This is a genomic window from Gloeocapsopsis crepidinum LEGE 06123, from assembly GCF_015207655.1.
GTDB classification, from domain to species: Bacteria; Cyanobacteriota; Cyanobacteriia; order Cyanobacteriales; family Chroococcidiopsidaceae; genus Gloeocapsopsis; species Gloeocapsopsis crepidinum.
In genome coordinates this window covers 1-112,650 of sequence record NZ_JADEWN010000010.1, presented here as the reverse complement: position 1 = coordinate 112,650, position 112,650 = coordinate 1, and the positions used below count along the sequence as shown (strand labels likewise).

The following is a 112,650-nucleotide window of genomic DNA, read 5'->3' as shown; positions in this document are numbered from 1 at the left end:
CAGTAATTCCCATTGTTCATCTGTGAGATCGGTACGATATGATTGACCCATGACTCTCGTTCTCTGTCATTTTTTGCTATTGACAGGTTATTGTAACGAGAGCTTTTTTACTTTTCAGACCTCCTCTTAGAACTAAGAGGAACCAGCCAACAAATTCAAAATGCCCTGATCTATCTCAACGAATTAGATTTAGAAATTTGGAAACAGCTACCTTCAGAAGAAGACGGGTGGTAATAAACAGTTACCAGCGTTATCCTACTAAGTGAATTCGCATAATTCAACAGACTCAGATATTAGAAATCAAGTAGTTGAAAACTGTATCTGAATCTGAATTTTATGTTAATTTACTTTCAGAAATATAAACCTACTTAGGTAGTAGAGCATAACTAGATAACTAGATAATCGCTCAATAGTTGAAGTTGATCACGCCATTTGGTTTTCAATTGCCCACCGCGCTAATTCTGTACGGTTATGCAATCCCGTTTTACCAAGCATATTTGAGACGTGACTTTCTACAGTTCGTTGACTAACATTAAGTTCTTCAGCAATGTCACGGTTTGCTAAACCTCTAGCAACAAACTGCACAACCTTCAGTTCAGTTTGAGTCAGATGAACATCAAAAGGAACTTGAATTTTAGGTGCAACCTCACTACCGTTATTTGTCTGCTGAGTACGGCGATACGCCTGTTTTAAAGATGCTTCTACCTGTGCTACGAGTTCTTCTGGCTCAAATGGCTTGACCATATAAACATCAGCACCTGTGTTCAGACCCTTAACTCGATCTTGACTTTGACCTTTAGCTGAAAGGAACAAAACTGGAATCCAGCTGATTCTCTCATCTTGGCGTACATTATTGACAAACGTGTAGCCGTCCATTTCTGGCATCATCACGTCGCAAATAATCATATCTGGAATTTCCTGCTCTAAAATCTGCAGGGCTTCGCGTCCATTTTCTGCGGTAATAACTTCATAACCACGGAATTCTAAATAATCCTTGACGAGCAAAATCAAGTTCGGGTCATCGTCAATCAGGAGTAGTCGCTTGTTGTCTTTGGCAGTAGTTTCTTTCATGGTATATGCTACTCACTACAATTGAGCTAAAGGTATTTATCAATAATCTTTTCTACAATATTTTCTGCTTGTTGGCATGTTGTTAATAATATTATTTTGTGGTTAAAGTATATTAACATTATGTTTTTTGAGAGGGTTTGCAAGCCGTAATTGAGATAGAAGCACTGAGATATTAACAATGGTACGAAAATTTTGAAGTATATCTAACGCGATATTATATCTGCATTCTTAGGAATTGTTGGTATGCAGTTAGAAATTATCTTATTTTTGATTGAGGTTGACTAATGTCGGTAGCGATCGCTATTCAACATCCGCAGTCTCCTTTACCATTGCGGCGGGTTCAGGTAGAGGATGTGTCAAAAAAGCGTATTCCTCAACAACTCGATTACAAATAATATGCTCCTGGAGAATGCGTTCAATCACTTCTGGGGTTGCTTGTCGATACCACACACCATCAGGATAGACAACTAAAATCGGTCCTTGGCAGCACACTCGTAGACAATTTGCTTTAGTGCGAAAGACACAACTCGGACGTGTCGCAGTTGGTTTGTCAAGTTTTAGCTGTTTCAAGCGCTTTTTGAGATACTCCCAAGATTCCAGACTAGCTTCTTTGGAGCAACATTGCGCGAGAGTCTGGTCAGCACAAATAAATATATGACGTTGGATCTGTGGCAACCCTAAACTTTGAACGCAAGCATTCAATCCCTCTAGATCTTGCGCCGTACAATTCTCATTGACAACATCTGCGGCAGTAAAATCGGTTGCTGCTGATTCATTCATCACGGTTACATCACCAAATTCACTTTTTATCCCAGCTTTCCAATTTAAGCATAATAATTATTTTGTAGCCTCAATGGCTGCTGAGACACTGAATTAACTAATCGCTAATTACTAAGTGCTAATTGCTGACAAACAAATAGTGTCATTCTAGACTTAGGAATTATCAAGGTACGCTATGCAATCAACATCACAACCTTCCCCCAAAATTATTGTTGTCGGTGCTGGTTGGGCTGGGTTAGGGGCGACTTATCATTTAGCAAAGCAAGGCTACGATGTGACGCTTTTGGAAGCAAGTCCCTATCCTGGTGGGCTAGTCGCAGGTTGGCAAGCCGCAGGACGTTCAGTAGAAGCCGGAATTCATGGTTTTTGGTATCCCTACTGCAACACCTTTTCCCTCGTACGCGAGTTAGGTATTACCCCTTTTACGCCGTTTACTCGTTCCTCGCAATATTCCCCAGCAGGATTAGAAGTCGTATCGCCTATTTTTCAAGATCTACCGCGACTTCCTGCACCACTTGGAACATTTCTCTACACTCAGTTTCAGCGTTTACCTCTGATTGATCGCCTGAGTGCTTTACCGCTACTTTACGCTGTAATTGACTTCGATAACTCTGACGCTGCATGGCGACGCTACGATTCTGTCACCGCCAGAGAGTTATTTAAAGATTTTGGTGTTTCAGCACGTTTATATCGCGATTCCTTTGAACCGATGCTTTTAGTTGGTTTATTTGCCCCTGGCGAACAATGTTCTGCTGCTGCAACTTTAGGAATGCTGTATTACTTTATCTTGGCGCATCAACCAAATTTTGATGTCGTTTGGTGTCGCGGAACTGTAGGCGAAATGATTTTTCAGCCTTGGGTCAAGCGCATCGAGCAAGCTGGTGGTAAGTTATTAGCAAATCAACGGGTAAGTGATTTAATTCTTGATGATAACGGTCAAGCAACAGGTGTTGTTTGTGGAGAACGAGTTTTTACCGCTGATGCAGTTATCTTTGCGGTGGGAATCAGTGGGATGCAAAAGATTATTAGTAGTAGCCTCTCCCTGCAAAGCTATCAAGAATTCCGTGATGTCATGAATTTAGGTGCTATCGATGTCTTAGCCACTAGGTTGTGGTTTGACCGCAAAATTGAGATTCCCCGCCCATCAAATGCGTGTTTTGGGTTTAATGCGACAACAGGCTGGACATTTTTCGATTTAAACGCACTACATGATGAATACCGCAATACCCCAGGTACAGTCATTGAAGCTGATTTTTACCACGCTAATCAATTTCTTCCCTTGAGTGATGCAGAAATTATGTCATTAGTACAGCGTGACTTAGCAAAGTGTATTCCTGCTTTTCGTACCGCCAAAGTCATCGATAGCAACGTGATTCGTTTACCAAGGGCTGTGACGCATTTCGCACCTGGTAGTTATCAATACATGCTGCCAGCAACGACAAGTATCAAAAATGTGTTTATGAGCGGTGACTGGATTGTCAACCGTCACGGTTCTTGGTCGCAGGAAAAAGCTTATGTTACAGGGTTGGAAGCAGCTAACTTGGTTATTTCACGCTTTGGACGCGGTACTCCAGCTGCAATTATTCCTGTTGAATCTGATGAACCACACATTCAGCTTGGGCGATCGCTCAACAATACTCTACATTACCTAACTCAGAACTTACTCCCAGACTTTTGGTTGCCTTAGTCAACCTAAGTAATACCGTATTACTATAAAAGTTATTGTCTCGAATCGAGAGCAGATTTATTTTATGGCTAGACGCAAATTACTCGTGTCTAGAGTGACAAAGAAATACCAAGCAACGATTCCTCAAGATGTCAGAAAAGTACTGAAAATTGCGCAAGGTGATTGTGTAGCGTTTGAAATTGAGTCAGGGCAAGTGGTATTAAAAAAAGCGCCATCGCTTGATTGGAATTATCTGAATGCTGTAGCAGAAACTTTAGGCGAGTGGGAATCGGTCGCAGACGAGGAAGCTTATCGTGACCTATAGCCAGTTCGATGTTGTTGTCGTACCGTTTCCCTTTACTGATATTTCCGCGACAAAAAGACGCCCAGCACTTGTGTTAAGTGATGACGTTTTCAATACTCCTTCCAATAGAAGCGTGATGGCAATGATTACTACTGCCAGTCATTCTCCGTGGATACTTGATGTTGCGATCGCTAACTTGGCAAGTGCCGGACTTAAAGCCGCTTCGGTGGTACGGATGAAGTTGTTTACCCTAGACGACTCTATAGTTATCAAACAAATAGGCATATTAGCTCAAACAGATAAATTAGCAGTCCAAAAAGCACTACGACAGCTTTTTGCGATCGCTTGAAAATATGGAGTCGATCTCTTTTTCCCTCTCACCCCTCACTCCTCACCCCTAACCCCTCAGAGTGTGGCACAATGAAAAACGGTGTCCCCATTTCAGGTAATTTTCTGTGAGTTCAACTGCCCAAGCTGTCCGTCGCGTTTTTCCCTTCACTGCCATTGTCGGTCAGGAAGAAATGAAACTTGCCTTGTTGTTGAACGTGATTGACCCCAAAATTGGTGGTGTCATGATTATGGGCGATCGCGGTACTGGTAAATCAACAACAATTCGGGCATTAGCTGATTTACTTCCAGAAATTGAAGTTGTTGCTGATGACCCTTTTAATAGCGATCCTCAAGATCCTGAACTAATGAGCGATGCTGTCAGGCAGCAAATCGAACAGCAAGCAGAAATTCCTGTCACGCACAAAAAAGTTCCTATGGTTGACTTGCCCTTGGGCGCAACTGAAGATCGAGTTTGTGGCACTATCGATATTGAAAAAGCCTTATCTGAAGGAATTAAAGCGTTTGAACCAGGACTTCTTGCTAAAGCAAATCGAGGCATTCTCTATGTTGATGAAGTCAATTTACTCGACGACCACTTAGTAGATGTTCTTCTCGACTCAGCAGCAGGGGGTTGGAACACTGTAGAACGTGAAGGTATTTCGATTCGTCATCCTGCACGCTTTGTTTTGGTGGGTTCCGGAAACCCCGAAGAGGGCGAACTGCGTCCGCAACTCCTCGATCGCTTTGGGATGCACGCAGAAATTCACACTGTAAAAGAACCCGCATTACGCGTTCAAATCGTTGAACAACGAGCTGAATTCGATCAAAATCCGCAGCAGTTTTTAGAAAAATATCTACCCCAGCAGCAAGAATTGCAACAAAAATTAATTCAAGCTCAAGCACTACTACCTTCAGTGAATCTTGATTACGACTTGAGAGTAAACATCTCAGAAGTCTGCTCCGAACTTGATGTTGATGGCTTACGTGGCGATATTGTCACAAATCGTGCTGCAAAAGCTTTAGCAGCCTTTGAAGGACGTACCGAAGTCACTGTCGATGATATTCGTCGCGTCATTACGTTATGCTTGCGTCATCGCTTGCGGAAAGACCCCTTGGAAGCAATTGACTCTGGATACAAAGTCGAAAAAGCTTTCAACCGCGTATTCGGTATTGAAGATGTTACCGAGAGTGCACAGTCAAACGGTACCGCCCAGATGAGTGGACGTCGCTAATTATCTCTTGTTGGTAGGCACAATATGGCAATTTGGCGCTTTTGGCTGAATACTTTAATCTTATCTAGCCAGTACAATCCACCCCGCTTTGTTGAGCTTATTATGCTGTGGATAGCATTAATCCTCTTAACAGTTTGGAGTCTTGTACCATTCTGGCCTTATTTAGTATTAAGCCTCAGTTTTGTCATTGGATCGTCAATCTCAATTTTGATCCGCGAAGCGATCGCCCCTTCACCTTATATCCGTGCAACTCAAGTAACTGCAGTCCTGATGCTGATTATTAGTATCTACGGTTTAGCGGATGTAATTCAATATTTTAATTGGTAATGATGCATGGCGATGCCTTAGTAGAGTTAATAGCCAATGATTGACGTCAACTAGACTGATGTAGAATTAGACGATTGCCTTGTGGATCGTAGGCATATATTTCTTTTCCGTGAGAAGCTGTTAATGTTTCGCCTAGTGGTGGGTAGCCTAGATGAGTAAGGTGCGCAATGGCATTTTCTAGGTCACTGACTTCTAAGCACAAACTCATTGCGCTACTTGAGTTCTCAAACTCAGGTTGGTGCATTTGCTTTGGTTTAAAAATACCTAATCGCAAACCTGGTAACTGAAACTCGGCATAACGATTTAGAGTGTAATGCTGTGGTTTTATATTTAGTAGATTACTGTAGAAAAGCACTAACTTTTCTAGATCAACTGTTGCTAACGTTACAAAGGCACTGTTACAAGAGAAATTCATAAAATAAAAATTTCATCAATTTGACACAATAAAATCATGGCTGCTCCTCATTCATCTGTAGTAGCTGGATTAACAGCTTTAAATCAAGGAGATTATCACAAGGCGATCGCGCAACTTGAAGCGGCGATCCAAAACTACAATGACCCTACAACGCTTGTGAAAGTCCAGATGGGTTTAGTCATTGCTTATAAAAATATTAGAGATGAACGTGCGATCGCACTTTGCCAAACTTTAAGCCATCATCCCGATCCTCAAATTCAAACATGGGCATTGCGTCATCTTCAAGAATTAAACCGCCCTTCTCAACAACTTAAACTAACCCAAGTAAATCAATCTGATCGCACTAGTTCACTAAAGCAGAATTCTGCCACACCAGCGACACTTTCAACCGGACACTATACCCAACGATTAAAAAAACTACAACGACTGCCTCAGATAAATTTGCTCCCGCTGTGGTTACTACAAGCAGGAACAGCGATCGCGTTCTTTTGGCTAATCCGCGAACTGCTACAAGTATTCATGGGGGTCACTAACGATTTATTAGTTAACTTACCCTACCTAGAACCAATCCAACTTTTTTACCGCGATCCGACACAGTTTGTTCTCGTCACACTTTTTATATTGCTTAGCGTCTCTCCCTGGTTACTTGATGGATTGCTACAAGTATTTTATGGTTTACAACCCTTATCACTCGATACACTAACATCTCATAGCCCAGAAGCCCGCCAATTGCTAGAACGCTACTCTCAACGGCAAAATTGGAAAGTACCACAGCTGAGATTATTACCAATTTCAGTACCGCTAGCACTCACCTATGGCAACTTACCTAGAAATGCCCGTATTGTAGTTACTCAAGGGCTTCTAGAACACTTAACAGCGAATGAAATTGCCACGATTTATGCAACGCAACTAGGACATATTGCTCACAAAGATTTTGCCATCATGTCCTTAATTATGGCTGCAACGCAGTTACCTTACACTGCTTATTACCAAATATCGCAATGGAGTCATAAAATTCCTTACTTTTATCTGCGATTTCTTGCTGGTGTTATCGCTAATTTTGCCTACGTGGTTTGGTATCTTCTTTGCATTCCTGCAGTTTGGCTATCTCAGGTACGAATTTACTACAGCGATCGCTCTTCAACTGAAATAACAGGTAATCCAAATGGTTTAACTCGTGCTTTACTTAAAATTACTCAAGGTGTCGCAACAGACATTCAAAAACAAGAATGTCTAAGTTGGCTATTGGAAAGTTGGCAGTTGCTTGTTCCTATCAATCACCATCAAGCTATGACTCTTAGTCCATGCAAAACATCGACTGACTTTGAGTCTGTACTAACTTGGGACTGTTGTCATCCTTATCGATACTGGTTTAGTCTTAACCAGACACATCCGCTTGTAGGCGATCGCTTGCAACGTCTTGCTGACATTGCTCAAAATTGGTCTTTGAAGCCTGAATTAGCGTTCCTGAGAACAAGCGTAGATAGGTCAACCTTTGTGCCTTTTTTACGACAAGGTGCTCCTTTTTTTTGCATTATCCTAGGCTTAATTCTTGGATGTCTGACTTGGTTAATTGGTGCAATTGGAGTTTGGTTAAGAATACCGCAGTTAGCATGGATGTTTGGTGACTGGTTTTTAATTTTAGGTTTCTTACCAATAGGCTTTAGTATTGGTACGTTTATTCGCATCAATTCTTTTTTCCCTGACAGCAACTTTTCCAACTCAAAGTTTGAACTCCTCAATTTCTTATCTAACCCTAATATGCTCCCCCTAAATAGCCAACCGCTACGTCTGCAAGGTAAACTCCTAGGACGCCGCGGTATCAGTAACTGGTTAGTGCCAGTTTTGATTTTAGAATCGGATATTGGATTAATCCAACTGCATCAACCATTACCGAAACTTGTTGACACATTGCTCAATAACCATTCACCGCTTGTTGGTCAATATATTGTCGTGACTGGGTGGTGTCGTCGCGGAGCTACATTGTGGTTAGATCTTGATACTTGGCATCAAACTCGTAGTGGTCGTAGTTATCATCCAGTTTGGTCTACAATTTTAGCTTGCGCCGCCGCTATCTGGGGAGCATATATTATCTTACAGGGTGGTACAAAATAATATGAAGAAAAATTGCAGAGTTCGATTAGCTTGTGTTAAATTATTTTACATAAAACCAAAACTTGTCTTAGGTAACGTATTGCGTATAAGTAATTAATTGCCTGGTCAAAGCAGTATAAGGTTATTCTTTCCTTGTTCCAACACAGCAAGCTCAACCAGCCAAAGGCTGGTTTTTATTTCTCGCTCTAAACAAGAAGAGCCTCGCCTTAGATGGATAAAGCTACTGATACCGAGTCAAAAATATTGCTAAAGACGGAAATGTTGATTTTTAAGTGCTGACAAGACGAATGCCATGATACTGTAAAGAATGGTGTCAACGTTCCAGCAAACCAAAGGCGTTACCCGTAGCAAAACAGCTGGCAGCTGGTGGAATATATACTTAACCAGTTAATCAGCAGATGAGTTACAAGAAGCTATAGCCTTGGATCAGGCAAAGAACTATATTTTAGAGGTTGGCAAATATCAAAGTGAAAAATTGGTTTGTTGCAACGCACGTCAAATCCAGTCATTATCCAGCCTTCCTCATGTAATGTAAACAGTTTTGTTACCAATTCTATTCGCACCCAAGTCCGGAGGTATCTTCCATGTCAGTTCGTCTATATATTGGCAATTTGCCGAAAGAAGAGTTAGAACGCCAGGAACTGCAAGCAGTTTTTGCAGAAGCTGGGGATTCAGTTACTACAAAAGTAATAAAAGATCGGAAAACTGGTAAATGTCGCGGCTTTGGCTTTGTAACAGTTAATAGTGACGAACAGGCTGATCAAATCATTGAGAAATTCAATGGTTACATGTTCAAAGACACTCCTCTCAAAATTGAAAAAGCACTACCTCGTTCTAAGGGACAAGAAGACGAGGAACAATCTAGTCCAAGTAATGCTGCTACCAATAATTCAAGTGGCAGTAATCAAGAAAAAGGTTCAGCCCGTCGGAACAACAAAAAGTCACGTCGTAGTAACAACAGCACCCAATCTTCCAACAACCCAGATACCATCCAACCAGATCCTCGCTGGGCTTCTGAATTGGAAAAGTTAAAGCAAATGCTATCTGCACAAACAAGTAATGGGTAAGTTGTGCTGAGGTAATAAGGATTGCAGCAAGATCCAAACTTACTAGGCTTAAGCTTAGTGATCCTTTTCCTTATGCATTTGCAATATGAAACTAGACGCAGCCAGTGCTTTACGCGTGAGAACAATTATTTACCACATTACTAGCGCTGGCTCTTAAGCTTTTTCAATTGAGTGTTCATACTTGACTATTTATGTTGATGCCATAGAAATGCTAAATCAACAATCGCTTTAGTACCTTGCTTAACATTGAAACTGAATAACTATTGTGCGATTTCATACAGATTTCATACAATAGACAAAAGTAAGTGTAACAATTGAGTTAGAAGAAGAATTTAGAACAAAATTAACTTAAGCAAAACTTATTTTATTCATTAATTAAACTAATAGCTTGTTTTTCTATCTTTAGACGTAATGTGCGATTTAAAACAAGATACTAGATACGATCAGATGTCAGTAAGTATTGAGATTACAATGTATAGTTCATAGTCATAAGTAGATAATACAAAGACTTACATCCAAATTCATCTATTAGTAGCAGCTAGAAATAATTCTAATCAACTCCGTATTTTCCTCAACTTAAGTTGAGCAATGTTGAATACAAAGATACCTTTCTTAGAGCAAATTTAGCCCAAATTAAATACAAAAGTTCTTACTAACGATAGAAGCGCAATTGAAAGTTTCATAAAATAAGCAATAATAGTGACTCACAAGTTTAACTTTGAGCGGATTACAGTATTTCCCATAGGGGATGTGAAGAAATGTGTGACCGCGTAAATTAAACTTGAGAATGATGAACATTCCTTTTTGGTTTTTAAAGGATAGGTCACGACCACCTCAAAACCAATTTAAACCTAACTAAATTGTTGTAACAACTACACCATGAACTCTGTAAGCCAAAAGCATATAGCCTTGATTTCAGTCCACGGAGATCCAGCGGTTGAAATCGGTAAGGAAGAAGCCGGAGGACAAAACGTCTATGTGCGGCAAGTGGGAGAGGCACTCGCTGAGTTGGGATGGCAGGTTGATATGTTTACCCGTAAAGCAAGTGCGAGTCAACAGAAGATTGTCCAACACAGTGCTAATTGCCGTACGATTCGCATCACTGCAGGTCCAGAAGAATTTGTACCCCGAGACAACTTGTTTAAGCACATACCCGAATTTGTAGAGCAGATGTTGGAGTTTCAACAAGAATCGGGAATTGAGTATGAAATTGTTCATACAAATTATTGGCTGTCTGCTGCAGTAGGTATGGAGTTAAAGAAAGTCCAGGGCTGTAAGCAAGTCCATACTTACCACTCGCTAGGGGCAGTTAAATACAAGTCAGTTTCGACAATTCCTATGATTGCCAAAACTCGCTTAGCAGTGGAAAAAGAGGTTTTAGAGACTGCACAACGCATCGTTGCCACAAGTCCACAAGAGCAAGAACACATGCGATCGCTCGTCTCTACTAAAGGCAACATCGATATTATTCCTTGTGGTACCGATATTGACCGCTTTGGCAAAGTTCAACAGCACCAAGCAAGACAACAACTAGGAATTAACCCTGATACCAAAGTAATTCTCTATGTAGGACGATTTGATTTCCGTAAAGGCATCGAAACGTTAGTACGTGCTGTTGCCCAGTCAAAACTACGAGGAAATGCCGATCTCAAGCTGATCATCGGTGGCGGTAGCCGTCCTGGACAAAGTGACGGAAAAGAACGCGAACGTATTGAAGGAATTGTCAATGAACTAGGAATGCAAGACTTTACTGTATTCCCAGGGCGTTTGGGTGATGACGACCTACCAACCTATTACGCAGCAGCAGATGTTTGTGTTGTTCCTAGTCACTACGAACCGTTTGGATTAGTAGCAATTGAAGCAATGGCAAGTTACACACCTGTTGTAGCAAGCGATGTTGGTGGATTACAGTATACAGTAGTATCAGAAAAAACTGGACTACTCGCACCACCAAAAGATAATGATGCTTTTGCAACCGCAATTGACCGCATTTTAAGTGATTCAGAGTGGCGCGATCAGCTTGGTTGTGCAGCAAGAAAGCGAGTAGAAGATATGTTTAGCTGGGATGGTGTAGCTGCTCAACTCAGTAAATTATACACTCAACTGTTGGAAGAACCAGTTATTGTCTCTAAAGATGAGGCTGTTGCTACAGCATAAACTAAGCTCTGAGCATTGAATTTTGAGTTTTAGTTTGACTGTGTTCCTGACAACTTAATATTCAGCACTCATAGCTTTGATAGTGGTTTTAGCTGGCAGCTTTATAGTTGTCAGCTAATGCTATTTAGGGCAGCGTTATGATGAGGACATTACACAAACTCTGAACCGTAGGTTTAACAAAAGCGCTTCCCTGTCTGTAGATAGTAAATTTTCTTCAATCTAGGGGTAGCATTGCGGGTACGCTTTATGAAATTGTTGAGGTTGAAGTTGCAGCATCTAAATCGTTTACAAGAAGTTATGCCCACTACCTCAACTGTTCGTCAAATATTGTCAGATTCTGAACAAGGATTACTACCGTATCTACATCACCAGCTAGCAACAGAAGAGTTTGCTCACTTTCGTTCGCAGTTTGTTTTTCATCCTGAAGAATCCTCTACTGATGTTAATTCTGAGGCGCGATCGCCAGAATTACAAACTGCATCATTAATTTCTCTGAAGTTTACTATTATTGTAGACAGCCACATCAGTGCTGATGATGCCACGATTTTAGCATTAGAGTTTCAAGAGAAGATTGATAGTTGTTTAGTCTCATGGAGTCAGAAAAATAAACAACTACTTTCTCCTGTTACGCAAATTAAAGGTTCGTTCGGTAGGCTTGAAGAAGTTCGCTATCATGGAGGCTTTCTTCCTGGCTTTTCGATTGAACGCCAATTTCGTCTTCAGTACAAAACGTCTGTAGCCGCAACAGACAATTCAAATTCTAGTAGCATATTGTATAAACCAGGAGAAATAGTGCCAGAAAGCGGCTTATACGAACTGACAGGACCTCGTGGTGGCAACAAAGGACAAGAAGTCACTGCAACTAAAGGAGAACCTTTTCCGCCAACGCCAGAGTCAGGAATGTATTACAAGCTGATGACTCCAACAAAGCATAAAAATAGCTAAAAGGCAATATGCGTTGACTCACAGACAAACTTACAAGCTTTCGTCGATTCAAAATGCTTAGGCAAGTACGTTAAAAAGGACTAATTGATACAAATGGCAAAAGATAAAACCCACAAAGCAGGCGACTCACATAGTCGTCCTGTTGACTCAAGTGACTTGGAAATTCAAGGCAAAATCATTGATGACGGAGAACGTCCTGTCACAGCAAATCAGTTCGTTGTCACAGATACCTACCAAGAAGATGGGGAACGTCCTATCGCTGCAAATGAATTTAGCGAACAGGCAACGCTCAATATTGACGGCAAACGTCCCATCGATCCGAGTCATCTTAAAGTGCAGAATACCGTGTATATGGATGGAGAGCGACCCATTGCAGCAGATAACTTTGAAGTAAAAGGTCGGTTAAATATCGATGGTAGCCGCCCGATTGCCGCAGATGAAGCACCGTCTGATCTACCAGCAGACTTTGTAGATTAGCAAATGTTCTCTAACTGAAGTTAGGGTTATTCAAAGTAAGTGTGACGATCGCACACTGCAGCATTAGTTTTACAAGTGAGTCCACGCAGGTGGACTTTGTTTGTCTAGCAATGGTCAATATGGTTAGGACATTTTGCAGGCTCAGAACTATTGAGCTAAATAATTTTACTCCTGTGTGACACCTAACCCCTGACCTCTGCTATGGCAACGCGTGGTAGTCGGTGTTTGAAACTACAAAGGATTTCCCACGAAATTGTATTTAGTTGAGTTGCCCAGTCGTCAGCTGAGATTTTTTCAGTGCCATCTTCACCAAGTAGCGTCACAACTTCTCCTTCTTGAACATCAGCGATCGCACTAACATCTAACATCAGTTGATCCATCGTAATGGCACCAATTTGGGGTACTCGCTGCCCTCGGAGTAAAACAGTCATTTGATTAGATAAATTGCGGGGTACTCCGTCAGCATAGCCAATACCCACTACAGCAAGTTGAATTGGGCGATCGCTCATAAATTTATGACCGTAACTCACTCCAGTTCCCGCAGGAATTGTTTTTACTTGCGTTATTCGTGCTTTGACTTGCATCACAGGCTTCAGGTCAATTGGAGATAAATGCCAAGCTGGATAAAGCCCATACATTGCTAGCCCAACACGAACCATGTCATAGTGTAAATCTTGAGCAGTAAGGGTCGCAGCTGAGTTTGCCAAATGTAATGCGGGTTGTGTTTGCTCGTTTTGAAAAGGCAATTTTGCGTCCTTAATTTGAGCGATCGCTTGCTCAAAATTTCGTTGTTGCTGTCTTAAGATTGTTTGGTCAGGGCTTTCTGCAGTTGCCAAATGCGAATAAATACTGGCAATTTTTAAGTTAGGCAACCGCGCAATTAACTGCACAAACTCTACAGCCTGTTGCCAAGGCGGTCCTAATCGTGACATTCCTGTATCAAGTTTTAAATGTACGGGTAAGACTTCGCTTTGCATTGCTGTTAAAGTTTCAGCAAACACGAGGGCTTGCTTGAAGTTACACAATGTTGGCTGAAGTTGCCAATGAGCGATCGCTTTAATTTGTTCTGGAGTATGCGTCGCTCCTAAAATCAAAATAGGGGCAGTGATTCCGGCTTCTCTTAATTCAATACCTTCCGGCACAGTCGCCACACCCAACCAGCTAGCCCCTGCTTGCAATACTGTCTCAGCTACCATAACAGCACCGTGACCATAAGCATCTGCCTTAACTACCGCCATCAGTTGAGTTCTTGAAGAGAGTAAATGCTTCAGCTGACGAATATTATGTGCTAGCGCTGCTAAACTAATTTCTACCCAAGCGCGATCGCATCGCATTGTTGCGATCGGTTGTTGCCGACTCAAAGTCATAGCCTACTCCTCTACACTCAAATTAAAACAATTAGCATTTAGCAGTTAGCTGAAACCTTAACTGCTAAGCCTGAACATTTGATTAGGAAGTTTAGCTTTCAAAACCTCATTGACACAAGTGTTACATCAACTCATGCTGTTTCACTATCAAGTGACTACATCAAAAAGAACTGAGACCGTTCTTGAAGCAGCACTTAGTGAGTAAATTTGGGCAGAGTCACTGTAGTGATATTAACTTGACTTACAGCTAAAGGCTGCATTGCACAGCATAGTTGTGTTACTATCTGTAAAAAATATTGGCTTGAGCGACCATCAATGGCTAAGGTTCTAGTCCTGAACGCCTCTTACGAACCGCTCAATATTACGAGCTGGCGGCGAGCAGTTGTTTTGTTAATCAAAGGCAAAGCTGAGCAAGTAGAACACAACGGTAAGCATCTTTATGCTGACTTTCCCTTGCCAACCGTGATCCGGCTGCGTCACTACGTGCGAGTTCCTTACAAGGAGATTCCTTTGACTCGCCGTAACATTCTTCACCGTGATAGTCATACCTGTCAATACTGCGGTTATGCAGGCGACGATCTCACTCTCGATCATGTTGTTCCGCGATCGCGAGGCGGTGGCGATGCCTGGGAAAACATAGTGACGGCGTGTGTTCGGTGTAACGTCAAAAAAGGTAATCGGACTCCTCTAGAAGCGCATATGCATCTTCATCATCTTCCGCGTAAACCTTACAGTAGTTTGTATTTTGAAGTTAGCAAGCACCTTAAAAGTGGACTACACGATGAATGGCAAAAATATATTATCGGTCTTTAAAACAAACAGTTACTTTAATAATCGCGGATTTTGACACTATAGGTTGTTTGTCGAAGCAGCTTGATTAAGCATTACCAAATGGTAATGTATTTGAGTATTGCTTACTTAAATGCAAAAAAGTCATCAGTAATGTAGACTAACCGCAACTTTAAATACAAAATTTACCTGCACTTAGAGATAGGCTGAAAGAATTAGTGTCGCACTCAAGGATTTTTGCGACAATTGTAGTGTGAAGCTTCGATAGCCACTTGAATATCAGAAGGCTGTTGACTGCAGTTCGCGCCTCACACTCACAGCAATTCAATTTATGAATTTGAATTCGTCTCACGCGTTAAATAATTCGTATTCTCAGACAGAGCCGAAAGAAGACCCTCATTTAATCGCAGCGGTGGAATTACCTGCTCCTGACACATCCTCAATTGCAATGAGTGAACTGGGCTATCCAGCCCAGAGAAGTAACTCAGTGGTTATGCAAAAAGCAGAAGCTTTGCGGCAAGTATTTGAGCAACATAGGCAGGAACGTCAGCTTGTCATTTTGCAAGATTTTCCTGACCCAGATGCACTTTCTAGTGCTTGGACTTATCAATTAATTGCTCAAGAATATGAAATCCAATGCGATATTGTCTATGCAGGTACACTCAGTCACCAAGAAAACATTGCATTAGTTAAACTGACAGGCTTACCAGCACAACGTTGGACATTGCAAGCAGCTAAAAGTAAAGACTTGTCAATGTATACAGGATGTGCGCTGATAGACAACCAGGGAACAACCAGCCAGTTACTATCAGTTATTCAAGAAAGTGGAATTCCAATCGCAGCAGTTGTTGACCATCACAGCTTACAAGGCGATTTAAAAGCCGAATTTACAGATTTACGTCCAACAGTTCGCGCCACAGCAACCATCTTTACGCAGTATTTGCAAGCGGGATTACTTAAGTTAGATAGTAGCGTGGCACAGCATATTAAGTGTGCAACCGCCCTCATGCATGGCTTGCGCTCAGATACAGATCGACTGATGCAAGCCCAAGAAGATGATTTCTTAGCAGCGGCGTATTTAAGTCGGTTTTATGATGCGCAGTTGCTCAATGCCATCTTGCAAGCAAATCGCTCTAAACGAGTGATGGATGTTATAGAGCGATCGCTGAAAAACCGCATGGTGCAAAATAACTTCTCTATTGCTGGTGTTGGATACTTACGTTACGACGATCGCGATGCCATTCCTCAAGCGGCAGACTTTCTAGTTACTGAAGAAAACGTCCACACTGCAGTTGTTTACGGAATTGTTCATGATGAAGACGAAGAACTCGAAGTTGTGATTGGCTCGTTACGAACGACAAAACTGACACTCGATCCGGATGAGTTTATCAAAGAAGCCTTTGGACAAGATAGTCACGGTCGCTTTTTTGGTGGTGGTCGCACAAGCGCTGGTGGATTTGAAGTTCCGATTGGTTTTTTATCGGGTTACATCGAAACTTCAGACTATGCCAAGAAAAAGTGGGAAGTGTTTGATACTCAAATTAAGCAAAAGCTCTTGCGCTTAGTCAATCCTAGGGATAATCCAATTCAAACAGAGTAAAGTGAGATAGGCAATCCTGCCTGTGCTTGAAAATTTACTTGGCAACGGTAGTGGAACTTTATCTCATTCGACACGGCATTGCACAAGAAAGAGAAATTGGTCTTGCTGATGAAACGCGATCGCTCACCGACAAAGGACGAGACAAAACACGTCAAGTTGCCCAGCGGTTATCCGAATTGGGAGTACGATTTGATGTATTGTTGACCAGTCCTTTATTGCGATCGCAGCAAACTGCAAAAATTTTGCATGATTGTAAACTGAGCCAAAACATTGCTGAATCTGCCCACCTAGCACCTGATGGCAGTATCCATGATTGGTTAGACTGGTTCAAAAAACAACAGTACCCCCAGCAAACGCAATTAGCCCTCGTCGGTCATCAACCGAATTTAGGACAATGGGCAGAGATTCTTGTTTGGGGAGAAGATCGTGCCAAACTATTCCTAAAAAAAGCAGGTATTATTGGAATAGCACTACCAGAAACAGATTCACCGATTGGTCAAAGCCAGTTATTTTGGTTAACTGCACCCAAATTTTTGTTGTGACCAGCTTTACAGTTATTTCTGGTAAAAAGAGCGACACAACGCCAGTTTCTGGTAAGTTAGCGTAGAGTATTGTACTAACAAACAAGCAGCTGGTGAGCCATGTCCGTCTGCGAATTTAAGCCAGGTTTAGAAGGCATTCCTGCCGCCCAATCTAGTATTAGCTTTGTTAATGGACAAGAGGGAATACTAGAGTATCGTGGTCTCCGCATTGAAGACCTTGCGGAAAATAGTACCTTTTTGGAAACAGCTTATCTGCTAATTTGGGGTAAGCTACCCACGAAGGACGAGTTAATTGAGTTTGAACACGAAGTTCGCTACCACCGACGGATTAAATACCGCATTCGGGACATGATGAAAAGTTTTCCTGAAAGTGGTCATCCGATGGATGCACTGCAAGCTTCCGCTGCCGCGCTCGGTTTATTTTATTCACGCCGCGACTTAGATAATCCTGCTTATATTCGGGATGCTGTAGTCCGACTCCTCGCCACGATTCCCACAATGGTCGCTGCGTTTCAGTTGATGCGCAAAGGTAACGATCCAGTACGCCCGCGTGACGATTTGGATTATTCTGCCAACTTTCTTTATATGCTCAGCGAACGCGAACCCGACCCGTTGATGGCGCGGATTTTTGATGTTTGCTTAACACTCCATGCCGAACATACTATGAATGCTTCAACATTCTCGGCACGAGTCACCGCTTCTACACTTACCGATCCTTACGCAGTTGTTGCTTCCGCAGTAGGAACGCTAGGCGGACCATTACATGGTGGTGCTAATGAAGAAGTTATCGGAATGCTTGAAGAAATTGGCTCAGTAGAAAATGTCGGCTCATATCTAGAAGATCGGTTGCAACGTAAAGCAAAAATTATGGGCTTTGGACATCGCGTTTACAAAGTCAAAGATCCCAGAGCAACAATTCTCCAAAAGCTAGCTGAGCAGATGTTTGATAAGTTCGGCTACGACAAATATTATGATATTGCCGTTGAATTAGAACGCGCGATTGCCGAAAAGTTAGGTCATAAAGGAATTTATCCAAACGTTGACTTTTACTCTGGTTTAGTGTATAGAAAAATGGGGATTCCTACAGACTTGTTTACACCAGTATTTGCGATCGCCCGCGTCGCAGGTTGGTTAGCCCACTGGAAAGAGCAAATTGCCGAGAACCGCATTTTTCGCCCTACCCAGGTGTACACAGGTCATCACGACGTTTCATATACGCCCGTTGAACAACGTTGAAAATTTAGTTTTGAATTTTGAATTTTGTTAGCGTAGCGGTGCCTTAGCACGTTTTGAATTAAAAGAGTTTTCTTAACTCATAACTCAACACTCGACACTAAGAACTCATAACTCCTAGTCTTCCCTACTCTTCCGGTCGGGACAGCAAAACTAAACACAGGTATAAGTAGAATTTCTCAGTGAAGGTTTTTTGGAGCTAACCAGACAGCGATATACTAAGCAGTGAAAGGTAAAAATATCTTCACAATAGAGATCTACCCTTAATAAAAGTAGGGGATGAATTTACAAATATTAATTACAGCGGAGATGGCGATCGCCATCATGCGACAACTTCACCAAAGAAAACATGACTACAGGAATTGACCTCCAAGGAAGTTTCATTAAATCGCTGATCGACTTAGGGCTACCAGCAGGTGCAGCCAAAGCTGTTTGGATGCCAGTCCCAATGGTACTAATGTTAATTGGCGCGACTGTGGGAGTACTAGTTACCATTTGGCAAGAACGGAAAATTTCAGCCGCCGCCCAGCAGCGGATTGGTCCAGAATTTATGGGACCATTTGGCTTGTTGTCTCCTGTTGCCGATGGCATCAAGTTCGTTTTTAAAGAAGATATTATCCCAGCCAAGTCCGATCCCTGGCTGTTTACTTTAGGACCGATCATTGTCGTCTTGCCAGTCTTTTTATCGTATCTAATTGTGCCTTTTGGTGAAAATCTGGCGGTGACAAACGTTGCTACTGGAGTATTTTTGTGGATTGCTTTGTCCAGCGTACAACCAATTGGATTGTTGATGTCTGGTTATGCATCAAACAACAAGTACTCATTGCTAGGAGGTTTAAGGGCAGCTGCACAATCAATTAGCTATGAAATTCCCTTAGCACTTGCAGTCTTAGCCGTGGTTATGATGTCGAATAGCCTCAGTAGCATTGATATTGTCGAACAGCAATCAGGCTATGGCATTTTTGGTTGGAATGTTTGGAGACAGCCAATAGGTTTTCTAATCTTCTGGATTTCGGCACTAGCAGAATGCGAGAGAATGCCCTTTGACTTACCAGAAGCAGAAGAAGAACTTGTTGCAGGATATCAAACTGAGTATTCAGGGATGAAATTCGCGCTGTATTATGTCGCATCCTATGTCAACTTGGTGCTATCAGCGCTCCTTGTTACAGTTTTATATCTGGGTGGTTGGGAATCTCCTATCCCCATCGAGTTACTTGCTGGTTGGTTGGGTATCAGCGAAACAAGTCCTTGGTTAGAAATAGCAGATGCCTCACTAGGTATCACCATGACCGTACTCAAAGCATACTTCCTTGTATTTACAGCAATTTTATTGCGTTGGACTGTGCCCAGAGTACGAATTGACCAGCTGCTAGATTTAGGATGGAAGTTTTTACTCCCAGTCAGTTTAGCAAACCTACTGTTAACTGCAGCATTGAAGCTTGCCTTTCCCGCTGCCTTTGGTGGATAGCAATTAGCTAATTGCTAACAGCTACATAAAGAGAGAGACACATCATGTTAAAGTTCCTCAAACAAGTCGGTGACTACGCAAAAGAAGCGGTACAAGCAGGTCGATACATTGGTCAAGGATTATCTGTGACCTTCGACCATATGCAGCGTAGACCAGTTACCGTACAGTACCCCTACGAAAAACTAATTCCTTCTGAACGCTTCCGAGGTCGCATTCACTTTGAATTTGATAAGTGTATTTCCTGCGAAGTTTGCGTGCGGGTTTGCCCAATTAATTTACCTGTCGTTGACTGGGAATTTGACAAAGCTAGTAAAAAGAAAAACCTGAAGCACTACAGCATTGATTTTGGTGTTTGTATCTTCTGCGGTAACTGTGTAGAGTATTGTCCAACAAATTGTCTGTCGATGACCGAAGAGTACGACTTGTGTACGTACGATCGCCATCAATTAAACTACGACAACGTAGCGCTGGGACGTTTACCCTACAAAGTGACAGACGATCCAATGGTGACACCATTACGCGAATTGGTTTACCTACCTAAAGGCGTTACGTCACCCCACGATCTACCTGCCAATACCCGTGGTGCTGGATTACATCCAGAAGAACTCGTAGAACAGCAGGAAAAGTAGTATTTTTTAATAGAGTGGGTGAGGAGCGTTAATTGTTAGTGGAGTTGTAAGCCGTTAGCAATTAGCAATTAGCAACTAGCAAAGGACAAAAAGCGGTGAATTTAGCTGAAGGAGTACAACTTGTTTCATTCGCCATCTTGGCTGTCATGATGATTGGTTCAGCCCTTGGTGTTGTGCTATTTTCTAATATTGTCTATTCTGCCTTTTTGCTGGCAGGCGTTTTTGTCAGTATTTCAGGAATTTATTTGCTGCTGAATGCTGACTTTGTGGCAACAGCCCAGATCTTGATTTATGTTGGGGCGGTTAACGTGCTGATTTTGTTTGCCATTATGTTGGTGAATAAGCGCGAAGACTTTAAACCCTTGCCGAATGCTTGGGTGCGACCTACAATGACGGCGATCGTCAGTGCTGGACTGTTTGTTTTGTTAAGTACGATGGTTCTGGTTACGCCTTGGGCATATTCTACTGAGTCAGTTTCCAGCGACACCACAATTGTTTTAATTGGTCAACACTTCTTCAGTGACTTTTTGTTGCCTTTCGAGCTAGCATCCGTTCTACTATTAATGGCAATGGTTGGGGCGATTATTTTAGCGCGGCGCGAATTTTTGCCTGACCAAGTGATAACGCCTGACAAGCAGCAGCAACCTGTATTGACTTTACCAGAACGCCCTCGCGAGCTAGTCGGAATTTCTAGTGATAAAACAAGTAATTTAGACGATAGTCGTCGCAGTGAGTAGACTTACATAATTGCGAATGACTTTAGGAACAGCGATCGCAGGCTTCTGTGTACGATTTTGAGGATAAATTCAGAAATATGCAACTTCAGTACTTTCTCTTGCTAGCTGCGGCTTTATTCTGTATCGGGATTTATGGCTTAATTACCAGCCGCAATGCCGTTCGAGTGTTGATGTCAATTGAATTGCTGCTAAATGCAGTAAATCTTAATTTAATGGCATTTTCTAGTTATTTAGATCCGCTAGAAATTAAAGGTCAGGTGTTTACAGTATTTGTGATTACTGTCGCTGCTGCCGAAGCTGCTGTCGGATTGGCAATTATCTTAGCAATTTATCGTAACCGCGATACTGTAGATATGGAGCAATTTAACCTTTTGAAGTGGTGATGCGTGCAGCTTAATCAAGTTATTATTGCTCATAAAGCCGGAGATTCATTAAGTAAAAGCTGGGCAGAAAAGTGTGCGCGGCAGTTGGAAAGTCGCAATTGTCGCGTCCTTATGGGACCAAGTGGACCGCAAGATAATCCTTATCCAGTATTTTTGGCGTCGTCAACACAGCCGATTGATATGGCTTTGGTACTAGGAGGAGATGGTACAGCTTTGTCAGCGGCGAGAAATTTAGCAGCAGATCGTATCCCGATCTTGGCAGTGAATGTCGGCGGGAATTTGGGGTTTTTAACCGAGTCGTTTGAAATATTTAAAGATTCAGAACAGGTATTTGATCGGTTAGCCTCTGATTTTTATGCGCTTCAGCGGCGGATGATGCTACAAGCACAAGTATTTGAGGGAAGTAGTAGCAATCTCGATCCTGTCAGCGATCGCTTTCTTGCCCTCAATGAAATTTGTGTCAAACCCGCGTCGGCGGATCGGATGATTACTTCGATCCTAGAAATGGAAATTGATGGCGAAGTTGTCGATCAGTATCAAGGTGATGGATTAATTATTGCCACACCTACAGGTTCTACAGCATATACCGTAGCGGCGAATGGTCCAATTGTGCATGACGGGATGCAGGCGATTACAGTAACTCCGATTTGCCCGATGAGTCTTTCGAGTCGTCCTATAGTATTACCTGCGGGTTCAGTTGTTAGTATTTGGCCCTTGGCAGATTATGAGTTGAATACAAAGTTATGGACTGATAGTGTCCTTGGAACTTCGATTTGGCCTGGTCAAAGAGTCGATGTCCGCATGGCGGAATATCGTGCCAAGTTCATTATTTTAAGGGAAAATTATTCGTACTATCAAACATTACGTGAAAAGCTACAGTGGGCAGGCGCGAGGATTCGCTACAGTAACAACCATCGCGATAATTAATTTGGCTGGCTTAGCAACTAAAGTCGCAGCTACATAAACAAAGTCTGTTGTCGCAGACTAAATATGCAATTACAGGTTTAGAGATCTACGAGTATAGGTCTAGTTTACATTACTCTATTTTCTTACTACCGATATTTTTTTAATCTTTATAAAGTTAAAGCTTTCATATTTTAAATATAGAAAAGCTCTAACAAACTAAATTAGTTAATTCCTTGCTCATCCTTACTCTGCTTGAGCTTGAGACTACATAAGAACTATTTTCGATCAAAAAAATACTAAATTTTTCCGAAATACAATGTAGTTGCATTGAGTTTAATTATGACGGCAATGCAGGGAGAAATCCCTGTTTTCTTGCCTGAATAAGTATATATTTATAAGGAACTACTTGTAATGGCTACAGTAACATTTCAAACACTTAAATGTAATAATTCACTAGGTACAGTAACACTAAACTTTCAAGCACCGCCTAATCCAGTGTGGGGTCCGAGTGGGATGACTGCAGGTGTAGCTGTAAGCATAGGTACAAATCGATCCTTTAGTGCTACAAGTACAGTTACACTTTCAGTAAAGACTAGAACAGGAAGTATATTGAGCAATAATCAAAATCTTCACACCACAGCAGGTCCTAAAACGTTACATTTTCCAATTTCCAGTGCAACGTACACATTAACTTGTAAGGTAGTGTAGTTCTTAAACAATCTTAAGAAATAGAGACGAGTTGTAATACATCTAGAGATAGATAGTTTTGCAGCTCGTTTTTTCTACTAATATGGTTTAATCATTAAAGAAAGCTTTATGTATTATATCTAAATTTTAGTTCTTTAAATTCAAAATATTCTACAAACCTATAAAAAAATGACTTTATTTATGAAGCAAAGTATCAATCTTTTTGGAATTGCCGGAAGCCTTTTTTTAGGTATTTTACCTAACTCAGTTCAAGCACAAATTATTCCTGATGGGACAACACCAACTACACCTGCAGTTTGTACCGCAGTGTGTGAAATTACAGGAGGAACGCAAGCGGGAGAAAATCTTTTTCATAGCTTTTCTCAATTTAATATCAACTCAGGTCAACAAGTTACTTTTATCGATCCAGGCGTAACTAATATTATCACCCGCGTAACTGGTGGAACTTCTTCTAATATCTTGGGAACCTTAGATGTTATAGGAGATGCTAATTTATTTTTAATTAATCCAAACGGAATTGTTTTTGGTTCTACGGCTTTTATTAATGTTAGCGGCTCTTTTGTTGCTACTACTGCTGATGCAATTCAGTTTAACGCTCAAGGAAGCTTTAATGTTAATCCTGCTAATAACGCCGAATTACTAACTGTAAATCCTTCAGCATTTTTATTTAATCAAATAACATCGCTATCTCCACCCAGTATCGATCTAAATGATGGATTAGTTTTTCTTCCTGATGCTCAAAGCTTGATATTATTAGGTGGCAATATTAACGTAGTTGGAGGTTTGAATATAGAACATTTAGTTGCTCCCAATGGACGAATCGAGTTAGGAGGAGTTTTAGGTGCAGGAATAGTAGGCTTAAATAACGTTAATGGCAAAAATTTGAGTTTGAGTTTTCCTGCAAATCTAGAAAGAAGCAATGTATCAATTAGTAACGGCATAATTGCCAGCGTGGCTGGAGATGGTAGCGGGAGCATTGCTATCAATGCTAGAAACATAAATATTGCTCAAAGTTATATTCAAGCTGGTGTTAGATCAGACTTTGAAGGAACTAACACTCAACTAGGAACTATTAATCTAAATGCCACAGAGGGTGTAGAAATTATAAAGGCTACACTTACTAACGAAGTACAATCAGGTACAGTAGGTAACGCTGGTGACATTCAAATAAAGGCAGGATCGCTTTTATTAGACGAATTTTCTAATATTAATTCCACAGTTAATTCAAGTGCGAACGGTAATGCTGGAACAGTATTAATTGAAGCAAATGATGTAGCGATCGCAAATAATGCAGGTATCTATACATCACTGCTGGGTTCTGCGCAAGGAGATGGAGGAGACATTCAAATTAATGCAGATTCTCTACTGTTGGAAAATGGTGGTAGTCTAAATGCTCAAGCTACTACACCAGGAAGCGCAGCAGGTAACGTATACATAAATGTTAATAACTCCGTTTCCTTAGTAGGAGATGAAAGTTTTATTGGAACCGCAGCCTCTGTTTTTGCTAGTCGTGGCGGTGAAGTTAATATCCAAACCAATACACTTTCTCTAACTGATGGCGCAACTATATCTTCTAATACTACTGACGAAGCAGGACGCGCCGGAAACATAAATATTACAGCAAATACAGTTTATTTAGCAGATAGTGTTATCTACAACGACACTATAGGATTAGGAGATGCAGGAAATACTCAAATCAATGCTAGAAGTTTAAACATCACCAATGGCGGAAGTATCAGTACGAGTACGAATGGTGTTGGAAATGCAGGCAATATATTTATAAATGCTTCCGAGTTTGTCACGCTTTCGGGTGTTAATCCTAATGCAATAACACTATCAAGAGACATCCCCAGTACAACTTCTAGCGGTTTATTCGCCTTCACCGACACAAATGCTACCGGACGTGGTGGGAATATTCAAGTCAATACAGGCAATTTAAACATTCTTGATGGTGCAGTTATCAGTGCGCGGACTCGCGGTATTGCACCTGGAGGAGATATTACAGTCAATGCGGCGAATGTTGCTGCTACAAATGGCGGACAAATTTTAACGACTGCCTTTAATCAGGGCATGGCAGGTAATATTACAGTTAATGCAACAAACAGTGTCAATATTTCTGGAAGCGATCGCACTTACAATACTAGACTGCAACAAACACCCGATCGCATAGATAATGATGGTGCAGCGAGTGGTTTCTTAGCAAGAGTTCGGGGAGATGCGATCGCCGATGCGGGACAAATTAACGTAACTGCACCTTCAATATTGCTTGATAATCAAGGAACAATTTCTACTGCAACTACCCAAGGCGCAGGCGGACAAATCTCACTTCAAGGAAACAACATTGCTTTGCGCGACAATAGTAGCATCACGGCTACCGCTGGTACGGCAAATGCTGGTGGTGATGGTGGTAATATTGACATTGGTACAGAACTGTTTTTTGCTACTAGAAATAGCGCAGTGACTGCCAACGCCTTTACAGGAAGTGGCGGAAACATCCGCATTGCAACGCAAGGCTTCTTTCTTTCCCCTGATAGTGAAATTACCGCGAGTTCAGAACAAGGAACTGACGGCGTTGTCGAAATTGTTGTTTTAGATGATGAACCTAGTCGCGGTTTAGTTTCCTTACCAGAACAGCCTGTCGATGTCAGTAACTTAGTCGCGCAAGGATGTAGTGCAGATACAAACATTGCGACAAACACAAGTGAATTTATCATTACTGGGCGGGGTGGATTACCACCAACTCCTAGCGAAGCAATTAATGCAAATTCCGTGTTAGCCGATTTGGGCACTTCTGTACAAACTCAAGCATCTCCAACGTTAAATACTGTTGCAAGTGACCTTAACAATTCTCAGCCAAAATCGCTTGTAGAAGCACAGGGATGGATGATAGGCTCCAATGGCGAAGTAGTACTGATGGCACAAGTGCCAACTGCTACAACTCATACTTCTTGGTCTACGCCTGTTGCTTGCAATGCACCATAAACTTGTTCGCCGCCTGCAATTTTCGCTGAGTGGGCTTTTGTTACTTGTTCTTAACACTCAAATTGCTGCGACATCAGCAGCAGAAATCGATCTTGCCCAAGCAATTCCGCTACCACCTCCTCAGGATGTTATTCCACCACCCAGCCCGACACCACCACCACAACCACCAACTGAACCCCTACCACCACCAGAAGAGTTATTACAGCCACCGTCTGTAGCACCAACACCAGCACCATTACCAGGAATACCTGATACCGTTGTCGTTAAAAGATTTGATGTTGTCGGTAGTACAGTATTCAGTGCTGAAGAATTTGCGCAGTTACTCGCACCGTTTACAAATCGACCAATTTCATTTGCAGAACTTTTGCAAGCACGTTCAGCAGTTACTCAACTCTACATCGATCGCGGCTACATTACTTCAGGCGCTTTAATTCCACCGCAGACACTCCAAGAAGGAGTCGTCACAATTCAGGTAGTCGAAGGCGAGTTAGAGGCAATTAATATTACTGGTACGCGCCGGCTTAACCCGAATTACGTGCGATCGCGCATTGCTGTCCGTACGGATGCACCTTTAAATCAACAACGCCTTTTAGAAGCACTGCAACTTTTACAACTCGATCCGCGAATTCAAACTTTATCTGCTGAATTATCCGCAGGTTCGCGCCCTGGAACAAATGTCCTCGATATCCAAGTACAGGAAGCACGAACATTTAATATACAAGTGATTGGAGACAACAGGCGATCGCCCAGTGTCGGTAGCTTTCGGCGTGGCGGACAGATTAATGAAGCAAATCTCCTCGGATTTGGTGACAGCATTAGTGTTGGATATAACAATACCGACGGTAGCAATACATTTGATGTCAGCTATGCACTACCAATCAATCCACGCAATGGCACTATCGGCTTAGATGTCGGCGCAGCAGATAGCAGTGTTATCGAGCCGCCATTTGATTTTTTAGAAATTGACTCGTATTCGCGCTACTACGACTTAACATTTCGCCAACCAATCAGTCAAAGCCCTTCAGCAGAATTCGTTCTTGGATTAACCGCATCTCGCCGAGAAAGTAATCTTGCATCAAGTGTCCTCGAAGAATTTGGCGTTCCTTTATCAGAACTCTCTCCTGGGGCAGATGACGAAGGGCGTACCCGTATTTCTGCCTTACGCTTTTTTCAAGAATGGACGCAGCGCGGTAGTCGCGAAGTCATTGCTGCGCGATCGCAATTTAGCCTAGGTATCGGTGCATTTGATGCCACAATTAACGATGATGCTCCTGATAGCCGATTTTTCTCCTGGCGCGGACAAGCTCAATGGGTGCGTCTTTTAGCTCCTGATACTTTACTTTTAGTTCGCGGTGATGTGCAGCTTGCAGATCAATCCTTAGTTCCAGTGGAACGATTTAGTTTAGGTGGATTTGACAGTGTTCGAGGCTATCGTCAAGACGCTTTGTTAACTGATAACGGTGCGTTTGCTTCCGTAGAGTTGCGTGTACCCATTTCGCGCATTCCCGAATGGCAAGGACTTTTACAATTGACTCCGTTTGTAGACATTGGTACGAGTTGGAACGCTGAAGACACCAATCCTGATACTAGTACGTTAGTTTCCGTCGGACTTGGCTTACGCTTGCAAGTAGGTAATAATCTCACCGCCCGCATTGACTGGGGCATTCCTTTGGTTGATATCGCATCGGAGCGAAGAACATGGCAAGAGAACGGCGTGTATTTTTCCGTAGTCGCCAGCCCATTTTAGTGCTGGGTGTTAGTTTTCTCGTTTGGTGTGGGGGATTGCAGGGAGGATCTCCGGCTGAGGCACGGGTAACAAGTGTATCATCAATAGCTATATCTGAATCGATTCAGCAAGGCAGGGAACTCTATGAAACGGGACAATACGCGCAAGCCGCAGCAGTTTGGCAACAAGCCGCAAAAGCTTATCAAGAGCGTGATGACAGCTTAAATCAAGCAATGGCGTTGAGCAATCTTGCTTTAGCGTATCAACAATTAGGAAATTGGTCGCAAGCAAATCAGGCGATCGCCACAAGTCTAAAACTGTTATCAACTTCTGCAACAAACCCCCAACATGCACAAGTTCTTGCCCAAGCATGGAATAATCAAGGAAGTTTGCAATTTGCTCAAGGACAAGCTGAACAAGCGCTGAATAGCTGGCAAAAAGCAACTGCAGCATATACCAAAGCAGCAGATAGCGTTGGCGTTACACGTAGCCTAATTAATCAAGCCCAAGCACAGCAAGCTTTAGGGCTATACCGCCGTGCAATAACGACACTCAACCAAGCGAATCAAACTCTACAACAACAGCCAACTGCAATCAAAGTCACTGGGTTACGTAGTTTGGGGAATGCGCTGCGTGTTGTGGGAAATCTCAGTCAATCACAGCAAATACTGCAACAAAGTCTTAAATTAGCTCAAGAACTGAAATCGCCAGAAGAAATTGCCGCAACATTAACAAGTTTGGGGAACACTGTGCGATTGCAGCAAAACCCACAAGCTGCATTAACCTACTATCAACAAGCTGCGAGTGTATCGTCTACAGCACGCACACAACTACAAGCACAACTCAATCAACTCAGCTTATTACTCGAAACAGGCGATCTCAGCACAGCACAAACGTTATTGCCTCAAATTAATTCTCACCTAGCAAACTTACCGACAAGTCAGACAAAAGTTTATGCTCGCATTACCTTGGCACAAAACTTGATGCGCTTACACCAAGCGCAGCCTCAAAAATCCCAAATGGGGATTCCTTCATGGCTAGAAATTGGCAAACTCCTCGCTACCGCCGTACAAGAAGCAAAAGATCTCCAAGATCCACGCGCCATCAGCTATGCTTTGGGAAACTTGGGAGGATTGTACGAACAAACTCAGCAGTGGACGAGTGCGCAAGAATTAACGCAACAAGCACTCGTATTAGCTCAAGGAATCAACGCGCTGGATATTTCCTATCGTTGGCAATGGCAACTCGGACGCTTATTGCAAGCCCAAGGCAATACAGAAAAAGCGATCGCCGCTTACGATGATTCAGTGCAATCACTGCAAACTCTCCGCTACGATTTAGTGGCAATTAACCCTGACGTTCAGTTTTCTTTTCAAGAAGAAGTTGAACCTGTTTATCGCGAACTTGTCAGTTTACTATTGCAATCGAACGGAACTCAACCAAGTCAACAGAACTTGCAAAAAGCCCGTCAAACAATCGAATCGCTGCAATTAGCAGAGCTAAATAACTTTTTCCGTGCAGCGTGTTTAGATGCAAATCGTCAAATCGATCAAATTGTAGACGAGCAAGATCAAACCGCAGCCGCGATCTATCCAATTATTTTACGAGATCGCCTCGAAGTCATCATCAAACTACCACAGCAACCACTGCGCCATCACACTATTGAGATTTCACAAACCGAGTTTGAAACTACCCTAGAGCAACTTCAACAAAATCTGATTGAACCAGATACTTTCACCGAAGTGCAAGCACTGTCTCAGAAGGTGTATGAATGGTTAGTGCGCCCTCAACTAACTGCACTCAATGCGAGTGATATCAAAACTTTGGTTTTTGTTTTAGATGGTTTGCTGCGTAATATTCCTATGGCAGCATTATACGACGCACAGCGCCAACAGTATCTTATAGAACAGTATAGTATTGCCCTAGCACCAGGGTTACAACTAATTGACCCGCAGCCATTACAGCAGCAAAGATTACAAGCCTTAACAGCAGGACTCAGTGAACCTCGTTATGGTTTTGAAGGACTTAGTTACGTTGAAAGCGAAATCGAGCAAATCACATCTGAAGTTTCCAGCCAAGTATTACTCAATCAAGATTTCACTAGCCAAGCACTACAAAAGCAAGTTAACTCACAGACATTTCCTGTCGTACATTTGGCAACTCATGGTCAATTTAGTTCTAACATTGAGCAGACTTTTATTCTCGCATGGGATAAGCCAATCAACGTTAATGAGTTAAATGATTTACTCCGCAATCGCACTCAAAACTCGTCTAGCGCAATTGAACTTCTTGTTCTCAGCGCTTGTGAAACTGCAACTGGCGACAAACGCGCAGCTTTAGGTATTGCAGGAATTGCTGTGAGAGCTGGAGCACGCAGCACGCTAGCATCTTTGTGGTCTGTAGATGACCAGTCCACAGCTCTATTAATGAGTCAATTTTATGCAGAATTAGCAAGCAGTCAAGTTAATAAAGCTACCGCTTTACGTCAAGCGCAACTGTCACTATTAAAGAATCCTAATTATGCTCATCCAATGTATTGGTCTGCTTACGTCCTTGTGGGAAATTGGTTATGAGATACCTTCCGACTAAAGTCGGGGCTACTTAAACAAAGTGTGCCTTCGCACACTCTTAGTAAGACTGTTACTACTAAGTCCACGGAGGTGGACTTCGTTTGTTTAGCTGCGAATTTATTCGCCAAGCTTTATCAATCCCTTCGTACTTGCTGCATGAGATCGCAACATGAGGCAATGGGTTCAGAAGCGATCGCATCTAAGCCAACAAAGCGCAACACATCAGTCCAATTTTGTGCTATTGCCATATTACTTGGATTGTGGTAGTATAGCTGCCCCAGTGTCGTTACTGCATCAAACCAAAATCCATTAGCGAAGTAAAGTTCTGCCCGCTGTTGTGGAGTTGCTTGTGCTAATTGGCTAGCAAGGGTGGGAGTGATAGCACGCCTTTGGATTCCGCCATGAACAATAGCAGTTGGTGGCTTACGTTCGGCACAATAAATGTTGAAATACCAGTGATATTGATTTGCGACTTCTAATGCTACCGTTGTAGGCAAAGTCAAACTAATAACCCCAGGCTTATTTGGCAGTGAAACTGAAGTTTGATAAACAAGCTGCTTATCTGCTGTGCGTAAAACAAACCTAGCAGAATGGACGTCCTGAGCGCGATAAGGTACATAAAACCAGAAGGTGGGATGCTCAACCGTTGTCAGTCCCCATACAACCTCTAAACCTGTAGCGGCTTTGGTTATTGGCACTAAAGCTGTGAGTTGCTTATTATCTACTGAATCGTTGTTAACTAAACAGCCACGTCTACCTGCACCAGTGCGATCGCCTGGAATTCCAATATCTGCTGGAGGTGGAGGTGGAGTAAAGTTGAGTTGCCCCGTAGCACTTGCAATTACTTGTTTTTCTACCCTTGTCTCTGGAACAGAGTAAACTTTCGCTGGGAATACGCCAATAACTGCTAACCCAACCAGGGCGAATTTGTAATACTGCCAGTAGAAATTCATTTTAAGTACTCCCTGAGTAGAGTTTTGTACGCTGTTTCTGTTCCTGTTTTTGAGAAGTAGTTTGTACGACAACACCAGCGCTAGTTGCAACCAATGCTAACCCTGATGGAATTAACGGCACCCAACAGCTTTGGAACGAAAAAGATGCAACACATAGCGCAGACAGGACAATGAGTGTCAAGAGTAATGCCAGTTCTAGATGTAATACTGAACGGTAGCGCCAAGCAAGCAAACCACCTAGAATTGACCAGCCCCAAATCCATAGTAATTCGCCCCACTGCGGTAACACCCACAACAATGGTCGTTGATTTTTGACAACACTGAGTAGTTGACTAACCATTTGGGCGTGGACAAACACGCCTGCCATTTTTTGGTACGTCCCTCCACCCGTACTATAAGGTGTCGCAAAATAATCGCCAACACTAGGAGCAGTCACACCAATCAAAACAATCCTATTCTTAACATCATCAGGTCTGACTCGATTTCGCAAAACATCAGTTAGTGTAACTCTGCTCGCAATATTTTCTGGCGATCGGTAAGAATTGTAATTGAGCAGCATTTGAAAGCCTGCAGCATCAATGGTTTGATAACCTCCAGTGTGCGAGTGCAAGCGCGGTAAAACAACATCACCTAACTGTAATTGTCCTTCGGGTGTCCACTGAGGAAAAATCCCTTCAGCCGCTAAGTAACGAAATGCAAGTTGCGTGCTAAATGCATAAGGTGTACCGCAAATGGAAGCCGGATGCGGGTTAACTGCGACAAGATATCGTCGGAGAATTCCATCAGGGTCAAGAACAACATCGCTAAATCCTTGACGTGCTTCGGGAACTTCAGGCGGTGGAGCCACACTCGGATCTTCAGTTGCTGTCGGATCGCTAATTTTACAGACAGCAATAAAGCGATCGCTCTGTTGCATATACTTTGCCAAATCTTCTTGTTGAGGATTCACTGCATCTTCGCGATAAATATCTAAACCAATGGCTCGCGGTTGATGTTGCTCTAGTTTTTCTAAAAGTTGTGCTAGCGCCAAATCAGATAGCGATCCGGTGCGATTTTTCTGTTCTGGTAGTTTGAAATCTTCCTCGGTGATAGCGACAACTAACAATCGCGGATCAGCTGCCTCAGGCGATCGCAATCGCATTAGCTGATCAAAAGCCTTAAGTTCAAGTGGTTGTAGTGCTCCTACGTGACGTACTCCCCAAATGGCAGATGTTGTTACTATACTCGTCAGCAGCATTGTCCGTAACCGCTGTAATCCAATTTTTTTGAGCGTGCGGGGATGTTGGTAATTTTGAGTACTATCGACAAGCTGATTTGATAGGGCTGTCCATAGCGGTGGGTTCTCTGCGGGATTTTGATAAATGACAGGTAGCCAACTTGCACAAGGATACTGATCTTCTAATCCTTGTAGACGCTCGCGTGCTTCACGTACTGATAAATAAAAAGACTGACCACCAGCAAAAGTATACAAAAAATTCTTGAGAAACTCGTGCGCCACTTTATCTGGTACTGGCTCCCGCATGACAATTACTTGCGGAATATATAAGTTGGCAAGTTCGCGTGCTAATCCTAAACCATCACAGGAATTAAAAATCGCTAGCTTTAAGCCGTGTGCTACAGCAGTTTTGAGTGCATACTTTAAATCGCTAATTGACAAGCTATCAGTTTGATTGATACAAATTCGACCATCTCCGTTAGCCAAACTTGAACTATGCCCTGCAAAAAAAAGAATATCCCAGCCTTGGCTCCATAATTGATTGTTGAGTTCTTGGCGTTGTGGTTCAACTAAAAACTGCACAGTTGCGCCAGGTAGTTTTTCTAGCAAAGCCCGATCTGCTTGGGTATCAATTCCTGTACTATCACCAAGAATGGCAAGAATAGTGACTTTATTTTTGAGTTGAGAAACTTGTTTGACTCGTTCGTAGGCTGGGGTGCTAAGGGCAATTTCTGCTTTAGGGTAACGCTCGAAGAGATCGCAGAAATGCCAAGGTAAGCGTTGCAAAAGCTCATCTTCTGTTTGTAAAATAACTCGAATCTCATCTGATGGCAGCAATTTCTCCAACCATTTTTCCCGAATCGAACGAAAAGACTCAGAGTGTATCCAGCTATTTAAACGGTTGCGTAAGACTTGTACGGCGTGCCAGCAATCATCAATCACTGAAACGTTTGTTACTTGAATAGGCTTTGCTTCTAGACGGGTAGACCAACCTAAACAAAGATATGCTGATTGCCAACAATTGTAGTACTGAGGAATTTCTGGAGCAGGTGGTAGCTTACCTAAAGTTTGGATTGCCGGAGAATCACCTTCTTCTCCTATTTGCATCGTTACAGGGAATCCCTGCTCAAAGCTTCCTTCGCCTACTTTTAAAACAACTAACTTAGCCACTACGGTGTTCCTGCAGGCGCGGTGATGAAATTAAATCATAAAGTTTTCTATTATGCTGTCACTGCCAAGCGCTACTCGCACACTAAACTTTTCTCCTGGTTTTCCACTAAACTGTAACTGAATATAATTATCGGCTTTTCTTGCTTGAGCTTCAAGGAAAACTGCTTCAGAAGCATCCAAAACAGTTAGCTGTAGTTGAGGTGGTAGATACATTTGACTGCCTGTAGGATGAACTTGTAGCAAAATATCCATTTTTTGGTCAGACATTGAGCGCAGTTCGACAATCAAAGCAACTGCGTGACCTGCTAGTTGCATGCCTAAATCAATTAATTTAGCACGGCGAATCCGGTCTTCTCGATTCTCGTTTGCTCCACCTACGACAGGATCAGAGCGGCGAAAACTAAACACCAAGTTGGTTCGTGCTGGTCCTAAAATTGTTTCAATACCTTGCCATCCTGCCTCAAATACACGATCAAACCATTGGCTTAACTGCACTACTGGTTGCTGATTCTCAACAGCTAGTTTTAAATCATTCAAATGCGCAAGTAAGTCTTCGAGTGGTTGTAACTCGTCAATTGCTAATTGCGCGATTGCTCTTGGGGTAAATCCTAATAATGTTGCTTCGCGGAGTGCTTCATCAAACTGCACGACAACATATCCAATTCGATCCTCCCATACTTCTGGGGGAACATCGCACTGAACGGAAGGCGATCGCACCCAGCGACACTCTAAACGACCCAGTCCTGATACTTCTAAGTCAGCAATATCAGCACACAACTGCAATACTGGATTCCAACTATCACTTGCTGTAATATTTGTATCAATACCCATCATCTGTAAGTAGTTATCAACTATGCAAACAGCTAGGGTATTTAATTTTATTTTTTCTACCTTGTCTGGAAAATTTTGTACTTGATCGACAAATTTTTGGGCAGTTTCTTGTGCAATTTGAGTAATAGGTAGTGGCAAGGCAAATCCTTGTATTTGCTTAGTATCTTTAGGCATAGTTTAAATTCTCAATTTTGTATTATTATTTTTTACCTGCAAGTTACGGCACTTTTTTGGCTTATATTTAAGTAGTCATCAAATAAAAAAACTGATATACCATTTAAAGCTTCATCATAAATAACCTTGAGATTCACCAAATTTACGCAAGCGAGGAATACATTGCCTTCTATAAAAACTTGTTAAAGTAGAAATTGAAATTCGGTATTCTTCAGATAACTTCTCCCAACTTGTTTCTGGAGGTAGTCTTTGTAAAATCAATACTTGACAATTAACTTTCGGGTGCCCTTGAATATGAACGCGACGTAACTCGCCATCAAAGTCAGTTTTCGCCCAAGTAATTGTCATTTCTAGAATAGGTGGAATATCAGGTGGTGCAACCAAAGCAGCTGTAGTGTCAATAACTTCATCTTCTGTGGTCTGAAATGAGGCAGTTTGAGTAAGAGTTTCATATTCTTCGACACGAAAATCTTGTAGCCGTCGCCTCAAATAAGCATTTAGCCAAGTAGTCACACTACTACGATTTGGATCGTATCTTTCCCCTGTATTTGCTTCGCATAAATTGCGACAGAAATATAGCCAAGTTTTCTGCAGTGCATCCTCATAATAAGGAGAAGTATCCTTCCAGAGTTTGCCAGATTTGCAGATCGCGCGCACAATCTTTGTTAAACCTTGCTGACGTTCAACACTATTTTGTTTATATCGACAAGTTGTTATTATTAACTGACGTAGTTGTGTTTCTAGTTGATCCATATCAGCTTTGTTGAACACAAGTAAGATTGAACCTTAAATAACTAAAATTAATCAATAATTCTTTTACCCCTTTTGCTTAGTATTCATCTATTCATTTGCTTTTAAGAATCTGAAGTTGAGCACTTGCCAAGAAAGAATGAGTGCGTGAAACATTATATAATTCTTTGATAAGCAAACTTATCTATAACATCTATCAATAGCAAAGTGCCTGGCTATGACAAACCAGTTATCTAACTATCATGCGATCGCTACTTTAAAGATTAGTTGTAACGGCTGTTGCTCCTTAAGTCACTTGCTATCTAAATTATCAGTAGCAAAAAAAATAATTATGCAAGTCTTTTTTCACAAAGCTGTTTCTTCAATTTATATACTTGCAATTGGCAATCTTGGTTCGCAAAAACCCCAGACATCAGTAACTTACCCTCTTTACCTATTTTCTGTGCGTGCCATAGCATCAGCGAATGCCCCTTAAGAGTGTATTATTTAATTTTTCTTTAAGCTTCTACTGTAAAATTGCGGTATCAGTGAGGTTCTTGCTTGTAGTGTCGTCATGAGAGACAAGTTAGCAACCCGAACTCAAGCATCAAGCTTCTTCTAAGTCAAGCTTCGTACAGTACTCAAGATTCCAAAAACGAACAACCTCAAACAAAGTTCTACAATCATCAATCAACAAAACTTATACATTACGGTTTTGGTGATTTGGAGTATGTTCTCTTTAAATTAAGATTAGCGAGAAGTTAATTGTATCAAGCTTTATGAAGTCGGCAACTAACTATGATGTGACTCAAGTAACAAAACTGTTACACAACTGCTTATCACGGCAGATTTCTCATACAAGTCTAAGTTGGTTGGCAGAAAAAAGAAACCAAATCGCTCAAGGAGCAACACAGCGAGTCTTTTATACAACTTTTAGTGCAGTACCTCGCTATCTTGGCAAAAACTCATTAACCCTATCAGCAGAAGATCTGCTAGCAGCCCAGACAATTCGCCTTGGTTGGAATCCTCAGCACTGGAGTGTCGATCAAGCAGGGCGGGCGTTAGTTGTTTTATCCTTACCTCATGCAGATGTTGAGAAATATTTATGGATACTCGACCAAGTCTTCACAACAGCAGATGTAAGAGAATTAGTTGCCTTGTATCAAAGTTTACCCTTACTGCCACATCCAGAAAAGCATTGTGCTAGAGCCGCAGAGGGAGTACGGAGTAATATGACAACTGTATTTAATGCTGTCGCTTTGCGTAATCCTTATCCAGCAGAATATTTTGACGATCTTGCTTGGAATCAAATGATCCTCAAAGCAGTTTTTGTGGAGAGTCCGTTGTATCTTATTCAAGGTAGCGATCGCCGTGCCAACCCAGAGTTGGCTAGAATGCTGGTTGATTACGTACGCGAACGCTGGGCAGCAAAACGAAGTGTGACACCTGAACTATGGCGCTTTGTTGGGTATTCTGATACAGAATTACAAGCTTTGGCAAAAGTATTACAAGAGGATGATATCGTTCAACAAGAAGCTGCAGCTTTAGCGTGTGCGCAGTCTCCGCTACCACAAGCCCAAGAATTACTAGCACGTTACCCAAATTTACAAGCAGCAATTCATCACGGCGATCTGACATGGAGTAGCTTTAGCTGCAATCGCCTCGGCGCTGATGTAGGAAACTAATTCGCACTTATTCCTATCAATTACCTACTATCTAACTTTTACCCTGACCTCTGACTTCTGACCTCCGACCCCTACTATAACCAATTATCCTATGATGTTCATTGACCCTCATATCCACATGGTTTCGCGGACAACCTACGATTACATGGTGATGCGCGAGTATGGTGTTGTCGCCGTCATTGAACCGTCGTTTTGGCTAGGGCAACCGCGCACAAGTTCTGGATCGTTTAAAGATTACTTTAGTAGTCTTGTGGGCTGGGAACGCTTTCGGGCAAATCAGTTTGGTATTCAGCACTATTGTACGATTGGCTTGAACCCCAAAGAAGCGAACAGCGAAGCTTTAGCCGAAATGGTGATGGAACTGTTGCCGCTGTACGCGTGTAAAGAAGGAGTCGTGGCAATTGGTGAAATTGGCTATGACGATATGACACCTGCTGAGGACAAATATTTTTGTCAACAACTTGAACTCGCCCAAGAACTCGATATGTTGGTGTTGATTCACACGCCGCATCGCAATAAAAAAGCTGGTGCTAGCCGAAGTATGGATCGCTGTGTTGAATATGGTTTAGCACCATCACGAGTTATTATTGACCATAACAACGAAGAAACTGTAGAAGAAGTGCTAGCACGTGGGTTTTGGGCAGCGTTTACAATTTACCCATATACCAAAATGGGTAATGCACGGATGGTTGAGATTGTCCGTCAATATGGGTGCGATCGCATTATTGTTGATAGTAGTGCTGATTGGGGTGTGAGCGATCCGCTAGCTGTACCAAAAACCGCACAACTGATGCTTGAACGCGGAATTCCTGAAGCACACGTTAGGGCAGTATGCTATGAAAATGCTTTAGCAGCCTATAGTCAAAGCCATCAATTCAGTGAAACCGACTGGCTAAATTCCTTGACAATTGACCAACGCGAACTTTACTATGGCAACTCCGTCTTACGCGGACAAACGCCCGTTGTCGAAGCTAGCCGCGATCAGATCTTGATTGAGTAAAAATTAAATTTTAGTTTCAGCATTAAGTAATACCCATTACCGAATTACTATTGGGAGATACATAAATGTTGCAAGCAGCGAAAAGCCAAACACGGGCTTATTTGCAACTTATGCGACCTGCTAACATTGTCACAGCTTGGGCAGATATTTTAGTTGGCTTCGCGGCATCTGGTTCAGTATTGTGGCGACAAGTAGATATTCTCAATCTTTTGCCTTTAGTTTGGCTATTATTGGCAACAAGTGGTTTGTATGGTGGCGGCGTCGTTTTTAATGATGTATTTGATGCCGAATTAGACGCTCAAGAACGACCAGAAAGACCAATACCTAGTGGTACTATTGCTAGACAAAATGCGATCGCCTTAGGAACTTTTCTTTTAGTTATTGGTATCATTGCATCTGCCCAAGTCTCAGCGACAAGCCTTGTTATTGCTGCTACAGTTGCTTTTGCAGCGATTCTTTACGATGCGTTTAGCAAACACCATGTTGTTTTTGGTCCACTAAATATGGGAATTTGTCGCGGAGGTAATCTGCTACTCGGCGTGAGTGCGGTTCCTGCGATGGTAGAACACCTGTGGTTTTTAGCGTTAATTCCAATTGCTTACATTGCAGCAATTACTGCGATTAGCCAAGGTGAAGTTCACGGCGGAAAAAATAGCACTGGCATCATTGCATTAGTCATGATTGCAGGAGTTATCAGCGGAGTTTTAACGCTAGGGATATTGCCAGAATATCAAGTGATGACTGCATTACCTTTTGTGGCATTGTTTGCTTGGCGTGTTGTTCCTGCTTTTGTGCAAGCTTGGCGCGAAGCCACTCCGGTTAATATTCGTATCGCAGTCAAAGCGGGCGTATTGTCGCTGATTATTTTAGATGCAGCGATCGCATCTGGTTTTGCAGGTTTACCTTATGGCTTACTCGTGTTAGGTTTACTGCCTATTTCATTGAGTTTAGCTCAAATTTTTGCTGTCACTTAATTTAATAGTAATTATGACGATTGGGATCAAAAGTGCATCTGATATGCGTTCGCGAAGCGTTCCCTTTGGGAAATCGCTTAAACAATGTGTCCCTGTGACATTTAATTATGATGTCCACTTCACTAATGGACTATTTGAGTTAGATAATCCTCTCCTCGCACAAGTTCTTACCATCGACGGAGATAGCCCAAAAAAAGTATTAACGGTAATTGATGCAGGTTTACTACAACATCAACCAACACTACTAGATAAATTAGCTGCCTATGCTGAGTTTTATCGAAATACATTTATACTCGTTAAACATCCGGCGATCGTTCCTGGGGGAGAAGCGGCAAAGAACGATCCTAAACTGATTGAACAACTTCACCAAATTATTGATCGTAGTGGATTGTGTCGCCATTCTTATGTATTAGCAATTGGTGGTGGTGCAGTATTAGATATGGCAGGATACGCAGCAGCAACAGCACATCGAGGAATTCGCTTAATTCGCGTTCCGACGACAGTATTGGCACAAAATGATTCAGGTGTCGGCGTCAAAAATGGCATCAATGCATTTGGTAAGAAGAATTTCTTAGGAACTTTTGCACCACCTTATGCTGTATTAAACGATCTTAATTTTCTCACAACGCTTGATGAGCGTGACTGGCGTTCTGGAATTGCCGAAGCTGTGAAAGTCGCACTAATTAAAGATGCAGACTTTTTTAAATTCATTACGAAACACGCAACTGTATTAACGCAACGCGATCTGCAAGCAATGCAAGAATTAATTTATCGTTGCGCTCAATTACACTTAGAGCATATTGCAACTAGTGGCGATCCGTTCGAGAAAGGTTCCTCACGCCCTTTAGACTTTGGACATTGGGCGGCACATAAACTCGAACAGTTGACGAACTACAACCTACGTCATGGAGAAGCTGTGGTGATTGGGATAGCTTTGGATAGCACCTATTCCTATTTAATCGGGCTACTCACAAAATCAGATTGGCAGCAGATTTTAGATACACTCCAAGCACTCGGTTTTAGTTTATATGTACCGGAATTAGTAGATAAATTACATCAACCAGAACATTCTGATTGTATTTTCCGAGGGCTGAGTGAGTTTCGGGAACACTTAGGCGGAGAATTAACGCTGATGCTGCTAGAGAAGATTGGTAAAGGAGTTGAGGTGCATCAAGTCGATTTATTAGTGTATGAGAAGGCAATCGCCTTGTTGCAACAATACCATGACAAGCTTGGCTAAAGTCGCAGCTATATATATTAAGTCCACCTTCGTGGACTGTTGATATCGAAACATAAAACCTGTGAAGACAGGTTTCGTTTATGCAGCTGCGGTTGAAACCGCTGTTGAAAGAAGCACAATTACATCTAAGGAAAATGCAGCTAGAAAATATTCACTTGACGTATTGCACAAATGTTCATCCTGGTGAATCTTGGCAGGATGTATTTGCAAACTTAAAAGCCTATATTCCTGAACTCAAAGCTAGAATAGCACCAAAAAAGCCGTTCGGCATTGGTTTAAGATTAGCTGCTAAAGCAGCAAGTGAACTTCTAGAAAGTAATTATCTAGCACAATTTCAAGCTTGGTTAAATCAGAACAACTTATATGTTTTTACCTTAAACGGATTTCCTTACGGCGGATTTCATCATCAAGTCGTCAAAGACAAAGTATATGCACCCGATTGGCAAACAAGCGATCGCCTCAACTACACCTTACATTTAACTCAAATTCTGGCAACGCTATTACCTCAAGGTATCGATGGCGGAATTTCTACATTGCCACTGTCTTACAAACCTTGGTTTACAAAAGTCAGTACAGATAGTGTATTTGAGAGTGCCACGCTAAATATAGCCGCAGTCGCTGCCGAAATGGCGCGTGTTCGCAAAGCAACAGGTAAGTTAGTTCATCTCGATTTAGAACCTGAACCTGACGGATTAATTGAAAATACAACAGAGGTCATTAACTTTTTTCATTCTTGGCTACTACCAATTGGTGGAAACTATCTCAGTAAAACTTTAGAAATTTCTCAAGCTACCGCAGAAGCGTTATTACTTGAACATATTTGTATTTGCTATGATACGTGTCATTTTGCTGTAGAGTACGAAGAGCCTAAGTCTGCTTTTACACGTTTACAAGCAGCAGGAATTCACATCGGTAAAATTCAAATTAGTGCAGCCATCCAAGTTGCATTGCCAAAAGAAATAGCCCAGCGCAAAATTGTTAGCGATCGCTTAAGTTCATTTGCAGAATCAACTTATTTACATCAAGTTATCGCGCGATCGCAAGATGGTACGTTACATCACTACTCAGATCTCAGCACAGCATTACCTCATCTAGAACAATCTACTGCCCAAGAGTGGCGAACCCACTTTCACGTTCCCATTTTTATTCGCGATTATCAAACGTTGCAATCTACACAAGATGATATTGTTGAAGTTCTCAATTTATTAGGACAACCATGTCACCATTTAGAAATTGAAACTTACACCTGGGATGTACTACCACCAGCAATGAAACTAGATTTACTCGCCTCAATTCAACGCGAATATGAATGGGTGTTAAGCAAGCTGTTAGCAATTTCTTCTGTTAGCAATTAGCTTTTTACAGCATCTTAGCGAATTTCCTCAAACAAAGTTATGCACAAAACCGTTGTTCTAAATGTAGTCGGGTTAACGCCTAGTTTATTAGGCGAACATACACCATTCTTATCAAAATGGGCAGCTTTAGGACAAATAGCTTCTATTAAACCAGTGTTACCTGCGGTAACGTGTTCGGTGCAAGCAAGTTATTTAACTGGGAAGTATCCTCAAGATCACGGTATTGTTGCCAATGGTTGGTACTTCCGTGATGAGTGTGAGGTGAAATTTTGGCGACAGTCGAACAAATTAGTTCAAGCTAAGAAAATATGGGAAGCGGTACGCACTCTAAATCCCACTTTCACCTGCGCGAATCTCTTTTGGTGGTATAATATGTACTCCTCAGTCGATATTTCGGTAACGCCACGACCGATGTATCCTGCAGATGGTAGAAAGATTCCTGATATTTACACGCAACCTGCAGATTTGAGATTTAAGTTGCAAGAACGTTTGGGGACTTTTCCCTTGTTTGAATTTTGGGGACCAAAAACAACTATACGTTCGACGCAGTGGATTGCTTCTTCTGCGATCGCTGTAGAGGAAATGTATTCTCCAACACTAACACTCATTTATCTTCCGCATTTAGATTACTGCTTACAGCGTTTAGGAACTGATCCAAGCGCGATCGCCTGTGATTTACAAGAAGTAGACGCAGTGTGTCAAAGCTTAATTGAATTCTACGAGTCACATTCTGCCAAAGTTATTGTCCTTTCTGAATATGGTATTACCTCTGTTAATCGTGCAGTTTCCTTAAATCGAGTTTTGCGCGAACATGGTTATTTAGCAATACGCGAAGAACTTGGAAGAGAACTTTTAGATCCAGGTGCAAGCACAGCTTTTGCCGTTGCAGATCACCAAATTGCCCATATTTATATTAGCGATTGCAATAAGATTGCAGAAGTACAGCAACTCATCGAACAAGTACCAGGAGTTGACTTTGTTTTGGGTGAAGAAGGTCAAGCAGCGTATCATTTAAATCATCCACGTTCTGGTGCATTGGTAGCTGTTGCTGCCCCTGATGCATGGTTTACTTATTATTATTGGCTTGATGACAACAAAGCACCAGACTTTGCTCGCACTGTGGATATTCACCGCAAACCAGGCTACGATCCTGTAGAATTATTCGTCGATCCCGCGATTCGCTGGCAACAACTAAAAGTTGCCAAAATTTTACTACAAAAGCAACTCGGATTTCGTACCTTGATGGATATTATTCCTTTAGACGCTTCTTTAGTTAAAGGTTCACACGGGCGAATTCCTACTTCTACCGACGAAGCACCATTATTGATGACACGCGATTGCGCTTTCAAGAGTACCCGAGGCGATCGCCTTCCTCACTCAACCTTAGAATCAACCGATGTCTACGATGTCATTCTGTCACATCTACTCTGATGGTAACTTGTATTGACTAACAATTCGCTTGGCAAACTCTGGTACGTGCGCAGCTAACTTTTCAGGATAATGGCGCTTGACATACAAGTAATTACGAGTGAAGTGTGAATCAATCGAAAATCGGGCGTATTCCAAGCCTTTAGGACCAATTTTTTCAATGACAACACCCATAAGTTTGGCAGCCCACATCGGTAGTGTAACGCCTTTGTCGTAGGCAGGGATACTTTGTTGCACTGCTGCGGTGCGATCGCCTTTTGACATCACAGATTGTGTTTCTAGCTGATCTTGAACTAAATCCAGCATTTCTTGTCCGCGATCGTTCCTGACAACCAGCCATTGCCAACCAAATGGTGCGCCCATGTAGCCTACCACTAAATCAGCAAGTGAATTCACATAATCAAAGCAACTCATACACGAAGGTGCAAACACATCTTTGAGTTGATTCGTCTTTAAACCAAAGAAAGGTACTGTTTCCTCTGAACCATCTTCATGCTTGAAGTGGACGCGAAAATCTTGCATAAACTCATAATGCACAACTGTATCAGGAGAACGACTCGTTGTCTCCAAAAATTTCTGTAATCCAGCCCGCGTTACATTGTCTACACAAGGAGTTCCCAACACATACAGTTTCTCCAACCCTAATTGCTTCTCTACTGCCCGTAAAGCTTGAATTTGACATCCCACACCAATAACCAACAACCGCTTCATCCCCGATTGTTCTACTTGTTCGAGGATGGAAAGATTCGGCGATAATGTTGGTTTATTCACCCGTGCTGCTAAAATCTCTTCTGGAGTACGGGCAATAATTGGCATTGGTTGAAAGCGATCTTCTTTGGTGTTTTGAACGCAAACGACGCCTTCTACTATGCTGCGATTGAGCATTTCAATTGCAATTGAACTCACAATTCCTGTCCACTGTGCCCCTGGAATTGGTTCAGTTTTACGCGCCGCCATCATAGTTTGATGAACGCCGAAGTAAAGTTCATCGGGATTATCTAAATCGCGGGCGCGAGTGTGCGATCGCATCTCTAATTCCGCAATCTGTTGATTAAGAAATGCACACGCTTCCTTGACATAGTGAATATAATATGTATCACACAGCCCACACTCGCTACAAAGTTCTTTTGCAGGGCGACGACTCGATGATTTTAATGCTTTAGCTTTTTTGTGCTTGGCTTGCGGTGTCACTGATGTCATGGGCGAAGGAGCATTGATGCAGAACTATCTTTACCCAACGATACATGAGAGTTGGTTTGACTTGTACTTTAGCCATCAATTTTGCAATATTTTGCAATTTCACAACGACGCTTTATTATGTAAGCACAATGTAATTACATCAAGACAATGTATGAGAACAGCTATTAAAACTCGCATAGTAAGAATTGGTAACTCTCAAGGAATTCGCATTCCTAAAACTCTGTTAGAGCAAAGTGGAATTTCCACAGATGTAGAAATCGAACTTCAGGATGGTTATCTAGTAATTCGTGCGGTATCGCGACGAAAGAGTTGGGATGAGGCGTTTGCAGCAATGGCAGAGCAAAAGGATGATACATTACTAGACGATGTTAGTACCACTGAGTGGGATCAAGCCGAGTGGGAATGGTAGTCAGGCGTTTTGATGTTTTCCTTATAAATCTCGATCCTACTGTCGGTAGTGAAATTCAGAAAACAAGACCTTGTCTAGTCATATCGCCAGACGAAATGAATAGGCATATCGCTACTGTCATTGTTGCTCCCATGATAACAAAAGGTCAGTCTTATCCTACGCGTGTAGCGTGTCAGTTTCAAGGCAAAGATGGACAGATTGTTCTCGATCAAATTCGTACTGTTGATAAAACTCGTTTGGTCAAATATTTAGGGCAGATTAGCTTAGAAGCACAACAGGTAGTTCTTAATACCTTAGCTGAGATGTTTGCTGAGTAATTTAGTATTTACTACAGATTGCCTAGTCAAACATACCGACAGATAAACTGCCCTAATGTATAGGCACAAAGATCCCTATGGATTGTAAGATTATCAATTGGCAAAACGTATCACACATAGCTAAATTCTGTCAATTTTGATAAGTTGTCATGGTGGCTTGAGGATACGTGCTGTCTGCAATCCAAACAGGAAACTTCTGTATGCCCGATCGCTCAAAATTTAATTATGCAGCTTTACCCTTCATTGGTATTCATCTTGCTTGCCTAGCAGTCTTTTGGCTGGGTATAGACTCAGTAGCAATCTCGATGTGTATTGTATTATTTCTCGTTCGCAAATTTGGCATTACTGGCGGCTATCATCGCTATTTCTCGCATCGTGCCTATAAAACTAGTCGTCTATTTCAATTTTTGCTGGGATTTTTAGGTGTAACTGCTGGACAAAGAGGCCCAGTTTGGTGGGCTGCACAACACCGTCATCATCACAAGTATTCTGACACAGACGAAGATATTCATTCAGCTGAAAAAAAAGGTTTTTACTGGTCACATGTAGGCTGGATATTGTCTCCAGAATATGACGACTATAACGAGAAATTAGTCAAAGATTTAACTCGTTACCCTGAACTACTTTGGTTAGAAAAATATCACTTTGCACCCCCTATCCTACTTGCGGTTGTCTGTTACTTAACTTACGGCTGGCTAGGACTATTTTGGGGCTTCTTTGTCAGTACAGTAGTTCTCTACCACACCACGTTTGCCATTAATTCTTTATGCCATGTATTCGGTAGTAAACGCTATGACACCGGAGAATCGAGTAAAAACTCATTGTGGTTAGCAATCATTACTTTAGGCGAAGGCTGGCACAACAATCACCACCGTTATCCTCTCGCAGCTTGTCAAGGGTTCTTTTGGTGGGAAATTGACATTAGTTACTACATTTTGGTTATTCTGTCGTGGTTAGGTATCGTCTGGGATTTAAAACAACCACCTAAACAACTTTTGCAACCCGAAGCCATGATTGCAAAAGCTTCATCCCTAGCCTAGTTTCTGTAATTATTACATATAGAACTGCTAGCTAATCACTCCAATCACTAGTTACTAGTCACTAGTCACTAGCCACTAATATGGAAAATTCGCGCCAGCTTGCTTTTATTGCCCTCCGTTCAGTACAGCGGGGGGCTTATGCTGATGTTGCTTTAGATCGCATATTGCGTCAAACCGACCTAAGTAGTGTCGATCGCCGTTTGGTGACAGAATTGGTTTATGGTAGTGTCCGCCGACAGCGATCGCTTGATGCTTTGATCGATCAGTTAGCGAAAAAGAAAGCCCAGCAACAACCACCCGATTTACGTATTATTCTACATTTAGGACTGTATCAATTGCGGTATCTCGATCATATCCCTGATGCTGCTGCGGTAAATTCTACTGTAGAGTTAGCGAAAAAAAACGGTTTCTCAGGACTCGCCAGTTTTGTTAACGGATTATTGCGTCACTATGTTCGGTTAGCAAGCAGTGAAGCAGATCTCTTAAAATTACCAGACGATCCAGTAGAACGCTTAGGAATTTTACACAGTTATCCTGACTGGATTGTCGAAGTATGGTTGAGTCAATTCGGCTACGCAGAAACAGAACAACTCTGTAAGTGGTTAAATAAACCACCAGCAATTGATTTACGCATTAATCCTTTACGTGCTTCTGTAGAGAAAGTCGCAACTGCACTGCAAGACGTGGAAGTAGGTGTTACTCGTGTCGCCAATCTCCCACAAGCTTTAAGATTTACAACTAGTACGGGTGCGATTGAAAAGTTACCAGGCTTTGATGCGGGTTGGTGGACAGTACAAGACAGCAGCGCACAACTTGTTAGCCATATCCTCGATCCACAACCAGGGGAAGTCATAATTGACGCATGTGCTGCACCAGGCGGAAAGACAACACACATTGCTGAATTGATGCAAGATACAGGAACAATCTGGGCGTGCGATCGCACCGTCTCGCGCTTAAAAAAACTTCAGCAAAATATCGCACGATTACAACTCAAATCGATTCAAATCTGCACAGGTGATAGCCGCAATCTTCCTCAATTTACCGGTGTTGCAGATCGTGTCCTTCTCGATGCACCATGTTCGGGTTTAGGTACTCTTCATCGTCATGCAGATGCCCGCTGGCGACAAACTCCCGCGACAGTACGCGAACTTATCGGTTTACAAACAGAACTTCTTACTCACGTTGCTACTTGGGTTAAGCCTGGAGGTGTTCTTATCTATGCGACATGTACTTTACATCCCGAAGAAAATGAAGCGATCGTTCAAGATTTCTTGACGCACCATCCGCACTGGAGAATAGCACGTCCCGCTGCAAATTCTATCGGTTTCCTTTATGCTACAACCGCAGGGTGGATGAAAGTGTTACCTCATCACCAAGCAATGGATGGATTCTTTATAGTTCGTTTACAGAAAGAATCAGAATAAACTTGTATCGTGAAATAAAATTGCTAATTTTTCAAAAGCCAAGGACAAAATTAAATGAAAGAAGATAAAGCTAGTGTAAAAAAGTTAGTAAAAATTTTGATTGGGGCTGCTTGGGTAGATGGAGTCATCCAACCCGAAGAAAGAGAATATTTACATAAAGTAGCAACAGAAAAAGACGTGGCTGCCGATCCAGAAATTCAGCCTTTGCTCAATGAACTTAAGACTGTGCAGCCAACTGAGTGCTACGAATGGATAAAAGAGTATTTAGGAGAGCACCCTGGTTCTAAAGCTTACCAAGATTTACTAGAAGCTATCAGTGGCTTGATTTACCGCGATGGAGAAGTAGCAACAGAAGAAGCACGACTTCTTACTAAATTACAATCATTGGATACAGCAGATAATTCTCCTCAAAAAGCTTACTCTACTGTACTCAAAGGAATTCAGACGCTTTACCGACGCTGGGTTATTACTCAAAGCTAGGTAGAAAACAGCACAGATAATAACTAGGATTTTGGCTCACCAATACCTGGAGTTTCTTCTTTCTTAACCTCTGGCACAATATCTGGGCGCTCTTTATTTTCCCAACCAACGGGGCGTTTGGAGTTGTACCAAGCGATCGAACCAATAGTAGTAGCAGCGATAAAGCCAACAACAATAGCTGCGGTAGCAGCAACGGGAAAGTGAGGAACGTTATCTGTTGCTGCTTGCATTAGTATTTCCATGATTATTCTTCCTATATTTAGTCAGTACTGCTTTTAAGACCGTATAAAAACACAATATAACTTACATCCACCCCAAGTTTGATCCCAATATAAGAGAGTGTTGAGTTATGAGTGTTGAATGTTGAGTTATGAAAATTCTTTTAATTCAAAATTCAAAACTCGCGCACTAGTCACTAGCTACTAATCACTAACCACTCATCACTCTTTCGTCGGGACAACATAACCAGCATCAGACGTTCCAGAAGAACCGTTAGCTGGAGGTAGCTCTTTTCTTGGAGTATCAGGCTGGCGCAGGTTGCGTAAACGTTCTCGTAGTTCTCCTTGTGGTGGTGTAGGTGTTTGAGCGCTTGTTGGAGACTTGGCAGGAGGTGAGGCTGGGCGTACGTTACGACGACGCGATCGCTTTCTAGGTTGAGGTGCTATTGCTTCAGGCTGATTGCGGCGATAACTTCTGCGACGGTTGTTATCAAAACTTCTACTAGATGACGGTGTTCTACCCGATGAAACTCGCTTCGGCTTAATTGGTTGTGCCTTAATACTACCCTTGCGCCCTGTTAAAGTCGGACGTTCTGGGAAATCTTCTACAGGGATATCTTCTACTGCGCTCATCATAAATTGACGCCAGGTGGCAGCAGCAGTACCGCTATTACCCCAAGTTGGTTCATTGTTATCGTTCCCTAGCCAAACCCCAGCAACAAGTTGCGGGATATAGCCCACAAACCAGAGATCGCGTGATTCATCTGAAGTTCCTGTTTTTCCAGCAACAGGACGATTTAAAGATGCAGGGCGTCCGGTTCCTGCTTGCACTACATTTTGTAGCATCCAAGTTGTAATTGCCGCGCTACCTGGATCTAAAACTCGCTTTGGTTTATGTTCAGTACTGTAAAGAACTTCTCCACTTCGATTGAGAATCCGGCGAATTCCGTGCGGTTCTACGTGCATGCCTTGAGTTGCAAGCGTACCATACGCACTTGTAAGTTCGAGTAAATTAACTTCAGACGAACCAAGTGCAAGCGAGTACATCGGTTGTAGTTGTGACTTGATTCCCATTTGTTGTGCGAGTTTAGTCACGGGATCAAAGCCAACGTCAATTAATACCTTAACTGCGATCGTATTAATCGAACTTGTCAAAGCATCTCGCATTGTCAGCCAACCACGAAACTCACGGCTATAGTTTTTTGGTTCGTATCCTTCGACAATGTAAGGAGCATCCAAGTAGGAATTGTAAGGAGAAAGTCCTGTAGCGATCGCTGCTGTATAAACAAAGCCTTTAAATGTCGATCCTGGTTGGCGCTGTGCTTGAGTAGCGCGGTTAAACTGATTTTTCTCAAAGTCTTTTCCACCTACTAAAGCTCTAATTTCACCATTACGTGGATTAATTGCTACCAAGGCGGCTTGCTCAAAATTTTGCCACCGACCATTGTTTGTGACGGTGTTCTTGACTGCGGTTTCTGCTGCATTTTGCCACTGCGCATTTAATGTTGTCTCGACAATTAAACCACCCGCTTCAATGTCTTCTGGCGCAACATACTTTGGTAATTCCTTTTGGATATAAGTTGTGAAGTAGGGTGCTGTAACTTGGAGGCGCTTGGGTAAATTGGTATTGAGAGTAATCGGTGCAGTTCTTGCTGCAGTTGCGGTTGCTGCATCAAGTACTTGATCCTCACGCATTCTTTGTAAGACTAAATTCCGCCGTTGTTGTGCTGTTGCTAAATTTACTACTGGCGAGTAACGGCTTGGGGCAGGGGCTAAACCCGCAATCATTGCCATTTCTGGTAAAGTAAGCTCGTCTACTGGTTTACTGAAATACACCCACGCAGCATCTGCAACGCCATACGCACCCTCGCCTAAATAAACTAAGTTGAGATAGCGCTCTAGAATCTGTTCTTTGGTTAAATTTGCTTCTATTTTCTGCGAGAGCCGAATTTCTTTTAGTTTGCGCCAAATTGTGCGATCTTGATTTAAAAACAGAATTCTGGCAAGCTGCTGTGTAATTGTACTACCACCTTCTACAACATTAGCAGAGCGCAAGTTAGACAGTGTTGCCCTGGCAATTCCTTGGTAGTCGATCCCATTGTGTTGATAAAAACGGCGATCTTCTGAAGCAATAAATGCTTGCACTAATGGCTCAGGAATTTCTGCTAGCTTAAGTTGTTCGCGAGTTGCTGGTCCAGTTTGTTGCAGAATAGTACCATCAGCAGCTTTAATCGTTAGAGTTTCATCTCGTACTACCGTAAATAGTTCTGCTGTTTGAGGCAAACTTTGCTCAATAGAAAACCAAATTCCGCCTAAGGCGATCGCACTACCCCCAATACCAATAAACCAAAGCGAACGACGATGTTGCGGTTGCTTTCCTGTAGATGAGGACACTAGTTGCTTGATCTGAGTCACAATTTTGGCAATTTTCCGGCGGGGAAGTTGCTGACGACTTGGAGTTGTCTTAGTTTTTTTTGCTGGTTCAGTGTTACGGATTGCTTCTTGTTCCTTAAACCAGGGCATATTTGGCACGTTACTTCCTCGCTTCACTCCATTTCAAATGCAGCCCATTTATTAGTTATTTTATTTTTTGTCTATTTTACGACTTGATGGAAAGCAACGTTGTGAATCGAGCAACTGAAACTGAGTTTTCGCTGGTGGAGTAGAGATCAAGGAATCAATATCAAAACGCACAGCAGCTAAAAATCAGAAATTCATCAGCCCCAACTTTACCGGTGATTAGTGGCATGGTTAGAGTTGAGGTGAATAGATTTGAGCTAATGAGTGACAGGATAGTAGAAGTTGAACACACATGGTTTATGTGCGATCGCACTGGGAAGTAATTTAGGAAACTCTCGCAACACCGTAGCAGCTGCATTGAAAAGTTTAAGCGCTACGCCTCATATCACTTTAATAGCTCAATCAAGCTGGTATCAAACCGCTGCTGTCGGTCCACCGCAACCAGATTACATTAATGGCTGTGCTGTGTTGCAAGTACAAATGACTCCACAGTTAATGCTAGAAACTCTCTTGGATATTGAAGCTCAATTCGGTAGAATACGGCGAGAACGCTGGGGACCGCGATCGCTCGATCTTGACTTATTACTCTATAATAACCTCATTTTAGAGACTCCCACACTGCAAATTCCCCATCCGCGCATGCGCGATCGCGCCTTTGTGTTAGTACCTTTAGCAGAAATTGCCCCCACTTGGATTGAACCTGTATCCGGTAAAGCGATCGCCCAACTCGTTGAAGCGGTAGACTGTTCTGGTGTTGTTCGTATTTGAAATCGTATTACCGAGTTAAACATAATTTTAAACATTTTATTAATTTTTCCCTTCCCTCGCCCCTAACCCCTCACTTATGCCCCCAGCTAAAGAACCTCCACAACTACTCAGACAGCATCTCTACTATCGCGGACGCAAATTTGATTTTGAAGTGAGTCGTCTGCGCCTCCCTAATCAAGCAGAAGGAGACTGGGAATGCGTTCGTCATCCAGGAGGTGCGCTAGCCGTACCTGTCACCCCTGAAGGTAAGCTGATTCTTCTGAAACAGTACCGTTTTGCAGTACAAGGACGACTTTTAGAGTTTCCGGCAGGTACCGTAGAACCTAACGAAGATCCTTTTAAGACAATTCAAAGAGAAATTCAAGAAGAAACTGGCTACCGCGCTCACAAATGGCAGAAATTAGGACAATTTTTCCTAGCTCCAGGGTATTCTGATGAAGTCATTTATGCTTTCTTAGCACAGAATTTAGAATTACTAGAACAGCCACCGCATCAAGATATCGATGAAGATATGGAAACTGTGCTGATGACTGTACAAGAATTAGAACAAGCCATTTTAGATGGCGAAGCAGTTGATGCTAAATCAATTTCTAGCTTTTTATTAGCAAAACCATTTTTGAATCAAATTTAGCATCAATCTTGAGAAAATCGGCGCGTGACACCGCAGCTACACATAAGAAGTAGAGGAAATAAGAGATTAAATTATTGTAATTGAGTGCAACCATTTTTTATTGAAACGAACCTTGCCTTTTATGAAACCTTGATTTTTTTAGTCCACGAAGGTGGACTTCGTTTTTTGAGCCGCGACTTCAGTCGCCAGGCTGTACATAAAGGAGATAATTATGACCCTCAAGTGGCTGAAATGGTCACAGAGATTGCAGGCGATTGCGCAAAATGGACTTACTTACACTCAAAGTCCATACGATAGCGAACGATACCAGCAAATACGTCAAATTGCAGCTGATATCATGGCAACTTACGCTCATGAAACACCAACATATGTCTGCGATTTATTTAGCAAAGAAGAAGGTTACGCAACTCCTAAGATAGACGTTAGAGGTGTTGTCTTTCATAACAATCAAATTCTTTTGGTTAAAGAACGCGAGGATGGCTGCTGGACATTGCCTGGAGGATGGGTTGATGTAGGAGAATCACCCAGCAATGCAGTTGTGCGTGAAGTGTACGAAGAGTCAGGTTATCACACACAAATTGTCAAACTATTAGCAATATACGATCGCAATCATCCGCGTCATCAACATCCACCTCTACGACATCATGTTTACAAACTTTTTTTTCAATGTCAAATAATTGGTGGTAGCCCAGCAGAAAGCATAGAAACATCAGAAGCAGCCTTCTTTGCAGAGCAAAATCTTCCAGAACTTTCACTCACTCGCGTTGTTCCTTCCCAAATTGCGCGGCTGTTTGAGCATTATCAAAATCCTGATTGGCAAGCAGATTTTGACTAGATGTTCGATGTTCTTGCAGCAAGTAAGACACTCATCTTACAACGGGGTAGGCTTCCCATCTGCCCTTCTTGATGCAAGATCTGAATCAACCCACTTAACTGATGCTCATAGCATTTACACTATTAGTACAAAAGAACTATTTTTAAATACTAATGTCTAATTTAACTTTATTCTGGCACCGTCGCGATTTGCGTATTTCAGACAATACCGGACTAGCCGCCGCAAGCAAGCATCAAAAAGTAGTTGGAGTGTTTTGTCTCGATCCCAACATTCTAGAACGCGATGACGTCGCCCCCGTGCGCGTAACTTACATGATTGGGTGTTTACAAGCCCTACAACAGCGATATACAGAAGTTGGTAGTCAATTACTCATTCTTCACGATAATCCAGTACAAGCGCTCCCAAGGCTTGCAGCAGCGTTGAATGCTCAAGCTGTATTCTGGAATTGGGATGTTGAGCCGTATTCTCAAGAACGCGATCGCGCTGTGATGGAGGCTTTAAAAGAAAAGGGCATTCAAGTTTTACACAAGAACTGGGATCAAATTCTCCACACTCCTGATGAAATTTACACGGGTTCTAACCAGCCTTATACTGTATTTACTCCTTTTTGGCGCAACTGGAGCAGTAAATCCAAGGCTGAGCCTGTAGCAACTTTACAAGGTGTCACAGGGATAACATCAGCAGAACAAGAAATTGCGCAGCAAGCAGGGGTTATTCCACTTCCCACAGCTAAAGATTTAGGATTTGTTTGGGATCGCGATTTAATCATTGCCCCAGGCGAAATTGCAGCGCACGAAAGGCTAGAAGAATTTACCTACAAAGCGATTACTGAGTACAAAGAACAGCGGAATTTTCCTGCCATTGATGGAACATCTCAACTCAGCGCCGCGCTCAAATTTGGTGCAATTGGCATTCGCACAGTGTGGGCTGCAACGATCGCCGCATTAGAAAATAGCCGCAGTGACGAAACTGATACAAGTATCCGCGCTTGGCAACAAGAACTAGCTTGGCGGGAATTCTACCAACACGCAATGTATCACTTTCCTAAATTAGCAACAGGAGCTTATCGCGAAGCTTTCAAAAATTTTCCTTATGAAAACAACGAAGAACTTTTTCAAGCCTGGTGTGAAGGTAAAACTGGCTACCCAATTGTCGATGCAGCCATGCGTCAGATGAATGAAAGTGGCTGGATGCATAACCGTTGTCGCATGATTGTAGCAAATTTCCTTACTAAAGATTTGTTAATCGATCCGCGTTTAGGCGAAAAATACTTTTATCAACGACTCATTGACGGCGATCTCTCAGCAAATAATGGTGGCTGGCAGTGGAGTGCATCCAGTGGAATGGACCCCAAACCTGTACGCATCTTTAACCCTGCAAGTCAAGCTCAAAAGTTCGATCCCGAAGGCGAATATATTCGGCAATGGGTGCCTGAATTACGCTCGGTAGATACCGAATACGTGCTCAGTGGTAATATTCCTGAACAAGAAAGAGAAGCTCTCGGCTATCCGTTACCAATTGTGGATCACAAATTGCAACAAAGACAGTTTAAAGCAATTTATGCACAGCAAAAAGTACACTGAGATAATGAAAAGTGGACTGTTGATTAAGTTCTAATTTAATGAAAAAATTGACTCGCTCTTGGCACGAGGATTAAAGTGAAAGTCTTAGTTGTAGGTAGTGGAGGGCGCGAACACGCGATCGCTTGGAAACTTTCGCAATCGCCGCAAGTTAAAGTCTTTTGTGCACCTGGTAATGGTGGGACAGCAATGCTAGAACGCTGTCAAAATCTGCCTTTGAGTGTCGAAGACTTTGATGGTATCGGAGAATTTGCGCGATCACATAACATCGATCTGGTTGTCGTTGGTCCCGAAGTTCCTCTTGCATTGGGAATCACAGATTACTTACAGCGCCAAGGAACGAAAGTCTTTGGTCCAACACGCGCTGGCGCACAAATTGAAGCAAGTAAGGCGTGGGCAAAAGCTTTAATGCAAGAAGCAAAAATCCCCACTGCAAAAGCCGTAATATTTCATCAAGCCGCCGCTGCTAAAGATTATGTAAAGTCCCAAGGAGCACCGATTGTTGTCAAAGCTGATGGTTTAGCTGCTGGTAAAGGTGTCACAGTTGCTGAAACTATCGATCAAGCCCACAGCGCAATCGAAGCCATTTTTCAAGGGCAATTTGGTAAAGGGGAATTTGTCGTCATCGAAGAATGCTTAACTGGTCAAGAAGCCTCGGTTTTAGCTCTCACTGATGGTTTAACAATTCGCCCCCTGTTACCTGCACAAGATCATAAACGCATCGGAGAAGGTGATACAGGAGAAAATACTGGCGGTATGGGAGTGTATGCTCCTGCACCCATTGTTACGCCATTGATGGCAGAAGTTGAAGCAAAAGTTTTACAAAGCGCGATCGCAACTCTCAAAAAAAAGGGAATTGACTATCGCGGCGTACTTTATGCTGGCTTGATGATCAGTCCCAACGGGGAATTCAAAGTTTTAGAGTTTAACTGTCGCTTTGGCGATCCTGAAACTCAAGCAATCTTACCGCTCCTCGAAACACCTTTGGAAGATTTATTACTTGCTTGTGTGGAACAGCGATTAGCACAAATGCCTCCCATTGCTTGGAAAACAGGTGCGTCAGCTTGTGTGGTGATTGCTGCAGGTGGCTATCCTGGAACTTATGAAAAAGGAAAAGTCATTACTGGTATTGACTCCGCAGCAGCATTAGGTGCAAACGTTTTCCACGCCGGAACCAAACTCGTACAAGCTAATGAAGAAAATCTACTAGCCCCTAGCCACTCACCACTAGCCACTCACCTCGTCACAGATGGTGGTCGAGTTTTAGGTGTCACTGGAACTGGCGATAACTTTGAACAAGCGATCGCTCTTGCTTATCAAGCAGTTGATTGCATTAAATTTGAGAAAATGTACTATCGGCGTGATATTGGCTACCGAGTCAAATCAAAAGCTGTTAATTTTTAGTTGTTAGGTTTTAACAGAAGCCACCACTAACAACTTACAGAAGATGCTAGCTTTACTGCAGAAAATTCGCGAAGCGATCGCCCATTGGTGGTCAGAGTTTACACTCCAGACTAAGCTAATGGCTGCTGCCACGTTGGTGGTTTCATTGATCATGAGCGGTCTGACTTTCTGGGCAGTCAATACCATTCAACAAGATGCCCGTCTTAACGATACTCGCTTTGGTCGCGATCTTGGTCTCTTGCTGGGGTCTAATGTTGCCCCTCTGATTGCCGAAGACAATTTGACAGAGGTCGCTCAATTCTCACAACGCTTCTACAGTAGTACCTCAAGCGTGCGCTATATGCTCTACGCTGATGAGTCTGGCAAAATCTTCTTTGGCATTCCTTTCTGGGATTCGGAGGTGCAAAACTCATTAACTATTGAGCGCCGCATTCAACTGCCAGATGACTACGCTGCCAATGCAGAATTACCAATGGTGCGGCAGCATCGTACGCCTGATGGTATTGTGACTGATGTTTTTGTGCCCTTAACGCACAATGGTACATATTTAGGTGTTTTAGCAATTGGCACAAACCCCAATCCTACTGTCATCACATCATCTAATCTCACGCGGGATGTCACGATCGCCGTATTTATTTCAATTTGGGTAATGGTGATCCTCGGTGCGGTTTTCAATGCGCTATATATTACTAAACCAATCAAAGAACTACTTGTCGGAGTTAAAAACATTGCTGCGGGAAATTTTAAGCAGCGAATTGATTTACCAGTTGGTGGCGAACTCAAAGAGTTAATTTTTAGTTTTAATGAAATGGCGGAGCGCTTAGAACGCTATGAAGAACAAAATATTGAGGAATTAACCGCACAAAAAGCAAAGCTTGAAACACTCGTTTCCACAATTGCTGATGGCGCAATCTTACTCGACACTGATATTCATGTAGTGTTAGTGAATCCGACTGCAAGACGAATGTTTGGTTGGGATAGCGCACCTGTAGTTGGTAGTAATGTTTTGCATCATTTGCCGCCAGTACTACAGATGGAATTATCACGTCCCTTGTATCAACTTGCAGCAGGCGATCGCGACAGTGCTGAGTTTCGCATTTCTCTCAATCAACCTACGAGTCGCACAATTCGGATTCTTTTGACAACAGTTCTCGACCAATATCGAGAAAGCCTCAAAGGTATTGCTATGACGGTGCAAGATATCACTCGTGAAGTCGAACTTAATGAAGCTAAAAGTCAGTTTATCAGTAATGTCTCACATGAATTAAGAACGCCTTTGTTTAATATCAAAACTTATATTGAAACCCTACACGACTACGGCAAAGATCTCGATGAAGAACAGCGCCGTGAGTTTCTCCAAACTGCTAACAATGAAACTGATCGTTTGACACGCCTCGTTAATGATGTTTTAGATTTATCGCGTTTAGAATCGTGCCGCATTTATCATTTTGATGCAGTAGATGTTGCCCAAGCCATCGATCAAACTCTGCGTAATTATCAATTAAATGCTAAAGATAAAGGTATTGAATTAATTCAAGAAATTGAGCCGAAGCTACCTCCAGTATTAGGAAATTATGACTTATTACTGCAAGTGTTTACTAATCTAGTAGGTAATGCGTTGAAATTTACTAACGCAGGTGGCAAGGTTGTGATTCGCGCTTATTTATTAGAAAGCATTAAATCAAAACACAATGTATCTCTGCTTAACCCTCACCCACTCAGAGGGAAAGTTCGTATCGAAATTTCAGATACAGGGATGGGAATTGATCCCGAACATCAAGAGAAAATTTTTGGTCGTTTCTTTCGGGTAGAAAACCGCGTTCATACTTTGGAAGGAACAGGGTTAGGGCTATCAATTGTTAGAAACATCATTGATAAGCACCATAGCAGCGTACACTTAGTCAGTGAGGTTGGTGTAGGCACAACGTTTTGGTTTGATCTTGCTGTGTTTCAAGAAGCAATTTTAGAAAATTCGTCAACCGTGAAAGCAGCAGATGACAATTAGCATAGCGAGGGTTAGGCACGGTGAATACTGAAAATCAAATTAAAGTAGGCTCATTGGAATGGTTTTATCGAGAAACTAAGCCGAGTCAGAGTTTGGACAAGCCACCAGTGCTTTTGCTGCATGGTATTCCTGCCCAAAGCTACATCTGGACAGCAATAATGCCTACTCTGGCAGAAAAAGGTTTTCGCGCGATCGCTCCTGATTGGATTGGGTTTGGCTTTTCTGCTAAGCCCGATCGGCGTGATTTTGCTTACACCCCAGACGCTTTTGTCACTGCTTTCGCCGCACTTATTGAAGCATTGGAAATTCCGCGCTTTTCCCTAGTCGTGCAAGGTTTTCTAGGTTCTGTTGGTTTACAATACGCCTTACGCCATCCTCAGCAAATTGAACGCTTAGCAATTCTTAATGCACCCGTTTCTCCAAGTGCCAAACTACCGTGGAAGCTGAAGCAATTAGGACTTCCTTTTATGGGTGACATGCTAACACAAGACCCACTTTTAGTTGATCGTACTTTAGAAAGTGGTAGTCGCTATCAAATTGGCGAGAAAGAACTCAATGTTTACCGCAAACCTTTTTTGACAAGTTCTGCTGCTGGGCGATCGCTTTTGGCCACTGTACGCAATCTTCAACTCCAACCATCACTCGCTGAAATTGCATCCGGCTTACAACAATGGCAACAACCAACGATGGTTATCTGGGGAGTAAAAGATCCTTGGCTGTCAATAACTGATGTCCAGGATACTGTCGAGTCTCTAAACAATGTCGAACTTGTCCAAATACCTGAAGCCGGACACTATCCCCAAGAACATTGGTCAGAAAAAGTTGGCGATTTACTACAATTGTTTTTGCGTCGTGCCACTTGATGTGTTTAGTAGTAGTTTGAGCTTTATTAAGAAGTCCACCTCTGTGGACTTCTTTTATTTAGCTGTGAATTTATTCGCTCAGTATTTATGACTGATATCAAATCCGGTTGATTAGTGATAACAAAAATAGTCAGTCTAGGTGAAGGGTGATTAGTAACTAACTACTAATAACAGCGTAACGATACCGATATTCTGGTTATTTAACCGGAGATGATATAAGTACTTTGTTGAGAGTTGGTATAACAGCTACAAAGTATTTAGTATAGAGCTTCATTGCTCTTTAGTTACAGGTATTCTATCTTATCCCTATTGCTTAGTATAGATTATTTCTTTTTCAAAGTTCTTTTCTTAATCAAATCTTTAAACAATTCATCCAAAAAAACAATATTTTTTTATTTTTATCTTCAAAATGCTTGTTAAATTACTATTGATTATATGTATAAGCTTCAATAAAATCTCCTTGTAGAGCACGCTGATCTCAAAGAGTATCTAACTCAATAGATCCTGCTTACAAGAGTTTGATGCTAAAAATTCTGTCTTCATACAGGCATTTAACTGTTTGCTATTAGCTTCTCTCAAGTTTTTTAAAATTTGAGAAATATTGATCTACCTATCCGAAAAATAAAAGATGTCGTACAACTTAAAGCTATTAGAAAGCTTTAGCTCAAATATTCCTAATAGTTCTCTCACTTCAGAACCAAACTTATCAGCAATATCGCCCAGTACGACTTCAGAACTGACTGAGTCATTGATCCGCGCAAATAATAGATCGAGTCGTTCTGTAACTTATTCTCCTGCTGACCTCACCAATCCAACTCAGACAAGCGCCTTTCAAGATAATGATTTATTGACTCAGATGAGTGTAAGTCAGGAAGTTCAAGAAATTCCACATTCAACATTTGATAATTATCTATATGCTACAAGTTACCCGCCAAACGGTAGTAGCAATCCACTAAGCACTACAAGCATTAATCCTATTTTTACTAACTTTAGTGTCTTTGATGCTTCTGGAGATAATACTACCACTAGTGTTTTTGAAAGTGGAGCTTTACGCCTCAGCTATAACTTAGCAAACGCAGTTTCTTTATCAAATGTCCGCTTAGAGGTACTAAGAAGCGATCGCGTTGTCTCAACTCTAGGATCTTGGAATCAAGCTAACTTATCTAACGAGTTAATAAACCTTGCCAGCTTTTCCAACTTCACTGGAGGAAGTTATCAACTGCGTGCAGTTGTTCGCACTAGTAATGGTCAAGAGTTTTCTTCTGCTTCTCAAGCAATGAAGGTATTGTCATGGAATCGAACTAATGGCACTTTTGCAGGTGAAACCATAGACTACACAGCAGAGTTGGGCACAGGTGCCGTCATTATGGGACGAGGTGGCACGGACACATTGAATCTATCTGGAATTTCTCCCTCTCATATCACAAGTATCAATGGCATGAGCCTTGCTGCTTTTAATCCATTGTCTGGCTCAACGACTAACCAAGCAGTTTTTGGAGGGACAGCCTTCGATTACATAAATCTTGCTGATGGTCGAGAAATTTACTTGCAAGGCATTGAGAGACTGCGCTTTTCGGACTCCTCAACCTTTGAACTGCAAGTACGCACTAACGATAACTTCTTTGGCTCTCAATGGAACCTACACATATCTGATGTAGGTAGTGCATGGCGCTTTACTCAAGGAACTAGCAACGTCTTACTAGCTTCTTTAGATACAGGGATTTTAACAGCATCTGGTGCTGGTGGAGGCATTGTTGATATTTCAACAAATCGCTTAATTACTGATCCTAGTGATGATGACAACTTCAACAATTACGGACATGGACATTCTGCGATTAGTATCATGTCTGCAACTGCCAACAATTCCTCTGGTATTTCAGGAATTAACTGGAATAGCAGTGTGTATGTAAACGATGTATATCGAGGTGTATCTCTACAGCAAGCAATTAGAGATACGGTTAGCTATGCGCGGGCTAGGAATCAAAAAGTTGTTTTCCAAGGTGGAATTCAAGGTAATTGGTTTAATAGTGGCGGTACGCGAGAGCAACTTGAACAATTAATTCGAGATAATTCTGATGTTGCTATTTTTGCTATTGCAGCGGGTAATGGTGGTCCTGGTGGAAATCTTTCTGATCCTAGCTATTTAACTAGTGTGAGTGGCGTTGCTCAATTAGAAACGACGCATAATAATCTAATTTCTGTTGGAGCACTTAGGAACACAAGTGCTACGACGACAATTAATGGTTTGACAAACGCTGTTTCAGTAAATATTGCTAGTTACTCTAACCGTGGTTCTAATTTGACACTCATGGCAGCGACAGATTCTCCAGCAATGGACAAGTTCGGTAATATGCGCTTTTTCGGCGGAACATCGGGTGCTAATCCTAATGTGGCTGGAATTGCTTCCTTAGTATGGAGTGTCAATTCGACCTTGACAGGAGGACAAGTACGTCAAATCTTGATAGACACAGCAATGGACTTAGGAACGCCTGGTAGAAATAATAGTTTTGGTTATGGATTAGTCAATGCTGACGCTGCGGTGCGTCGCGCATCAGCACTACAGCGTAGTTCTGACTTAGCTAGTCTTTATTCCGGTCGTTCGATATTTGTGTAAAATTGTTCCAATATAATTGGATGTCTCAAAGTAAAAAACTCTGAAACCCGTTTTTGTCGTTAGGCTATTATAATTCAGTTCCACAAGGAAGAAGCTGTGTTTTTGAGCAAATGTTTAAGCTCATTGTGTACTGTTGGAATTACTTTTATATCTATTCAAGATGGCGAACCAAGTACTATGACTCGTTGTCCTCCTAGTATTGAACCTGGTATCACGGTAACAGTTCAGATTTTCAAACAAGATTACCTCTAGAAGCGAAGGTAACTGTGAATGATCGTAACCTTCAAGAAGAGCTACAACTTAGTGGTATAACAGCAACAGGGAACGCGATCTATGCAAGAGTTTTTGAACGTTCTGGCATTTATACAATATCAACATCTAGAGATGGCGACGAAACTTCTATCTTGGAAAAAGTTGAAGTGACCAAAGACGAATGTCATGTCATCACTCGTAATGTTCGCGTTAGATTAAAACTGATTAACTGCAACTAATCTTGAGAAGACAACAAGCACTCTCAAAAGTTAATAAGCTCCAGCAATTTGTGACCAAGTTGTCAATATAAAAACACTTAAAGTAACAATTGCTAACGCTCCCTGAATTAAATTTCCTACTAAAGAACCGACAACAATTCCTACTCCAGCTTTAACAGCTAATCGCCAACTACGTTGATAAAAATATTCGCCAATAATTGCACCAAGTAAAGGTCCTAATAAAATACCAAGTAGAGGTCCGCCGAAAGGTAAAGTTGGTAATAAGCCTAAAAAACCTAAGATTAATCCAACAATTGCACCTATTTGCCCCCACTTGCTTGCACCTGCGCGTTTTGCCCCCCAATAACTTGCTAAAAACTCAATTCCAATACTTGCAAGCAGGACAGCGATCGCTACGACAAGTGGTACAACAATGCTACTTAAAGAGCCTTGCACAACTCCCCAAATAATAATTGCCATTAAAATTAAACTGGTTCCAGGAATTCCTGGAACCACAGCCCCAATTACACCAACAATCATTAGAGCAATTAACACCCAGTACAGAATTAACATAATTCATCCAGAGACAGCAGCGGTGTGGTTTGTATTGTTTTTTAGAGTGACACTCAACTTATCTGCAATTCCAGCAATCCAACTTTCGTCTTGCTTAGTATAACTACGAGGCGCATTAGCAGCTAAAACTAAAGCTCCCTCTTGACCTATTGGTTGTACAATGACACCTTGAGTATTCTCTGGCAAATAGTCAAACTCAATTTTTCCTGGATATATCTTTAAATCAACTAAGTATACAGGTTTGTGCTTGTCTAGCACTCGTTGTAAAATTGCTCCTGGTTTGACTTCCGATTTTTTGCCTAGAATTCCGCGCCGTAATAACACTTTACCTTGATAGAAGACGATGAGCGATCGCGTTGCTGTATTTGTTAATAGCAAGTGCGATGCCCAAGCTAATTCTGTTGCGATTGCTTCTGGCAATTGTGCTATTTCAAACCCTTCTTGACCGATTAAAGTGACTATATCAGGCGATCGCGGTGTAATTTGCTGCCACAGTAAACCAGTTAGAATTAACACAGCACTTAAAATTATCCCTAGGGCATCTGCGCGTGCCTGTGAACCGTTCAACTCCGGCGTCAGTAAACGGTTGATTAGCAATAATATTCCTCCCAACCCACCAACAATGATTGGTAGCAGCCGGAAAAATCGATGTTGATCTGGTTTAACCATCATACAGCTATTAGCAATTAGCTTTTACCTCACTCCTCTCCTGGTTCAATGATGCGCTGAAAGAGATAACCTGTTCCTCTAGCAGTGAGAATCAATTCAGGATTGCTCGGATCGTCTTCTAATTTAGCTCGTAAGCGGGAAATATGAACGTCTACTACGCGAGTATCTACGTGTCTTTCTGGAGTATAACCCCAAACTTCTTGTAAAATTTCTGACCGAGAAAAAGCTTCTCCAGAACGGCTTACAAGTAGCTCAAGCAGGCTAAACTCCATTCCTGTTAACCGAATTCGTTCGTCTCCTTTGTAAACTTGGCGCTTGTTTGTATCAATACGTAATTGACTAACATGAATCACACCGGAACTTGGGATTCCTGTCACACCTGTTTTATCTACTCGCCGCAATACAGAACGAATTCTTGCTTCAAGTTCTTTAGGAGAAAACGGTTTGACAACATAATCATCTGCACCTAACTCTAGCCCAGTGATGCGATCTGCGACATCTCCCAGGGCTGTTAGCATAATAATTGGGACATCTGATTCCTTACGCAGCTCTTGGCAAACTCCATAGCCATCTAACTTGGGCATCATGACATCAAGAACAACTAAGTCGGGTTGAGCTTTGCGAAATGTATCTAATGCTTCTTCCCCGTCAGCTGCTGTAACAACGTCATACCCAATCATGGACAGTCGAGTTTCCAAAATACGACGTATGCTTGCTTCGTCATCCACTACCAAAATTTTTTCTTTATGACTTTCCAATCTTCTTCGCGCTCCTTAATTGGATTTTATGAAACTTAATTTTTAGTACCATTAATTTAAGATTTTACCTGATTTGTGTATTAAAAAAGAGCGAATTTTCTGCTAAAAATTGATTTTAATTTTTTTTAAACTTTCAGTTTTCTAAACATATTTTAACACTTAGTAAATAGCCAATGCCGAAGCCTCGAACTTATTACGTTTGCAATGAATGTGGTGCAGAGTCTCCTCAGTGGTTTGGTAAATGTCCTGCCTGTGGAACCTATAATTCTTTAGAAGAACAAATTGAGTCAACAACATCAGCAATACCTAGTCGTGCCGGTTTACAAATTAGCCGAAGTCATCACAAATCTGCAGCAAAACCTGCCAAGCCAAGGGCATCACTTACTTTTGCTCAAATTAGCGATCGCCATGTGACACGCTGGATTTCTGGCTATGGTGAACTTGATAGAGTGCTAGGTGGAGGCATTGTTCCTGGTTCTTTAGTTTTGATTGGGGGAGATCCTGGAATTGGTAAATCAACTTTGCTTTTACAAGTCTCAAATCAACTCGCACAAAAGTATCGCATACTTTATGTTTGTGGAGAAGAATCAGGACAACAAGTAAAACTTAGAGCTTCACGTTTAGGAGTATCAAATCTAGTTAACGAGCCAAATAACAAAGAAGCAAATAGCGATTTGTCGCAACACAATGCTACTGCCACTGAGATAGCTGTTGGTGCAGATTTGTATGTATTACCTGAAACTGATCTTGAAGAAATTTTAAGAGAAATTGACTCGCTTAAACCGAATGTTGCTGTAATAGATAGTATTCAAACAGTTTATTTTCCTACACTGACTTCGGCTCCTGGTTCTGTTGCGCAAGTACGCGAGTGCACTGCGGCTTTAATGCAAGTTGCTAAACGTGACGATGTAACAATGTTGATTGTCGGTCATGTTACCAAAGAAGGAGCAATCGCTGGACCTAAAGTTTTAGAACACTTAGTTGATACTGTTTTATATTTTGAAGGCGATCGCTTTGCTTCACATCGGTTGTTGAGAACTGTCAAAAATCGGTTCGGTGCAACGCATGAAATCGGGATCTTTGAAATGATTGATAGTGGATTGCGTGAAGTTGCAAATCCTTCTGAATTATTTTTAGGTAATCGCGATGAACCTGCACCTGGAACTGCGATTGTTGTCGCTTGTGAAGGTACGCGCCCAATTGTTGTAGAGTTACAAGCTTTAGTCAGTCCTACAAGTTACTCTTCTCCTCGCCGTTCAACAACAGGTGTAGATTACAACCGTTTGTTACAAATCTTAGCAGTATTAGAAAAGCGAGTCGGTATTCCGCTGTCTAAGTTAGACTCTTATGTTGCTTCTGCAGGTGGTTTGAATGTTGAAGAACCTGCCGTCGATCTAGGAGTCGCAATTGCTGTTGTCGCATCTTTTCGCGATCGCGTTGTCGATCCTGGAACAGTTTTAATTGGAGAAGTTGGTTTAGGTGGACAATTACGGGCTGTTTCTCAAATGGAACTCCGCTTAAAAGAAGCTGCTAAGCTTGGTTTCAAACGTGCCATTGTTCCTAAAGGACAAAATCTTCCAGAGGTTAATTTAGAAATTATTCCTGTTGCTAAAGTTCTCGACGCTATAATTGCGGCTATTCCTCCGCAACACTTACAAGACTCTCTGCTACTTGATGATGATGAGCAGTAAATGCAAACTTTAGACTCTAAAGGAAACCAATGAAGAGACACTTTGTTAGAAAGTCTCCTACTTTGAGGATAAGGAAAAGTTAACTTTTGGTTACGATAAGGTTAACAAGCCTGCAATATACTAAGTAGTACTGATGAAAATCTAACAATCAGAGTGACGGCGATCTAACAATTTATAGGTGAGATCCGTATTGTTGTTTGCTTTACTTGATGTTAGATAGATAAGGGCGTTTAGCAAAATAGGATCTGCGATGGTAAACCAATCTGATTTTCTCTATCCGCGCAGTCGCTATTACGGCAAAGTCAAGCCGGAGAATTTGATTTTTAATGCCAATCTCCAAGAGTTTGCCCAGCGCGTTAGCTACATCTGTAATCTAGAAACTGCTGGGAAAATATCTCCTGAAGAGTCATACAAACAAATTCATGCGCTTTGGAAGGATCTCAAACGCACGAAAAAGCAACTGGGTGTTGGGGAAAATCCTTTTCAAGATGATTCCGAGAATCCTTCAGCATAAATTAATCACGATAGGATGCCAAGGTTTAGCAAATCAAGCTAGCTAAGTTCCGCGATGATACTTTAGTGTAATAATCTTGTAACTGGCGCGTAGCAGCGCCCCAACTCCAACGTTCTGCTTCGGTGCGGGCATTCTGGCGAATTATTTCTCTTTGTTGTTGTTGTTCTAGTAAGCGCTTCGTGGCAGCGATCGCTCCTTGATTATCGTCATCAAGATCAAATAAATAACCGTTGACATCTGAAGTGACAATATCTGGAATACCCCCTGAATTAGCTGCTACAACAGGGCATCCTGCAGCCATTGCCTCCAGTAGTACTAATCCCAATGTTTCTGTCCGAGAAGGAAAAACGAAGGCATCCGCAGAAGCAAACGCTGCAGCCAAATCTTTTCCAGTTAAATAACCTACGAAATGAGTAGGTGTTTGGGCAAAGTACTTTTCTAAAGCGTAACGATGTGGTCCATCTCCTACTAATGCTAAACGAGCTTCAGGAATTGCTAGTAGGATGGCTTTAATGCGTTCAATTTCCTTCTCTGCTGATAATCGCCCAACATAGAGTAACAAAGGACTTTCTGGATGACCTTGACTGAGATGCGATCGCATTTCTCTGCTTACCAAAGCAGGATGAAATAGTTCTGTATCTACACCTTTTTGCCACAACGCTACTCGCTCAATACCATGTGCAGCTAATTCTTGCATCATGGCGGTCGAAGTACATAAATTAATTTCTGCTTGGTTATGACCTGTTTTGAGTAATTCCCACAAAAAGCCTTCGAGCATTCCTAAACCATAATGCTGTAAATATTGTGGCAAATGCGTATGGTAAGAAGCAACCAAGGGAATTTTGAGGGTTTTGGCGTAAAATAACCCAGCCAAACCTAAAACTGCAGGATTAACAACATGAACTAGATCCGGTTGAAAGTGTTCCAATGCCTGACCAATTGCAGGTCGAGGTAGCGCCAGTTTTAACTCTGGATACAGTGGCAAGGGAAAGCCTGAAATACCGTGTACTTTAGCTCCTTTATATTCCGCAATTCCACCATCAGGTGCAAACACCATGACTTGATTGCCATTACGCTGGAGATGATCAATGGTATGGCTTAAGCGCGTGACAATGCCATCAACCTTAGGCAAAAAGGTTTCTGTAAATAGGGCGATTCGCATATATTAGAGGCTAGGGAGTAGGGGCTATCAGCTAGGGAGAGGCAAGGATTAGTCAGTATTCTGACTTCAGGAAACCTAACTTCTCACCTAACGTCTATCGCCGCCAAGAAACTTTAGGCAGAATTTGGTTGCGGTCAACACGATGCTGATACTTGACTGCAAAGTTAAGTAACGAGTCCAGCAGTGCTTCTGAAAGGTAATGCGGGTGCAATCCTAAGTTGAGTAAATTTGTGTTTTTAGCATTAAAGTAATGTTCTTCTTTTTCAATTCTGGGATTGTCTATGTTATTGATGTCAACGCTCAATCCTAGTGACTGTCCAGCTTTCTTCACCATCAATGCTAAGTCCCCAACACTGAACTGTTCCGTGAATTGGTTAAACACACGGAATTCTCCAGCTTCTGCTGGATTAGCGATCGCAATTTCTACACAACGTACAGTATCTCGGATGTCCAAGAAACCACGAGTTTGACCTCCTTGACCGTAAACTGTCAGTGGATGACCAATTGCTGCTTGAATGCAAAAACGGTTGAGTGCTGTCCCAAAAATGCCATCGTAGTCTAAGCGGTTAATCAGCAACTCGTCCATACCTGTTTCTTCGGTCAACACGCCATAAACCACACCTTGGTTTAAGTCAGTTGCTCTCAATCCCCAAATTCGACAAGCAAAATGGATATTATGGCTATCGTGAACTTTACTGAGATGGTACATACTACCTGGTTGTTTTGGATAAGGTAGTGTGTCTTTACGTCCGTTGTGTTCAATTGTGATATAGCCTTCTTCAATATCAATGTTTGGCGTACCATATTCGCCCATTGTTCCCAACTTCACCAAATGGCAGTCAGGAAACTCCCGCATAGCATACAACAAATTCAGCGTACCGACGACATTGTTGACTTGTGTCAAAACAGCATGTTCGCGGTCAATCATAGAAAATGGAGCTGAACGCTGTTCGCCAAAATGGACAATTGCGTCTGGTTCAAACTGATGCAACGCCTGATTGAGAAAATCGTAATTGTTAATATCGCCAACAAATAAGTCGATGGATTTTCCCGTCAAATCATGCCATCGCTGCAGCCTTTGTTTTATCGGCGCAATTGGAGTCAGGGTTTCCACACCTAGTTCCAGATCCCAGTACCGCCGTACCAGACTATCTAAAATGCCAACTTCGTACCCTCGATTAGAAAGGTATAGTGCGGTTGCCCAACCGCAATAGCCATCACCACCAATAACCAGGACTTTCATCTTCAAACTGTGCTAACTCGCTGATCTTCGCTAAATCTATCAGGTTTGTGACCCCTATAAACCAAATTAATGCGTAACTGACGATCAAAATCAAAAAGTGCCGTTTACATCAGCAGGTTTCTCAACTGCAGCAAGTGCTGTCAAACTGCTATTTGGCGGCTAAGGGTCATGACTTATGGTTAAAAGTTTGATGATTCAAACTTTCTTACACATAATTCTCTAACTTTTACCCTAACTATTTCCTTGAATTTAAATATTAAGATATATAACAATATTGACGTCAAAACGTTTTACTGTCTTGACAACTAATGATAAAGTCGATAACGTGATAAACATACCCGGGTAAGACCACTCAAGAGTTATATGCAAGCTAAGCAAAAAGTTACTTTGTATTTGTCGCCGGAATTGCATCGAAAATTAAAAATTCGATCCGCAATAGATTTAGAACCAATGTCCGATCTTGCAGAAAAAGCAATCGTTTTTTATCTCAACCATTCCGACGTGGTTGAAGAAGTAGAAGCAAAGCATGGTAGAAACCATCGACTATACCATTGCCCAGAGTGCGAAACATCGCTTGTGATGCGTGACGGTGAGATGGTTCCGGTAGGCGAGCAACCTGGGATCGGAGAAGAAATCCCTGTGGAGCAGGTACCTCAAGTAGGAGCAAGTCCACAAGGTGAAGAGCTAGTACCCTGTTAAGGGATTGAAGACTGAGTAGTTAAAATTCCAGATTTTTGTCTGCATCAACTTAAGGTTCCAAGTAGGTCGACGGCAATGAAAGAAGAGCTAAACGTCTTAATACAAGCTCAATACCCTCTAATCTACCTTGTAACCTCCGAGGAAGAACGGGCTGAGCAGGCAATATCGATGATCGCTCAAATGCGGCCACAACGGCGAATATTTGTATGGACAGTTACCCACGGTATTGTTGAGTATGGTCAACCCAGGAACATTACACAGCATAATACTGTATCGCCTGAAGCAGCTGTTGAGTGGGTAATTCGTCAAAGAGAAGCAAGTATATTTATTTTCAAAGATTTACATCCTTTTATTGACTCGCCGGCAACAACACGATGGTTGAGAGATGCGATCGCGAGTTTCAAGGGCACGCAGAAAACCATTATTTTGATGTCTCCGTTACAACAAATTCCTATTGAGTTAGAAAAGGAAGTCGTCGTTCTTGATTTCGCACTTCCGGATATGACAGAACTCAATGATGTTTTGTCACGACAACTAGAGCAAAGCCGCAACCGTAGGCTCAGCACCGAAGCTAGAGAAAAGTTACTGAAAGCAGCGCTAGGTCTAACTAGAGACGAAGCAGAAAAAGTTTACCGAAAAGCGCAAGTTTATACCAAAGGCCAGCTAACTGAGAACGAAGTAGATATCGTTCTATCGGAGAAAAAGCAGTTGATTCGCCGTAACGGAATTCTAGAGTTTATTGAAGAAGACGAAACTCTAGAAGCGGTGGGAGGCTTAGAGGAACTTAAAAGATGGTTAAAACAACGCTCTAATGCTTTTACAGAAAGAGCGAGAGAATATGGATTACCTCAGCCTAAAGGAATGCTGATTCTAGGAGTACCTGGCTGCGGTAAGTCATTAATTGCCAAAACGACATCTCGGCTTTGGGGTTTACCTTTACTCCGCCTTGATATGGGTAGAGTTTATGATGGCTCTATGGTAGGACGATCTGAAGCAAACTTACGTAATGCGTTAAAAACAGCCGAATCAATTTCACCAGCGATTCTCTTCATAGACGAACTTGACAAAGCCTTTGCTGGTGGTACAGGTTCTGCTGACTCTGACGGCGGTACATCTAGCCGAATCTTTGGTTCTTTCCTCACCTGGATGCAAGAAAAAACGTCTCCTGTATTTGTAATGGCAACTGCCAACCGAGTAGAACGTCTACCAGGAGAATTTTTAAGGAAAGGTCGTTTCGATGAGATTTTCTTTGTAGATCTCCCCAATGCCGAGGAGCGTAAAGAGATTTTCCAAATTCACCTTATTAAGCGTAAACGAGATATTTCGCGATTTGATCTTGAGCAACTTGCAAAGGTTGCTGATGGATTTTCTGGCGCAGAAATCGAGCAAGCGTTGATTGCTGCGATGTACGAAGCCTTCGCCCAAGATCGCGAGTTTACGCAACTTGACATTATTGCTGCGATTAAAGCTACGCTGCCACTATCACGAACCATGACTGAGCAGGTAACGGCTCTAAGAGATTGGGCAAGGCAGCGCGCACGACCCGCAGCAGCCTCCGTCGCTGAATACCAGCGTATGGAGTTTTAAAAGCTTTCTCCTGCTACCAACAGGAGGAAAGGCTAGCAATTGCTAGCAGTTAGTTCAAGGCCGCAATGACAACTTCCCAAAACCAAAGCGGCATCTTCGCGATCCCAAACGTTGTTTTTCTCAATCCCTTTAGGAGGAAACCAGAATGTCTCACTTTAGCACCCTGCGCACCAAAATTACCGATGTAGAAATCCTCAAAGCTTCCCTGCGCGATCTAGGTATCACCACCAAAACAGAAGCAGATGTACGTGGCTACAATGGTCAGCGCGTCCGTGCCGACTTAGTTGCAGTATTAGAAGGTGAGTATGACCTCGGTTGGTCTCGCAATAGCGATGGTTCTTTCGACTTAATTGCTGACCTTTGGGGCGTTGCTAAAAAGCACAATCAAACTGAGTTAATCAACTCGATTAATCAAAAGTACGCTGTCAACAAAACCTTAGCTGAAGTTAAGCAACGCGGCTTACAAAATGCCAATGTTAAGTTGGTATTGCAATAAATTGCACAACGCGTTCCCAAGCATGTGGGTTAACCAAAAACACAGGTTAGCCCTTTTTTGCTGTGTATCTCTTTAACTTTAAAACCAAAAAAGGGTAGAAAGATCTTTCTACCCTTTTTACTGTAAGGTGATGACCACTAAACAACTAAGCTAGAGCTAAGTTAACTTAATTGCTATTTTTTCCCTGTCAAAGCTTCTAGGAAACTCTTTGAATTTTCTTCAACTGACGTTGCCTGAGCATTTTCTGGGCGACTCATCTTCTCGGCATCAGCAGCGCCTTGAATTTCATTGAGACCTTCATTGGCTTTGACTTGAGTCTCTTTTCGAGAATAGGGATCGTCCATTGCTGCTTTTTGGGCTTCTTTTTCAATTGATGTAAGATTTGCCTCACCTTGTTGAGGTGCGCTGGGAGCAGCATTCGGCTGTGGAGTCTCAGTACCACTTAGGGCAGGTGCAGCGCTAGAGAATACTAAAAAAACGCAAGCACAGATAGCCATCAAAACACGAACTGGACGCAAAGCAGAGAATTTAAAACGAATAGAGCGCATACCAAGTTTCTCCTGGTTGTAGCGATTGACTATTAGTAGGTTATTAACAGGATAAGACTAAGCACAATCCTATACAACTACTAGTAGTTGTATCTTGAATTGTTTCTTTAGATACATCTACAGCAAGATAGATATGTTAATCGGCGAGTTGCAGCCTAGAAGTTAGTTAAGAACTCTACTCTAGGCAACAAAGGGTCTTGCACAATACCTACGCCGAAAAAGCCCCATCTTTGAAGTAGACTACCGATTTGACTTTCAGCAACTGATTCTACAGCAAATTGGTTCGCTACGTCTGCCCCGTGAGTATTAAGATAGCTGAGTGCATCAAAATCCTCACGAAACATCAACAAATAACCGTTTTCTGCACTACTTGTGACACGGGGGTGGGCGACAAGATAGCGTCCGTCGGCTCTAGAGCGGATGAGATAATATATTTGCGACATAAGCGATACTAAGGAGCTATCTTAGACTGTCAAAGTATTTTTGACTCGTAACTCTAGATTGGTTTAATTTATATTTTCTAAACGAATTCTTGGATCTACAGCCTTCAGCAAGAGATCTGCCATTAAATTACCAACAATTAGCATGACAGCACCCATAGTCAAGCTTGCCATAACTAAATACAAATCCTGTGCTAAAACGGCTTGGAGAATAAGTCGTCCCAAGCCAGGCCAATTGAAGAAAAACTCCGCAATAAATGCACCACTTAATAAACTTGCTAGTTCAAACCCCAAAATTGTAATGAGTGGATTGACTGCATTGCGTAAGGCATGAACATAAATAACGCGGTTTTCTGGAAGTCCTTTAGCACGGGCAGTTTGAATATAGTCTTGTCGCAAAACATCTAATAATTCGCCTCTGGTAATGCGCTGCAAACCAGCAAAACTGGTAATACTTAAGGCGATAGTTGGTAAAATCATGTGCCAACCAATGTCTAAGATTTTTCCCAATGGAGAAAGGTCAGCATGGTTAATACTCGTCATTCCACCAACAGGGAAAAGTGGCGATGTGTTTTGGGCAAGAATCAAAAGTAGCAGAGCAGTAATAAAGCTCGGAAACCCTTGTCCGGTATAACTAATAACTTGTAAGAGACGATCCACCCAGTGATTTTGTTTGACAGCGGCAATAATACCAAGTGGAATAGCGATCGCCCAAGTCAATATCAAAGAAGCGAGCGCTAGTAACAAAGTTGCACCAATACGCTCCCACAATAACGAAGCGACAGATCGCTGATACACAAAACTTGTGCCAAAATCACCTCGCGTAACTATTCGCCACAGCCAGCGCCCATACTGCTCAAACCAAGATCGATCCAAGCCAAATTGCTGGCGTAGTTCTTCAATCCGTTCTGGTGAGATTTGAGGATTCTGCCGCAGTGTATCGAGATAATCACCAGGAGCAAGTTGAATAATAAAAAAAGACAGCGCTGATGCCAGTAATAGCGTTAGTAGTGCCTGTAATAGACGCTTAACGACATAAACAACCGTTTCACCATCAACTAACCTATTCAGCCAGCCCCAGCCTGTAATCGAAGAACCCCTACTCAAAGTCATATCGCAATCCGCAGTTAGTTAGCCTGAGTGAATTTAAAACAATATCGTTCGTGCTATCAATATTCAACGAGTGAAAAGACTGGTACACTATCAGGCAACTGTTTCCGTCCTTGTAAATCTCGTAGCTCGATAATAAACCCAAAGCCAATCAATTGGCAGCCGATTTGTTGTACTAATTTTGCGGTTGCACTTGCAGTTCCTCCAGTAGCCAGTAAATCATCAACGATTAAAACTGGGCTACCTGGCTGTAAAGCATCTTGATGAACCTCAAGCCGATCCATCCCGTACTCTAGTTGATACTCTACAGCATGAACCGAAGAAGGTAATTTACCAGGTTTACGCACTGGAATAAAGCCAGCACCTAATTTATAAGCTAAAGGCGCGCCAATAATAAAGCCACGCGACTCCATACCTACAACATAATTTGCTTTCAGCTCTGCTGCTAGAAACTTGTCAGTTAGGGAGTCAATTGTGTAACGCAATCCATCTGCATCGCGTAAAAGAGTTGTAATATCTCGAAATAAAATTCCAGGTTTAGGAAAATCGGGAATATCACGAATTAAGGACTTGAGATCCATAAGCGTGTTGCCAAGGTAAGTTAATGTAAAGTGGCATTTGAGCATTGTTAACAAGAGCCAACTTCTTTTATTAAGTAGGACGAAGTTGTTAAATATAGGTTCTGCTAGCTTAACGCCATCTACTATGGAGGATTTCAATCAAAGCTGTAGTCCTGACTTGTAATTCTTCAATAGTGCCTGAAAAATCGTACACTAGATATTTAGATAAATTTGAACTCTTGCTGACATTTGCAGTTTAGTAGACGATTCTAAAACTGAGAGCTACTAAATCTCAATTTAGATTGTGAACTGCAGGAGACAAAATCTTAAGTCTCCTATCCAATTGTTGGAAAGTTAGGATCTAATTGACTCAAGATCCGTCAATTCAACCAGTAGGGGAATTTTGCCCCTGTGCCAAAAGTGGACGTTTTGTCCTGTAATTTGGCAATCTAGTGGAGGTTTGTATGCCAAATTTCCTCTTCACCCGAGATCGCTTGTTAAAATGAATGCTTCTGTGAGTGTAGTACCAATAGACACTGCTGCTATCCAGTCAAATCCGTTGATTTTGGATTATTTACCTGAGCCACCTATTGAAGAAAAAGGGTGCCCGCGTCGCACCTGTTTGCAAATTGACTTGATTTTACTAGCAATTGAAGCTTTAGAAATAGGTGGTTCTGAAGCTATTCTGGATGTAGCACGAGAACTAGAACTTCAAGAAATCATCAAAAATCGGGTGAATTTGTGGCGAATGCGCAGTACAAATTCATTACGAAGAGCACATACGCGCCGTCCCTTAAGAATTGTTGAGGCAAAAGCTCTTGTTGTCATTGCCTGTCACCTGGCAAGACGCTTGACAGTTCTACTACGGCAATTATTGCTGGCTTATCAACAAATGAGCGATAAGCAAATTCCCCTTGAACAAAACCTACGCCTATCGCACTATTTAGAGCGCTTTCGGGCACATTTTCGTAGTCGCATGAACCCTCGACGCTCAGGAGTCTTAGCTTACAACTCAGATGAAAAATTAAATGAACTCGCGTTAAATTTGTTAGCTCAATTACTCTTTTGTACTGGTACTGCTGGAACTCAAAGACTTTGGATGAGTTTGTTTGATGGGGAAGTAGAATGACGACAATTCGACGTAAGTACAGTTTGCCAAATTGCACTCTATTCGTAGAAGGTTTAGGCGATCCTCCAAGTGAGCAATCTCCTAGTGTCAGACCTGTCATATCTATGCTTGTGAATGCAGAGTGTCATATAGCAGGTGCTAAACCTTTGACGGGAGGAAGAGATTTTTTTGAGGGATTGGTTAATACTGTTAGCGGTTACGCTCAAGAATTTTTAAGCAAAGTTCCACATCCTGAAGCGCATAGCAACTCAGGATTAGTGCAATTGCAACAGATTGATCGCAGCCATCATCGGTTAGTTGTCCATTCTAACGAATCAAATCCTAGCTCAGATCCAACTCAAGTCCCTGTCGCAATTGAGTTGACGACAGTGCAACTGTTTGATTTAGTAGAAGCCGTCGATCAATTCTTTGCAGATAGCCAGACTATCCCCACAATGTCATTGCAGCTTGCTCCTGTATCTAAGCGCTACGCTGGACATACACCACAATTAACTAAACAAGCAGTGCCAGCAGCTATCGGAGTTTCGAGTTTGGCGCTGGCTGCGATCGCTTTCTTTTTCGTCCCCATTCCCGAAGTTCGACGTCCCGAAGAACCCCAACCACAATCAAGTTCGAGTAGCAATCATTTAGTGACTGCGATCGCTGATACTGAACAAATCGCATCTGCACAACAAAAGCTCTACAACCGGATCAATCGCCTTTGGAATCGCTCTGTACAGCAAGATTTGGTTTATCGCGTGAGTGCCACAGCTAACGGAGCAATTGTAGGATACAGATCTATTGATGCCATCGCTAATGATGCAATTGAGCAAACTCCACTACCTGATTTACTTATTTATCCTGTGACAACTTCAGATGCAGTTCAAGAAGCGATCGCACAGTTTCGGGTAGTGTTTGGTCGCAATGGAATATTGCAGGTTACTCCTTGGCAAGGGTAGCACTTACTGTTGACGCATATAGTTACCCCATAGCTGAGCCGCCAGTGCACTACTACCTGCAGTTGGTGAACTGTTATCATTACCTAGCCAAACCCCAGTAACAAGTTGTTGGCTAGGAACAAAGCCAATAAACCATAAATCTTTGTTGTCGTCAGTTGTCCCTGTTTTACCCGCAGTAGAGACTCCAATTGCCGCACTTCTTCCTGTACCCCGCTGTACTACACTTCGGAGCATAGAAGCCACAACATCTGCGACATTAGGCTGGATTGCTTGGACATTAGCATCATTGCTCTGCTCGAAAGAATAAATAACTCGGCAAGTTTTTAAGTTTTCGCGATCGCTACAATCACTACTATCCAGAATTCGACTAATCAAGTGCGGGCGATTCCATACGCCATTATTAGCAATTGCCGCAAATGCACCTGTCATTTCAAGAACAGTTGTTTCACTTTGCCCCAACACCAATCCAGGTACAGGATTTAGTGGAGATTCGACTCCTAACCTCCTTGCCATCCGCACTACCCGATCTAATCCCACATCTTGAGCCACGCGCAAAGCAACTGCATTTTCTGATAAAGCTAAACCAGTGTACATATCAATACTGCCACTCGAACGCTCGCAGCCGCGATATCTCTGTCCTCTCCACGAAAGTGGCGCACAAGAATAAGTTTTATAGGGAGAAATTCCCTGCTCTACAGCAGCAGTATAAGCAAACAGCTTAAATGTTGAACCTGGTTGTCGCTGTGCTTGAGTTGCACGGTTGAATTGACTCGTTTTGTAGTCAGTACCACCCACGAGGGCGACAACAGCACCCGTATCCGCATCAAGTGTAACAATAGCACCTTGTGAAAAGCGATATGTTCCTCCACTATCACTAACCGCATTGCGCAGTGCAACTTCTGCTTGGGTTTGCTTTTTTGGGTCTAATTGCGTTTCGATAATAAAATTACCTTCGCGGGCAAGTTGCTCTCCTAAAATTTGCCGGAGTTCTTGAAAGACATAGCTGTAAAAATAGGGTGCAATTGTATTGGCTTGTTCTTCACACACTCTACGACTCACATCCACAGGCGATCGCCGCGCGCGATTTGCTTCTTCAGGACTAATTCTCCTTTGTGCGAGCATGCGATTGAGGACGCGATTGCGGTAATCGATAATAGCTTGATGACTTTGAGCATCGCCACAAAAGTTAAAACTATTAGGAGCTGGTAAAATTCCTACCAAAGTTGCGGCTTCTGTCAGTGTTAAATCTTGCGCAGCCTTATCAAAGTAATATCGCGCAGCATCTTCAAAACCTAGGGTATCTCCGCCTAAGTAGATTCGATTTAAGTAAGTACGCAGTAAAAAGTCTTTACTGTAAAATGTTTCTAATTTCAGCGCGACAATCGCTTCTCGTAGTTTCCGTCCCAAAGAATCTTCTGGTCCTACATAATCGCGAAATAAACTCCGAGCAACTTGTTGCGTAACAGTACTTGCGCCTTGTTGAAACTCACGACCGCGAATATTAACGACGATCGCTCTGAGGATACCAATCGGATCGACACCAAAATGCCAGTTGTAGCGACTGTCTTCAGAAGCAATGACCGCATCTGGTAAGTAAGGAGAAAAGTCTGATAACCTCTGTAAATCAACGTGGGAAGTTGTTCGCGGCGGACGTAGAGGTGTTTCTCCATCACGGGCGTAGACGACAACTGGTGCTTGTGTCGCACCTGGTAAAGGCGTAACAGAGAACTTTGTCCATTCAATTCCAATCCCTAGTGCTAGTAGTAGCGTAACTCCACCAATACCATACGCACACCAATTAGCAGCACGGACATACCAAGGTGGTGGATCGACATACTGTAATCTCACAGCGGCAGCAAGTTCCGGTGGACCAAGCGTAAAAATGTCTCCATGACGTAGCGATAGAGAAGAGACTCGTCTTTTACCTCGATAAATACCGTTAGTAGAGTTTTCGTCCTTGATGATAAATGGCGATCGCTTTTTAGGGTTGCGTGTAATTGATAAGTGAATTTGACTAATAACTGGATTGCGGACGACAATATCGCAAGAGCGCGAACTTCGACCGAGAAGATAGCGATCGCCTAACAAGGGATAGACCTCGGCTTTATTCGCTCCTGCATCTTGCAACCAAAGTTCAGGTACTCTTGCGTTCGGTTTGAGCGCGAGTTTAGAAAAATCTACTTTGGCTTGAATTGTTTTTACTGCTTGAGTTACCTGTCCTAAAACGGTTTGCGGTTTACGAGGGGGCTGAGGTAGATTCATCGTCTATTTGCATTACCAGATTGTAAGTAAAAAAAGTTTTGATTCACTTCAAAACTATGAATGTTAAAGATTTTGCCGAAAAGAAAGGAACTTAGCCTTTGTAAATGTAGTCAACTTTTTACCTTCAAGAGATAAGGTACTATCACTGGTTTTTGTGAATCTAATTCAGTGATCTCAAATGTACGTACTAAAAACATTTTACTCACAAGCTCATCATCGTTACTGAGTAAAGAAAATTGCGAGTATGCTGTTATGCCTTAAAGTAATTTGTTGTTATGGCGATCGCTAATGTATTCTTTAATCTTATTAAGACAATAAAACAATCTTATCTGTTTCCTGAAACTATAGTTGTAGCAGTACTTCTTCTTATAAAGTATCCTTACATACACACAAAAAACTTATATGTATCTGCATTAGGGTAGATTTTTGATACCATTTACTCTGATTTAATGATCCGAAAAATGTGTTGAGGTTAAGTGGTGTGAAAAAGAGATACATAGGTTTATTTGGTACTGCGTTGACTCTGGCATTAACTAGTAATGCTGTAGCTCAAGAACAAACTAGTGAAACTCCAGAAATTGAGCTTTCACCGCAAGGTTTAGAAATTCTGTGCGAGCGTTTTCCGCTTAACTCTCGTTGTGAAGGCGGTACACCGCTAACAGGTCCTGCACCTACAGGAACAGTTGCACCTGATGCAACAACTCCGACTACTCCTGATGCAACAACTCCTGTTCCAGACGCAACAACTCCTATTCCGCCTACAACTGCCCCTGTAACGCCTGATGGTACAACTCCATTAGATCCTACAGCACCACCAGTAACACCACTGCCAGGACCAGATGGCACAATGACTCCGGACACCATGACTCCACCAGGAGGGCCTGCTGAGGGTACAACGCTTCCTCCTGAAACCCCCACTGGCGGTGGTACAAGAGTAGCTCCTGAAAGCCCAGTAAATGCTCCTTCTCCAGATACTACAGCCCCAGACGCTACACCAGTACCTGGCACAGATATGATAACTCCTCCTGGCGGCGTAGCACCAACTCCTGATGCTCCAGCCAGTCCAGATGGCATGATGATGCCTGCACCAGGAACGGACAGCACAATACCAACAAGCCCTACTGATGGTGTAACACCGTAGTAACGAGTTGATAGTTAATAGTTTAGTTAAAAAGTGAGAATTTTAAGGGGGATCTGTTGACCAGATCCCCTTATTTTATCGAGTACGAGTAGTGTCTTGTGATTGGGCAAATGTGGCAATGAGTAAACAAATAATACCAATATTAATAGAGACGTCGGCAAAGTTAAAAATTGGAAACTGAATCAGGCGGAAATCTAAGAAGTCAACAACGCTTCCAGCAACAAAACGATCAATACCATTGCCTAGCGCACCTCCTAAGATTAATCCATAGCCTAGCTGTTCAAGAGTCCGCATGACTCCTCCAAACCAAGCTAATGCCATTAATCCTAAACTGACAGCTAAAGACAGCCAGCGTAGCCACTCAACTCTACCACTTAATAAACTAAAAGCTGCGCCAGTATTCGTGACATAAGTAAGATGAAATACTCCATTGATTATAGGCTGTGTCTCTGATAAATAAAAATTTTGTACTACCCAGAACTTAGTTAATTGATCTACAACTAGACTAATGACAGCAACAATCCAGAAAAGACGATTTTTTACACGCATGGGAATTGAAAAGCTGAGGTTTTAGAGCAAACCTAAAACCTAGAAAAAATAGTGATTTATTGAAAAAAGTAGCTAGTACAGCATAACGTATCGCAGGCAGTAAGATAAAACTGCTACTGTGCAAGTAATGACAAGATGTCCTGGAAGCGGATACACAGAGTACCTTAATACAGCTTCTAAAAGGGGTGTTTGGATTAATCCTGTGCCAATGACGTAGTTCAGAAGAAGATAGCCTAAACCAGACAAATGAATAGTCAGTAAACCACACAAACAACTAAAAGTAAGTGATTCTAGTTTAGTTGAGGTTTGAAAAGCAAGAAAACCACATACCCAAGCTCCTGGAATAAAGCCGAGTAGGTAGCCAAAATAAGGTTGGTTAAGGTAACTTATTCCACCACCTTGATAAAACACTGGCAGCCAAGTTAAGCCAAGTACCACGTAAGCAATTTGAGAGAGCGCTCCAGCCGTTTTACCTCCCAAACAACCTACAAACAATACTGCTCCAATTTGGTATGTTACTCCTAGAGAAGTTGTCTGAACGCCATGTTGGTTCCAACTCCAAGGTGCACTCGTAAAATGTGCTTCAATAAAAGTACCACCAATGGTTAGGAGTAACCCAACTAAAGACCATAAGATGCGATGGGGAACAGCCACTATTTTCTTCACGTTCGTCAGGATAGTAGAGTCTTGATCTTGCATGTTCAAGCAGCAATCATACATAAAAATGTAATCATTGGCTTGATTCATCTCATTATCTACCAATACCTTAGAAGTGGAATGGCAAGGTGGGAAACAAATTTTATGAATACTAATTATTGCACGTAGTGTTCAAGTTATGTGACAAGACAAAAAGTTTTGGCTTCCTTAGCAAATTATGAAATCTCTATAAAACCTTGCCACAACTGCACAGATTCAGTCGTGGACAAGGCACCGCACTGGTTAACCGAATCTACCGCTAACATACTGTCGGGTATACTCTTCTTTCGGATTATTGAAAATCGCTTCTGTTTTGTTGTATTCAACTAAATAGCCAAAGCGTTTTCCGCCTTCTTCTGCTTCGGCATTGAAAAATGCAGTCAAATCAGCAACTCTTGTAGCCTGCTGCATATTATGCGTCACAATTACAATTGTGTAATTTTCTTTTAGTTCTTGAATAAGTTCTTCTACTTTTCGGGTAGAGATAGGATCAAGTGCAGAAGCAGGTTCATCCATTAAAACGACATCAGGTTCAATTGCAACTGTCCGCGCGATACACAAACGTTGTTGTTGACCACCAGATAAAGACAGACCACTTTCTTTTAGTTTATCTTTAACTTCTTCCCATAATGCAGCTTGACGCAGCGATCGCTCGACAATTTCATCCATCTCACTTTTTTTGTAGCCGTTAATTTTGGCACCAAAAGCGATGTTGTCATAGATCGATTTTGGGAAAGGATTCGGTTTTTGAAATACCATCCCGATCCTGCGCCGTACCTGTACTGGATCTACTTTATCGCCATAAATATCAACGCCTTGGTAGGTCACTTTTCCACCAACTTTTGTCCCAGGGATCAAGTCATTAAGACGGTTGAAACATCTTATTAGCGTACTCTTACCGCAGCCTGAAGGTCCGATAAAAGCGACAACTTGATTTTTAGGGATGTCTAAAGTGACGCCCCGTAGTGCTTGAAAGGAACCGTAAGTTACGGAAACATTTTCAGCACGTAAGATTGCTTCTTGCGTTGTATTACTACTTGTAGAATTTGGTGTATTGATCGTGTCGGAATTCATGGTTTTGTAAGTATTCTAGGAATCTATAAAATTTGAGTTACGTCTAGCCTTAACCACTCTTACTCACTTGATTCATTAAAGTCTCTGCCGTGCTAGTAAACGTGAAGAAATACTAACAATCAAAATTATGCCCAGTAGTACTAAAGCTGCTGCCCACGCAATTTCTTTCTGTGCTTCGTAGGGGATAATTGCGTAGAAGTAAATCAGTACAGGAAGTGTCGCTATTGGTTGCCAGATATCTGTTGACCAAAAGTTATTGTTCAAAGCTGTAAATAACAAAGGTGCTGCTTCTCCACCAGCGCGTGCTAAAGCCAAGGTAACTGCGGTAGCAATTGATGGTAGTGCGGCTGGTACCACGATACGGCTGATAGATTGAAAGTTTGTTGCTCCAACTCCAACGGCTGCTTGGCGCATTTCTTGTGGTACTAGAAGTAAACCCTCTTCGGTTGCACGCACAACAATTGGTATCATGACTACTGACAGCGCTACCCCTCCAGCAAACGCAGAGAAACCACCTGTAGTCAAGACGACAACAGTGTAAGCAAATAAGCCAGCTAGAATTGCTGGGATTCCTGCTAAAACGTTGGTTGCGAATTTGACTCCATAAGCTATTCGAGTACCTCGTCCGAATTCAGACAAGTAAATTGCTGCTAAGACACCAAAAGGAACACTGATTGCTGCGGCGATTCCCAGAGTAATTAGCGTACCAAGGATGGCATTACCAAAACCACCTTCTTCTAGTCCTGGAGGAGGGGGTAACTCGGTGAAAGACTGTATCCCAAGTCGGTCAATACCTTGTCGCACTACATCCCAAACTAAGGCAACTAGTGGAACAATTGTCAAGATAGTGAAAGCACCTGTCAGGAACGTCATAAAAAAGTCGAAATAACTCCTGAAAGGCGTTCGCGCCGAGCGAGTTAAATTAATTTTCTTTGTTCTACCAATCGTATCTTCAGTAGTAGCCATATATTGCCTCCTTCATGTTGCTCACCGCGCGCTACTCTACGTTTTGAAACTTCTGGATAATAATCTCAGCAAGAATATTCACAATCAAAGTCAAAATCATCAAAATTAAACCGGCGTATAGTAATGCGGCGACTTGTTCTCGACCTGCTTCGCCAAACTGAGAAGCAATAAGCGAGGCAATTGTGGCACCAGGAGCAAGTAGTGAAGGCGTAATTTGGTTGGAGTTACCTACGAGCATCGCAGCTACCATTGTTTCACCCATAGCTCGACCAAGTGCCAGCATAATTGAACCAACAATGCCTGAAAAAGCAGCGGGAATCAAAACTCGCAAGATTGTTTCCCAACGTGTTGCACCTAAAGCTAAAGCCCCTTGACGTAGGTCGCGGGGAAGCGCGATTAAACTTCCTCTAGATATCGCAATAATTGTCGGCAAGATCATTACCGATAAAACAAGACCCAGCGTCAAAAGACTGTTTCCTCTTGGAGGCGTGCTAAACAATGGAATCCAACCAAAGTTCTCGTAAAGAAAATTATAGAAAGGGCGTAAAAACGGAATCAAAACATAAATACCCCACAGACCGATGACGACACTTGGCACAGCAGCAATCAACTCGATCGCTAGCGCAATTGGAGTTCGGACAGCGTTGGGAAGAAAATTTTCACTTAAAAAGACTGCTACGCCGATACCGACCGGAATAGCAATTACAAGGGCGATCGCCGCCGAAATGAGCGTACCATAAATTTGCGGTAGCACTCCGTAGATATTGCGGACGGGGTCCCAGGTTGTCGTAGTTAGAAAATCTACACCATAACTTTGAATTGCAGGCAAAGCGCTAAGTCCAATCTGCACAGCAATCCAGAGTAAAACTCCACCTATACCTATAGCACCGATAACTGCTAGCCAATAAAAGCTTTGGTCAAAGACTCGTACTGTATCAACTTGCTTTTCTAAAGATTGACCTTTCCTAGGTGAATGTTCAGCTAGCGAACTCATGAGTGTCCCTTTAATCAATTGAACTTGTTTACAACAAAAATGCAGCTAGCAGTAAGATAGCTACTAGCCGCACCTTTAACTATTTATCCAGCTTTAACCCGTTCTGCAAGAACTTGTTGAACGCGCTCAACAACACTTTCTGGCAAGGGAACATACCCCAACTCTTCTGCAATTGGTCTACCTTCGGTTAAAGACCACTCGAGAACATTCTGCAAGGCTTTCCACTTCTCAGGGTCGTCGTAAGTAGGATAAACAAGAACCCATGTTAAGCCGGCGATCGGGAATGCTTCTGGATTTTTGGGATCTGGCACGAGTAAAGCGAAATCCTCGGGAATTTCTGCACCTTCAAATATCGCGCCAGCTGATTCAGGGGTGGGCGCTACATATTCTCCTGAAGCATTTTCTAAGGCGGCAGCAGGAATATTGTTTAGCTTTGAATACGCATACTCAATGTAGCCAATTGTACCTTCATTTTGTTGAATTTGAGCAGCTACACCCTCATTACCTTGCGCACCTACACCTGTGGGCCAGTCAACCGATGTACCAACTCCAGCTTCCCAGCCAGGACAAGCAGTATCAATGTGGTTAGTAAAAATAAACGTAGTCCCACTACCATCCGCACGACGCGCAAACGTGATGGCTCTATCGGGTAAATTTATGTTGGGGTTAGCTTGAGCAATCAGCGGATCGTTCCACTGAGTTACTTGTCCTGTAACAATACCACAGTAAGCTTCGCGGGAAAGTCTTAATTCTTGTCCTTCAATTTCTGGTAAGTTGTATGCCAGCACTACAGCACCCGCAACCGTCGGTACTTGGATGGGTTCAGCATTGTACTTTTGTCGGAAAGCTTCAAGGCGATCGCCCTGAATTGGTGCATCACTTGCACCAAAGTCTACTGTTCCATTAATGTACTGTTCTAAACCTGCACCACTACCAACAGATTGATAACTTACTTGTACACCTGGATTGACATTTCTGTTATATTCTGTAAACCATCGCTGATACAAAGGCGCAGGAAAACTCGCACCAGCACCGCTAATGTTGGCACTAGGACCTTGTTCTGCTGCTGGGCTTGTACCTGTACCAGGTGTGGTGGTTGTTTGTTGTCCACAGGCAGCTAGACCTAAAGCTAAAGCAGCTAAAGGTGCAATAAAGGCTTTTGACTTAGAAATTTGTAACGGCATATGGTTCTTGACAATTTGCAACAAATTCAACACAAAGTTTCAGAGAAAAGTCGAGAAATAATCAAGGTTGTTTATAGGAAATGTCGCCACAGAGTGGAAACAAACTATCAGTAACTGCTTAATTCATTTCTGCCTGCATAAAAGCTGATGCATCTCAATGTGACTTCAGTAGTGAACTCTGATTTACCTTACGCTCAGTATCACCATTTAGATTTGACCTATGTGGGTATACTGATCTTTTCGCTCAGTAAGTTTAAGCACCATAAATAACTTGGCAGATTTAGGTTAAGTGAAGTTTAAGTAGAGGTTGGATCTAATGGCTAAAACGAATACAAATGAAAACAGTTAGAATTAATCGGGTCTAAATTTTGCAAGGCTAGACATTATACAGCGGTGGCTTAAGCATTGATTAGTTTGTTAGACCAGAAAAATATCTTAGAGGTTATTCGCTTGCCGTCACAGACTCTCGTTTACAGAAATCAATAATACAAAATTATTTTTCTTTTTCAGCCATGTTAAAAAAAAGCGATCGCGTTTTACCCGCTGTCATTATTACAGGCTGCTTAGTTGGCGTCACAGCAGCGACTTATTGGGTATTAACTCAACAAAATAGATTAACACAGATGCCTGTGGGAGCAAACATTGTCCCTCAAGAAGCGTTACTCACAATATCAGTGTCTACAGATGAAAATCAGTGGCAACAATTGCGTCAATTTGGCACAGTGCAAACGCAAGCCGAATTAGAAAAGAATTTTAGGCAGTGGCGCGATCGCTTACTCACTGCCTATAGTTACAATTACCAGCAAGACATTCAACCCTGGATTGGTAAAGAGGCAACAATCGCTTTTTTACCTCCTGAAATTAATACCAATACAACTACTAACCCTGCGCCAACGAATCAAAACCAAGCTCTACTGATGGTGTTACCAATCGCCGATCAAGCAGCTGCGCAGCAAGTCTGGGAATCAAAATCTCAAACTCAAAATAAATGGATCTCGCGTAACTATAAAGGCACTCAAATTCAAGAAACGCCAGGTACAGGGAACACAAACTATTCAGCCGCTGTTCTCGATCAACGCTTTATCGTTGTGAGTGATAATCCTCAAGCAACTGAAAAAGCAATAGATACTTATGAAAATGGGCTATCTCTAGCAAAGGTACCAGGGTATATAACAGCAATCAGTAAGATTACTCAGCCAAATCGCTTTGCCCAAGTCTATCTCAATGTACCGATCGCAGCGAGAGTTGCTCAAGCTAATCCGGCACAGACTGCAATTCCCCAAAGTTTAACTCGCCTCAAAGAAAATCAAGGGCTGGCTAGTACAATTACTATAGAACCAGAGGGATTAAGATTTAGAAGTATTTCTTGGTTAAACCCGAATAGCCAGCGCCTGCATCGAGTAGAAAATAGTGCAGGTCAGATGCAGCAACGCTTACCATCTGAAACTTTTATGATGCTTTCTGGTGGTAATTTACAACAACTGTGGCAAGACTACGTTACATCCTCACAATCAAATCCCTTAGCACCGTTTCCACCTGAAAATTTACGTGCAGGCTTTAAATCATTGACCGGTTTGGATTTAGATCGAGATTTACTTAGCTGGATGAACAGTGAATTCTCCCTGGCAATTGTGCCTGCATCAACGCAAGCGCAACAAGATTTTATGCTTTCATTGGTACTAATGATCGAGACACGCGATCGCGCAGCCGCCAACAAATCATTTCAACAGCTAGAGCAAGTACTGCAAAGACGCTATCAATTCAAAACTCAAGAAACACAGTTAGGTAACAACACATTTACTAATTGGATCGCACCATTTGGTACTCTAACAGCTACTCGTGGTTGGTTAGATAACAACGTTGCTTTTGTTACCTTAGGCGCTCCCATCGTTGAACGTCTGCTGCCACAACCTACAAAAAACTTAGCGAGTACAACACAATTTCAAAATACTGTTCCTAAACTCAATCCTAACAACGGTCAGTTTTTCCTAGATATTAATCCTACTGTTAAGGCTTTACCTTTGCCACAGCTAATTCCTGGACAAAACATTTTGCTAGAAGCAACGCGCTCAATAGGAGGAACTGCTGCTGTTAGTGATGAGCGCAGTATCCGTTACGATATTTTTGTTTCATTAGAAAAAGAAAAGTCTCAAAGCCAAAGTTCTGAAAACAGAGAAAATATTTTGACAACGAGTCATTAAGTACTTACCTAATTTAATCCGTCTTTATCAGACAATAGGCTACGCTACCAGATAGGATCAGAGTAAGACACAATTGGCGGTTAAAACCACAGTTACACAAACAAAACCTATCTTCATAGGTTTTGACGACGCTTATATTTTCGTTAGTCCACGGAGGTAAACTTGGGGTATTAAGCCGCGACTTTAGTCGCCAGATATTGTCATCATGTCAAACTTTATATAAAGATTGAGAGAACACGAAAAACTATTATGAATCTCGTTTTACTACAAAATTGGTTAGATAATGCTTCCTTTGCAATTTTATTTATGACAATGTTGCTCTATTGGACAGGAGTAGCCTTTCCACGAATGAGCTATCTTCCAGCTTTAGGAACAGCTGGTATGGCGATTGCTAACTTGTGTATTGCGACTTTACTAGGAGCAAGATGGTTAGAAGCGGGTTATTTTCCCATTAGTAATTTGTATGAATCTTTGTTTTTCCTAACTTGGGGCATTACAGCAGTTCATTTAATTGCTGAAAATAATACTCGCAGTCGTTTAGTCGGTGTGGTGACAACACCTGTCGCGATGGGGATTTCTGCTTTTGCAGCACTGACATTACCAAATGATATGCAATCAGCCGCGCCCTTAGTACCAGCGCTTAAGTCCAATTGGTTGATGATGCACGTTAGTGTGATGATGATTAGCTATGCAGCCTTAATGGTAGGCTCTCTCCTTGCTATAGCTTTTCTTGTTGTTACTCGCGGTCAAAAAGTTGCCCTTCAAGGTAGTTCAGTTGGTACGGGTGGTTATCGCAACAATGGTTATGTTTTGCACAAAGCTGGTGAAGTCACGCCAACCGAGATTAATTTAGATAACTCTGTTGCGGCTTTTCAAAGTAATGGCAGCAGCACCGCAGTCATTGAGGCAGTAAAAACAATTCAAACTCCAAATCCTACCCATTCAGAACCCTTATCACCTCAGCGCCTCAGCCTAGCCGACACGCTTGATAACATTAGCTATCGCGTCATTGGTTTAGGATTTCCGCTGCTCACAATTGGGATTATTGCGGGTGCAGTTTGGGCAAACGAAGCTTGGGGTTCTTACTGGAGTTGGGACCCAAAAGAAACTTGGGCGCTGATTACATGGCTAGTATTCGCGGCTTATCTTCATGCAAGAATTACTCGTGGTTGGCAAGGACGCCGCCCAGCAATTCTAGCTGCAACTGGCTTTGTTGTCGTTTGGGTTTGCTATCTCGGTGTTAATCTCTTGGGTAAAGGTCTACATTCTTACGGTTGGTTTTTCTAGTTGTGTCTTGTGGCTAATTGTGCTTTCTTTTGATGGCTAAATGCTCGAATTGGAGTTTGTTACACGCGAAAGTACATCGGATATTGCGATCGCGTTGTCTTTTGCCACGCCACCAACGCATACTTGTTGCTGTATCAGGAGGGCAAGATTCACTATGCTTAGCCAAATTACTTCTAGACTTACAACCCAAGTGGGAATGGCACTTAGGTATTGCCCATTGTAACCATCAATGGCGTAGTGATGCAGCAGCAAATGCAACTTATGTATCCCAGCTTGCCCAGTGGTGGAATATACCGTTCTACAGTGAAACTACTGATTGCAGATTACACAGTGAAGCAGCCGCTAGAGAATGGCGCTATCAAACCTTAAGCGCGATCGCCCAAAAAAACAACTATAGTCATATTGTCACGGGTCATACGGCAAGCGATCGCGCTGAAACGCTACTTTATAACTTAATTCGTGGTAGTGGTGCTGATGGTTTGCAAGCACTCACATGGCATCGCCCACTAACAGCAGAAATTATCTTAGTGCGTCCTTTATTAGAAATAACGCGAGTTGAAACTGCACAATTTTGTCAGGAAATGCAACTGCAGGTTTGGGAAGATTCAACTAACCAAAACCTCAAATATGCAAGGAATCGGATTCGTCAAGAACTGCTACCGTATTTGTATCAATTCAATCCTAAAGTCGAGCACAATTTAGCTCAGACGGCAGAAATTTTACAAGCAGAGGTAGAATACCTAGAATCAGAGGCTCAACAACTGCAGCAAAATGCAACAGTAACGACCAATGAAGCAACTATTCAGCTCAATTGTCTTGTCTTACGTACTGCACCGCTAGCGTTACAACGTCGCGTCATCCGTCGAGTTTTGCAACAAATGCTGCAAGCGTCTCCTAGCTTTGAGCACATCGAGAAAGTTGTTGTTTTGATTGCAGCCCCTAACGGTTCTCAAAGCGATCCTTTACCTGGAGGAGCGATCGCCCAAGTGAAAAATGGCTCTTTATGGATTTACACAAATCTAGCACCCTAAATAAGTGGGTAAAAATAAAATTAATAGTCAATAGTGAACTGCGACTAACTATGAACGAATATAAAAAGTGTCTTATGTGTTATGCCCAACTACTTAACTGATGACTTTTTAAGGCACTGCCGTTTCAATTTGAGGAATGAGGCTTTCCAAAACTTGACAAAGGTGGGCTATTTTCTGATGCTCATTGCTGTCATTAAGGGTAGCGGCAATCTCTTCTAATGGTTGCTGCAGGGAGTTCCAATTTTCTTGCATTGGCTGCAATACCTCTTGTGACAAATTCACTCTTCCCCAAGCTTCTGCTACAGACGCTTGTAAGGAATGTAAATTTTGCTCTAGATTGTGCCATTCTTGCTGTTTAACAGTGCAAAGCTGAGTTTGAGTATCGACTAAGCTTTGTAGATGTTCGATACTCGATTGTAACTGTGCAAGCTCTTGTTCTAGTTTTTGCAGTTCCTCAACTTTTTGGTGCTTATGTCCCTCAAGTTGTGCTAACACAGGCTTTAAATCTACGCTGGGTTCATCAGTAAGCGCCATAAAATAATTGACACCTTGCTGACGCCATAAAATCTGTAAATACTGCTGCAAAACTGCTTTACGTAGTCGGAGATTTTGGCGTTGTCCGACTAAAGTTTCATTTAGCATTTGATAGCGATCGTATTCTTCAGCTAATTCAGTCTCTACTTGTCCTCTTACTGAAGCATCACCATCATTCAGTTTTGCTTGCAATTCTTCTACAGTTTGCTTTTGAAATTTTAGTTCTTCCTCTTGATCGTTCACAAAATGAGAATTTCGATTCAAGTCTTCTTGCAAATCATGTACAACTTGTTGCAATTGCTCTAATGGCATTTGTTCTAACTCAGTTACATTTACTTGATGACTAACATCCAACTGACTATTAATTTCAGTCATTTGAGATATTACTTGCTGTAATTTATCGTGTTCTTGTAACTGTAACTTCAACGATTGAGTATATTCTTTCTTATAATTTAAGATAGCAGTTTGTGCTTTCAACTCAGACATTAACTGCTCTAATTGGTGCTGAATCTGTTGCCACTCTGCAAAGGTTTCCTGCCATGCTTGAGCGATATTTTCAAATTCCTGTTGTTGTTGACTTGCAGAAGTTTGCTGCTGTTCTATTTGCTGCCAATGCTGACTTAATACGGTCTGTCCATTCTTAATATTGTCTAGCAAAACGGTCAGTCGTTCTTGGAGTAATTTAGGTAACGCGTTTTCAGACAAGTGTGCTATCAATTGCTGAATTTGATCTATTTGAAATTCATCTAGAGCTGAATGTTGTAATTCTGTCAGACGACGCTTTTCCCTTTCTAGCTCTTGCCAAGCCTTAGCTAAACTCTGGTGGCTAGATTCAATTTCCTGGCGCAACATTTCTGCCTCTTCTTGCCCAGTTTTTAGTTCGTGGTGACGTGCTTCTAATTGTTTAAACTCTGCCTCTGTTTGCTGAAGTTGTTCCAAACGCGCTTCCATTTCCATATTGCGACGATTCATTTCCTGACTTTGATAAGTCAAAGATTGTTTCCACTGCTCAATCTCTTCTTCCTGACGCTTAAATTTTTCGAGTAAGCGAGAGAAGTTTTGCAAAATATTAACTAAAGGGCGTCCTGCTTCTTGAATGCGTTGCACTTGTCGATTTGCATTTACATCAGCTAATACCAATGTCCCTGTAGCAAGATTACTAGCTTCTTCAACAGGAATAACTTCTTCTCCTGGTACAGAATTCCAACTTTGGTCACTTCGCTGAAATGCTAGCAATTTAATTTCAACCTTTCCAGCACCCATAAATCCACTTTTCTGCTTTTGAACTTCTGCTAAATACAGCACACTAATCGTCCTCTTAGTTTATACAAATTCATTGAATTACTTTAAAAGCTTCAACTAATATAATCACATTGACTAAAAGCATTTATCAAAAATATTACGCACACAATCTTAGTTTATGTATGTAAGCCTATTTTTCTAGTATTGAGGCAATCAGTTGAAATTGAATATTAATTACTCTCCTAAACAAATCATATTTAATAGTTTTATAAATAGATTCAAATTACCCAACTTTAATTTTAAATTAACCTTATATATACAACAATTGTCAGTTTCTTTAGCAAGCAAATAAGCCTCTAAATAATAGCAGTATCATAACTTTCCAAAATCTACCACCGTGTATTTACCGAAAGGAGAAAATTTCAGACTATGAGTGTATTAGAGCAATCAGTAAATTCTCGCTTGGTTACTTATTTAGTTAGCGTTAACTTAGTTTTGTAGTTAAGAATTTTCTGTGACAGTATAACAAATTATTTTTAAATTCATTATCACATTAAGTTTATTTTTAATTGTATATGCAACGTTAAAGCATTAAGAGCTAATTCATATTTTCTAGAAAATTAAACAGTAGTTGATTCCTGAACTACCAAATTTTATACAGGAGATAAGTTAATAAATATGGCAACAGTTCTAGTTGTGGAAGATAGTCCTACACAAAGAGAAATTATTATACAACTCTTACAAAGGAGTGGTTTACAAGTTACTGTAGCCCATGATGGAGTTGAAGCTTTAGAACAGATCCAGGTATCTTGTCCATCAATCGTAGTGCTTGATGTTGTCATGCCAAGGATGAATGGTTATGAGCTTTGCCGCAAGCTAAAAACTGACCCAAAAACTCAAAATGTCCGAGTTATTATGTGTTCGACAAAAGGTGAAGAATTTGACCGTCATTGGGGAATGAAACAAGGTGCTGATGCATATATTGTTAAACCTTTTCAATCAAATGAATTTTTAGGAACGGTTAAACAATTACTGCAAGGATAAATTAACCTTATGGTCGGTAATCTAGAATTATTAACAAGTAGTACTCCAGAGCAAGCTTCAACTCAGCTTCAAGAATTAGAAAGACCAGAGGGAGAGCTACATTTACGCTTTTATCTTACATCTGGTCAAGAGTTAGCCTTCAGTGCAATGGCAATTAGAGAAGTACTTTCTGCACCGCCAGATCGGATTACACCTATTCCTAATGCTTCTCCATTAATGCTAGGGACATTAAATTTACGTGGAAGAGTTCTGTGGGTAGCTGACTTAGGGCAATTTTTAGGTGAAACGTCTGCTGTCAATACAGATCGGGCAGAAATTCCGATTATTGCGGTTGAAGATCAAGAAATAATCGTGGGGTTAGCGGTAGAACAAATTGTCGGCATGGAGTGGTTAGATGTTGAGGCAATCCAGCAACCGACAGCAACAACAGATAGTATAAATCCCTATTTGCGGGGTGAGTGGTTATTAGGCGATCGCACCCATCAGTGTCTCCGACTGCTCGACCAAAAAGCAATCTTACGGAGTAATCGATGGGCAGCAGTATGAAATTAAGGCAAGCGGAGACGGCAAATGACACTAAGTATCAATCAAGATCAGGAATACCAAGAGGCACAAAAAGCATACATTCAAGGAAACTATGAAATAGCAGTAGCTATTGTGGAGCGATTACTACAAGAGTTTCCTGATGATGCGAATGCTCATCTGTTACGGGGTCATATTTACTGTATATATCAACAGTACGATCAAGCTCAAGAAGAGTATCGCACCGTTTTAAATCTTACAGAAGATTCAGACATAGTTGATTGTGCCAACGAAGCTATAGAGTCTATTCTTCAACACGAAAGCTCACAGCTATCAAGTGGCTATACAAATTATTCAGAAAAAGAGTTTGAAGACACTTATTTATTAATGGATACTGCTGGCGATCAGATAAACTTCAACAGCGAGCAACATCAAGAAAACGAAGCAACATTTGAAGACGCTGATCCTGGCAGTTCTGCTGATTTTGAACATTTTGACTACAATACACCTGCTATTTCAGAATTTGAGCAACCGTTTGAGCATACTTTTACTAACTCAATAGACGATCGCTCCAATGATGCCACATCAATCGATGCTTTTATCGATCCTTTTGTAGAACCTCAATCAGATCGGTCGTCGATTGGTAAAACGACGCTACAAGATGATAATTTACCAAATGAGTCCTACTTGTCGTTTGCAACTACTGAAGAAGCTTGGAGCACAGATCTTGGGGTACAACCGACATCAATCGAGGATTTTCCTAATCTAGAAGAAGTAGAAACCTCTGAAATTGAAGATACTTTTGGTTACTCAACTCCACAGAATTTTGAGGCAGATGAGTCGCGCCTGTTATTTGCAGAGGAGGTTGAAGATCAAACTCTATTATTGTCTCCGACAAAGCTTCAGATAGAAGAAATAGAACAACTCAGTCCTGCTGCAGACAGAACAATTGAAGATACCTTTGGCTCAAGAATTCCTGTAAATAGCTTGGATCATCCTAATGCAGATTCTGTTATGACATCAATTCAGGACACTGAGGAATTTAGTATTGCAGAATTTGATGCCTTTGAAGATCTAGGCAATATTTCTGAATTTGATTTATCAACAAATGAGGTATCTCACGATACAAATAGTGAAGTTGATGCTATTCCAACGTCTGATGCAATCGCCGATGTACCTGTCTTATCTCACGATCCTTCAGCAACGCCTCAAAGTGACACTCCTAAATGGCGTCAGCAGTTTGAGAGTGCCTCTTTAGAAAAAAAACAATGGCTAACTGCGAGTAGTGTAGGCGTTGTCTCTGCGGTTGTTGTGGCAGCACTCAGCTTAGGTAGCTCGTTTATGTCTCCTGTACCGAGTCGATCAGCAGTGAGAAATACTGGTTGGATGCTTGCTGCTGCTGCTGGAGTTGCAGGTTTTGCAACAACACGCTTTCTCGGACAAATTACAACTAAACAAATTAAACGCACAACCGCAGATTTGTATCTACAGTTTGATGCTTTGAGAGAAGGTAATTTCACTCCCCAAGCAGCCTCTCAAGACGAGTTGGGACAACTTGTTGCTAAGTTTAATGAAATGGCATATGTCATTCAAGCAACGACGAGAGAAGCGCAGCATAAAGCTCAAGAACAAGAAGAAGAAAAAGAAAATCTGCAACGTCAGGTAATGCGGTTACTTGATGATGTTGAAGGAGCAGCGCGTGGAGATTTGACTGTGCGTGCTGAAGTCAGTGCTGATGTGATGGGTGCTGTTGCTGACTCGTTTAATTTGACTATTCAAAGTCTTAGAGAAATTGTACAACAGGTAAAAATTGCTGCCAAGCAGGTTAGTAAAGGTGCAACGGACAGTGAGACATTTGCTCAAAGTCTCTCTTCTGAAGCATTACGCCAAGCTGAAGAACTCGCTGTTACACTCAATTCAGTGCAGGTAATGACTGAAGGAATTCAAAGAGTTGCAGAAAGTGCCAGAGAAGCAGAAACAGTAGCACGCTCAGCATCAACAACGGCTTTAAAAGGTGGAGAGGCAGTAGAAAGAACTGTTGCAGGTATTTCAGAAATTCGCCAAACAGTTGCAGAAACAACACGCAAAGTCAAGAGGCTTGCCGAATCATCTCAAGAAATTTCTAAGATTGTGGCATTGATTTCTCAAATTGCTTCGCGGACGAATTTATTAGCACTGAATGCGAGTATTGAGGCTGCTCGTGCGGGTGAAGCAGGAAGGGGTTTTGCTATTGTAGCTGATGAAGTTCGCCAACTAGCAGATCGAGTAGCTAAAGCATTACGAGAAATTGAACAAATCGTGAAGCAAATTCAGAGCGAAACGGGTTCAGTTATGACAGCAATGGAAGAAGGTACGCAACAAGTTATTCAAGGAACGCACTTAGCAGAACAAGCTAAGCGATCGCTAGAAGACATTGTTCAAGTTTCTAATCGCATCGATACACTTGTTGGCTCGATTACTGCAGAAACAGTTGCACAAACCGATACATCACTTGCAGTTGCCTCTGTCATGCAATCTGTAGAATTAACTGCTCAAGCTAACTCTCAAGAAGCACAGCGAGTTTCCGGCTCTTTGATCAATCTTGTGAAAGTAGCAGGCGATCTACTCAACTCTGTAGAGCGATTCCGCGTAGAAACAACAGAATCTAATTAAATATTAAGTGGCTCGTATCTAGTTACTGACTCAATAGCGTAAGTATATTTTTGTTCAATTAATTACAATAAAATTCTTATGGTACAAGAACAAGAACAGCGAATTTTAGGCTACTTTATCGATGAGGCTAACGACCACCTAAACACCATTGAGCAAGGGTTGGTTAATCTTCAAGATACACTCTCAGACTCAGAAATGATTAATGCACTTTTTCGAGCAGCTCATTCTGTAAAAGGTGGCGCAGCTATGCTAGGGTTTGACAGTATCCAACAGACAGCACATCGCTTGGAAGACTATTTCAAAATTCTCAAAGAAAATCCAACAATTCAAATTGATCAAAAACTAGAATCACTACTTCTTAAAGTATTTGATACTTTGCAAGAACTCATTAAACATTTGGAAAGCTCATTATCGCTTCCTCATGAAGTTGTTAGCGATCTAATGGCACAAACTGAACCAATATTTACTGAACTCAACAATCATTTACAGCTACTTGCACAAACCTCTGAGCGTAACGCTGATTCGCACAATCATAATTCTACATTCAGTCGCGATTTGCTCCCAGTTTTTCAAAGTCAAGTCTTGCAAAGATTACGAGAAATGCTGCAGTTATTTAAGCAACCTGAGACATCGCAAAGCCGTCAACAGTTACAAGAACATTGTCAACAATTATTACAATTAGGTGAGCAATTTCAACTATCTGGTTGGTCTAAAGTTTGTGAAGCTGCATCAAGAGCGATCGCTAATTGCGACAACAACTACCGTACACTAGCACCAGTTATTATCAAAGATCTCAAGCAATCACAAGAATTAGTCTTAGCAGGTCGTCTCAATGAAGTTGCAACAACAGATCAACTGAAAGCGCTTTCTGCTAATAAGTTACATCGATAGACATCATGTCATAACTTCTGTATCTTATAGGTAAAAAATGGCAGTGGGAAACAACAGTCTCACTTGCCATTATTAAAAAAGTTCATTTCCAGTTAACTTTTCTACATAAGATATTTTAGTATTATTAAAATTATTTATATAAGTATTATGCTGCCGGAATCAGAACAGCACAGTTTAAATTTCGATGAGATATTTGCTCAGCAAAATGTTGAGGCAAAAAAGCATGAAAATATAGAGGAATCTCATTTAGCTAGTGAGGATTGCAGCAACTTATCAGAGCCGAGTTTAGTAGATGAATTATCGCTAGATGGGCTAGATATAGGTTTATCTGCTGAGCTTCAATCTTTAGAAGAATCTAATTATTTCGACGTAGATAATAAAATAGATATTGCCTTATCTAATGAATTCAATTTTAATGATTTTCTTAATCCAGGGGCTGAAGAAATTATCTCTTTATCTGAGGCGGAAATTGAATTTAATAACTTGTTTTCTAGTCTAGAAACTTTTGAAATTACCAAGGAAGTAGAAGATTTAGCAAAAAGCAATCCAGAAAAAAATCAACAAATATCATTAGAAAATAGTACCAAAGATTATCAAGACAAAGAGCAAATTGACTTAGAAGTCTTTTGTTTTCAAGACAGTAATTTCTCCAATAATATAGATTTAGAAACTAATTTGACTAATAGTTTAAGTGAATCTGATTCAGACAATCAAGATACTCTTATCTCTGCAGAAGTAACTATATCTGAACTAGATAGCATTTCATCAAACCTGAACTTAGAAAATCACTCAAGAATTACTGCTAGTTCCGAACAACTTGAGATGCAAACTGTTATCCAATCTTTTTCTGAGGAAGCAGATTTTACAGACTTAGAAGCTTTGTTAGATGAAGATGAGCTTGATACACCAGAAGTTGTGCCAGATGAAGAAACCAGCAATGAATTCGATGAGTTAGAAGCATTGCTTGATACAGATGTAGCACAAGTAACCGAGAATACAGATGGTTTTGCAGATCTGGATGCTCTTTTGGATGCAAATATTGATGCAGCAGAGAATGCTCTAGGAGAAAATGACTTTGCTGACCTTGATACACTACTTGAAGAGGCACCTAAGCAAAACAAATCCATACCAGAACCAATAACTAAAACATCTGGAAATGTGTCCCGCAAAGTTGCATTTGAACAAACGATGCGGGTTTCGGTTAAGCAACTAGATGGCATTAGTAACTTAGTAGGAGAACTGGTTGTCAATCGCAACAGCTTAGAACAAGATCAACAGAGAATGCGTCAGTTTACGGAGAATCTCCTACATCGAGTGCAACAGCTCAATGAGTTAGGAATTAAGATGCAGGAACTGTACGAGCGATCGCTTCTGGAAGCTTCTTTGCTGAGTAGCCGTTCGCCTTCTCGTTCTGAGGTTGAGAATACGGAGAAAACACCTGAACGTCATGCCACAGGGATGGATTTTGACGCCTTAGAAATGGATCGTTTCACGGGCTTTCATACGTTATCCCAAGAAATGATTGAAATGATTGTGCGAGTGCGCGAGTCAGCTTCAGATATTGAGTTTGTGACAGATGAAACCGAACAAGTTGCCCGTCAATTTCGTCAGGTGACAACTCAGCTGCAAGAGGGCATTACGCGATCGCGGATGATTCCCTTTTCACAGATTGCCGATCGCTTACCTCGTGCTGTTAAAGAAATTACACTCAAATACGGCAAACAAGCGGAACTCAAACTAGAGGGTCGCGACACCTTGATTGATAAGGTGATTCTAGAGCAACTCTATGACCCCATGACACACTTGGTCAATAATTCGATTACGCACGGTATTGAAACTCCTGAAGAACGTATTGCCAAGGGTAAACCACCTGTAGGTACAATTACGATCCGTGCCTTTCATCAAGGAAACCAAACTGTCATTTCCGTTGCTGATGATGGTGCTGGAATTGATCCTGACCGCGTGTTGACCAAAGCAATTCAAAAAGGATTAATCACGGTTGCTGAAGCCCGAACAATGTCACCAGGGGATGTATATGATTTACTATTTCATCCTGGCTTTAGTACCAAAGACCAAGTTGATGAATTTGCAGGTCGTGGTGTGGGAATGGACGTCGTACGCACCAGTTTGCAAGAAATGCGGGGAACGATTAATACTGATTCAACCTTGGATAAAGGAACAACGTTTACAATTCGCTTACCACTAACTTTAAGCATTTGTAAAGCACTGTGCTGCTTGAGTGATAAAGCACGAATTGCATTTCCGATGGATGGTGTCGAAGATATGATGGACATCTCAACATCAGCGGTAGTGAAGTTAGAGGACGGTCAACCTGGTGTTGCCTGGCGGGATTCTCTGCTACCATTGCGACCATTAAAAGAGTTATTGAATTACAACCGCGTCCTAGGTCGTGGTAACGTCTACGGTAGCAATCGCGAAGATGACTTGGTTTCTGTTATCATATTGCGTTCTGCAGAGACATTTATGGCACTGCAAGTAGACCAAGTTCTGGGCGAACAGGAAATTGTGATTAAGCAATTTGAAGCCCCAGTGTCAAAACCAGTTGGTATTGCTGGGGCGACAATTCTCGGAGATGGTCACGTCATGCCCATTGCAGACGTATTAGAATTAATTGACTTATCACTTGGACGCATTCAACAACGCAGCAATAAGCTATGGACTGCTAGTGCGACTCCTATCCAGCCAGTTACAGCAGATGTCAAGTCTGAACCTACCGTCTTGATTGTTGACGACTCAATTACAGTACGCGAACTACTCTCTCTTACCTTTAATAAAGCTGGCTACCGCGTCGAACAAGCGCGTGATGGTCAAGAGGCTTGGGATAAGCTGCGTGATGGTTTACCATGCGATCTGATCTTCTGTGATATTGAAATGCCGAGAATGGATGGTTTGGAATTATTGTCACGCTTGCAGCAAGATGTTACTCTCAATGAGATTCCGATCGCCATGCTGACTTCACGAGGTGCGGAACGCCATCGTCAAATGGCAATTCAACTCGGTGCTAGTGGCTATTTTACAAAGCCATATTTAGAAGAAGTTCTGCTTGATGGTGCAGCTCGTATGCTTAAAGGTGAGATGCTTGTAGCTAGTAGTGGTTAAATAGACCTATGCGCATGAATGCAAGTGCGAATGAATTCGCCGCTATACAGACAAAGTCCACCTCCGTGGACTTACTCATAAAACTCATACTAATAGTGTGCGCTCGTCAACTTCGTTTGTGTAGCCCCGACTTCAGTCGTAGGGCATTTACGATTCATGCAAGTCTATTGAGTGAGCAGGAGGCAAGCAGACAAGATGCCTACCCTACATCTTATATTTAATTTGGTTAGTCTATTTACTAAGATGACTTAAGATGACAACTGACGAACTGCTCGATCAACCTGCGTTTGTTCACGTACCAGTATTAAGTCGGGAGTTGCTTGCAGGGTTAGCAGTGCGTTCTGGTGGACATTATCTTGATGCAACAGTTGGTGGTGGGGGTCATAGTCGCTTAATTTTAGCAGCAGCCCCAGATGTGCGCTTGACAGCAATTGATCAAGACAAACAAGCGATCGCCGCAGCAAAAGAAACCCTCGCACCATATAAAGAACGCGTCCAATTTTGGCACGGGAATTTTGCGGAATATCAACCTAATGTTCAATTTGATGGGATAGTTGCCGATTTAGGCGTGAGTTCGCATCATTTTGATGCGCCGGAACGGGGCTTTAGTTTTCGCCATGAAGCACCTTTAGATATGCGGATGAATCAACAGCGATCGCTAACTGCGGCTGAAGTTATTAATCATTGGGATGAGTCGCAACTAGCAGATATTTTCTTTAAATATGGTGAGGAACGATTGTCACGACGCATTGCGCGTCGGATTGTCGAACAGCGTCCATTTCACACAACTACTGCATTAGCAGAGGCGATCGCTTATAGTGTTCCTCGACAATATCGTTACGGTAGAATTCATCCTGCTACCCGTGTTTTTCAAGCTTTGCGAATTGTTGTTAATGATGAGTTAAATGTTTTAGAAACGTTCTTAAACTGCGCCCCTAATTGGTTACTACCACAAGGCAAAATTGCGATTATCAGTTTTCACAGTTTAGAAGATCGGATTGTCAAGCATAGTTTACGCAATTCACCTTTGTTGCAAGTACTGACGAAAAAACCTATTACACCCCAAGAAGATGAATTAGCAACTAACCCGCGATCGCGCTCTGCTAAATTGCGTATTGCAGCAAGAAGCATAGATCTGTAATTTGGTAATTGTTATAAAGACACTCTTCGTGGGATCTCGACTTGAAAAGTAGAACCTTGACCTAACTCACTGGTGACACTAATCAACCCGTGCATCATTTGTACTAATCTATCTGTAATTGCTAACCCTAAACCAGTACCACCGTGTTGGCGGACAAGCGTTTGATTTGCTTGGCGAAACTCTGTAAAAATGTCTTGAAGATCTGCTTGGGCAATGCCAATTCCTGTATCTTGAACTGCGATCGCAATTCGTTCGGGAGAAAGTTCCCATACATCAACTTGAATACTGCCAACGTTTGTAAATTTAATCGCGTTTGAAAGTAAATTAATCAAGACTTGGCGTAAGCGATGTTTGTCATTCACAACAAGTGAGTTTTGCAAGTTTAATTGTAATTGCAACTTTAAGTTCTTCTGCTCAACTAAGGAATGCATTTCTTCTGTGGTAGCGCTTACGAGTTCTGTCAAGTTGAACTCTTCGGATTGTAATTCGAGATGACCTGCTTCTAATCTAGAAAAATCTAAAACATCGTCGATAAGACGCAGCAAATGTCTTCCACTATTGAGAATGCGCTGTACCATATTTTGTTGCTGAGGAGACAGGCGATCGTACGGACTACGCAGCAGTAGTTGCGAAAAACCAATAATTGCATTCATTGGGCTGCGAAGTTCGTGAGACATAATTGCTAAAAAGTGCGATTTTATGCGTGCGGTTTCTTGCAGTTGTAAGTTTTGTAATTCAATGTCGCGTAGTTTTGCCTCAGCTTGTTTGCGTGCTGTAATGTCTCGCATTAGCCAACGCCAGCCCACTGCATTACCTTCGCTATCGCGGATGGTATCTACAGTTAGCGCTGCATCCAATTCAGTACTGTGGCGTGGAGAAACACGTATTTCCCACTCTTGTAACCGATGGGTATTGTGTAGCTGTTGCAGTTTGGCACGAAATATGCTACGTTCCTCGTAAGGAATAAAATTAATCAGTGGCTTACTTACAAGAAACTGTTGCGGGACATGGAGCATTGTAGCAGCAGCGCGATTTGCTTCTTTGATGATGCCAAATGTATCTGTCACTAAGTAACTATCTGGAGCAAACTCAAATAATTCTTGATAGCGCTTAGTTTGTGCTTCTAACTGAGCGCGCGTAATCATTAGCTCTTCATTTTGCTGAAGGAGTTCTTCTTCCGCAACGTGCAATTCTTCAACGGCGATCCGCAGCTCTTCGAGCGAGTCAGATGCTAGTTCGGGGGTCTGATACGATGGTAAACTCGTCTGCTGATAAAGTTTAGCAGCGCGATCGCACATCGATTTGAGTTGATAAGAAAACTTGTCTGTATTCACTTTTAACTTTTTATACTTTAATGTTTTTTATTTTTTTGCGAGGTAGGTTAAACACGCCTGACCGCGACAGCCGAGACTGCTATCCTACATTTAATTAAATTGGTTTACTGATAGTTGAAATACTATCTATTTAAAGAGGAGAGAAAGTCCTCTGAAAGGATGAAAATAAATTTATAAACAAAAATATAAATTGCTGAGAAGTCAATACTGTTCTTAAATCGAAGCTTATATCTGGGATAAATAGGAAAATAATTGTGAATAATAATTATTTACGTCTCTGTACTCGCACGTTCTTCAATCAGCATAATTACCCCCCGAATTTCTTTAGTTATGCCCAGCAACGGCGTACAAGTGACATTACACTGAATTGATTTACCACGACGATTTATAGCTTCTAAGATAATTTCTATACATTTAGATTCACCCACTAGACAGGTGCGGATTGGTTGCTTTATCTGATCTACTGGTAAACCAATATCGATGTTGAGAAAGTGTTGTCCTTGAACTTCAAGCGCGCGTAAACCCCACATGTCTTCGGCTTTGTCACTCCATACTTGAATGAGGAAGTCGCGGTCTACTACGACTACAGCACAACGCAAACTTGTCAGAATTGACTCCAAAAATGCATTAACTGAGTTGAGTTCCTCGCTGCGCGATCGCAGTTCTTCGTTGATTGTCTGTAATTCTTCATTAGACGATTGCAGTTCTTCGTTCATTGTTTCTAATTCTTCGTTCGTGGACTGAAGTTCCTCGTTGGTTGTCTCTAGTTCCTCGTTGGAAGATTGTAGTTCTTCATTGGTTGTCTCTAGTTCTTCATTCGTGGACTGTAATTCTTCATAAGCCATCTCCAACTCTTGATTGGAATGCTCAAGTTCGTATTGCAATCGTTTGGCACGGGTGACATCATTGAAGGTGACACTGACGCCGAGCATCTGACTGTTGATGTCTAACAGTGGTGCTACTTGAACATCAAAAAATTGAGTATCGCCCGCAGGAGTTGTCCACTCTACGTCTTTGTGAATATTGGGACGGCGATCGCTAGCCGCTTGCTCAATGCACGAACGTAACTCGACTGGACGATACGATAGTTCTAAATCTTGCAACAGACGACCCACATCTTCGTAGCTTAATCCAAACAAACTCCGCGCTCTTTCATTAATTAAAGTAACAACGCCCTTGTTATCCACAATTATTTGTGGTACAGGAGATATATTGAAAGCGGTATCCCGCAAACGTCCGTAACTAGTCAAATTTTGCGGAGCTTCATCGTTACTATGCTTTTGATTCATCAGTAACAAGCGATCGCGGTTATTCATCTTTGCTAGCTTGGTAAAAATGCGCCGCTTGAGATCGATGAGGGTAAAGCTATTGCTGTGGCTAAGTAACATCTCGGCTTTGCCTAAACAGAAAAAGCCACTAGTATTATTCAGCGCAAAGTGAAAGCGATTTATAATTCTTGCTTGTGCTTCAGCATTGAAATACATCAAAGCGTTGCGGCATGTTAATAAGTCGATGCGCGAGATGGGGGCATCTTGGACTAAATCGTGACGCCCAAAAATCACCGCGCGACGCAAGTCTTTGCGAAAGGTATACATCTGATCCGCGCAATCAAAATAGCGTTCTAACAGTTCAGCAGAAAGACCTGTGACTTCTTTAGCATTGTATGTAGCATGGCGAGCTTGATTTAATGCCTCTTCATCAACATCTGTTGCATAAATTTTGACTCGCGAGCGAAACTGTTCATCTCCCATTGCTTGTGCGAGAATGATCGCCAAAGTATAGGCTTCTTGTCCTGCAGCACATCCTGCACTCCAGATGCGGATTGGATCGGAAAACTCCTTGCGGGCAATAATCTGCGGCACAATTTCTGCGCCTATATACTCCCACACCTCAGGATCGCGAAAAAAAGAGGTAACGTTAATTAAAATTGTGTTGAACAAGCAAGTAAATTCCTGGGGATGCACCTCCAGGTAATCCATGTAATTGCTGTAGCTATTAATGTCGATTTCCTGCATCCGTTTTTGAATGCGGCGGATTAAGCTTGGTCGTTTATAACCTGTGAAGTCAAATCCACGGTTACGCTTGATGTAGTTAAGCAAAGCTTCAACTTCTTGGGTCATTTGCGAGCTATCTATAAATCCAATGGTTCTTCAGCATGCGTCACTAAACGTGTTAAGACAGAAGCAATCTCTTGCAAGGGAACAACCCAATCAACACTCCCCGTATCAATCGCGGCTCCAGGCATACCAAAGAATTCTGAACTGGCGCGATCTTGCGCGATCGCTTTTCCTCCCATGTGTTTAATCGCGCGGATACCCATTGCACCATCACTTCCTGTACCTGTCAGTATTACTGCGATCGCCTGTTGTTGAAAACTAGCTGCGACCGATTCAAACAGTAAATCAGCAGAGGGGCGGACAAAGTGTACAAGCTGAGCATCCGACAAACACAGCGTGTTGTTTGCAGTCACGAGTAAATGCTTATTCGGCGGTGCAATATAGACTTTACCTGGTAGCAACTGATCGCCTTGTTCTGCTTCCTTAACGGGTAAAGCTATCCGCTGAGAGAGGATATGTGCTAGGTGGCTGCGATAATGCGGGTACAAATGTTGTACTACTGTAACTGCAGCGGGAAAGTCTGCACCTAATGGCGATAGCACTTCACTGAGCGCTTTAATTCCACCTGCCGAGGCACCAATTGCGATGATCGGAAAGGATGCAGCAGCAGGATTAAGTTCTTTGTTGCTCTCTTCTTGTGGAGTTGGAGTGACAATTTCTGGCGAACCAACTTGACCATTGACTAATGGCAATTTACCATTTCCTTCACCTTTAAGGAGCAGTTGACGAACAAGCGTTGCTCGTGCTTGTGCATCGTCTCCTTGTGTTTGAAAGCGTTGTGCTGAATATGGTCGATCGCGATCGCGGGCTTGAGTTGCCAATCGTTGTGAGAGTGCGGCTTTTTCTTCTAACGCGCGTAGCGCATTCCACAGTGCTTCTTCTAAAGCCTCAGATTGTTCTGCGAGTAAGCTATTAGTAGAGTAGGCATGACCTGTACGACAGCGGAAGCGAACTAAGTTTCCGTCTTTGAGTTCCCATAGTACCCCTCCACACTCTGGGCAACCAAAAGATGAGGGTTTTCCTGGGCGTTCCAAACGTTGCATTGCCCCTAACTCTAATTCTGCCATATCAGCCTCTATTTCCATTTCATTTGACACGGCTGCGGCTCCTGTGTTTTCTTGGGGTTTGTTCGCCAACTCAACTAAGACAGATGCGATTTTAGCTACGGGTAAAACATGGTCAACTGCCACGTTTTCTATCGCACTGCGCGGCATTCCTGAATAAAGCGTCTCTTGCGGATCTTGAGCGATCGCAATCCCCCCTTGCTGTTTGATCGCCATTAAACCTGCAGTCCCATCGTCGAGCGTACCCGATAGGATGACACCCACAACACGTTGTTTGTAGATTTTTGCCGCTGTACGAAATAAAGGATCGACTGCGGGGCGGTGGCTATTTTCTTTGGGACCGCGTGCTAGACGAATGTAGCCGTCTTTAACGAGGAGATGCTGATCGGGTGGAGCAATGTAAATTTGGTTATGTTGAATAGCATCACCATCTTTTGGGTGAATAGCCTTGAGTAGAGAATTCTCCTTGTGGTGCTTTTTGATGCAACGATTTAAAATACTTGGCAGTACACTCTTACTGTGTGCTGGTATGTGAAGGACAATAAATATTGCAGCTGGTAAGCTAGGAGGCAAATTACGAATAAGTTGCTCTAAGGCTTCAACTCCTCCAGCAGAGGCTCCAACGACGATGATGTCGCATCCTAACATTTTTATTTTTATATAGAATAAAACTAGATTCTACACTAAGCAATAACTTTGCTCATGCTCGACTTATTTGTCTTGTTAACCTTAGCGTATCAAAAATTATCCGGTTTTAGTCTATCTCTTGCGACGTGACTTGTCGGGGGAGGTTAATCTGAAAATTAGAGCCTTGACCTAATTTGCTGTCAACAGAAATGGTGCCTTGCATCATTTGTACTAAAGACTTAGTAATAGCGAGTCCTAAACCAGTACCACCATGCTTGCGTGTTGTTGTTTGATCGATTTGGCGAAATTCCTCAAAAATATTGGGTAAGTCAGCCTCGGCAATCCCAATTCCGGTATCTTTCACACTGAGAAGTAGCTGCATAGGTTCCGGTTCGCAAACACTGATTTCTACTGAACCCGTTTCGGTAAATTTAATTGCATTCGATAGCAGGTTAACAAGCACTTGTCGCAAGCGAACACTGTCATTGACTATAGTAGAGTCATTAATACTAGTAACAACATTTAACTTTAATTGTTTTTGTTCGGCAAGTGGTTGCAATTCAGCAACGGTAGAGTTGATGAGTTGGGCTATGTCAAACTCTTCTGGGATAAGTTCCAGCCGCCCAGCTTCAATTTTAGAAAGATCGAGAATATCGTTAATGAGTGCGAGTAAGTTTTTGCCATTGTTGAGGATGCGCTCTACCATTTCGACTTGCGTAGTGCTGAGTGATGCGGTGCGTTGTCGTAGCAAGACTTGAGCAAAACCGATAATAGCATTCATGGGAGTGCGCAGTTCGTGCGACATTGTCGCTAAAAATTGTGACTTGAGGCGTGCAGCTTCGATGAGTTGCAGGTTTTGTTGTTCAATGCGCTGGCGGTTAAGTTCGAGTTCGCGGTTTTGTCGTGCCAATATTTGGTTTTGAATTGCTAAGCGTTCTTCGCGTTCTTCGAGTACGCCAATCATACGGGCATTATTAATTGCGATCGCCGCTTGTTCGCCTACAGCCGTTAATAAATTTTGGTCTTCGATATCGAAAGCTTCGGGATTTTCCCAGCTACCAATTGCTAAAACTCCCAATCTTCCGGCAGAGGCAGATTCAATTGCGACAGCCTGAATGGCAGCTGGTAACTCAACGGCTGGGGGTTCTTCTGTACCAGAGGTTTTATGTTGGCGATCTTGCTGACTTGTCGCATTAAATAGTTGCGATTCACCAGTACGAAAAACGTGGTTGAGAAAACTATCTCCGCTATCAAACAACTCCATCAACAGCAACCTTTCTTGACCAACGCCAGCTGTTGCGGTTAATTCGAGTTGGCAACTTTCTGAGTTATACAGCAAAATCAACGCAAACTGAGCATCACTAATACCGTCATAAACTGCCCTTACCATAACTTGTAGCAATCCTGGTAAGTTTGTCAAACGCTGGTTGAGGAGATTAGTAATTCGCTGCAATACTCGTAGTTGTTGCTGCTGTTCTCCTAGAATGATTAATGCTTGGCGTAAGTTTTCACCAATTTCATTTGCCTGCTGAAATAATTTAGCATTGTCTACTGCTAAACCTGCACGACGCCCAAGATCTTCAGCAAACGCTAGATCTGCTTGTGTATAGGTTTTGCCCGATTCTGCTGAGTAGAAGGCAATTGTCCCTAAAGTGCGTTCTCGTGCTTTCATGGGCACACACATAAATGATTTCATGCCAACCTGACGCAAGATCTCTAGATGTTCTGTATCGCGGGCAAGTCCAGCTAAGACAAAATCAGGAATTTCTGAGTATAACTCTGACTTGCCAGTCCGAATAACTTGGGGTGTGCCGATCAGCGCATCAGGATTGAGAGGATAACGTTTAAAAACTTCTTTTGCCCACTCAACTTTTTCGGGATCGGTATGTGTCAGCGCTACTTGACGTAGAGTTTTGTCTTCGTTTACGACATAGATGGTACACCAATCAGCTAGCTGAGGAACAATGAGATCAGCAAGATTTTCTAGTGTAGTTTGGTAATCTAAAGAAGGTCCCAGCAAACTGCTAGCTTCAGCGAGAAAGCGTTCTTGTTCTTCAATCCGCTTACGTTCGGTAATATCTAGAAAAGCACCGATGCTACCCCGACATTGACCTTGCTCGTTGAATAAAGGTGCAGCATAGGAAAGCAGTTTGACTGAGGAACCGTTGTCAGTAACAACATCAAATTCTTGATCTAAAACATCAACACCGTTTGCAGCAGCATACTGCATTGGTAGCTCTGTGGCTAGAAGCTCTCTACCATTAGAGTAGATTTTGAAAGATGCTTGATCTTCAAGAGGGGTGCTTTTGGAAGCAGTAGCATCAACAGGATGATTGAGTAATTTGGCAAGGGCTGGGTTAATCCGAATATATCGACATTCAGGATCTTGCGCGATCGCAATACCAATAGGAATGACATCGAATAACGTTTGGAGTTCGTTAACACGTAGTTCTAAGTCACGGTTCAGTTTCACAATTTCTGCTTCAGAACGCTTGCGATCGCTCAAATCTAATACATAACAAATGCCAATTTCTTTAACGTAATCAATCAAAGCACCACCGATGAGAATTGGCACTCTACTACCGTCTTTGCGAATGTATTCTTTCTCAAACGGCGTTAGTATTCGAGACGAGCGCATTTGAGCCGCAGCTCGTCGATCAATTTCCTCGTATTCTGATGGGGTAATGTCTTTCCAGTACAATCCTGAGATGACATCTTGCTTTGTGTAACCCATCATTTGTAGAAAAGCATCGTTGGCATCGAGGATTTTGCCTTGCATATCTGCAATGATGATCCCAAGTACGTTAGATTCTGCCAGATAGCGAAATCGCGATTCACTTTCTCTCAAAGCATTTTCGAGTTGCTTGCGCTCAGTAATATCACTGATCACTCCTGACATTCTCACTGGGCAATTGTTGGCATCGCGTTGGGCTTTTCCTCTTGCTAGACAGTAACGATATTCTCCTGAACTATGAATGAAGCGAAACTCTGCTTCACATTTTTCGTTATTTGTCAAGTGATTGCGAATAGTTTCACGGATATGCGGCACATCTTCGGGGTGTATCCGTTCCATAAAAGCTGTCGTTGTATGAGCGAATTCTGAACGCGATACACCTAAAATTTCTAGCAGGCGGTCATTACAATAAACCTGCTTTGTAGCACAATGCCAATCCCAGATGCCATCGTTGGCACCTTCTAAAACAAGTCGATAGCGTTCTTCGCTTTCTTTTAAGCGTTCATTAGCGATCGCCGCAGCTTGTTCAGCACGATACACGCGGATTGTTTGGCGGAGGACTTGGGCTAGATTTTCTGGTGATATCTTGGCTTTGGAAAGATAGTCATACGCTCCTGCTTTGATCAGTTGTACAGCGATTTGTTCGTCTCCTTGTCCTGTTAAAACGACTAAAGGAACTGTAATTCCTAGAGATCTCAATTGCTGTACTAAACTCAAACCATCTCCATCGGGAAGAAAGTAATCGAGAAAGACACAGTCGAAGGATTGCGCTTGCAGTATTGCGATCGCTCCTGCACAATCACTCACTTCTGATAGTTCAGTTTGCACGCCAGCAGCCCTTAGCGCACGGCGTACTGCCATTCGGTCAACTTCATCATCATCAACTACCAGAATTTTTACTGTTTCTTCCATAATTCAGTATTGGAAAGTGATTGGCGAACAGCCAAAGAGCGTGGTTGAGAGTATGCCAGCTGTTAAGGAATTTCACTTAACGTCCAATACTTATTGAGAGTTGCCACAGCTTCTACAAAATTTGCGAAGGTAACTGGCTTAAGAATATATCCAGCGACATTCAAGTTGTAAGCTTCTACTTTGTCACGATCTTCGTTCGATGTTGTCAGAACAATCACAGGGGTGAAACGGAGTTCTGAATCAGCACGCAGTTCTCGTAAAAATTCAATGCCATTCATTTTTGGCATATTTAAGTCGAGTAGAACCAGTCTCCTTTGGTGGGGAATTTGAAAGTCACTGTTTTCGCCACGAAGCATAGCTAATGCTTCTAAGCCGTTGGCTGCCAGATAAAGTGGATTAGTAATGTTATTTTTTTTAAAAGCACGTTTGACATTCATTACATCCACTTCGTCATCTTCAACAAGCAGGATGTTTGTCATTTTATGATTCATCTTGATTGTAATTTATATTTATTTTTGCCATTAATTTTGTTGATATACCTCAATCGCTAGCAAGATTTCTGAAGTTAGCAATAAATACTTAATACTTTTGAGCTATTTCTTATTACTTAATTTTGAGTTTTTAACCAAGTGAAGTAAAATGCTGCGCCTTGTCCTGCTTGAGATTCTAGCCAAATGCTACCTCCTTGGCTTTCAACAATTTTCTTGACAATTGATAATCCGATCCCAGTGTTTTCTTTTTGGTCGCGAGCAGATAATGTCTGAAAAATGCCAAACACTTTAGCTTGATATTCTGGGGCAATTCCATCACCATCATCAGCTACTGTGAATTGATAGAAATCACCGACATCTATGGATGAAATATGTATTGTGCCATCTAACCTAGGGTGATGTTTAATAGCATTACTGATGAGATTACTAAATACTTGCTCTAAGAGCAATCTATATGTCCATAGCGTTGGCATATTTGGTGAAACTTTAATCGTAAAAGTTGCTGGAGGATCTAGGGAGTCAATAACTTCTGCAAGCAGAGTCGCAACTGACACAGAAGTCATGGGAGTTTCAACACGTCCGACTCGCGAATATTGCAGTAAACCATTAATTAGAGCCTCCATACGATAAACTCGCCCGCGTAATAAGTTCATTTGCTGGCGAGTTTCTTCTGTCAAACTTTCTTCTAGATCTTCTTCAATCCATTCAGATAAATTGGCGATCGCCCGCAACGGTGCTTTGAGGTCATGGGAAACGACGTAACTGAACTCATCGAGTTCCTGATTGCGCTTTTGGAGATCGTAATTCGTTTGTGCCAGCATCGTAGTTAGACGAACAAGTTCAGCAGCGCGGTGGACAAGTTCTGCTTCAGTTTGTTTTTGCTGAGTGACATCTAAAATCAAAGACAGCACGGAAACTAAATTGCCCGCTTCGTCGAGTAATCCTGAATTGTACCACTCACAGTAAACGACTTTGTCATCTTTAGTGTAGTTACGATTGAGCGCAACATTGCGTTGTTGGCTGCCATCGATAAGTTGATCGATAACTTGGCTGACAGTTGCCCGATCTTCTGGAAAAACAAAATTCCACTCGCTGGGTAGTTTTCCTAGCACTTCTGCAGCTTGCCAACCAAACAGCGTTTCAGCCTCACGCGACCACCGCGCCACGCGAAAATCACGATTCCATTCAATCACAGCAAGCGGAGAATTTTCGACATGAAAGGTCAGTCGCTGTAGTGCATTCCACAAATCCGCTTCAGTTTGCTTGCGTTTACTAATATCGCGATAAGTAATGACAACACCATTAACACTCGGTTCAGCCAGTAAATTACAGGCGATCGCTTCAAAGTCACGCGGTTCTCCACTAACGTGTTGTAAACGAAACTCAGCAACCATATTAGCGGCAGGATGAGACAAAGCTTCTTGCAATAACTTTTTTGCCTGGGCAAGATCTTCTTGATAAACAAGAGTAAATGCCTGTTTTTCATGGCAGTCTTGTGGCGTGTAACCTAAAATCCGTTGCATTGAACAACTGGTGTATGTAATAAATCCTGCCGCATTGACAACTTGAATGACATCACAGGAGTTTTGTTCTAAAGCACGAAATCGCGCTTCGCTTTGACGCAAAATTTCAGTTCTGGCATTTTCAGCCGCGATCCGTTGGGCGATCGCGGCGCTGATGAATGCTAGTGCTAATAATATGAGAGTCGCAACACCAACTGAGACAGCAAGCATGGAGTTATCCAGTTGTGTCGCACTCAAAGTTGACTCGTAAAGTTGAAACTTGACCGATGTCATCGCGGTGTAGTGCATTCCTGCGATCGCAATTCCCATGACAACTGCACTAGCCAGCTTGCGAATCGTTCCTTGAGCGATCGTCTTGGTTTGATGATAAGCTAACCATAAAGCCGTAAATGAAACTCCAATTGCAACTGCAATCGAGAAAGTAACATTTTTTAAGCTATACAATGGTGTCGCTGCTAACCGCATTGCCTGCATCCCCGTGTAGTGCATTGCCGCAATACTCAGCCCCATAAGTACGCTGCCAGTTGCTAGCTTTAACCAACTCAATTCCTGAATGACGAGGAATAAAGCACCTCCAGAGGCGAAAACAGCAAGAAGCATTGACACTCCAACAATGGGAAAGTTGTAACTGACTGGTACGGGTAAGCGATAAGCCAATATCCCAATAAAGTGCATTGACCAAATGCCAATTCCCATTGCTAGCGAACCACCAATCAACCAAAGGGCTATGCGCCATCCTGACGTTGTTTTGACTTGTGCCACAAGATCGAGTGCTGTATATGAAGCAACGATCGCTATACCAATTGAGAGAATAACTAAGTTCAGGTTGTGTGTACCTGTGATGGTGTCTGGGTTGACCATGTGAGAGAGTTGAGAAGAATTTGATCGATAGCTGGGCGACTACAGCAGCTTTATAAACGAAGTTTACCTGCGTGGACTAGTGAAGAAACAAAAGTTGTAGAAATTTATGAAGATGAGTCAAGTTTAGATTAGCCAAGGAGTTATGCGCTAAGCCTTTGCTGTCGAACTGACGTTGCTGGAGATTTTACAAATATAGCAATGGTCAAGATGATTAAAATGTTATTTAAAGTTTTGAATCTTCAAGAGTTATGAGTTTTGGATTGTTTCAACACTCATAACT

At 42.1% G+C, this 112,650-nt stretch carries 94 protein-coding genes; 60 read left to right on the top strand and 34 right to left on the bottom strand.

Annotated elements, in window-relative coordinates:
- Positions 1 to 423 precede the first annotated feature (423 nt).
- On the bottom strand, positions 424 to 1,071 hold the full coding sequence (locus IQ230_RS06325; RefSeq protein WP_099701919.1) for a response regulator transcription factor: 648 nt from the start codon (positions 1,069 to 1,071) through the stop codon (positions 424 to 426).
- A gap of 300 nt (positions 1,072 to 1,371) precedes the next feature.
- Entirely contained in the window at positions 1,372 to 1,851 is a 480-nt protein-coding gene (locus tag IQ230_RS06320; protein ID WP_193931199.1) for a (2Fe-2S) ferredoxin domain-containing protein, read from the bottom strand.
- Positions 1,852 to 2,026: 175 nt separating this feature from the next.
- Here IQ230_RS06320 and IQ230_RS06315 point away from each other — a divergent pair, with 175 nt between their 5' ends.
- The 5 genes from IQ230_RS06315 to IQ230_RS06295 all read left to right on the top strand — a co-directional run bounded on the left by IQ230_RS06315 (position 2,027) and on the right by IQ230_RS06295 (position 5,710).
- Positions 2,027 to 3,538, top strand: coding sequence for a hydroxysqualene dehydroxylase (locus IQ230_RS06315; RefSeq protein ID WP_193931198.1), 1,512 nt, complete (start codon positions 2,027 to 2,029; stop codon positions 3,536 to 3,538).
- A gap of 64 nt (positions 3,539 to 3,602) precedes the next feature.
- Positions 3,603 to 3,842 carry an AbrB/MazE/SpoVT family DNA-binding domain-containing protein gene (locus IQ230_RS06310; protein WP_193931197.1) on the top strand — a complete coding sequence of 80 codons (240 nt, stop codon included), beginning with the start codon at positions 3,603 to 3,605 and terminating at the stop codon, positions 3,840 to 3,842.
- Entirely contained in the window at positions 3,832 to 4,170 is a 339-nt protein-coding gene (locus tag IQ230_RS06305) for a type II toxin-antitoxin system PemK/MazF family toxin (RefSeq protein WP_193931196.1), read from the top strand. The genes IQ230_RS06310 and IQ230_RS06305 overlap by 11 nt, the downstream gene beginning before the upstream one ends.
- 106 nt (positions 4,171 to 4,276) lie before the next feature.
- Positions 4,277 to 5,383 (top strand): magnesium chelatase ATPase subunit I, encoded by a 1,107-nt coding sequence (gene bchI / locus IQ230_RS06300; RefSeq protein WP_193931195.1) that lies wholly within the window; start codon positions 4,277 to 4,279, stop codon positions 5,381 to 5,383.
- Positions 5,384 to 5,407: 24 nt separating this feature from the next.
- Positions 5,408 to 5,710, top strand: coding sequence for a hypothetical protein (locus IQ230_RS06295; protein ID WP_193931194.1), 303 nt, complete (start codon positions 5,408 to 5,410; stop codon positions 5,708 to 5,710).
- 46 nt (positions 5,711 to 5,756) lie between these two features.
- On the opposite strand, the gene IQ230_RS06290 is transcribed toward IQ230_RS06295, so the two are convergent.
- The gene (locus IQ230_RS06290) at positions 5,757 to 6,125 is read right to left on the bottom strand and encodes a VOC family protein (RefSeq protein WP_193931193.1); all 369 of its coding nucleotides are present in this window, start codon (positions 6,123 to 6,125) and stop codon (positions 5,757 to 5,759) included.
- 36 nt (positions 6,126 to 6,161) lie between these two features.
- Here IQ230_RS06290 and IQ230_RS06285 point away from each other — a divergent pair, with 36 nt between their 5' ends.
- From IQ230_RS06285 to IQ230_RS06265, 5 genes are all read left to right on the top strand, one after another.
- Positions 6,162 to 8,240 (top strand): M48 family metalloprotease, encoded by a 2,079-nt coding sequence (locus tag IQ230_RS06285; protein ID WP_193931192.1) that lies wholly within the window; start codon positions 6,162 to 6,164, stop codon positions 8,238 to 8,240.
- 584 nt (positions 8,241 to 8,824) lie between these two features.
- Complete coding sequence (locus tag IQ230_RS06280; RefSeq protein ID WP_099701911.1) at positions 8,825 to 9,307, top strand: RNA recognition motif domain-containing protein; 483 nt, start codon at positions 8,825 to 8,827, stop codon at positions 9,305 to 9,307.
- An 879-nt stretch (positions 9,308 to 10,186) separates the two neighbouring features.
- Positions 10,187 to 11,464 (top strand): glycosyltransferase family 4 protein, encoded by a 1,278-nt coding sequence (locus IQ230_RS06275; protein WP_193931191.1) that lies wholly within the window; start codon positions 10,187 to 10,189, stop codon positions 11,462 to 11,464.
- Positions 11,465 to 11,710: 246 nt separating this feature from the next.
- Positions 11,711 to 12,409, top strand: a complete 699-nt coding sequence (locus tag IQ230_RS26420) for a YjzC family protein (RefSeq protein WP_228054632.1) — start codon at positions 11,711 to 11,713, stop codon at positions 12,407 to 12,409.
- 93 nt (positions 12,410 to 12,502) lie between these two features.
- The gene (locus IQ230_RS06265) at positions 12,503 to 12,886 is read left to right on the top strand and encodes a hypothetical protein (RefSeq protein WP_193931190.1); all 384 of its coding nucleotides are present in this window, start codon (positions 12,503 to 12,505) and stop codon (positions 12,884 to 12,886) included.
- Between the two features lie 182 nt (positions 12,887 to 13,068).
- Here IQ230_RS06265 and alr read toward each other — a convergent pair whose 3' ends face one another.
- Positions 13,069 to 14,253, bottom strand: a complete 1,185-nt coding sequence (gene alr / locus IQ230_RS06260; protein ID WP_193931189.1) for an alanine racemase — start codon at positions 14,251 to 14,253, stop codon at positions 13,069 to 13,071.
- A gap of 315 nt (positions 14,254 to 14,568) precedes the next feature.
- Here alr and IQ230_RS06255 point away from each other — a divergent pair, with 315 nt between their 5' ends.
- The 12 genes from IQ230_RS06255 to IQ230_RS06200 all read left to right on the top strand — a co-directional run bounded on the left by IQ230_RS06255 (position 14,569) and on the right by IQ230_RS06200 (position 30,529).
- Positions 14,569 to 15,066, top strand: coding sequence for an HNH endonuclease (locus tag IQ230_RS06255; protein WP_099701905.1), 498 nt, complete (start codon positions 14,569 to 14,571; stop codon positions 15,064 to 15,066).
- A 424-nt stretch (positions 15,067 to 15,490) separates the two neighbouring features.
- On the top strand, positions 15,491 to 16,642 hold the full coding sequence (locus tag IQ230_RS06250) for a DHH family phosphoesterase (protein WP_228054638.1): 1,152 nt from the start codon (positions 15,491 to 15,493) through the stop codon (positions 16,640 to 16,642).
- A gap of 50 nt (positions 16,643 to 16,692) precedes the next feature.
- A complete protein-coding gene (gene sixA, locus IQ230_RS06245; RefSeq protein WP_193931205.1) occupies positions 16,693 to 17,184 on the top strand; it encodes a phosphohistidine phosphatase SixA in 492 nt (163 codons plus the stop codon).
- Between the two features lie 99 nt (positions 17,185 to 17,283).
- Complete coding sequence (locus tag IQ230_RS06240; protein ID WP_193931187.1) at positions 17,284 to 18,420, top strand: citrate synthase; 1,137 nt, start codon at positions 17,284 to 17,286, stop codon at positions 18,418 to 18,420.
- Positions 18,421 to 18,766: 346 nt separating this feature from the next.
- A complete protein-coding gene (gene nuoH, locus IQ230_RS06235) occupies positions 18,767 to 19,885 on the top strand; it encodes an NADH-quinone oxidoreductase subunit NuoH (protein ID WP_193931186.1) in 1,119 nt (372 codons plus the stop codon).
- A gap of 44 nt (positions 19,886 to 19,929) precedes the next feature.
- Positions 19,930 to 20,514 carry an NAD(P)H-quinone oxidoreductase subunit I gene (gene ndhI, locus IQ230_RS06230; RefSeq protein ID WP_193931185.1) on the top strand — a complete coding sequence of 195 codons (585 nt, stop codon included), beginning with the start codon at positions 19,930 to 19,932 and terminating at the stop codon, positions 20,512 to 20,514.
- Positions 20,515 to 20,609: 95 nt separating this feature from the next.
- Positions 20,610 to 21,251, top strand: coding sequence for an NADH-quinone oxidoreductase subunit J (locus IQ230_RS06225; protein ID WP_193931184.1), 642 nt, complete (start codon positions 20,610 to 20,612; stop codon positions 21,249 to 21,251).
- A 77-nt stretch (positions 21,252 to 21,328) separates the two neighbouring features.
- Positions 21,329 to 21,634, top strand: coding sequence for an NADH-quinone oxidoreductase subunit NuoK (gene nuoK / locus IQ230_RS06220; RefSeq protein ID WP_041918524.1), 306 nt, complete (start codon positions 21,329 to 21,331; stop codon positions 21,632 to 21,634).
- A gap of 3 nt (positions 21,635 to 21,637) precedes the next feature.
- Positions 21,638 to 22,561: an NAD(+) kinase gene (locus IQ230_RS06215; RefSeq protein ID WP_193931183.1), complete on the top strand. Its 924-nt coding sequence runs from the start codon at positions 21,638 to 21,640 to the stop codon at positions 22,559 to 22,561.
- Positions 22,562 to 23,416: 855 nt separating this feature from the next.
- On the top strand, positions 23,417 to 26,230 hold the full coding sequence (locus IQ230_RS06210; protein WP_193931182.1) for a two-partner secretion domain-containing protein: 2,814 nt from the start codon (positions 23,417 to 23,419) through the stop codon (positions 26,228 to 26,230).
- A complete protein-coding gene (locus IQ230_RS06205) occupies positions 26,220 to 27,977 on the top strand; it encodes a ShlB/FhaC/HecB family hemolysin secretion/activation protein (RefSeq protein WP_193931181.1) in 1,758 nt (585 codons plus the stop codon). The genes IQ230_RS06210 and IQ230_RS06205 overlap by 11 nt, the downstream gene beginning before the upstream one ends.
- The gene (locus IQ230_RS06200) at positions 27,929 to 30,529 is read left to right on the top strand and encodes a CHAT domain-containing protein (protein WP_193931180.1); all 2,601 of its coding nucleotides are present in this window, start codon (positions 27,929 to 27,931) and stop codon (positions 30,527 to 30,529) included. The genes IQ230_RS06205 and IQ230_RS06200 overlap by 49 nt, the downstream gene beginning before the upstream one ends.
- A gap of 131 nt (positions 30,530 to 30,660) precedes the next feature.
- Here the strand turns inward: IQ230_RS06200 and IQ230_RS06195 are convergent, their stop codons facing one another.
- From IQ230_RS06195 to IQ230_RS06180, 4 genes are all read right to left on the bottom strand, one after another.
- Positions 30,661 to 31,479: a DUF928 domain-containing protein gene (locus tag IQ230_RS06195; RefSeq protein ID WP_193931179.1), complete on the bottom strand. Its 819-nt coding sequence runs from the start codon at positions 31,477 to 31,479 to the stop codon at positions 30,661 to 30,663.
- A 1-nt stretch (position 31,480) separates the two neighbouring features.
- Positions 31,481 to 33,865 (bottom strand): CHASE2 domain-containing protein, encoded by a 2,385-nt coding sequence (locus tag IQ230_RS06190; RefSeq protein WP_193931178.1) that lies wholly within the window; start codon positions 33,863 to 33,865, stop codon positions 31,481 to 31,483.
- Positions 33,866 to 33,895: 30 nt separating this feature from the next.
- Positions 33,896 to 34,870 (bottom strand): DUF1822 family protein, encoded by a 975-nt coding sequence (locus tag IQ230_RS06185; RefSeq protein ID WP_193931177.1) that lies wholly within the window; start codon positions 34,868 to 34,870, stop codon positions 33,896 to 33,898.
- A 114-nt stretch (positions 34,871 to 34,984) separates the two neighbouring features.
- Positions 34,985 to 35,623: a sigma-70 family RNA polymerase sigma factor gene (locus tag IQ230_RS06180; protein WP_193931176.1), complete on the bottom strand. Its 639-nt coding sequence runs from the start codon at positions 35,621 to 35,623 to the stop codon at positions 34,985 to 34,987.
- Positions 35,624 to 35,837: 214 nt separating this feature from the next.
- Here IQ230_RS06180 and IQ230_RS06175 point away from each other — a divergent pair, with 214 nt between their 5' ends.
- The 7 genes from IQ230_RS06175 to IQ230_RS06145 all read left to right on the top strand — a co-directional run bounded on the left by IQ230_RS06175 (position 35,838) and on the right by IQ230_RS06145 (position 43,284).
- On the top strand, positions 35,838 to 36,095 hold the full coding sequence (locus IQ230_RS06175) for a hypothetical protein (RefSeq protein WP_193931175.1): 258 nt from the start codon (positions 35,838 to 35,840) through the stop codon (positions 36,093 to 36,095).
- A 283-nt stretch (positions 36,096 to 36,378) separates the two neighbouring features.
- Positions 36,379 to 37,284: an EboA family metabolite traffic protein gene (locus tag IQ230_RS06170; RefSeq protein ID WP_193931174.1), complete on the top strand. Its 906-nt coding sequence runs from the start codon at positions 36,379 to 36,381 to the stop codon at positions 37,282 to 37,284.
- Positions 37,285 to 37,375: 91 nt separating this feature from the next.
- The gene (locus tag IQ230_RS06165; protein ID WP_228054630.1) at positions 37,376 to 38,284 is read left to right on the top strand and encodes a TatD family hydrolase; all 909 of its coding nucleotides are present in this window, start codon (positions 37,376 to 37,378) and stop codon (positions 38,282 to 38,284) included.
- A gap of 65 nt (positions 38,285 to 38,349) precedes the next feature.
- Positions 38,350 to 39,258 (top strand): UbiA-like protein EboC, encoded by a 909-nt coding sequence (eboC, locus tag IQ230_RS06160; protein ID WP_193931173.1) that lies wholly within the window; start codon positions 38,350 to 38,352, stop codon positions 39,256 to 39,258.
- Positions 39,259 to 39,271: 13 nt separating this feature from the next.
- Positions 39,272 to 40,498: a 3-dehydroquinate synthase gene (locus tag IQ230_RS06155; RefSeq protein ID WP_193931172.1), complete on the top strand. Its 1,227-nt coding sequence runs from the start codon at positions 39,272 to 39,274 to the stop codon at positions 40,496 to 40,498.
- Between the two features lie 80 nt (positions 40,499 to 40,578).
- Complete coding sequence (gene eboE, locus IQ230_RS06150) at positions 40,579 to 41,853, top strand: metabolite traffic protein EboE (protein WP_228054629.1); 1,275 nt, start codon at positions 40,579 to 40,581, stop codon at positions 41,851 to 41,853.
- 39 nt (positions 41,854 to 41,892) lie between these two features.
- Positions 41,893 to 43,284 (top strand): alkaline phosphatase family protein, encoded by a 1,392-nt coding sequence (locus IQ230_RS06145; protein WP_193931171.1) that lies wholly within the window; start codon positions 41,893 to 41,895, stop codon positions 43,282 to 43,284.
- Here the strand turns inward: IQ230_RS06145 and IQ230_RS06140 are convergent.
- The gene (locus IQ230_RS06140; protein ID WP_193931170.1) at positions 43,276 to 44,481 is read right to left on the bottom strand and encodes a Coenzyme F420 hydrogenase/dehydrogenase, beta subunit C-terminal domain; all 1,206 of its coding nucleotides are present in this window, start codon (positions 44,479 to 44,481) and stop codon (positions 43,276 to 43,278) included. The two genes, IQ230_RS06145 and IQ230_RS06140, sit on opposite strands and share 9 nt — an antisense overlap.
- Before the next feature lie 151 nt (positions 44,482 to 44,632).
- Between IQ230_RS06140 and IQ230_RS06135 the strand changes: the two genes are divergently transcribed.
- The 5 genes from IQ230_RS06135 to IQ230_RS06115 all read left to right on the top strand — a co-directional run bounded on the left by IQ230_RS06135 (position 44,633) and on the right by IQ230_RS06115 (position 48,151).
- Positions 44,633 to 44,890: an AbrB/MazE/SpoVT family DNA-binding domain-containing protein gene (locus tag IQ230_RS06135; RefSeq protein WP_193931169.1), complete on the top strand. Its 258-nt coding sequence runs from the start codon at positions 44,633 to 44,635 to the stop codon at positions 44,888 to 44,890.
- Entirely contained in the window at positions 44,884 to 45,207 is a 324-nt protein-coding gene (locus IQ230_RS06130; protein WP_193931168.1) for a type II toxin-antitoxin system PemK/MazF family toxin, read from the top strand. Before IQ230_RS06135 ends, IQ230_RS06130 begins: the two co-directional genes overlap by 7 nt.
- 167 nt (positions 45,208 to 45,374) lie before the next feature.
- Positions 45,375 to 46,247, top strand: coding sequence for an acyl-CoA desaturase (locus tag IQ230_RS06125; RefSeq protein WP_193931167.1), 873 nt, complete (start codon positions 45,375 to 45,377; stop codon positions 46,245 to 46,247).
- A gap of 80 nt (positions 46,248 to 46,327) precedes the next feature.
- Complete coding sequence (locus IQ230_RS06120; protein WP_193931166.1) at positions 46,328 to 47,671, top strand: 16S rRNA (cytosine(967)-C(5))-methyltransferase; 1,344 nt, start codon at positions 46,328 to 46,330, stop codon at positions 47,669 to 47,671.
- Between the two features lie 54 nt (positions 47,672 to 47,725).
- On the top strand, positions 47,726 to 48,151 hold the full coding sequence (locus tag IQ230_RS06115; RefSeq protein ID WP_193931165.1) for a tellurite resistance TerB family protein: 426 nt from the start codon (positions 47,726 to 47,728) through the stop codon (positions 48,149 to 48,151).
- A 23-nt stretch (positions 48,152 to 48,174) separates the two neighbouring features.
- Here the strand turns inward: IQ230_RS06115 and psb35 are convergent, their stop codons facing one another.
- A complete protein-coding gene (psb35, locus tag IQ230_RS06110; protein WP_193931164.1) occupies positions 48,175 to 48,393 on the bottom strand; it encodes a photosystem II assembly protein Psb35 in 219 nt (72 codons plus the stop codon).
- Positions 48,394 to 48,591: 198 nt separating this feature from the next.
- Entirely contained in the window at positions 48,592 to 50,892 is a 2,301-nt protein-coding gene (locus IQ230_RS06105; protein WP_193931163.1) for a transglycosylase domain-containing protein, read from the bottom strand.
- A gap of 279 nt (positions 50,893 to 51,171) precedes the next feature.
- Here IQ230_RS06105 and folK point away from each other — a divergent pair, with 279 nt between their 5' ends.
- The 9 genes from folK to IQ230_RS06060 all read left to right on the top strand — a co-directional run bounded on the left by folK (position 51,172) and on the right by IQ230_RS06060 (position 62,080).
- Positions 51,172 to 51,657 carry a 2-amino-4-hydroxy-6-hydroxymethyldihydropteridine diphosphokinase gene (folK, locus tag IQ230_RS06100; protein WP_193931162.1) on the top strand — a complete coding sequence of 162 codons (486 nt, stop codon included), beginning with the start codon at positions 51,172 to 51,174 and terminating at the stop codon, positions 51,655 to 51,657.
- 76 nt (positions 51,658 to 51,733) lie between these two features.
- The gene (locus tag IQ230_RS06095; protein ID WP_193931161.1) at positions 51,734 to 52,288 is read left to right on the top strand and encodes an NUDIX hydrolase; all 555 of its coding nucleotides are present in this window, start codon (positions 51,734 to 51,736) and stop codon (positions 52,286 to 52,288) included.
- 211 nt (positions 52,289 to 52,499) lie between these two features.
- Complete coding sequence (locus IQ230_RS06090; RefSeq protein ID WP_193931160.1) at positions 52,500 to 53,123, top strand: NUDIX hydrolase; 624 nt, start codon at positions 52,500 to 52,502, stop codon at positions 53,121 to 53,123.
- A gap of 152 nt (positions 53,124 to 53,275) precedes the next feature.
- On the top strand, positions 53,276 to 54,706 hold the full coding sequence (locus IQ230_RS06085; protein ID WP_193931159.1) for a cryptochrome/photolyase family protein: 1,431 nt from the start codon (positions 53,276 to 53,278) through the stop codon (positions 54,704 to 54,706).
- Positions 54,707 to 54,781: 75 nt separating this feature from the next.
- Positions 54,782 to 56,107 (top strand): phosphoribosylamine--glycine ligase, encoded by a 1,326-nt coding sequence (gene purD, locus IQ230_RS06080; RefSeq protein ID WP_193931158.1) that lies wholly within the window; start codon positions 54,782 to 54,784, stop codon positions 56,105 to 56,107.
- Between the two features lie 43 nt (positions 56,108 to 56,150).
- Entirely contained in the window at positions 56,151 to 58,112 is a 1,962-nt protein-coding gene (gene nblS / locus IQ230_RS06075) for a two-component system sensor histidine kinase NblS (RefSeq protein ID WP_193931157.1), read from the top strand.
- Positions 58,113 to 58,132: 20 nt separating this feature from the next.
- The gene (locus tag IQ230_RS06070; protein ID WP_193931156.1) at positions 58,133 to 58,975 is read left to right on the top strand and encodes an alpha/beta fold hydrolase; all 843 of its coding nucleotides are present in this window, start codon (positions 58,133 to 58,135) and stop codon (positions 58,973 to 58,975) included.
- A gap of 628 nt (positions 58,976 to 59,603) precedes the next feature.
- Positions 59,604 to 61,589 (top strand): S8 family serine peptidase, encoded by a 1,986-nt coding sequence (locus tag IQ230_RS06065; RefSeq protein WP_193931155.1) that lies wholly within the window; start codon positions 59,604 to 59,606, stop codon positions 61,587 to 61,589.
- Between the two features lie 266 nt (positions 61,590 to 61,855).
- Positions 61,856 to 62,080, top strand: a complete 225-nt coding sequence (locus tag IQ230_RS06060) for a hypothetical protein (protein WP_193931154.1) — start codon at positions 61,856 to 61,858, stop codon at positions 62,078 to 62,080.
- A 30-nt stretch (positions 62,081 to 62,110) separates the two neighbouring features.
- Here IQ230_RS06060 and IQ230_RS06055 read toward each other — a convergent pair whose 3' ends face one another.
- Genes IQ230_RS06055 through rpaB form a run of 3 tightly spaced genes read right to left on the bottom strand, consistent with a single transcriptional unit; the run spans position 62,111 to position 64,059 of the window.
- A complete protein-coding gene (locus IQ230_RS06055) occupies positions 62,111 to 62,632 on the bottom strand; it encodes a DUF456 domain-containing protein (RefSeq protein WP_193931153.1) in 522 nt (173 codons plus the stop codon).
- Positions 62,633 to 62,635: 3 nt separating this feature from the next.
- A complete protein-coding gene (locus IQ230_RS06050) occupies positions 62,636 to 63,301 on the bottom strand; it encodes a cofactor assembly of complex C subunit B (RefSeq protein WP_193931202.1) in 666 nt (221 codons plus the stop codon).
- A 29-nt stretch (positions 63,302 to 63,330) separates the two neighbouring features.
- Complete coding sequence (rpaB, locus tag IQ230_RS06045) at positions 63,331 to 64,059, bottom strand: response regulator transcription factor RpaB (protein ID WP_099701866.1); 729 nt, start codon at positions 64,057 to 64,059, stop codon at positions 63,331 to 63,333.
- A 173-nt stretch (positions 64,060 to 64,232) separates the two neighbouring features.
- Between rpaB and radA the strand changes: the two genes are divergently transcribed.
- Both radA and IQ230_RS06035 read left to right on the top strand, forming a co-directional pair.
- The gene (radA, locus tag IQ230_RS06040) at positions 64,233 to 65,750 is read left to right on the top strand and encodes a DNA repair protein RadA (RefSeq protein WP_193931152.1); all 1,518 of its coding nucleotides are present in this window, start codon (positions 64,233 to 64,235) and stop codon (positions 65,748 to 65,750) included.
- Positions 65,751 to 66,000: 250 nt separating this feature from the next.
- Positions 66,001 to 66,264 carry a DUF7219 family protein gene (locus tag IQ230_RS06035; protein ID WP_193931151.1) on the top strand — a complete coding sequence of 88 codons (264 nt, stop codon included), beginning with the start codon at positions 66,001 to 66,003 and terminating at the stop codon, positions 66,262 to 66,264.
- 25 nt (positions 66,265 to 66,289) lie between these two features.
- Here the strand turns inward: IQ230_RS06035 and IQ230_RS06030 are convergent, their stop codons facing one another.
- Positions 66,290 to 67,426, bottom strand: a complete 1,137-nt coding sequence (locus IQ230_RS06030) for a glycosyltransferase family 4 protein (protein ID WP_193931150.1) — start codon at positions 67,424 to 67,426, stop codon at positions 66,290 to 66,292.
- Positions 67,427 to 67,520: 94 nt separating this feature from the next.
- The gene (locus IQ230_RS06025) at positions 67,521 to 68,669 is read right to left on the bottom strand and encodes a UDP-sulfoquinovose synthase (RefSeq protein ID WP_193931149.1); all 1,149 of its coding nucleotides are present in this window, start codon (positions 68,667 to 68,669) and stop codon (positions 67,521 to 67,523) included.
- 450 nt (positions 68,670 to 69,119) lie between these two features.
- Here IQ230_RS06025 and IQ230_RS06020 point away from each other — a divergent pair, with 450 nt between their 5' ends.
- From IQ230_RS06020 to IQ230_RS06010, 3 genes are all read left to right on the top strand, one after another.
- Entirely contained in the window at positions 69,120 to 69,368 is a 249-nt protein-coding gene (locus IQ230_RS06020) for a hypothetical protein (protein ID WP_407646615.1), read from the top strand.
- Positions 69,369 to 69,443: 75 nt separating this feature from the next.
- Positions 69,444 to 70,955, top strand: a complete 1,512-nt coding sequence (ycf46, locus tag IQ230_RS06015) for a stress-responsive protein Ycf46 (RefSeq protein WP_193931147.1) — start codon at positions 69,444 to 69,446, stop codon at positions 70,953 to 70,955.
- A 145-nt stretch (positions 70,956 to 71,100) separates the two neighbouring features.
- On the top strand, positions 71,101 to 71,451 hold the full coding sequence (locus IQ230_RS06010) for a DUF1257 domain-containing protein (protein ID WP_015187595.1): 351 nt from the start codon (positions 71,101 to 71,103) through the stop codon (positions 71,449 to 71,451).
- Positions 71,452 to 71,624: 173 nt separating this feature from the next.
- On the opposite strand, the gene IQ230_RS06005 is transcribed toward IQ230_RS06010, so the two are convergent.
- From IQ230_RS06005 to IQ230_RS05990, 4 genes are all read right to left on the bottom strand, one after another.
- Positions 71,625 to 71,999, bottom strand: coding sequence for a low temperature-induced protein (locus IQ230_RS06005; RefSeq protein WP_193931146.1), 375 nt, complete (start codon positions 71,997 to 71,999; stop codon positions 71,625 to 71,627).
- 155 nt (positions 72,000 to 72,154) lie between these two features.
- Positions 72,155 to 72,442: a hypothetical protein gene (locus IQ230_RS06000; RefSeq protein WP_193931145.1), complete on the bottom strand. Its 288-nt coding sequence runs from the start codon at positions 72,440 to 72,442 to the stop codon at positions 72,155 to 72,157.
- A gap of 63 nt (positions 72,443 to 72,505) precedes the next feature.
- The gene (locus tag IQ230_RS05995) at positions 72,506 to 73,552 is read right to left on the bottom strand and encodes an ABC transporter permease (protein WP_193931144.1); all 1,047 of its coding nucleotides are present in this window, start codon (positions 73,550 to 73,552) and stop codon (positions 72,506 to 72,508) included.
- Positions 73,553 to 73,608: 56 nt separating this feature from the next.
- Positions 73,609 to 74,130, bottom strand: coding sequence for an adenine phosphoribosyltransferase (locus tag IQ230_RS05990; protein ID WP_099701857.1), 522 nt, complete (start codon positions 74,128 to 74,130; stop codon positions 73,609 to 73,611).
- Between the two features lie 481 nt (positions 74,131 to 74,611).
- On the opposite strand from IQ230_RS05990, the gene IQ230_RS05985 reads away from it, so the two are divergent.
- Together IQ230_RS05985 and IQ230_RS05980 are read left to right on the top strand one after the other, a co-directional pair.
- On the top strand, positions 74,612 to 75,238 hold the full coding sequence (locus IQ230_RS05985) for a DUF3038 domain-containing protein (protein WP_099701856.1): 627 nt from the start codon (positions 74,612 to 74,614) through the stop codon (positions 75,236 to 75,238).
- Complete coding sequence (locus IQ230_RS05980) at positions 75,235 to 76,176, top strand: DUF4335 domain-containing protein (RefSeq protein ID WP_193931143.1); 942 nt, start codon at positions 75,235 to 75,237, stop codon at positions 76,174 to 76,176. The genes IQ230_RS05985 and IQ230_RS05980 overlap by 4 nt, the downstream gene beginning before the upstream one ends.
- A gap of 3 nt (positions 76,177 to 76,179) precedes the next feature.
- Here IQ230_RS05980 and IQ230_RS05975 read toward each other — a convergent pair whose 3' ends face one another.
- The gene (locus IQ230_RS05975; protein ID WP_193931142.1) at positions 76,180 to 78,438 is read right to left on the bottom strand and encodes a transglycosylase domain-containing protein; all 2,259 of its coding nucleotides are present in this window, start codon (positions 78,436 to 78,438) and stop codon (positions 76,180 to 76,182) included.
- A gap of 481 nt (positions 78,439 to 78,919) precedes the next feature.
- Here IQ230_RS05975 and IQ230_RS05970 point away from each other — a divergent pair, with 481 nt between their 5' ends.
- A complete protein-coding gene (locus tag IQ230_RS05970) occupies positions 78,920 to 79,579 on the top strand; it encodes a hypothetical protein (protein ID WP_193931141.1) in 660 nt (219 codons plus the stop codon).
- 75 nt (positions 79,580 to 79,654) lie between these two features.
- Here IQ230_RS05970 and lspA read toward each other — a convergent pair whose 3' ends face one another.
- The 6 genes from lspA to pstS form a co-directional block, all read right to left on the bottom strand.
- Positions 79,655 to 80,128: a signal peptidase II gene (lspA, locus tag IQ230_RS05965; RefSeq protein WP_099701853.1), complete on the bottom strand. Its 474-nt coding sequence runs from the start codon at positions 80,126 to 80,128 to the stop codon at positions 79,655 to 79,657.
- 72 nt (positions 80,129 to 80,200) lie between these two features.
- Complete coding sequence (locus IQ230_RS05960; RefSeq protein ID WP_228054628.1) at positions 80,201 to 80,827, bottom strand: biotin transporter BioY; 627 nt, start codon at positions 80,825 to 80,827, stop codon at positions 80,201 to 80,203.
- Positions 80,828 to 81,067: 240 nt separating this feature from the next.
- The gene (gene pstB / locus IQ230_RS05955; protein WP_193931140.1) at positions 81,068 to 81,898 is read right to left on the bottom strand and encodes a phosphate ABC transporter ATP-binding protein PstB; all 831 of its coding nucleotides are present in this window, start codon (positions 81,896 to 81,898) and stop codon (positions 81,068 to 81,070) included.
- A 75-nt stretch (positions 81,899 to 81,973) separates the two neighbouring features.
- On the bottom strand, positions 81,974 to 82,864 hold the full coding sequence (pstA, locus tag IQ230_RS05950) for a phosphate ABC transporter permease PstA (RefSeq protein ID WP_193931139.1): 891 nt from the start codon (positions 82,862 to 82,864) through the stop codon (positions 81,974 to 81,976).
- 31 nt (positions 82,865 to 82,895) lie between these two features.
- A complete protein-coding gene (pstC, locus tag IQ230_RS05945; RefSeq protein ID WP_193931138.1) occupies positions 82,896 to 83,858 on the bottom strand; it encodes a phosphate ABC transporter permease subunit PstC in 963 nt (320 codons plus the stop codon).
- Between the two features lie 83 nt (positions 83,859 to 83,941).
- Positions 83,942 to 85,042, bottom strand: coding sequence for a phosphate ABC transporter substrate-binding protein PstS (pstS, locus tag IQ230_RS05940; RefSeq protein WP_193931137.1), 1,101 nt, complete (start codon positions 85,040 to 85,042; stop codon positions 83,942 to 83,944).
- Between the two features lie 512 nt (positions 85,043 to 85,554).
- Between pstS and IQ230_RS05935 the strand changes: the two genes are divergently transcribed.
- From IQ230_RS05935 to tilS, 3 genes are all read left to right on the top strand, one after another.
- Positions 85,555 to 87,243, top strand: a complete 1,689-nt coding sequence (locus IQ230_RS05935) for a DUF3352 domain-containing protein (protein ID WP_193931136.1) — start codon at positions 85,555 to 85,557, stop codon at positions 87,241 to 87,243.
- Between the two features lie 249 nt (positions 87,244 to 87,492).
- Entirely contained in the window at positions 87,493 to 88,530 is a 1,038-nt protein-coding gene (ccsB, locus tag IQ230_RS05930; protein WP_193931135.1) for a c-type cytochrome biogenesis protein CcsB, read from the top strand.
- A gap of 32 nt (positions 88,531 to 88,562) precedes the next feature.
- On the top strand, positions 88,563 to 89,561 hold the full coding sequence (tilS, locus tag IQ230_RS05925; RefSeq protein WP_193931134.1) for a tRNA lysidine(34) synthetase TilS: 999 nt from the start codon (positions 88,563 to 88,565) through the stop codon (positions 89,559 to 89,561).
- Between the two features lie 108 nt (positions 89,562 to 89,669).
- On the opposite strand, the gene hmpF is transcribed toward tilS, so the two are convergent.
- Positions 89,670 to 91,400 (bottom strand): pilus motility taxis protein HmpF, encoded by a 1,731-nt coding sequence (hmpF, locus tag IQ230_RS05920; RefSeq protein WP_193931133.1) that lies wholly within the window; start codon positions 91,398 to 91,400, stop codon positions 89,670 to 89,672.
- Between the two features lie 615 nt (positions 91,401 to 92,015).
- Between hmpF and IQ230_RS05915 the strand changes: the two genes are divergently transcribed.
- The 6 genes from IQ230_RS05915 to rsmH all read left to right on the top strand — a co-directional run bounded on the left by IQ230_RS05915 (position 92,016) and on the right by rsmH (position 100,707).
- On the top strand, positions 92,016 to 92,381 hold the full coding sequence (locus IQ230_RS05915) for a response regulator transcription factor (RefSeq protein ID WP_099701844.1): 366 nt from the start codon (positions 92,016 to 92,018) through the stop codon (positions 92,379 to 92,381).
- Between the two features lie 9 nt (positions 92,382 to 92,390).
- Positions 92,391 to 92,927, top strand: a complete 537-nt coding sequence (locus IQ230_RS05910; RefSeq protein ID WP_193931132.1) for a chemotaxis protein CheW — start codon at positions 92,391 to 92,393, stop codon at positions 92,925 to 92,927.
- A 24-nt stretch (positions 92,928 to 92,951) separates the two neighbouring features.
- On the top strand, positions 92,952 to 95,555 hold the full coding sequence (locus tag IQ230_RS05905) for a methyl-accepting chemotaxis protein (RefSeq protein ID WP_193931131.1): 2,604 nt from the start codon (positions 92,952 to 92,954) through the stop codon (positions 95,553 to 95,555).
- 78 nt (positions 95,556 to 95,633) lie between these two features.
- The gene (locus tag IQ230_RS26415; protein ID WP_228054627.1) at positions 95,634 to 96,446 is read left to right on the top strand and encodes an Hpt domain-containing protein; all 813 of its coding nucleotides are present in this window, start codon (positions 95,634 to 95,636) and stop codon (positions 96,444 to 96,446) included.
- Positions 96,447 to 96,593: 147 nt separating this feature from the next.
- On the top strand, positions 96,594 to 99,566 hold the full coding sequence (locus tag IQ230_RS05900; protein ID WP_228054626.1) for a hybrid sensor histidine kinase/response regulator: 2,973 nt from the start codon (positions 96,594 to 96,596) through the stop codon (positions 99,564 to 99,566).
- A gap of 253 nt (positions 99,567 to 99,819) precedes the next feature.
- Positions 99,820 to 100,707 (top strand): 16S rRNA (cytosine(1402)-N(4))-methyltransferase RsmH, encoded by an 888-nt coding sequence (gene rsmH, locus IQ230_RS05895; RefSeq protein ID WP_193931130.1) that lies wholly within the window; start codon positions 99,820 to 99,822, stop codon positions 100,705 to 100,707.
- A gap of 11 nt (positions 100,708 to 100,718) precedes the next feature.
- Here rsmH and IQ230_RS05890 read toward each other — a convergent pair whose 3' ends face one another.
- From IQ230_RS05890 to IQ230_RS05865, 6 genes are all read right to left on the bottom strand, one after another.
- Positions 100,719 to 102,041 carry a PAS domain-containing sensor histidine kinase gene (locus IQ230_RS05890; RefSeq protein WP_322742293.1) on the bottom strand — a complete coding sequence of 441 codons (1,323 nt, stop codon included), beginning with the start codon at positions 102,039 to 102,041 and terminating at the stop codon, positions 100,719 to 100,721.
- Positions 102,042 to 102,310: 269 nt separating this feature from the next.
- The gene (locus tag IQ230_RS05885; protein WP_193931129.1) at positions 102,311 to 104,161 is read right to left on the bottom strand and encodes a CheR family methyltransferase; all 1,851 of its coding nucleotides are present in this window, start codon (positions 104,159 to 104,161) and stop codon (positions 102,311 to 102,313) included.
- A gap of 11 nt (positions 104,162 to 104,172) precedes the next feature.
- On the bottom strand, positions 104,173 to 105,870 hold the full coding sequence (locus IQ230_RS05880; protein ID WP_193931128.1) for a chemotaxis protein CheB: 1,698 nt from the start codon (positions 105,868 to 105,870) through the stop codon (positions 104,173 to 104,175).
- 106 nt (positions 105,871 to 105,976) lie between these two features.
- Complete coding sequence (locus IQ230_RS05875) at positions 105,977 to 109,495, bottom strand: PAS domain S-box protein (protein WP_193931127.1); 3,519 nt, start codon at positions 109,493 to 109,495, stop codon at positions 105,977 to 105,979.
- A 62-nt stretch (positions 109,496 to 109,557) separates the two neighbouring features.
- Entirely contained in the window at positions 109,558 to 109,974 is a 417-nt protein-coding gene (locus IQ230_RS05870) for a response regulator (protein WP_322742292.1), read from the bottom strand.
- 128 nt (positions 109,975 to 110,102) lie between these two features.
- Positions 110,103 to 112,370 (bottom strand): MHYT domain-containing protein, encoded by a 2,268-nt coding sequence (locus IQ230_RS05865; protein ID WP_193931125.1) that lies wholly within the window; start codon positions 112,368 to 112,370, stop codon positions 110,103 to 110,105.
- Positions 112,371 to 112,650: the final 280 nt, after the last annotated feature.

Excerpts from the sequence above, each read along its gene's own strand:
- IQ230_RS06325 (WP_099701919.1), bottom strand. The coding sequence starts at position 1,071 with ATGAAAGAAACTACTGCCAAAGACAACAAGCGACTACTCCTGATTGAC.
- IQ230_RS06320 (WP_193931199.1), bottom strand. The coding sequence starts at position 1,851 with ATGAATGAATCAGCAGCAACCGATTTTACTGCCGCAGATGTTGTCAAT.
- IQ230_RS06315 (WP_193931198.1), top strand. The coding sequence starts at position 2,027 with ATGCAATCAACATCACAACCTTCCCCCAAAATTATTGTTGTCGGTGCT.
- IQ230_RS06310 (WP_193931197.1), top strand. The coding sequence starts at position 3,603 with ATGGCTAGACGCAAATTACTCGTGTCTAGAGTGACAAAGAAATACCAA.
- IQ230_RS06295 (WP_193931194.1), top strand. The coding sequence starts at position 5,408 with ATGGCAATTTGGCGCTTTTGGCTGAATACTTTAATCTTATCTAGCCAG.
- IQ230_RS06290 (WP_193931193.1), bottom strand. The coding sequence starts at position 6,125 with ATGAATTTCTCTTGTAACAGTGCCTTTGTAACGTTAGCAACAGTTGAT.
- IQ230_RS06285 (WP_193931192.1), top strand. The coding sequence starts at position 6,162 with ATGGCTGCTCCTCATTCATCTGTAGTAGCTGGATTAACAGCTTTAAAT.
- IQ230_RS06280 (WP_099701911.1), top strand. The coding sequence starts at position 8,825 with ATGTCAGTTCGTCTATATATTGGCAATTTGCCGAAAGAAGAGTTAGAA.
- IQ230_RS06275 (WP_193931191.1), top strand. The coding sequence starts at position 10,187 with ATGAACTCTGTAAGCCAAAAGCATATAGCCTTGATTTCAGTCCACGGA.
- IQ230_RS26420 (WP_228054632.1), top strand. The coding sequence starts at position 11,711 with ATGAAATTGTTGAGGTTGAAGTTGCAGCATCTAAATCGTTTACAAGAA.
- IQ230_RS06265 (WP_193931190.1), top strand. The coding sequence starts at position 12,503 with ATGGCAAAAGATAAAACCCACAAAGCAGGCGACTCACATAGTCGTCCT.
- alr (WP_193931189.1), bottom strand. The coding sequence starts at position 14,253 with ATGACTTTGAGTCGGCAACAACCGATCGCAACAATGCGATGCGATCGC.
- IQ230_RS06255 (WP_099701905.1), top strand. The coding sequence starts at position 14,569 with ATGGCTAAGGTTCTAGTCCTGAACGCCTCTTACGAACCGCTCAATATT.
- IQ230_RS06250 (WP_228054638.1), top strand. The coding sequence starts at position 15,491 with ATGAGTGAACTGGGCTATCCAGCCCAGAGAAGTAACTCAGTGGTTATG.
- IQ230_RS06240 (WP_193931187.1), top strand. The coding sequence starts at position 17,284 with ATGTCCGTCTGCGAATTTAAGCCAGGTTTAGAAGGCATTCCTGCCGCC.
- nuoH (WP_193931186.1), top strand. The coding sequence starts at position 18,767 with ATGACTACAGGAATTGACCTCCAAGGAAGTTTCATTAAATCGCTGATC.
- ndhI (WP_193931185.1), top strand. The coding sequence starts at position 19,930 with ATGTTAAAGTTCCTCAAACAAGTCGGTGACTACGCAAAAGAAGCGGTA.
- nuoK (WP_041918524.1), top strand. The coding sequence starts at position 21,329 with ATGCAACTTCAGTACTTTCTCTTGCTAGCTGCGGCTTTATTCTGTATC.
- IQ230_RS06210 (WP_193931182.1), top strand. The coding sequence starts at position 23,417 with ATGACTTTATTTATGAAGCAAAGTATCAATCTTTTTGGAATTGCCGGA.
- IQ230_RS06205 (WP_193931181.1), top strand. The coding sequence starts at position 26,220 with ATGCACCATAAACTTGTTCGCCGCCTGCAATTTTCGCTGAGTGGGCTT.
- IQ230_RS06200 (WP_193931180.1), top strand. The coding sequence starts at position 27,929 with ATGGCAAGAGAACGGCGTGTATTTTTCCGTAGTCGCCAGCCCATTTTA.
- IQ230_RS06195 (WP_193931179.1), bottom strand. The coding sequence starts at position 31,479 with ATGAATTTCTACTGGCAGTATTACAAATTCGCCCTGGTTGGGTTAGCA.
- IQ230_RS06185 (WP_193931177.1), bottom strand. The coding sequence starts at position 34,870 with ATGCCTAAAGATACTAAGCAAATACAAGGATTTGCCTTGCCACTACCT.
- IQ230_RS06180 (WP_193931176.1), bottom strand. The coding sequence starts at position 35,623 with ATGGATCAACTAGAAACACAACTACGTCAGTTAATAATAACAACTTGT.
- IQ230_RS06175 (WP_193931175.1), top strand. The coding sequence starts at position 35,838 with ATGACAAACCAGTTATCTAACTATCATGCGATCGCTACTTTAAAGATT.
- IQ230_RS06170 (WP_193931174.1), top strand. The coding sequence starts at position 36,379 with ATGAAGTCGGCAACTAACTATGATGTGACTCAAGTAACAAAACTGTTA.
- IQ230_RS06165 (WP_228054630.1), top strand. The coding sequence starts at position 37,376 with ATGATGTTCATTGACCCTCATATCCACATGGTTTCGCGGACAACCTAC.
- eboC (WP_193931173.1), top strand. The coding sequence starts at position 38,350 with ATGTTGCAAGCAGCGAAAAGCCAAACACGGGCTTATTTGCAACTTATG.
- IQ230_RS06155 (WP_193931172.1), top strand. The coding sequence starts at position 39,272 with ATGACGATTGGGATCAAAAGTGCATCTGATATGCGTTCGCGAAGCGTT.
- eboE (WP_228054629.1), top strand. The coding sequence starts at position 40,579 with ATGCAGCTGCGGTTGAAACCGCTGTTGAAAGAAGCACAATTACATCTA.
- IQ230_RS06145 (WP_193931171.1), top strand. The coding sequence starts at position 41,893 with ATGCACAAAACCGTTGTTCTAAATGTAGTCGGGTTAACGCCTAGTTTA.
- IQ230_RS06140 (WP_193931170.1), bottom strand. The coding sequence starts at position 44,481 with ATGACATCAGTGACACCGCAAGCCAAGCACAAAAAAGCTAAAGCATTA.
- IQ230_RS06135 (WP_193931169.1), top strand. The coding sequence starts at position 44,633 with ATGAGAACAGCTATTAAAACTCGCATAGTAAGAATTGGTAACTCTCAA.
- IQ230_RS06130 (WP_193931168.1), top strand. The coding sequence starts at position 44,884 with ATGGTAGTCAGGCGTTTTGATGTTTTCCTTATAAATCTCGATCCTACT.
- IQ230_RS06120 (WP_193931166.1), top strand. The coding sequence starts at position 46,328 with ATGGAAAATTCGCGCCAGCTTGCTTTTATTGCCCTCCGTTCAGTACAG.
- IQ230_RS06115 (WP_193931165.1), top strand. The coding sequence starts at position 47,726 with ATGAAAGAAGATAAAGCTAGTGTAAAAAAGTTAGTAAAAATTTTGATT.
- psb35 (WP_193931164.1), bottom strand. The coding sequence starts at position 48,393 with ATGGAAATACTAATGCAAGCAGCAACAGATAACGTTCCTCACTTTCCC.
- IQ230_RS06105 (WP_193931163.1), bottom strand. The coding sequence starts at position 50,892 with ATGCCCTGGTTTAAGGAACAAGAAGCAATCCGTAACACTGAACCAGCA.
- IQ230_RS06095 (WP_193931161.1), top strand. The coding sequence starts at position 51,734 with ATGCCCCCAGCTAAAGAACCTCCACAACTACTCAGACAGCATCTCTAC.
- IQ230_RS06090 (WP_193931160.1), top strand. The coding sequence starts at position 52,500 with ATGACCCTCAAGTGGCTGAAATGGTCACAGAGATTGCAGGCGATTGCG.
- IQ230_RS06085 (WP_193931159.1), top strand. The coding sequence starts at position 53,276 with ATGTCTAATTTAACTTTATTCTGGCACCGTCGCGATTTGCGTATTTCA.
- nblS (WP_193931157.1), top strand. The coding sequence starts at position 56,151 with ATGCTAGCTTTACTGCAGAAAATTCGCGAAGCGATCGCCCATTGGTGG.
- IQ230_RS06065 (WP_193931155.1), top strand. The coding sequence starts at position 59,604 with ATGTCGTACAACTTAAAGCTATTAGAAAGCTTTAGCTCAAATATTCCT.
- IQ230_RS06055 (WP_193931153.1), bottom strand. The coding sequence starts at position 62,632 with ATGTTAATTCTGTACTGGGTGTTAATTGCTCTAATGATTGTTGGTGTA.
- IQ230_RS06050 (WP_193931202.1), bottom strand. The coding sequence starts at position 63,301 with ATGGTTAAACCAGATCAACATCGATTTTTCCGGCTGCTACCAATCATT.
- radA (WP_193931152.1), top strand. The coding sequence starts at position 64,233 with ATGCCGAAGCCTCGAACTTATTACGTTTGCAATGAATGTGGTGCAGAG.
- IQ230_RS06035 (WP_193931151.1), top strand. The coding sequence starts at position 66,001 with ATGGTAAACCAATCTGATTTTCTCTATCCGCGCAGTCGCTATTACGGC.
- IQ230_RS06030 (WP_193931150.1), bottom strand. The coding sequence starts at position 67,426 with ATGCGAATCGCCCTATTTACAGAAACCTTTTTGCCTAAGGTTGATGGC.
- IQ230_RS06025 (WP_193931149.1), bottom strand. The coding sequence starts at position 68,669 with ATGAAAGTCCTGGTTATTGGTGGTGATGGCTATTGCGGTTGGGCAACC.
- IQ230_RS06020 (WP_407646615.1), top strand. The coding sequence starts at position 69,120 with ATGTCCGATCTTGCAGAAAAAGCAATCGTTTTTTATCTCAACCATTCC.
- ycf46 (WP_193931147.1), top strand. The coding sequence starts at position 69,444 with ATGAAAGAAGAGCTAAACGTCTTAATACAAGCTCAATACCCTCTAATC.
- IQ230_RS06010 (WP_015187595.1), top strand. The coding sequence starts at position 71,101 with ATGTCTCACTTTAGCACCCTGCGCACCAAAATTACCGATGTAGAAATC.
- IQ230_RS06005 (WP_193931146.1), bottom strand. The coding sequence starts at position 71,999 with ATGCGCTCTATTCGTTTTAAATTCTCTGCTTTGCGTCCAGTTCGTGTT.
- IQ230_RS06000 (WP_193931145.1), bottom strand. The coding sequence starts at position 72,442 with ATGTCGCAAATATATTATCTCATCCGCTCTAGAGCCGACGGACGCTAT.
- IQ230_RS05995 (WP_193931144.1), bottom strand. The coding sequence starts at position 73,552 with ATGACTTTGAGTAGGGGTTCTTCGATTACAGGCTGGGGCTGGCTGAAT.
- IQ230_RS05990 (WP_099701857.1), bottom strand. The coding sequence starts at position 74,130 with ATGGATCTCAAGTCCTTAATTCGTGATATTCCCGATTTTCCTAAACCT.
- IQ230_RS05985 (WP_099701856.1), top strand. The coding sequence starts at position 74,612 with ATGAATGCTTCTGTGAGTGTAGTACCAATAGACACTGCTGCTATCCAG.
- IQ230_RS05980 (WP_193931143.1), top strand. The coding sequence starts at position 75,235 with ATGACGACAATTCGACGTAAGTACAGTTTGCCAAATTGCACTCTATTC.
- IQ230_RS05975 (WP_193931142.1), bottom strand. The coding sequence starts at position 78,438 with ATGAATCTACCTCAGCCCCCTCGTAAACCGCAAACCGTTTTAGGACAG.
- lspA (WP_099701853.1), bottom strand. The coding sequence starts at position 80,128 with ATGCGTGTAAAAAATCGTCTTTTCTGGATTGTTGCTGTCATTAGTCTA.
- IQ230_RS05960 (WP_228054628.1), bottom strand. The coding sequence starts at position 80,827 with ATGCAAGATCAAGACTCTACTATCCTGACGAACGTGAAGAAAATAGTG.
- pstB (WP_193931140.1), bottom strand. The coding sequence starts at position 81,898 with ATGAATTCCGACACGATCAATACACCAAATTCTACAAGTAGTAATACA.
- pstA (WP_193931139.1), bottom strand. The coding sequence starts at position 82,864 with ATGGCTACTACTGAAGATACGATTGGTAGAACAAAGAAAATTAATTTA.
- pstC (WP_193931138.1), bottom strand. The coding sequence starts at position 83,858 with ATGAGTTCGCTAGCTGAACATTCACCTAGGAAAGGTCAATCTTTAGAA.
- pstS (WP_193931137.1), bottom strand. The coding sequence starts at position 85,042 with ATGCCGTTACAAATTTCTAAGTCAAAAGCCTTTATTGCACCTTTAGCT.
- IQ230_RS05935 (WP_193931136.1), top strand. The coding sequence starts at position 85,555 with ATGTTAAAAAAAAGCGATCGCGTTTTACCCGCTGTCATTATTACAGGC.
- ccsB (WP_193931135.1), top strand. The coding sequence starts at position 87,493 with ATGAATCTCGTTTTACTACAAAATTGGTTAGATAATGCTTCCTTTGCA.
- tilS (WP_193931134.1), top strand. The coding sequence starts at position 88,563 with ATGGCTAAATGCTCGAATTGGAGTTTGTTACACGCGAAAGTACATCGG.
- IQ230_RS05915 (WP_099701844.1), top strand. The coding sequence starts at position 92,016 with ATGGCAACAGTTCTAGTTGTGGAAGATAGTCCTACACAAAGAGAAATT.
- IQ230_RS05910 (WP_193931132.1), top strand. The coding sequence starts at position 92,391 with ATGGTCGGTAATCTAGAATTATTAACAAGTAGTACTCCAGAGCAAGCT.
- IQ230_RS05905 (WP_193931131.1), top strand. The coding sequence starts at position 92,952 with ATGACACTAAGTATCAATCAAGATCAGGAATACCAAGAGGCACAAAAA.
- IQ230_RS26415 (WP_228054627.1), top strand. The coding sequence starts at position 95,634 with ATGGTACAAGAACAAGAACAGCGAATTTTAGGCTACTTTATCGATGAG.
- IQ230_RS05900 (WP_228054626.1), top strand. The coding sequence starts at position 96,594 with ATGCTGCCGGAATCAGAACAGCACAGTTTAAATTTCGATGAGATATTT.
- rsmH (WP_193931130.1), top strand. The coding sequence starts at position 99,820 with ATGACAACTGACGAACTGCTCGATCAACCTGCGTTTGTTCACGTACCA.
- IQ230_RS05885 (WP_193931129.1), bottom strand. The coding sequence starts at position 104,161 with ATGACCCAAGAAGTTGAAGCTTTGCTTAACTACATCAAGCGTAACCGT.
- IQ230_RS05880 (WP_193931128.1), bottom strand. The coding sequence starts at position 105,870 with ATGTTAGGATGCGACATCATCGTCGTTGGAGCCTCTGCTGGAGGAGTT.
- IQ230_RS05875 (WP_193931127.1), bottom strand. The coding sequence starts at position 109,495 with ATGGAAGAAACAGTAAAAATTCTGGTAGTTGATGATGATGAAGTTGAC.
- IQ230_RS05870 (WP_322742292.1), bottom strand. The coding sequence starts at position 109,974 with ATGACAAACATCCTGCTTGTTGAAGATGACGAAGTGGATGTAATGAAT.
- IQ230_RS05865 (WP_193931125.1), bottom strand. The coding sequence starts at position 112,370 with ATGGTCAACCCAGACACCATCACAGGTACACACAACCTGAACTTAGTT.